Genomic DNA, 112,359 nt, shown 5'->3' with positions numbered 1-112,359 from the left:
GTCGGTTCATAGTATCGCCAGGACCCTTCCTTGCGGCGCGTGACCAGTCCTGCGGTGTACAAGCGGGAAAGCGCTTGGCTGACGGCGCTCTGACTGACCCCAACCGTGGCTTCGAGATCGCAGACGCAGACGCCATCATCGGCGTTCGCGATGCGGCGAAGTAGTTCGTATCGCGTGTCGTTCCCCATGGCGGTCAGTACTTGGAGGTCCGTCGCCATCGCATCTGAGTCGATGTCTCCGGGCGGTGCACAGCAGGCGTCGGCCCCTTCCGTGGTTTCATCAGCGATTGCACCTTCTCCCATATCAGCACTAGCTTATACAAGCAAATACTAATATTTTCCCCCTGTGGGACTACCACCGAACGGATTCGGCCGCTGCAGTTGGCGGCCAGTTTGCGGCCGTCGGTAGCCGTTTCGTCGCCCGTATTGACGTGGCCGTCAGCCGTTCGCTTAACGACGCGTACTGAACGTCCCGTTTACTGCAAGCAATGAATGGAGTCGTGGGTTCTGCTATAGTAACAACTGCAACTATAGTGACTGCGTGAAATGAAGCGACCAGCTATCGTGGCAATACGGAATCGACACGCCCTCCCCAGCCGATTCGTTCGCGGTTCCCTCTGGTCACCGCTCACAGTATCGAGGCCGTCACCCGTTCAGGCCTCGCAATTCGCCGCGGCCCAGCGCGCGCCACAGCACGCCAGATGGTCGGTCTGGAGTAAGACGCGGTTCCCGTGTATCGAACGGTTCGCGGTTCGCGACCGCTACGCCCGATCGGCGATCACGTCCTCGAGTCGCTCCCGATCAAGCTTCCCCATGTCCGTCACGGGCAACCCCTCGAGCACGACGACGTCGCGGGGCCGCTTGTACGCGGCCAGTCGGTCTCTGGCCCACTCGAGGAACTCGTCTCCGGCGAACGAGTCGTCGGCGGTCGTGACGGCCGCGACGACTTCAGCCCCTTTGGTCTCGTGGTCGCGGCCGGCGACGGCGGCGTTGGCGACACTAGGATGGGTCTTCAGCACTTCCTCGACTTCGGCGGGCGCAATCGAGTAGCCGCTGGACTTGATCATGTACGTGCGCCGGCCGAGGAAGTAGAGTGCACCGTCCTCGGTCACGCGGCCGATGTCGCCGGTCAGGACGTAGCCGTCGTGGAAGGCGGCCTCGGTCTCCTCGGGTTTGCCGAGATAGCCCTCGAACAGCGACGGCGACTTCACGGTGATCTCGCCGGTTTCCCCGCGAGGGACCTCCTCGTGGCTCTCCCAGTCTCGGATCACGATATCGGTCTCGTAGACCGGCTTGCCGACGAATCCCTCCTCGATCACGCCGAGACCCTGCGTGAACGTGTCCCGCGTGTGGGTTTCGGTCAGACCGTAGGCCGCCTCGTACATCGCCGAGTCGGTCGCGTCCGCCCACCGCTCGCAGAGGGCCTCGGTCAGCGCCTGTCCGAAACTCGTCACCGGCATCGACTCGAGCGAGTCGATCGGTCGCTCCTCGGCTTCCAGCAACGGCAGCAGCTCCCGGACCATCGGCGTGGTGATCCAGCCGTTGGTCGGCTCGTGGGCCGCGAGCGCGTCGACGTAGGCCTCGGGCTCGTATCGGGTCAGGAGGACGGTCGTCCCGCCCCGAATCATCGGGGAGTCGACGGCGTTGAGCTTCCCGGCCACGTGGAAGACCGGCATCACCGCGAGGTGGCGCGTGTGCTCGTCCCGGTCGGTCAGCGCCGAGGACGTGGCCGCGGCGAACAGGACGTTCGCGTAGCTGTGCATGCAGCCCTTGGGCAGACCGGTCGTTCCCGAAGTGTATTGCAAGAGGCAGATATCGTCCATCGCGACCTCGACGGCCGGCGGCTCGGCGGGCGTTTCCTCGAGGATCGACTCGAGATACCGAACGCCATCCGATTCGGGCTGCTGCGTCGTCTCGATCGCGTCCACCATGTCCTCGTGGATCGCGGGCACCGGCTCGTCGGGCAGAAACGTCTCGAAGCGCGTGTAAACGATCTCCTCGAGCGGCGATTCCTCGCGGACGGCCTCGAGCAGCGGCGCGTGAGTGTCCCCCGCGACGGCGATTCGCGCGCCCCCGTCGGACAGTTGATAGCTCACGCGGTGTTCCTTCGCCATCGGGCTGCAGGGACTGACTCGCATCCCTACTTTCTGGGCCGCGTAGTAGGCGATCACGTACTGCGGGCAGTTCTGCAGGAGCAAGAGGAGGCTGTCCCCGCGGCCGTACCCGCGCTCGGCCAGTTCGGTCGCGAAGCGATCGATCGAGTCGTCGAGTTCTCCATAGGTGAGCCGTGCGCCGTAGTAGTCGATCGCAACGCTGTCCGGCCGCTCCGCCGCGTAGTGGGCGACGTACTCGTGAAGCGGTCGCTTCCCGAGGGGAACGTCGGGTTCGCTCGGAACCCCGTCCGGAAACTCGGCGGGTTCTGTGGTAACCATGAACAGGCCGACACGACCAATGCCTAAATTCGTTCCGTTGGATTCACCCGTCCGGCCGTCTCTGCCGGGTTAGCGCTCAAGGGGCTCGACTCCGTACTAGCCGTCGTAACTGGACAAACTAATTAAGGTCCACTACAGTCTGCATTACATGAACGACCGCTACGACGTAGTCATCGCCGGTGCCGGTCCCGCCGGCGCACAGTGTGCCCGCGATCTCGCCGCCAGGGGGTACGACGTCGTCGTCCTCGAGACCGAGGCCGAAGAGGAGTTCCCGCGACAGAGCAACAAGTCCACCGCGGGAACCTTCCACTCCATGATGGCGTCCTTCGGTATCCCCGACGACGTGGTCATGCAGTACACCGACAGCGTCGTCCTCGAGTCGCCGACCGAGCACTACGTCCGCGACCAGACCGGCGCGGTGCTCGAGTTCGCGGATTTCAAACGCTATCTGGTGACAGACAGCCGCGACCGCGGCGCCGAGTATCGATTCGACGCTCGCGTCACCGCGCCGATTATGGAGAACGGCGAGATCGTCGGCGTCACCTACAACGGCGACGAGGAGGTCTACGGCGATATCACGATCGACGCGACGGGGCCGAGCGCACCCCTCGCGAAGAAACTCGGCGTCGTCGATCTCAAGCGGGAAAACCACGCCATCGGTATCGAGTACGAGTTCGAAGGGATCGACATCGATCGCCCCGGCTTCGCGGACCTGCGCGACGCCATGATGTTGCGACTCGACCACGAGATCGCACCCGGCGGCTACTCCTGGATTTTCCACACGGGTGAGGACACCGCCAAGGTCGGCCTCTGTTACATCCAGAACGGCAGCCACGAACAGTACAGTCGCGACGATTTCACCATCGACGACTACCTCTCTCACTGGCTCGAGACGGACCCCCGGTTCCGGGACGCCGAACCGATCGAGGGCAAACAACACCGCGGCTCGGCGCACATTCAGGCGCCGGGGAAACTCCACACCGATCGGTTCATGGCCATCGGCGACACCGTGCCGAGCCTCGACCCGCTCTGGGGCGAGGGGATCAACAAGTGCATGCAGTCCGGTCGTGCGGCCGCCGCCACTGCAGATAGCGTCCTCAAACACGACAGCGTCGAGCCGACCGCCGAGACCCTCGAGGTCTACGACACCCTCTGGCGCCGCGACGTCGCCCCTAACGCGAAGAGCCGGCTGCTGATGACCCAGCTCCTCTATCTCGCACCGAACGACCGCTACGACGAGCTCATGCAGGACCTCCAGCGCCTCGACGACGACACGCTTGCCGAGGCGAACAAGGGGAACGTCCGCGCCATCGCGAACCTGATCGGACTCGAGGACGCGCCGTTGCTCGCCCGATTCGCGAAACAGCAGTTGGATCTCGATCTCGGCTCCCTGTTCTGATTCGGAGCGGGAGCCGGTGAACGCGGCGTCGGCTCTCAGGCGAGGAACGCTTCTTCGAAGGACTGCACGCTCTCGTCGGTGCCGGCGAGGATGACCTCGTCGCCCGTCTCGAAAACGAACGACGTCGGATCGAACTCGGATATCGTCTCGCCGTCCCTGACTGCGGCGATAACGGTACAGCCGGTCCGAGAGCGGACGTCGGCATCGACGACCGTCCGGCCCGCCAGCCGCCCGGCGGGGAGCTTCACGACGTCGATCTGTCTGTCGACGGCCAGCCGCTCCTCGTCCGCCAGAACGGTCGAGGCGAGCATGCGGCCGCTGACCGTCGCGAGCGACTGCACGTAGTCGGCACCCGCCCGGTACAGCTTCCCGACGTTATCGGCGTCGTTCGCCCGGACGATGATGTCGACCGACGGGTTCTGATCTCGCGCGACGAGCGTCGCGAAGACAGCGGTCGTGTCGTCGTCGAGGGTAATGATCATACCGGACGTGTCGTCGAGACCCGCCTTCCGGACCGCATCCGGATCGCGCGCGTCGCCGACGACATCGACGCCCTCCCCGTCGACGCTGTCGAGAACCGTCACTCGAGTGTTCGTCTCGGCGAGGGCGTCGGCCGCCGCCATCCCCGCCTCGCCGTAGCCGGCGATCACGACGTGCTGGGCCGAAAACGGCTGGACCGTCGACGCCGCCTCGGCCCGTAACTCGTCGACACGGTCCGGCTCGCCCGCGACGAGTAATCGCGTCCCCGTATCGAGTTCGCGGTCCGACGGAAGCGGACTCTCGAAGGTGCCGTCGAACCAGGCACCGATCCCGTCCACGCCGAAGCGCTCTCGGAGCCCGACATCCCTGGTCGTTCGCTGACAGAGATCGCTTCCCTCGGCGATCGAGAGCTCGACCAGCTCCAGGTCGTCCCCGATTTCGACGCCCTCGTCGACCGCGGTCGTCACGGCCGTCGGCACCCGGTGGGCGAGGCTCTCGCCGAGTAGCTGACGGGGCGAGAGCACCTCGTCCGCTCCCGCGATCCGGTGGTACTCCCCGAGGCGGTTGTCCTCGACCAGCGTCACGATCTGCACGTCGGGGTTGGCCTCGCGCGCGGAGAGGACGATACTCGCGTTCGTATCGTCGGCCGAATCGGCCACGACCGCCGTCGCCCGTTCGATGCCGGCGTTCTCGAGCACCGCCGTCGACTCCGGATCGCCGTGGACGACCCGGTAGTCGGCCTCGTGCAGTTCCGTCGCCGCCTCCGCATCGGACTCGACGACGACGTACTCCCGGCCGCGGGACTCGAGCTCCTCGATGAACGCCTCGCCGCGCGACGTGTACTCGCAGATGACGACGTGATCCTCGAGATCCGGGGCGGTCGTCGGGGCCGTCGTCTCGAGTGCCCGTCGGAGCCACGGAACGGCGAAGACGTCGACCCCGGTGAGGATCAGGCCGATTCCCGTGAGTTGCAACACGATCATCAAGAGATTCATCTGGAGCGTGCTCCACGGCGCGTCCTCGCCGTAGCCGGTCGTCGTGTACGTCTGGAAGACGACCTCGAGCGACCGGTAGAGCGGCTGCGGGTCGTTCTCTAACGTCGCCATGCCGTAGTTGTACAGCGCGGTGGCAACGATGGTAGTCCCGGCCACCAGCGCGAGGTAGTAGCCGGTTCGACGCGAGCGCCACAGTGACATACCCGAGCCATTGGACGGCCGGCTGTTGACGGTACCGATCAGCGGCTTCGGTGGTGAACCGTCGGTCACCGACTCTCCCCGCATACGACGGGATTCCCGCCGACGAAACGGCCAGAGACGCCGCCTTCGCCGTCGATTTAAGCGTCCGTTCCGATCGTTGGACAGATGGCGCTCCTCGAGAACCTCGCGTTGGTGTTCGTCGCCGGGTTGATCACGGCGCTAGCGACCGGCCTCGGTGCGCTGCCGTTTTTCTTCTTCGAGGGAATCAGCGATCGGCGAAGCGTCGTTCTCTGGGGGCTCTCGTCGGGGATCATGGTCTCGGCGTCGCTGTTCGGTCTCGTCGAGGAGGGACTGGCCGACGGGACGCCCCTCGAGATCGCGATCGGGATGGCGGCCGGCGTCGCGCTCGTCGTCATCGCTCACGACGTGCTAATGGACACCGACATCGACCCCAAGCAGTACGAGGAAGCCGATTTCAAGAAGCTCATCCTCATCCTCGGCATCCTGACCGTCCACAGCTTTCCCGAGGGCGTGGCGATCGGCGTCTCCTTCGCCGATCTCGGCCTCGAGGGGGGAACCCAGTTCCTCGGCTTCACCGTCCCGGTGCTGGCGATCTTCATGACGATCGCCATCTCGATTCACAACGTCCCCGAGGGGACCGCGATCTCGATCCCGCTGCGCTCGATGGACGTCGCGAACTGGAAGCTGGTCTGGTGGGCCGTCTTCTCGAGTCTGCCACAGCCGATCGGGGCCGTCATCGCGTTCGGGTTCGTCCGCTACGCCCGCGAGTTCCTGCCTTACGGCTTCGGCTTCGCCGCCGGCGCGATGATCTATCTCGTGCTCACCGAGTTCGTCCCCGAGGCGCTCGAGATCGGCGAACGGCTGCCGCGAGGCGGCAAGCCGGAGCTCGCGGGCGGCATCGTCGTCGGCGTCCTCGTGATGGTGCCGCTGGCGTTCGTTTGAGCCGCGGTCGCCGACTCTTCCACCTCCGATCCACTACCTGTCGTTTCGGCAGGGATTTCACACCGGCCGTCGTAGATCGGGACGATGTTCGACACGATCCTGCTGCCGACGGACGGCAGCGACCACGCCGAGGCCGCCGCCGAGACGGGTATCGATCTCGCGAAGAGCCACGACGCGCGGGTTCATGTCGTCTGCGTCGCCGATACCGGTCCGCTGGCCGACCTCCGTCTCCCCGGTGACGCCGCGAGCGCCGAGGACGCGATTCACGGCCGGGCGCAGGAATACGTCGACGCGGTCGTCAACCGGGCCGAGGCGGCCGGACTCGAGGTCACGGGAACGGTGCTCGACGGCCCGCCGGAGGAGGCGCTCCTCGAGTACGCTCGAGAGATCGACGCCGACCTCATCGTGATGGGGACTCGCGGCCGCGGTGGCGTCCACCGGATGGCGATGGGGAGCGTCACCGATCACGCCATCCGGTTCGGCGACGTTCCGGTTTTCGTCGCGAACTCGGGATCGAATCCGGACGAGTAGCCGTCGCGAGTGACTTCCGAAGCCCTCGGTCAGCGGACGATCTCGTTGATCGCCTCGGTTCGGCGGCCGATCGACCACCCGAACAGCGCGAGGCCGGCGTAGATCCCGAGCGCGGGCAGTGCGTATATTCCGATCAGCCCGTCGAGCGGGATACCGACCGCGTCGAGTACGAGCAGGATCAGTGCCGAAATAAGAAGGAGCGCGACCCCGATATCCGCAGATCGCATGTTCGGAAACTCCTGCTCTTGCGGAGCAGCGGTTGCTCGACCGAGCGCGTAGAAGACGAGCGTGTACGTCACCACGCCAGCGCCGAGCGTCAGCACGGTCAACAGGACGGTTTCGGGAAAATATCGCGGAAGGAATACCAGGTGAAGTATCGCCGTTACGAGCAGCGAACTACCCAGTAGAACGAACAACAGCGGCCGTCGATCACCGTTCATCACCTACACTGACTGTCTCCCCATCCATTACTATTGTGACACCGACGGCCGTCCGGGCCGACAGATCGTGGGGGATAAGACTCTCGGGACGGACCGTGGCTATCGACTGCCACGCTGGGACTCGAGGACGCGTCCGTGTTCGTCGATCTCCCCCGCGACGATCCGGGTCGACGAGATCCGGTCGCCGTCGTCGGCGTAGACGTACGGTGCGACGATCCCCGACAGCGATTCGAACCCCTGCTCGCGCCGCAATCCGTTGATCGCCTCGAGTTCGGGGGCCGTCTCGGGGGAGACCACCAGCGCGTCGATCGACGGCTCGTCGGTCGCGATCCCGTACTCGGTCTCGAGGGTGCGGATTTCGATGTCGCGATCCCACTCGTCGATCTCGCCGATCGCGTCGGTCACGGTCCGGGTTCGCTCCTCGAACGACGGGATCGGACGGGGGTCGTGGCGGGTCTCGACGGCCAACTCGTCGCTGGTCAGTGCGACGACGACACCGTCCTCGCCAAACCGGAGCGCGTGCTCGAGCAGGGTTCGATGCCCGTCGTGGAGCGGCCCGAACGTCCCGGCGACTGCGACTCGCATAGGTAGCCGTGAGAGAAGGCGAAACATAACTGTACTGCGGACTGTCGCGAATCGAAACGGCTCTCGACTCGAGCCGATCGGAAGCGAGCGACTCAGACGGACTGCTGTCAGTCAGTTCCGGAGCAACCCGGAACCGTCCTTCGGTTACTCCGGTACATCGGTACAACAGACCGTATCAGCCCTCGCCGAGAAGTTCGGCGGTCGTCGCCACGTCGGCGAACTCTCCCTCGAGGTGAGTCAGGGCCGTGCGGTGGACCGTCTCCGCGTCGAAGGTTTCGCCGTCGAACGCGCGCTCGAACGTCGCGGTGGCGTCGCTGACGACGATCGGATCGAAGCCGAGGTTCTCCGCCATCCGCGCCGTCGTGGAGACGCAGTGGTCCGTCGTGAGTCCCACGAGGACGACCGTCTCGAGGCCGCGATCGCGCAGCCACGTCTCGAGATCCGTTCCGATGAACGCGCTGTTGACCGACTTCACGACCGTCGGCTCGCCCTCGAGCGGTGCCGTTTCGGGCGTGAACGCGAAGCCGGGCTCGTCGCCGCGGAGCGGGGAACCGGGCTCCGTCGAATCGTGGCGAACGTGGACGATCGGTCGGGTTCGATCGCGCCAGTGCTCGAGCAGGCGCGCCGCGTTCGCCTCGGCGTCGGGATTGTTGCGGTCGCCCCACGAGGGGTCGTCGAACCCCCGCTGGAAGTCGATCGGCACGAGGACGGCGTTCCGGAGTCGGTCGCGGTCGAGGGCCGCGTCGTCGACACCCACCTCCGCTTCGGCGTCCGTCATGGGAGCTGTGCGGCGGGTTTCGGATGGGCTCGAGTGATCGTGATCGGACAGGTCGACGGCGCTTGCTCGTCGTCCGCCGAGAGCATATACTGGGGCCACTCCCGGTCGCCCTCGACGCCCCAGTCCCCGAGATCGGCGTGCGGACAGACTCCGTCGTAGTCCTCGAGGCGCCCCTGAATGACGTCGCGAGCGTGTTGGCCGGCCTCGGTATCACCGGTCACGCCGAGGGTCTCGAACAGCGCCCGCGGCTGGAACGTGATCTCGAGGCCGACGGGACAGTAGCGGCTCTTTCGGTGCTCGTAGAAGGGCGCCCGACAGGTCGGGAACATGGGCTCGCCGCCGAGACAGAACTCCCAGTAGGGATCGTCGGGGTCGGTGGGGATGTCCGCGGGCCAGGGCTCGGGATCGTGGAGGTGCAGCGTCTGCAGGATGTGCCATAGCGTCCGATGGTACTCCCGCTCGGACAGCGGTCGTTCCGGCGGCTTGAAGAACGTCACCAGCGACGCGCGGGCCGAGTGCTCTTCGCGGACCGCGAGGTACTCGAGGATGCGATCCCGCAGCGTCAGCAGTGCGTCGGCGTCGCTCAGCGACGGCACTGCCGTGTAGAGCGGGTCGCCGTTTTGCACCGACTCGGCCCCGAAGAAGCACGGAAACGGCGTCTCGTTTCGCTCGCCGAGCAGTCCATCGCGAAACGACTGCCAGTGATCGGCGACCCACTGGGGGGCCGCTCCGGTCCGAACGCGCCGGTCGAGCGTTTCCTGATCCATCAGCGACTGGATCCCAGACTCGTTCATCAGTTCTCACTTGTACTCCGGGAAAATGTAGGTTTTGTTTTCGCGGGTGCGGGCTATCGGTACATATGTAGGGTATTATGGAGAAGAAGCGCTAGATCCGTTCGACTCGATCGCCGGTCGCCACCGTGGCTCCCTCGAGGATCCGCGCTCGGAGTCCGCCGCGGTGAACCAGCGCTTCCCGGATCCCATTTTCCGCGAGGTGGGACTCGAGGGACGAACACGGTTCGCAGAGTTCGACTCCCTCGCAGACGACCTCGCCGATCCGGAACTGCACGTCGACCAGATGATTCAGTGCGATCCCCTCGGTCGTCAGATTCCGGCGGTGAACGCCGGGCTCGAGGTCGATCTCGTAGTCGCGTTCGACCCCGGCCAGCGCCTCGCTTTCGATGAGCGTAACGTCGCTGCCCTCGCGGTCGGCGAACGTGCCGTCGGCGCGATAGTAGCGATCGCCCTCGAGGCCGCACCCGGCGACAGCTCGGACGCGATCGACACGTTCCGTCGGTGCTCCCTGTTCCGGCGCGACGTGGATCGCTCGGACTGTTCCCGTCGATGGCATGGGGACGGAGACGGCCGCGGTCGAAGTATAGTGTTCGATGCGCTCCGCGAGCGGCCGCGATCTCGGGTCGATCATTTCGAGCAGTGATCCGTCGGCGAGAGAATTATGGAAGCGGCCTCGAGAGGAACCGATAGCGATGTTCGATCGCGGCGAATCGGCGGGCGCGCAGATATGCACCGACTGGTCCGACGGGGTAAGTTGGATGGCCCATCCCGAAGAAGGCGGCCAGCGCGTGAGCCACGCGATTCGAACGGCCGACGGGGTCTGGCTTCTCGATCCGTTAGACGCTCCCGATATCGATCGCGTGCTGGCGGATTTCGGTGCGGTCGCCGGCGTCGCCGTCCTCTCGTGTTGGCACTCCCGTGACGCCGACGTGTTCGCAGACCGGTACGACGTCCCCGTCTCCGTTCCCGACTGGATGGGACGCGTCGAGCAGCGCATCGACGCGCCGCTCGAGCGCTACAGTGGCTCGTTCCCGGACTCGAGTATTCGCGCGATTCCCAGTCGACCGTTTTCCGTCTGGGACGAGGTGATCCTCTCTCACGAGGCCAGCGGAACCCTCATCGTTCCCGATTCGCTGGGGACGATCGATTCGTTCCTGATCGGGGAGGAACGACTCGGCTTACAGTTGTTGCGTCGGCTTAGGCCGCCGCGCCAACTGAACGACCTCGAGCCGGAGCGCGTCCTCGTCGGGCACGGGGCGGGGATCACGGAGAACGAGAGCGCCGTCCTCCGGGCGGCGCTCAGGTCGCCTCGGAGACGATTTCCGCGAGCGCTCGTGAGGAACGGTCCCGCGACCCTCCGGAATATTCTCAGAACGGTCGGTTGAACGCCGTTCGACTGCGACCGGTTACTTGACGGCGCTTGTCGCCAACCGGCAGTGAAGGTTCGATCTCGTTGCGTCGACAGAGACAGCGGAAAAAGATCCGTCCTGACAGGAGCCGTTAGGCGGATCCAGTCCGTTTACTCGACTGTGATTTGTCGTTGGAACGAACTACGTATCCGATGGCGGCTCCGAGGAAAATGAGTACAAGAATAAACCCATACAGAAGGAAATGTGATGGACTATCTGGCGAAATGATGAGACTTATCAGTGCCATCCCGGCAATGAAAGCCAGAATACCGCCGGTAAGTAAACTAGACGGACGAACGTTACCGACCGTCGACAGTCCGAGACCAGTTGCCGCAGATAGTCCGATCAATACTACTAGCGCTATCAGACCCCTTTCCGGCCCTTCAGCTATCACTGTCCACCACTGCCAGATGGTATCGCGAGGTGGCCAGAGGATGAAACCAGCCATGAAAATAACGGCGGTACTTAGAATTATCTCAATCGGTCTCTTTCCCATATAACTAATCCCTCATCCGGTACATGAAAAAGCTTCTGAATGATGGATTCTTTCTGAATTGCGCCTCTGATCCACCTTCCTCTGCACTCATATCGATCCTCACTGTAACGATCACACTGTTTCAGGCAACCAGCCGCCGTCGACCTCGAGGTTCTCCCCGCTGACGTAGCCGCTGTCGGGGTCGAGGTAGAAGTACAGCGGCGCGATCAGGTCCTCGAAGCTCGCGGGCCGATCGCGAGGCAGTTCCTCGGGGAATTCGTCGGAGTTCTCGACGACGTACGGAGAAATGGCGTTGACCGTGATCCCGTCGTCCTGCGTGTCGGCCGCGAGCATGCGCGTGAACATCAATATTCCCTTCTTGGCCACGAAATAGGGGAAGTTCTTCGGACTGACGAGTCCCTGCTCGCTCGAGGCGTAGCCGATGTTCACGATCCGGCCGTACTCGCTCTCACGCATTCCGAGCAGCGCTCGCTTCGAACAGAGGTAGGTCCCGTTGAGATTCGTCTCGAGGACGCGGTTCCAGGCCTCGAACTCGAGGTCGGCCCAGTGGGCGGGCGCGAAGTCACCGACGTTGTTGACCAGCACGTCGACGCTCCCGAGTTCGGCTTCGACCGCCGCGAAGAGTCCGTCGACGCTCTCGGGATCGGTGACGTCGCCCTGAACCGTCATCGCCGCGCTCGCACCGCGGTCGCGGGCCGTCTCGGCCACGTCGCGGGCCGCCTCGGCGCTGGTGTGGTAGTGGACCGCCGTCGCCGCGCCGCGCTCGGCCGTCGCCAACAGCAGTTCGCGCCCGACGCCTTTCGCGCTGCCCGTGACGAGGACCGTTCGCCCCGTGAGATCGGGTCCGTCCATGCGTCCGTAGTCGACGACAGAGCGGAAAAACCGTCCGGAACGGGTTGTACTCGCCGGCGACGGCCGGTGTTTCGTGACGCGCGATCGCATTCCGTGACTCGCGCTCGCGTTTCGCGACCTGCGTACGTGCGTGTTCTGCGATTAACGTCCATGTTCGGCGACCCGCGGATTTACGGTGGTGTGCGGTCAATCCGTCATCCATGCTAGACACAGTGTTACTCGCAGTCGGACCCGGTGACGCAGACCGCAGCGACCAACTGGCCGAAGCGGTCCTCGAGGTCGCGAAACCCGCCGGGGCGACAGTCATCCTCGCACACGTGTTCACCAGCGACGAGTACAGCCAGGTGCTCGACCGCCTCGACTTCGACCGGACCGTCGACGAGATCGACCCCGACGCGGTCGCGTCGCGCCACTCGACGATCCACGATCTGCAGGCCGTCCTGGACGAACACGATGTCGACTACGAGATCCGTGGCGCGGTCGGGGAACACGGGCCGTCGATCATCGATCTGGCCACGAGCACCGGTGCCGACCGGGTCGTCGTCGGCGGACGGCGTCGATCGCCGACGGGGAAGGCCGTCTTCGGCTCGACGGCCCAGGAAGTACTGCTCTCGGCGCCGTGCCCCGTCACCTTCGTCCGGAGCGAGGAATTCGAGGACTGATCGATCGCCGCCGGTCCGCCCTCGAGCGACAGCGCGTCGGCGGAGAGCGGGGGTTCCCGGCCACTCATACGGTCTGCTGTAACGATTTACCGTTGCGACCGCGGGTCGTATCTCGATCGCATCGGAAATGACTGACAGCAGTCCGTATCACGCGTCGTTCCTCGAATACTGCAACGACGAGAATACTTAAGCGGATGGCCCGAACAGTGTGCCGGTATGGCAATCGATACAGTACTTCTCGCAGTCGGACCGATGGACACAGTACGCGCACCGGAGCTCGCCGAAACGGTTCTCGAGATCGCCGATCCCCTCGGTGCCACGGTCGTTATCGGCCACGCCTTCACGAAAGACGAGTACGAGGACGTCCACGACGACCTCGATCTTGAGGCCCGCGTCGAGGATGTCGACCCCGATGAGGTCGCCGCCCGGCGCGCACCGGTTCCCGAACTCGCCGAGCGCTTCGAGGAGGCCGGCGTCGACTACGAAATCAAAGGTGCACTCGGCGAGGTCAGTTCCAAAGTCGTCGATATGGCGATCGACGTCGATGCGGATCGAATGGTCGTCGGCGGTCGGCGACGTTCACCCGCCGAAAAGGCCGTTCTCGGTTCCGTCTCCCAGGAGATCATCCTGCAGGCCCCCTGCCCGGTCACCTACTTCCGCGATCTCGACGTAATGGAGTAGCGACCCACATCGCGGGACTCACCGCCGATCCACCGCGCCGCTTTCTTCGGTCTCCTCACAGCTCATCAGCGCGTCGCTTCCACGCTCGCTCCTGTCGGCGCTCGCGGACGTGGCGCTCCCCGTCGGCCAACTCCCGTCGAATCCGTCGCTCGAGCGACCGCGTCTCGGCCAGCAGGCTCTCCTGGAAGTTCTCGAGGACGTCGTATGACCACCGGTCCTCGTCGACGACGCCGTGGGGAAGGAGGTCAGCCCGAATCGCCCCCGCGAGGTCGTCGCGGCCGGCCGCCCTGAGCAACTCCTCGGCCCGGGAGAGGTGATCCATGCCGTGGCCCGTCGCGTGGTGGAACTCGAGCAGACAGCCCTGGGCGCGCTGGGCCCACTCGAGCCCCAGTTCGACCTCGTGAAGGGCCTCGAGTTCCGTCTCGGACAGCGCGGGGTTCGGCTCCGATTCGGCCGCTGATTCCGGGAACGTGTCGTCGGTAGCCATACGATGGCATACGTTACGAAGTGGCATACATATGTTGCCGGATCGCCGAGGGAATTGCTATCGTCGTCGCCATCACCGCCGCCACACCGTCGTCGCCGCCGATAGACGCAACCGCGGCGCTCGCTATCGATACCACAACGTATCGAAATCGCTACTCGTTGTCGAGTATAATCTGGGTAGTTAAGTACGGCCGCGGTCGTCTCTAGGACAGCATGGTCTACTATGCGGGCGTCGACCTCGGTGCGACCAACGTCCGGGCCGTCGTCGCCGAGGCCGACGGGACGACGGTCGGTGCGAGCCGCCGGTCGACACCGCGCGGGCCGACGGGCATCGACGTGACGGAGGGTGTTCTTCGAACGCTTCGCGACGCCTGTGGCGAGGCCGATGTCGATCCCAAGCGGATCGCCGCCGCCGGGATCGGCTCGATCGGTCCGTTCGATCTCGCGGAGGGAACAGTGATCGATCCGGCCAACTTGCCGGACTCGATCGATCGAATTCCGCTGACGGGACCGATCGCGAAGCTGATCGACAGCGACGACGTCTACCTCCACAACGACACCACCGCGGGCGTCATCGGCGAGCGGTTTCACGCCGCCAGCAACCCGGACGACATGGTCTACATCACCATCTCCTCTGGGATCGGTGCCGGCGTCTGCTCCGACGGCCGGATCACGAGCGGCTGGGACGGCAACGCCGGCGAGGTCGGCCACTACGTCGTCGATCCCCGCGGTCGGCTGACCTGTGGGTGCGGCCACGACGGTCACTGGGAGGCCTACTGCTCCGGCAACGCCATCCCCGACTACGCCCGACTGCTCGCCGACGACGATCCGACGATCTCGACCGACCTCCCGCTCGAGGGGCCGGATTTCACGGCGAAGGACGTCTTCGATCTCGCCGGCGAGGACGAGCTGGCCGATTACGTCATCGAACAGCTCGCCCACTGGAACGCGATCGGCGTGACCAACGTGGTCCACGCGTTCGCGCCGATCGTCGTCTCCGTCGGCGGCGCGGTCGCGTTGCACAACGAGGAACTCGTCGTCGACCCGATTCGCGAGCGCGTCGCGGAGATGGTGATGACGAACGTCCCCGAGATCCGCCTCACCGAACTCGGCGACGACGTCGTCGTCGAAGGGGCGCTCGCCAGCGCCATGACCGAAGGGACCGGCGACCGGCGACGGCTGCGCCGCTGAGCCGCTCGCGGATGGCTGCTTTCTGGACTCACGTACGCATCTGTTTCTGCTCGCGCGCTCGAGTGGCCACTTCTATGTAGCTGTACGATGCTGCTCTATCCATGAAGCGGCGAGCGGTGCTGCAAACGAGCGGCGTTGCCGGTCTTAGCCTATCCATCCCGGGAGTTGTCGGGACCGTTCGAGGGCAAGCGACGATCGAGCCCCTCGGCCGACTCCCCATCACCGGTGCAGCGGAAGCCGTCGTCGGGGACGACGGAGAGACCGCCTACGTCTCTGCCACGTTCGGGTTCGCGACCGTGGACGTGAGCGATCCCGCCGAGCCAACGCTCCTCGCGGTGGACCGTGACATCCAACTCGAGGGCGAGACGATGACCGAGATCCTCGACGTCTCGGTCGACGGTGACCTGCTGGTCGTCGCGGGGCCGGCCAACCAGAGATCCAGCGTCGCCGGGTTCCGCTGTTACGACGTCAGTGATCCCGAAAACCCCGAGCCGGTCGGTGAACATCGGACCGGCTACCACGTCCACAACTGTTATCTCGAGGACGAATCGCTGTACGTCGTCGAGAACGGTGAAGAAAGGAACCGGCTCGTGATTTTCGATGTCGGCGGCGACGATATTTCGCAGATCGGTGCCTGGTCGCTGCTGGATCACGAACCCGGCTGGCGCGACGTCCACTGGCTCGCCCGCTACATCCACGACGTGTACGTGCAGGATGGGATCGCTTACCTCCCCTGTTGGAACGCCGGCACCTATCTGCTCGACGTCAGCGAGCCGACCGAGCCGGCGTCCATCTCCCACGTCCGGGACACCACGCTCGAGGCGGAGCGCGCGATCGACGACTGGCGGGATGCCGTCTACGGACTGCCCGGGAACGACCATTACGCTGCGGTGAACGACGGCGGCGATCTCATGGCGGTCGGCAGGGAGGCCTGGGCGACCGGTGGCGCGGAGCCGGATCGACCGGGTGGAATCGACCTCTACGACGTGAGTGATTCCGCTGCACCCGTCCATCGGGGGTCGATCGACGCCCCGCGGGCGGATGACGAATCTAAACCCGGCGGCATGTGGACGACCTCGCACAACTTCGAGCTTCGCGACGGTCGGCTCTACTCGTCGTGGTACCGAGCCGGCGTGAAGATCCACGACGTGTCCGATCCCGCCGCACCCGAACTGCTCGCCGAGTGGCGGAATACCGAGGAAACCGGGTTCTGGACGGCCCGCGTCCTCGAGCCCGGCGAGACGTTCATCGCGAGCAGTACCGAAGGGATCCCGAATACGTCGCTCGAGGGGGCGCTCTACACGTTCCCGACCGAGCCCGCCCCGGTCGGCGGGGCGGACGGGAACGATCCGATCCCCGGCTTCACCGGCGTCGCCGGCCTCGCCGGTGGCGCGGTCGCACTCGAGTGGCTGCGCCGGCGCGGAAACGTTCAGGATTAATTCGCCGGATTTCGGCCGCGCGACCGAACTTATTCACCATTCGAGATCCTAGCACGTCTCATGACTGACTCCGAGGACGAGCCGTCGCTGCGGGAACGCGTCGAGAAGTGGCTGGCCCGCGAGATGCCGATCATCCAGATGCACGGCGGGACCAGCGCGGTCCGCGCCGCCGATCCCGAGACCGGTGAGGTCGTCATCGAACTCGGCGGCGGCTGCAAGGGCTGTTCGGTCAGCGACGTGACGACGGGCAACATCGAGGCCGAACTCATCACGTGGCCCGAGATCAGCGACGTGACGATCCGGGTGCCCGACGCGCGCGACAGCCTCGGCGGCCCCGACCAGCCCGAGTCGATCATGGGCGTCGACCGGACCGAGGGCGGCCGCGGCGACTGGGGATCGTCGAATCCGGGAAAAGATCACCTTTGAGAGTTGTCGAGCGAGGATCGGCTCGACAGCTCGTGGGCGTGTGGCCGTCGTTGACAGGGACGGCTCGTTTGGGAAATCCTATATCCTTTTACGCGCCCCGTACGGACATCAGATACTATGACGACGAGTAGACGCCCACAGGCAGGAGGTGCCGTCGATGGGTGACGCATCCGAACCCGACGACGACAAACCCGACGCCGAGACGGACGGCGGCGTCCGCGCCTATACCGTCCGACTCGAGCTCGTCGACGAACCCGGCGAGTTGCTCCGCGCGCTCGCGCCGATCGCCGACAACGGCGGCAATCTGTTGAGCATCCACCACGAACGCGGCAACATCACGCCTCGAGGGCACATCCCCGTTGAGGTCGACATCGAGTGTCCGCCCGACCGGTTCGACGGGATCGTCGAGGCGCTGCGCGACGCCGGCGTCAACGTCATCCAGGCCGGCGAAGAGCACTACGGCGAGGAGATCAACGTCATCCTGATCGGCCACCTTGTAGAAACCGATCTCTCGAACACGCTCTCGCGAATCGAGGACGAGGCCAACGCTGTCGTACAGGACCTCTCGCTGGCCGCGCCCGACGGGACCGAAGCCGTCGCGAGCGCTCGAGCCCGGCTCGCAGTCAACTCCGGGCGGTCCACAGCGGTGATCGCAGCCATCCGCTCGATCGGTACCGACAAGGATTTGACCGTCGTCGAACCCCTCGTCGGAGGTGAGGCCTGATGGATCTCGCGATTCTCGGCGCCGGTGACGTCGGTCGCTCCGTGGCCGATCTCGCCGCCGAATACGGCCACGATGTCGTCGCACTCGCCGACTCCACCAGCGCCGCAGTCGATCCGGACGGCATCGCCGTCCAGGACGCCCTCGAGCACAAAGTCGGCGGCGAACCCGTCGGAACCGCCGATCCCGAGGACGTCTTCGACACGGGCTACGACGTGCTGGTCGAAGCGACGCCGACGACACTCGGCGACGCCGAACCCGGTTTCTCGCACGTCCAGCGGGCGCTCGAGGCCGACCGCCACGTCGTACTGGCAAACAAGGGGCCGGTCGCCGAGCGCTACGAAGAGCTCCGCGCGCTCGAGGCCGAGAGTGCGGGCTCGATCCGATTCGAGGCGACCGTCGGCGGCGCGATTCCCGTGCTCTCGACGATCGAGGACTGTACGCCACAGGCCGTCACCGCGGTTCGGGGCGTCCTCAACGGCACCGCGAACTTCATTCTCACCCGGATGGCCGCCGAGGGGCTCGACTACGAGCACGTTCTCGCCGAGGCCCAGGACCTGGGCGTCGCCGAGGCTGATCCCACCTTCGACGTGGACGGTACCGACGCCGCCCTCAAGTTCGTCATCCTCGCGAACGTGCTGGCCGACGGTGGCTTCGCACTCGAGGACGCGACGGTCGAAGGGATTCAGTCGATTCCGGGCAGCGCGCTCGACCTCGCGGCCGAGGACGGCCGCACGATTCGACTCATCGGGGAGGCCACGCGCGACGGTATCCGCGTCGGTCCGCGACTCGTCCCCGAAAACGGCGCGCTGGCCGTGACCGGCACGCGCAACATCGTCCAGATCGAGACCCGGAACGCGGGATCGCTCCACTCGAGCGGCCGCGGTGCCGGCGGCCCGGAGACGGCCACAGCGGTCCTCTCGGATATCGGTCGACTGCCGCCGCTGTAGCCGCGGTCCGTTCTGCTCTGTTCTCTAGTGGCCACTGAAACGATTCACACACTGATCGGACAGCTGTCGGTCGATCAGGCGTGCAATGACTTGCAGTGGCTACTATAGTAACAACTGCAAACGGATCCATCTCGGCAGGCCACCGGAATCGCGCGCCGGGAATTCGGCGCTCGCTCGAGCGGAAATCGCCGTTCTCACGGTCTGTTTTCCACCTCGCCCTCCGCTGCCGAACGTTCCGTGGCGTGTGAATGCTAGCCAAACCGCAAGACGGCGGCGGGATCGGCTGAATACGCTTTCGAAATGGTTTTAACCGCAACGAGCCAAAGAGACCGATATAAGCGCCTCAGCGCGTGAGCTACAACAATGAGCGACCAACACCAGAACCTGGCCATCATCGGTCACGTTGACCACGGGAAGAGTACGCTCGTGGGACGACTCCTCTACGAGACGGGGAGCGTACCCGAGCACGTCATCGAACAGCACCGCGAAGAAGCAGAAGAGAAGGGCAAAGGCGGCTTCGAGTTCGCCTACGTCATGGACAACCTCGCAGAAGAGCGAGAGCGTGGTGTCACCATCGACATCGCCCACCAGGAGTTCTCGACCGACGAGTACGACTTCACCATCGTCGACTGTCCTGGCCACCGCGACTTCGTGAAGAACATGATCACGGGCGCATCCCAGGCGGACAACGCCGTCCTCGTCGTCGCCGCTGACGACGGTGTCGCGCCCCAGACCCAGGAGCACGTCTTCCTGGCTCGAACCCTCGGTATCGACGAGCTCATCGTCGGCATCAACAAGATGGACATCGTCGACTACAAGGAGTCGACGTACGACGACGTCGTCGAGGAAGTCGAACAGCTGCTCAAGCAGGTCCAGTTCAACACCGACGACGCCTCGTTCATCCCGATTTCGGCGTTCGAGGGCGACAACATCGCCGAGGAGTCCGACAACACGCCGTGGTACGACGGCGAGATACTGCTCGAGGCCCTCAACAGCCTGCCGGAGCCGGAGCCACCGACGGACGCGCCGCTTCGACTCCCGATTCAGGACGTCTACACCATCTCCGGTATCGGTACCGTCCCCGTCGGACGTATCGAGACCGGTCTCCTGAACACCGGCGACAACGTCTCCTTCCAGCCCAGCGACGTGGGCGGCGAGGTCAAGACGATCGAGATGCACCACGAAGAGGTGCCCAAAGCAGAGCCCGGTGACAACGTCGGATTCAACGTCCGCGGTATCGGCAAGGACGACATCCGCCGCGGTGACGTCTGTGGCCCAGCCGACGACCCACCGAGCGTCGCCGAGACGTTCCAGGCGCAGGTCGTCGTCATGCAGCACCCGTCCGTGATCACGGCCGGCTACACCCCGGTCTTCCACGCACACACGGCCCAGGTCGCCTGTACGATCGAGTCCATCGACAAGAAGATGGACCCCGCAAGCGGCGAGGTCGCCGAGGAGAACCCCGACTTCATCCAGTCGGGTGACGCTGCCGTGGTCACCATCCGACCGCAAAAGCCCCTCAGCATCGAGCCGTCCAGCGAGATCCCCGAACTCGGGAGCTTCGCCATCCGCGACATGGGTCAGACCATCGCCGCCGGAAAGGTCCTCGAAGTTCACGAGAAAGAATAAATGCAGCAAGCACGCGTTCGACTCGCGGGCACGAGTCCAGACGACCTAGACGACATCTGCGACGATGTCCGCGAGATCGCGAACAACACCGGCGTCAACCTGAGCGGTCCGATCCCGCTGCCGACGAAGACCCTCGAGGTGCCGACCCGGAAGTCGCCCGACGGCGAGGGCACTGCGACGTGGGAGCACTGGGAGATGCGCGTCCACAAGCGCCTGATCGATCTGGACGCCGACGAACGCGCACTCCGTCAGCTCATGCGCATTCAGGTGCCAAACGACGTCTCGATCGAGATCGTCCTCGAAGACTGAGGTCGGTTTCGGCTCCGACTTATACACGAGTTATATACTGTTTTTGTCGCCCTCGAGTAGCTCCCCAGTGAGAGAGTACCGACTGTAACGATTTACACACTGATCGCACAGCTGTCGTGCGATCGGGTGTGCAATGACTTGCAGTGACTACTGTAGCTTCGCGGCCCGAAGCGGCGAGTCTCCTCGGGATCCACGCGCTATTTGCGCCCCCACCGTTTCGGAAAGCGGCGGGACTTTTGTCGGTCGCCGTGGCAGTCACTCGTATGGCGCAGCGCTCGCGGTCACAGTCAAACACCTATCTGCGGCCCGATTCCGACGGGAGCGACGGCACGCAGACTGAATCGGGGAGTCCGATCCTCGAGGTGCTCGTCGTTTTCGCCGTCGTCTTCGTCGTCCAGGGACTCACTGCGTTCGCGGGCGTGATGGGCGCGTTGTTCGTCCTCGCGCCGCCGCTGTCGACGAACCCGTGGACAGTCGTCACGAGCGTCTACGCACACAGCGGGATCGGCCATCTGCTCTCGAACACCCTTGCACTGGTCGTCTTCGGCTGGCCGGTCGCCCGAGCGACGACGCGGACCCGCTTTCACGCCTTCTTCGCGATAACGGGCGCGATCGCGGGCGTGGCCCAGATCGTTCTCACGGGGGTGCTCGCGGCGGTGCCCTTCGTTCCCATCGCGCCGACGGTGGGCGTCCTCGGCGCCAGCGGGGCCGTCTTCGCCCTGCTGGGCTATCTCGTCGCGTCGAATCGGCTCTCGAGCGGGCTGGCCTCGTTCGTCGACGTCCCGCAGTGGCTGTCGATCCTCGTCGTCGTCGGCCTCGCGATCGCGGTCACCCTCGCCACCGCCTCGCCCGGCGTGGCGTTGATCGCTCACTTCGCGGGGTTCCTGGTCGGGGCGGTCGCCGGACGCGCTCGCGTGCTCGCCGTTTGAGCGTGCGGTCGGCGGACTCCACGTGGGACTGCGTGCTCGAGCGGAGACAAATCGGCTCGAGTGCAGTGATGCTATCGGCTGGATCCGAGTGGGTTCTTCGTGGCAATGAGTCCGGGACTCACGACACCGCCAGTCGGAACTGCACCGTGGTGCCGTGTGCCGTTCCGTCTCCGAAACACAAGCCTCAAATAGAAACCGAGGGTATGAACGGTCGAGGGCTCGTAGATCAGTGGTAGATCGCTTCCTTCGCAAGGAAGAGGCCTCGGGTTCAAATCCCGACGAGTCCATACCCGCTCCGCGCGTTCGGTAATCGCACCAAGGTGGCCTTTCTTTCGATAACCACATGACCGTTAGAGCGGCATATTCGCTCTGTCGTTCGGCATGGCTTTCCGGTTACGTGTCCGTATTTATTCGGGTCGTCCTCGAGCTACACTGCGATTTTCAAGAAGTGTTCTTCTGACTTCACCCCAGATTACCGTTCTATTGTGGTTGCCTGCACAGCGCGTTCTCGCTGTCGTTTTCGGTTCGCTACTCACCTAGTTGCAGAGGTGTTCGACCAGTGCGAGGGGGGATTCCCCTCCGCTGTGGAAACGGATTGTGACCGATTTGTTTGATGATACGGGTGAATGCATCTCTTATACGCATGCAGCACCGTCTGTTTAGATGGAGATATTTTGTCCCGTACGTCACCCCGCAGAGAGGGGAAATCCCGGGGCAGAATGGTCGTGGAACGACTACAGGCGCAGTACAGAACCGACACTCGAGCGACTCACCATGTCAGACAGTACTCCCCAAAAGAATCCTGCAGACACAAACGGAACCGTCCGTGTCGAAGATAACTCCAGCGAGATGGTGCAGTCATGACCTCACGGGAGCGTGAAGCGCTCGTTCCAGCAGCACTTGATACGCTCCCGATCAATTTTGCTATCCTCGATGACGACGGCACAATACTGCATACGAACCACGCATGGCAGGAATTCGGCAAATCGAATGGTATCGATTGTCAGCCGGATCTGATCGGAACCAATTATCTCGAGATTACCAACCAAGCGGAGACGGAAACCGGGCAGACTGCCGCCGTTGGGTTATCCGAACTCCTCGCGGGCGACCGAGAACAGTTCGAATTCGAATATCCGTGTCACTCTCCGAATGAGGAACGCTGGTTCCTCATGCAGGCAGCATCGTTCACCGACGGTGATCAGAGATACGTCGCCATCGCACATTTCGATATCACCGAGCGCCACGAGTACCAGCAACGGCTTGAGACGTCAAACGAACACTTCAAGCAGTTCGCCTACGCGGTTTCCCACGACCTTCGGGAACCGTTACGGATGGTCACGAGCTATCTCCAACTACTCGAGAGTCAGTATGGGGACGAACTTGACGAGGACGCAGGCGAGTTTATCGAGTTCGCCGTCGACGGTGCCGAGCGGATGCGCGAGATGATCGAGGGACTGCTCAAATACTCACGAGCCGAGACACAAGATGACCCCACCGATTCGGTCGATCTCGAGACGGTGCTGGACGACGTACTGATGGATCTCGACATGCGGATCGAGAACGCCGACGCCGAGATTACCAGCGAATCGTTGCCGACCGTCACGGGCGACGCCAGTCAGCTTCGCCACGTATTTCAGAATCTGCTGGACAATGCGATCCAGTATAGCGGCGAGCAGGCAGCACAAGTGACGATTTCCGCAACGCTCGATGGGGACGAGTGGATCATTTCGGTCAGTGACGAGGGAATCGGCATCGACTCGGCGGACGCAGACCAAGTTTTCGAGATGTTCCAGCGTCTCCATAGCTACGAGGAGCACGCCGGGACGGGGATCGGGCTCACGCTTTGTAAACGTATCATCGAACGGCACGACGGTGAGATCTGGATCACGTCCGACTCGGAAGATGGAGCGACGTTCTCGTTTACGATACCCGCGGCAACGCGGTCGGACTAATTGAAGGCGAAGGACTTACCGTTGCCAGCATCCGCGAGCGAAGCGAGCGGTTCACCGCCGGAACGGGCGAAGCTCGTGGAGGCGGCCTTTTTAGCGTAGATTTTTGCGCCAGCGCGGGACCTCCGGTCTCGCGGGCCATGCGAACGAGCGCTACGCACCCGTGAGCAGACGAGAGGTGAGCGAGCACCGCGAGCGAACCCGAGGCGGAAAAAGGTACGTAGGCACACCAACATTTTGCTCTGCGCTCCCTCGCTGGCGTTCGGTCGCTCGGCAAAATGTTGATTAAAAGTACTCCTCCCTCCTCAACGGGTCGGTCGTCGATTCGCTCGCGGTGAGTGCACACTTCTCCGCTTAGAGTTTTCCCTCCTCTACCAGATCCTTGAGCGAGACAAGTCAGTCCGAAATTCCCTCAAAATCCCGGTCGCGAGAACTCGTTGCCGGTTCGAATTCGTCCGATCCGCACTGGCACCCTTGTGGCCGTCCGATTGGCAGAACTGAGCCGTCGGAGACGATTTGTGCGGCGAATACGGAACCGCACGACGTACAGGTGGCAACTACCTTTTCACCGTCTTTTCCTGCTCTCACCCTGTTCCGTAGGCCACTCGAGGCGATAAGTAGCGCGTCAGGATCTCGAGACTGTCCGGCGATCGGGACACGCGAGCGGTGACCGACGGGTCGAGCCGATCTCGGGCCGGCGTCGCGCTGCGAGTCCGGGCACGGCCGATTCACCTATTACATGACCATTTTTATATGATATCGAGAGAGTCAGACGATATGAACGGTTCAGCGCTGCAGCGACGGGACGTCCTCCTCGCGGTGTCGGGCGCGTGCGTTACCTTTGCCGGGTGTACCAACAGCGAGGCCGCGATATCCGGCTACGGAACGGCGTACGGACGGGGGTACGGAGGCGAATAAGCGTGGCCGATGACACACCGCGGCTCGGGCTGGGAACGTTCGACGAGGGCGAGGAGTGGGACCACACCGACACGGTCGAGGCGGTCGACGAGCACGCGATCGTCCACGGGCCGATCGCCGAGCGTCCCGTGGCGGGCGAGTACGACGACGAACTGTTTCACGCGACCGATCAGGGGATCACCTGGCGCTGGGACGCCTCGAGCGAGGACTGGCAGTATTTCGGCGGGCGAGGGAGCGCCGAGCAACCGGTTCCGGGAACGAGTCACTTCGAAGCGACACGCGCGGTCCACGCGCGGACCGCGGAGACCCCCGTGTGGAACGTCGAGGCTCACGGAATCGAGGGCGACGGCGAAACCGAGGTCGGAGCGGCCGTCCACGACCTCCTGAAGACGGTCGACAAGGCCGGCGGGGGGATCGTCTACTTCCCGCCGGGTCGATATCTGCTCGAGCGGACGCCGCTGGTGGGCGACGATACGATCGTCATGGGTGCGGGTCGCTCGACCGTCCTCGAGGGGACGCGGCCCGACGGTGAGGAGGGGCGGGCGCTCCTCTCCAACAGGGGCTACGACGCGACCGAATACGACGGCGCGTCGAACTGGGGGGTGTGCAACGTCCGAGTGGACACGCCGAAGACGACCGGGATCATGCCCGCGCACGCGGCGAACGTCCGGTTGGAGAATATCTACGGCGACCACACCTACAATCATCATATCGACGTCGTCTCGTCGAAAAACGTCGTCGTGGACGGCTACTGGGCGACTCGAGGCGGCGAGAGCGGGTCGGACGCGCCGGTGCAGTTCGACGCGCAGTACTCCGGGGCGTCCTGGAACGGCGTGTGGGACGGGAGCGAGTATACGCTCGTCGAGGACGACGACACCCCGACCCGGAACTGCACCCTCAAAAACTTCGAGATCGCTCCGGAAAACGGCCCAGAGCACGGCGTTCACCTCCACCACGGCAGCAACGAGTCGATCACGATCATGGACGGCTATATCACCGGCTGCGAGTATACGGCGATCAGGGCCGACTCCGACGAGGCGGTCGCGGATCTGACGATCGACGACGTCTCGTGTATCGACAACGCGAGGGGGATCACGCTGGGACACGTCGAGAGCGGGCGACGAGAGCTGACGATCAGTAATACCACGATCAGGACCGACGGCAGCGACCTGGCCGCCGGGTCGGGGCTGTACGCCGCCGGATTCGACGGCGCTGCGATCTCGAACGTCGTCGTCGACGGCCCGTTCACGAACGCGATCATCTTCGACGATATGGACGATCTGAAGATGAGCGGGATAACGGCGAAGGGGCCGAACGACCAAGGGTTCCGTTTCCGTGAGAACGTCGACGTGACGCTCACGACGGCTCGAGCGGCGGATTGCGGTACCGACGGCATCTACTCGGGGCCCGGTAGCAGCGTCGCCTACGGCGGCGTCACGTTCGACGATGTCGGGACGCAGGTCGACATCGATGGCGACGGTGAGACTCGAGAGTGGGTCACGTCGGAATCGTCGTAATCTATTCGGCAGAGACGGTTCTCGAGCGTCGGTCGCCCTGCTGGAAGTCGGTGCACAGTTCACACCGCATTGCACGACGGCTGTGCGATCGGTGTGAGTTAACTGAATGGACCAGCGATGGGATTGTGGTGGACGGAGCGTCCTGCTATTGTGGCAACAGGGAATAGCCACGCCCTCCCCAGCCGATTCGCTTCCTCCTTTCAGTCGGTCGCTCATCCCTCGCACGGCATCGTCCTGCGGTTCGCCGTCGGCGAACCGCAAGCCAGCGCGCGCCACCGCACGCCGGATGGTCGGTCTGGAGTGAGACGTGGTTCCCCTTTACTACGCACGAAAGCGGCATCGTCGTTCGAGTTCTCCGCGTTCCTCGAGATCGATCTCTGCAAGGCGATTCGGGCGACGACTGGCATCGAATCGGGGCGGCGGCTCGAACGTCGGCGCTCGAGGGGACGGGTATCAAGGGCCTACCGAGCGACGGCGTGGCCGTGGAATCGGTTGGGAGTCGTTACGATCGCCAACCGATGAGTAATGGGCGGACTACCAAAGAGGAAACCCGTATTGGGTTCGGGCAATGGCCCAACAGACCGGCGGCAACAGTCGCTCGAGACTCCATCAAATCGGATCGCTGTTCGCGAATCGAAACGAGCGATCCGCGGCGACCGAGGAGTCGAGTCTCGAGGTGGACGTCGTCGACTCGGTACGGGACGTGGAGAAAACGCAGTGGAACGAGATCGTCGAGCGTTCGAGTCGCGGGAGCGTCTTCCATCGCTACGAGTGGCTCGAGGCGATCGAGACGGGGTTGGGGTACACGCCGCGACATCTGGTGGTCACCAAGGACGGGAACACGATCGGCGGCATGCCGAACTTCGTCGTCGAGATCGAGAAGACGCCGTTCGATCGGTTGTCGTCGCTCTATCCGGGCTTCGGCGGGCCGTTGCTGCCGACGGATACGGAAGCGTCCCTCGAGCGCGTGATCGACGCGATCCCGCGGCTCTGTCGCGGACGGACGATCGTCCACCAGATTCGGGGGCTCGATATGAGCTATCTGCGGTACAACGACGCCCTGCAGACGCACGGCTATCGGCCCTACCGGCGGGAGTGCCGATTTCTGCTCGATCTCACCAAGGGTTACGACGAACTCCTCGAGGGGATGAGCCGGAGCCGGCGGCGGGGGATCGAACACGGACAGGACGTCGACTACGAGGTCGTCGAGGAAGAGATCACGCGGGAGAACCTGCGGCGGTTTCACCGGACCTACGAGGGCGTCATGGACCGCGTCGGCGGAGCGGTGTATCCGTTCTCGTTTTTCAACGAACTGCGGGCGATGGAGGATCGCCTCCTCCTGTTGACGATCCGGATCAACGGCGAGTACGCCGGCGGGATGCTCGAGTTGCTCGACGACGAACACGAGACGGTCCACGGGTTTTTCGCCGCCGTTCCGCGAGCGTACTTCGACGATCACGCGTCGGAACTGCTCTACGATCACGTCTTCCAGTGGGGAATCGAGCACGGCTACGAGACGTACGACTTTGGGAGTACGAACACGAATTTCGAGGACGGCGTCTATCGGTTCAAAGAGGGCTTCGGCGGCAGCCCCGTCCCGGTTCTCGTCTGGGAGCGGGGCTGTAGTCCCCTCTGGCCGCTGGTGAAGGCGGGCCGATCGCTGTACTGGCCGTACTACACGGAAGTGTCGTAGCGGCGGCCCGGGGTCGTCCGTCGTCGCGCGGCGAATTGGGATTCCGCCGCTCATCGAGACCGGACCGATCGTCGAGAGCCGCGGCGGTCAGCTTCTCGTCTGGTTCGCTTCCGGGATCGGACATCGAAAGCGGCTATATATCCCGTTTTGTTACCAGCGTTTTCATCGAATCCTATTTTACAGAACAGAGTTCTGTTATTCAATTAACCAATGAACGACCATAACTGTTTTCTATGAGAGTCTTGTAATCGGAAATCATGCGATACGTGACATACGTTCTCACACCACCGCGGGGGTACTTCGATCGGGGCGCGGAGCGTCTCCGCGAGCAGGGGGTCACGTTCGAATCGATCCGAAACATCGATCAGCTCGATAACGGGACGATCATCACGCAAAAAGTGGTCCGAGCGGACAGGGCGGCCGTCGAACGCACGCTAGCGGAGACTGGGCCGGCGGTCGTCGACTATCAGCTCACCGATGCCGGTGAAACGACGATCCTGCAGTTGCACTATCGACCCAGCGACCTCACGCTTGAGTTGCTCGCGATCCACAACCAACACGCCGTGTTGCTTGACTACCCGCTCGAGTACACGGGCCCGGAGAATCGGTGTCTTCGCGTCTCGGAGATCGGTCGCGAGGAGGCGCTGCGTCGTGTCATCGAGGAAACCCGGCCGCTCGTCGATGTCGAAATCGAGCGCCTCGGAACGTACGATCCATCCGATGAGCGGCCGTTCACCGAGCTCACGGACCGCCAGCGGGAAGTGTTGCGCGTCGCGGTTGAGGAAGGGTACTACGAGGAGCCCAGACAGGTGACCTACGAGGACATCGCCGTCCGACTCGACTGTTCTGCGGGAACCGTCGGACAGCACCTCCGCCGGATCGAAGCCCGGCTCATGTCGACGCTCATCGGTGATACCACCGGGATGGAGACGGAACCGGAACCCGATCCGACGCCGACCGGTCCGACCCGATGAACGCTCGTGCCGTCGCTTCCCACCACGTGCACGTGCGCTCGATCACTGTCTCTGCATCGGCGACGGATCCGTTGACGCATCCCTCGCAATCGGGAACGAGAGACGACTGACGCGTACCCAACAGTATATCCGAGTCACTCCGGTAGCTCCGGTATGGTAACGGTCCTCGTCGCACTTCGAAATCGACTGCTCGTCTGTCCGAGCGACGGAATCGAGTCCAACCGGTGGGTTACGACGATGCGACTCGAAGGGAGCCGCCTCGAGTGCGTCGCGGCAGCCCCCGACGCACCGGCTCGCTCCGTTGTCGGTACGTTCGACGACGGCCTGTTCCGAAGCATTGACGGCGGCAAGACGTTCGCCCGTCTCGAGACCGGGTTCGAGGCCGAGGGGCCAGCAAGAGTTCACGGAGACGAGGGCGGTGGGACTGCCGACCGAGAGAGCGATCCTGTGATGGCAGTGACGGTCAGCCCGCACGATCCGCAGGTCGTCTACGCCGGCACCGAACCCAGCCGGGTCTACCGGTCGCGTGACGGCGGTGATTCCTGGACTCGTCTCTCGGGACTACTCGACCTCCCCTCGGCCGACGAGTGGTACTTTCCGCCGCGACCGGACACCCATCACGTGCGCTGGCTCGAGGTCGACCCGTTCGATCCCGATCGCCTCTACGTGGGAATCGAGGCCGGTGCGTTCGTCTACACTCCCGACGGCGGCGACACGTGGCACGAGCGGCCCGCCGGTTCTCGGCGGGACAATCACAGTCTCGCGACCCACCCCGATCGGGAGGGGCGGCTCTACGCCGCGGCCGGCGACGGCTACGCCGAGAGCGACGACGGCGGCGAATCGTGGCGTCGGACGCAGGCGGGCCTCGAGCACCGGTATTGCTGGTCTGTCGTCCCCGATCCCGGCGATCCCGACCGCGTCATGGTCTCGAGCGCCGGCGGCGCGTCAACGGCCCACACCGCGAGCAGGGCGGATTCGCACGTCTATCGCAGAGAGGGCGTCGATTCGGCGTGGGAGCGACTCGAGGGGCGCGGTCTGCCGACCGGCGAGGGCGTTGTCCGAACGGTGTTCGCGACCACCGGGGAGCCGGGCGTCGTTTTCGCGGTGAACAATCGGGGACTCTTCCTGACCAGAGACTTCGGTGACTCGTGGGCGCGAGTGGGGATCGACTGGCCCGACGAGCTCGAGGATCGGACGCCGCGCGGACTGGTCGCGTTACCGTGAGCCGTCAGCCGCTGCGGGCGCGTTCCTCGACGGTCACTTCCCAGAGGGCGGCGACCGTGACGGCGTGCAACGAGCCGACGAGAGCAGTGCTGACGACCGTCCCCGCTCGCGGAACGCGTCCGAGGAGCCACGCCGCGAGACCGAATCCGATGACGAGCGCGAGGATCGTCCAGCCGTGACCCGGGGTCGCGGCTGCGCTCTGACGGAGTGCCGTCACCGGCCCCGAACCGGTGACGACGGCCGCGGGCGCGGCGAACAGGCGGGCGAAGACGACGAAGAGGGGGACGATCAACACGAGTCCGAAGACGAGGCCGACATCGCCGTCGATGAACGAGGCGAGTACTCGAAACGCGCCGTCGAAGAGGACGACGAGCCCGCCGTACGCCAGCAGCCGCCGACCAGTCGTCGCACCGCGGTCCCCGGGCAGCGTGCGAGCGATCGTGACGGTCCCCGCGACCGCGATGACGAGGACTGCGACGGCCTCGAGACCAATCCCCCAGACGAGGGAGGGGAGTTTCAGATCGACCAGCGACTCGAGCGCCCGGGCCGTCTCCGGGACTCCGGTCGGATAGCCGGTGTACGCGACGGTGATCGACGCGCCGTTTTGCATCGCCGGCCTCGTCGGAAGCGGGTCGAGGCGTCGAAGCCAGTCCAGCACTGCGAGGCAGAGGCCGGCGACGAGAAACGGTAGCAGGAGACTCGGATCGCGTCGGAGCCGCTCGAGGGCCAGTGGAACCGGTGAGAGTGATCGGCCGTCGTCGGGACGATCGCCGCCGCCCGGGCGTGGCGGACTCGATCCCCCGTTCGGCCGCGGATCCGTCTCGCCCGACTCGGAACCACCGGGACCGGCATCCGTCGCGGGTTCCGACCCCGGTTCGAACGGATCGTCGCTCACGCTCCCTCCTCGAGGGTGAGTACCCGGTCGCCGTCGACGACGTAGAGCACGCCGTCCCCGACTGCGGGCGGGGAGACGTATCGTTCCGCCTCGTGAGCGAAGCGCTGCTCGCCCGTTTCGGCGTCGAACGCGACGAGTTCTATTCCTCTCGAGACGTAGACGACGCCGTCGGCGACGACCGGCGTTTCCCCGCGAGAGAACGACACGGACCACTCGTCGTCGCCTGTCTCGAGGTCGAGCGCGTACAACGACTCGGTGCCGTCCGCGACGAACACGCGGCCCTCGGCGACGGCGGCGGCACCCTCGGTCGCGTTCCCGTCGAGGTCCCGCGTCCAGCGAACGTCGCCGCCATCGGCCTCGTAGACCGTCACGCCGGTTCGGGTCGGGACGACGACGCCGCCTTCGGTCGCGGTCGGCGGACGGACCATCTGTTCGTCGTGTTCGTCGTCCCAGCGTTCCTCCCCCGTCTCGGCGTCGAACGCCCGGACCTGATACGGCCATCCGGTGACGAAAACGGTCCCGTCTCGGACCGCCGGTCGGGTCAGCGTGGTGCTGTACTCCGTTTCGTATTCGATGCGTTTTCGCCACCGTTCGCTGCCGTTATCCGCCTCGATCGCGGCGATGTCGCCGGTTCCGGGGACCGCAGCGTACACCGTGTCATCGAGTGCGACCGGCGATGGCGCCTTCGACGCCCCGAAAAACGACGAGTTCGGTGCCTCGCCCGGCCCCAACCAGCGCTCTTCGCCGAACCGGAGTCCGAACAGGGCGTGGCCGCCGCCGGCGTTCAGCCCGACGATTCCGCCGGGGGCACCGATCACCAGCGTCTTGGTGCGATAGATCGACGTGGACGCGCACGCGGGGCTCGAGCGGGACGCGCCGCTGTAGCTGCCGTACGAGAACCGGACGTCGCCGGTGGCGGCGTCGAGTGCGATCAGTTCGTCGTTGCCGGCGTACACCGTCCCGTCGACGACGACGGGTTGATCGATCTCGTAGCCGCCGATCGACTCGAGTTCGCTGGACCACGCGACGGTTGGATCGTCTCTCGGCCCCGTGGCCTCGGGGTTGTAGCCGGTGCCGGCGGCGTCGTAGCGCGCCATCGGCCAGTCGAGCGTGGCCGGTGTCGATCGCTCGGCCGTGACGGTGGACCCGACGACGAGACCGGCCGCGGCGAGCCCCGCTCCTGCGAGCGTCTGTCGTCTGGAGGGCATCAGTTCGACGTATTCGTCCCCTGCGTGAAATGTGTTCGTGTGTTGACGGTCTTCGGTTCGTGTGTTGACGGTCTTCGGACGAGCCCCGTGACGATGCCGCGCTCGTCGTCGGGCGTCCGCGTTTCACTCGAGCGGCGACGATGCGAACCGATCCGGTCACGGGCGTTCGGATGGGGCGCTTCGAAATCCTTTTAGGCGCTACACGGGGATAGTAGGGTAACTGAGTGATATCATGGACGTCGACATCATCTCCGAAACGGAAAACCCCATGTTGCATCGAACTGACGTGACTTTCGAACTCTCCCACGAGGACGCGACGCCCGAGCGACTGCAGGTTCGGGACAGCCTCGCGGCGAAACTGAACAAGGACGCCGGCGAGGTCGTCATCCGCAAACTCGACACCAAGTTCGGGATGCGAAAGACCGTCGGACAGGCGAAGGTCTACGAGACGGCCGACTACGCCCGCGACGTCGAGCAAGACCACATGCTCGAGCGCAACAAGATCGGCGCGGACGACGCGGAAGCCGACGCCGACGCGGAAGCCGAACCGGAGGAAGCCTAAATGGCGCACTACGACCTCTACGGCGACGACGGGAGCACCGAGGGCGAACTGTGCCCCCGCTGCGGTGACGTCTTCCTCGCCAACCACGGCGACCGGAAGCACTGCGGGAAGTGCAGTTATACCGAGTGGGAGTAACTGCGATGTGCCGAGCGTCAGCGAGGCACATCGAAACGCGAGCGGGGAGTGGAACGCTCCGCGAGCGGGCGACCGACCCGAGAGACCGATGACTCGAACGCGGCACCCAGCCGCTTTTCAGCCGTGACTGATACCGTCCGAATCCTCGGGATCGAAGGCACCGCCTGGGCCGCCAGCGCGGCGGTCTTCGACGCCGAGACCGACGACGTGTTCATCGAGACCGACGCTTATCAGCCCGAGAGCGGCGGCATTCACCCTCGAGAGGCGGCCGAACATATGCACGACGCGATCCCGCGCGTCGTCGAACGCGCACTCGAGCACGCTCGCGAGACCCACGATGGCCCGGGGACGGAGTCGCCGGTCGATGTCGACGAGCGCGGCTCGTCGGGCCGACAGGCAGCGCCTGTCGACGCCATCGCCTTCTCCCGCGGCCCCGGCCTCGGCCCCTGTCTCCGCGTCGTCGCAACGGCCGCTCGAGCACTGAGTCAGGCGCTCGAGGTGCCACTGATCGGCGTGAACCACATGGTTGCCCACCTCGAGATCGGTCGCCACAGCTCCGGCTTCGACTCGCCGGTGTGTCTCAACGCGAGCGGCGCGAACGCACATCTGTTGGCCTACCGGAACGGGCGCTATCGCGTCCTCGGGGAGACGATGGACACCGGCGTCGGCAACGCGATCGACAAGTTCACGCGCCACGTCGGCTGGTCCCACCCGGGCGGCCCGAAGGTCGAGGAAGCGGCCGACGGGGGCGAGTACATCGATCTCCCCTACGTCGTCAAGGGGATGGACTTCTCCTTTTCGGGGATCATGAGCGCCGCGAAGCAGGCCGCCGACGCGGGCACGCCGATCGAGGACATCTGCTACTCCCTCCAGGAGAACGTCTTCGGGATGCTGACCGAAGTGTCCGAGCGCGCCCTGTCGCTAACCGGCAGCGACGAACTCGTCCTCGGCGGCGGCGTCGGCCAGAACGCCCGCCTGCGCGAAATGCTCGCGGAGATGTGCGCCCAGCGGGGTGCCGAATTCCACGCGCCCGAGCCCCGATTCCTGCGGGACAACGCGGGAATGATCGCCGTCCTCGGCGCGAAGATGTACGCCGCGGGCGACACGCTCGCGCTCGAGGACTCGCGTGTCGACCCCGACTTTCGGCCGGATCAGGTTTCTGTCACATGGAGGGCTGACGAACCCGAGCTCGCGGCCGGGCGCGGTGCGGGCACGGCAGCTGAAAACCAGGTTCGCGGGGCCGAAGCGCTCGTTTCCCTCGAGCCGGATGCCGGCCGCGTCACCAAGCACCGCGAGGCCAAGACCTACCGCCACCCCGAACTCGACGGTCGGCTCCGCCGCGAGCGAACGACGCTCGAGGCCCGACTGACCAGCCTAGCCCGCCGCGAGGGCGTCCCGACGCCGGTCCTCTCCGACGTTGATCCTCGCGAGGCGCGACTCGAACTCGAGTACGTCGGTACGCACGATCTCCGTGAGGGGTTGACGACTGCGGGGGTCCGCGACGTCGGCCGGCACCTCGCGCGACTCCACGAGTCCGGGTTCGTCCACGGCGATCCGACGACGCGGAACGTGCGTGTCGGCCCCGAGCGGACCTACCTCATCGACTTCGGCCTCGGCTATCACACCGATCACGTCGAGGACTACGCGATGGATCTCCACATCTTCGATCAGAGCCTCGTCGGCACCGCCGACGACCCCGAGCCGCTCCGCGAGGCGGTCCGGGACGGGTATCGCGAGGTCGGTGAAGAACGGGTGCTCGAGCGTCTCCGAGATGTCGAGGGACGCGGCCGGTACCAAACGGACGCGTAACGACGCGGACGCGGAACGTCGAGGGCGCGATCGACGCGGGCTCAGAACGGCGCGGACGCGGAACGACGCGGGATCACAGCCGGTCGCGGTCGGTCGCTCGCACCGATCGTCACAGCACACAATACTCTTAATAGGGGAGGACGTATCACCGGCTATGGCAGAGAAGCCCACTTCCGGTGAGATTCTCGGGGTACCGTACAACTTCGAACGACCGAGCATCGGCCGCATGCTCTCGTCGTACTGGCAGCCCGGCGAAGGGATGCTCGTGGAGAAACCCTTCGGCGTCGGCTACACCCTGAACCTCGCCAACTGGCGGTCGTGGGTCGTCGTTCTCGTCGCCGGCGGCCTCCTGTGGCAACAGGAAAGCCCCTCGTCCGACGAGAGCGAGGATCAAGCGGACGAACCCGTCGAAGTCATCGTCGACGATACCGACGACTGAGCGACGCAACTGCTGTTTTTCGCCCTCGAATCGTGACGTGACCGCCGATCAGCGGTCGACTTCCCCCATGATACAGTCGAGGCTCCCGATCGCCGCGATGAGGTCGGCCACGTACTCGCCGCGGGCGAGTTCCGGGAGCGCGGAGAGGTTCGAGAAACAGGGGCTACGTATCTTGAACCGCGCCGGCGTGTCGGTGCCGTCCGACCGGATGTAGATCCCGAGTTCGCCCTTCGCCCCCTCGACGGCGCGGTAGATTTCGGCGTCGGCTTCGGGCTTGAGCGTTCGGGGAACGTTGCTCTGGATCTCCCGGTCGTCGTCGGGCCACTCCGCGAGCAGATCCAGGCACTGCTCGATTATCTTCGCGGACTCCTCGACCTCGCGCAGCCGAACGAGCAGCCGGGCGAAGTTGTCGCCGTCGGGCTCGGTGACGACGTCCCACTCGAGATTCTCGTAGTAGCCGTAGGGATCGTCTCGCCGGAGGTCGTAGTCGATACCGGAGCCGCGCGCGACGGGACCCGTACAGCCGTAGCGCTTCGCCGCGTCGGGCGCCAAGACGCCGGTGTCGACGCAGCGGCGCTGGAAGATCTCGTTGGTGACCAGCAGGTCGTGATACTCGTCGATCTTGGCGGGAAAACTATCGAGTACGTCCCGGACGCCCGCGACGAACTCCTCGCGGGGTTCGGGCAGGTCCCAGGCGACCCCGCCCAGCCGGAAGTAGTTGAACATCATCCGCTGGCCGGTCAGTTCCTCGAGCACGTCGAGGACCAGTTCGCGGTCGCGGATGGCGTACTGGAAGGCGGCGCAGAACTCGCCGACGATGTCGAGCGCGTAGGTGCCGACGGCGATGAAGTGGGAGGCGAGCCGCGACAGTTCGGCCCCCATCGTGCGGACGGCTTGTGCGTACGCTGGAACCTCGATATCGGCCAGGTCCTCCGCGGCGCGGGCGTAGGCCCACTCGTTCAGCAGTCCCGACGACACCCAGTCCCAGCGGTCAGGATAGGGCATGATCTGGTGGCGATAGGTGCTCCCCTGACACATCTGTTCCTCGCAGCGGTGGATGTAGCCGATGTCGGGATCGACGTCGACGACCGTCTCGCCGTCGAGTACCGCCTTCACGTGGAGCACGCCGTGAGTCGACGGATGGTGCGGGCCGATGTTGAGAAACATCGTCTCCGACGCGGCGTCGTGTTCGTCGCCCGCGATCGGATTCGCGTGCTCCGAGAGGGTGACGACCTGCGGCTGCTCCTGGTCGTACGCCAGTCCCAGCGGATGGCCCTGCCACGTTTCGGGCAGCAAAATCCGCCGCAAGTCGGGGTGGTCCTCGTACTCGATCCCGACGAGGTCGTAGGCCTCGCGCTCGTGCCAGTCGGCCGTCTCGAAGACCGGCGCGGCGGACTCGCTGACCGGATCGTCGATCGGCGTCGGGACGACGATGCTCACCTCTCGAGTCGGGTCGGTGTAAGACCGCAGATGGTAGATCGTCTCGAACCGGTCGGGGTACTGCTGGGCCGTCACGCAGGAACAGTGGTCGAACTCCGCTTCGTCTCGCAGCGTCGTGAGGACGTCCCGAACCTCGTCCGGCCGGATCACGAACGCGGGCGCGTTCTCGTGATCGTCGCGACCGAGAACCGCGTCGCCGAGCAGACTCTCGAGATCGATTTCCCCCGCCGAACTCACCGTCCCGGTCGCCCGGGACTCGAGCGTCGAATCCAAGGACATATTCGGCCATTCGGAGACCGGAGGCGAGTCGCTTCTGCGTCACCCGCTAGGCTATTTATATATACAGCCCGGACCCTCCGGCCGTGAAGACCGTTCGGCTCACGCTGCGCTACGACGCCGAGACGATCCATCCGATGCACCGGTTCGTCGCCGACAGCGACGCGTTCGATTCCTATCGGATGATCCACGGCAACCTCGTCGGCGACGACGACAACACCTTCATCTTCTACGTCGTCGGCGATCCGGACGCCTACGCGGCCGCGATGGAGCGGACCGAGGAGGTCGGCGAGTACGACCTCACCCGGACCGGCGACCGCTCGTTCACCGTCTACGTGCGCGACGTTCCGGAAGCTGTCGACGAGCGACTGCTCGAGAGCCTCACGAAGGGGAGCCTCGTCGTTCTCCCACCGATCGAGTACCGATCCGACTGGACGATCCGCTTTTCCGTCGTCGGCGAGTCCGAGGACCTCCGGCGCGCCCTTGCGGGAATTCCCGAGGGGATCGAGGCGACCGTCGATCGCGTCGGCGAGTACGACGGCACCGACGCCGCGGTCGGGGCGCTGACCGACCGGCAACGCGAGGCGCTGCGGGTCGGTCGCGAACTGGGCTACTTTGACGTCCCCCGCACCGCGAGCGTCGAAGACGTCGCCGCGGCGCTGGACTGCGCCCCCGGAACCGCGGCCGAGCACCTGCGGAAGGCCGAAGCGACTGTGATGGACGTACTTGAACTGTAGACTCGAGGGGGAGTCGACCGTCCCGCGCGGCGCAACCGACGACGCTTTGCCGTCGCCACCACGTCGCTCGCACATGGCCATTCGATTCGTCACCGGCAACGAGGGGAAGGTCCGCGAGGCGCGGGACTACCTCGAGGGAGTCGAACCCGTCGAACAGATCGAGTACGACTACACTGAGGTTCAGAGCGATTCGCTCGAGGAGATCGCGGCCCACGGCGCCTGCGAGGCCTTCGAGGAGCTGGGGAGCGACGAACCGGTACTCGTAGGCGACGCGGGGCTCTTCGTCGATTCGCTGGGTGGGTTCCCGGGGCCGTACTCGGCGTACGTCGAGGACACCGTCGGCGTCGAGCGGCTCTGGCAACTCGCGAGCGAGGAAGAGAACCGCCGCGCGCAGTTCCGAACCGTGCTCGCCTACGTCGACCGAAACGGAACCGAGACGTTCGCGGGGTCGGTCGCCGGCACGCTCGTCGCCCCCCGCGGCGAAGGCGGGTTCGGCTACGATCCGATCTTCGAGTACAACGGCCAGACGATGGCCGAGATGAGCACCGAGGAGAAGAACGCGATCTCGCATCGCGGCCGCGCGCTGGCGGCGTTCGCGGAGTGGTACGCCGGACGCGACGAGTGACCGTCGAACGTCGCCTCGGTCGTCAGTATACTGAAGGGAACGGACGCCGAACGGCGAGACGATGTACGATCGTATCCTGCTCCCCGTCGACGGCAGCGACGAGGCAAAACGGGCCGCGAAACGCGGCATCGAGCTCGCCCGGACGTTCGATGCGGCCGTCGACATCGTCCACGTCGTCGAGCGGCGATCGCGTCGGCTCGCGAGGACGGACGACGAGACGGCGCAGCTACGAGAGCGCGGGGAGCGGATTCTCGCGGAGATCGAAGCCCTCGCGTCGGCCGTCGATCGGCCCGTGACGACGACGCTAACGGAGGGAACGCCCGCGGTTCGCATCGCCGAACGCGCGGCCGACCGCGACGCGAGCCTGATCGTCATCGGCAAGCAGGGTCTCACGGGCCTCGGGAAGCGCCTCCTCGGCGGCGTCACGGAAGGGGTCCTCCAGCGGAGCGACGTACCCGTCCTGGTCGTTCCGGCGGGGGATCCCTCTGCCGAGGACGCGTTCGACTACGCTCGGGTTCTCGTGCCGACCGACGGGAGCGAGAGCGCCGCCGCGGCCGCTCCTCACGGAGCCACGGTGGCCCGACGGTACGGCGCGACCGTCCACGTGCTGAGCGTCGTCGACCTGCAGGCAGCAGGCGGCGCGTTCAACGCCGGCGGCCTCGAGAAATCGTTCGTCGAACGGCTCGAGGCGCAAGGGATGACAGCCGTCGACGAACTCGCGGACGAGATCGAGGGGCGAGACGCCGACCTCGAGCTCGAAACCGACGTCGTCCGAACGACATCGTTCGACGGCGTCGCCGCCGGAATTCGCGAGTACGTCGCCGAGCACGACGTCGATATCGTCGTCATGGGGTCACACGGTCGGTCGAATCTCCGGCGGCAGCTACTGGGCAGTGTCACCGCGACCGTGCTCCGAACGGTCGACATCCCGATACTGGTCGTGACCCGGTCGGAATCCGCGGCTGCGGTCGAGGAAACGAGTGAGTGAAACCGTCGTCTGGGACGCCTTCAATCGTCGTTCACCGCGCTTGCATCCCCGACCTGCGATTCGTCGCCGTCGTTTGCCCCGTTGTCGACTGCGGTCGCCTCGCCGTCACCGTCGTTCGCCTCGCTGTCGACGACGTTCTCCCCGTTTTCGAGCGCGTTCGCCTCACTGTCGACGCTAACGCCCTCCCAGTCGTGATCCGCGTGGTACCCCTCGCGGGCTTTCGCGCTGGGGGCGACGCGGATGAACTCCGCCTTCTCGCGGGCCGCCGGGATCGTGTGGCCGCCGCAGTAGGAGAGCCCCGACTGGATGCCGGCGCGGAACTCCGCAACGACGTCGGCGACCGGCCCCTTGTACGGCGTCAGCGCCTCGACGCCCTCGTCCGCACGGACCTCGCTTTCCTTGTCGTCGCGCTTTTCGGCGGCGGTGGTGGTCGCCATTCCCCGCGAGCGCTTGTACCGCGTGCCGTCGACCTCGACCACCGCGCCGGGCGCTTCCTCGGTGCCGGCGAGGAGGCTCCCGACCATGACGGTGTCGGCCCCGGCCATGAGCGCCTTCACCGCGTCGCCTGACGTGCGAATTCCGCCGTCCGCACAGATCGTCACGTCCAGATCCGCTGCCGCCGTCGCGCAGTCGTCGACCGCGGTCAGTTGCGGGACGCCCGCGCCGGCGACCTTCCGGGTAGTGCAGTGTGAGCCCGGACCGATACCGACCTTCACGCAGTCGGCACCGGCGGCCGCGAGGTCCTCGACGCCTGCGGGCGTCGCGACGTTGCCCGCGACGAGATCGGTGTTCGGGAACGTCGCTCTGAGTTGCTCGACGGCCTCGAGCGTCCGCTCGAGGTGGCCGTGTGCGACGTCGACCACGAGCGCGTCGACGCCGGCCGCGACCAGGCCGTCGCTGCGAGCGACGTAGTCCTCGTTGATTCCGACGGCGGCGGCTACCCGTTCGTCAGCGGCCGTCACCCGCTCGACCTGTGCGGCCTGGTCGTCCGGTTCGAGAAATCGGTGGAGGACGCCCACTCCGCCGGCCCGCGAGAGTTCGATCGCCAGTTCGGCCTCCGTGACGGTGTCCATGGCAGCGGCGACCAGCGGCGTCTCGAGTTCGACGCTCGGCGTAAACGATGTCGAGAGATCCACGTCGTTGCGGCCGTCGACTGGCGAGCGCCTCGGGACGAGGAGCACGTCACCGTAGCTCAATCCGATGCGAAGGTCGTTCATAACCCCTCAATACTGCGGGCTCCTGTCGGATAAGACTCTCGGCGTTCGATCAGTCCGTGCGAACCCGCTCGCGGTACTGTGGTCGCTTCGCGAGCCGGACCGCCGCGGCTACGCTCGAGGATCCCGATCCGGGCCCGGGTACTCGCCGCTCTTGACGGCCTCGTACAGGCTCTCGGGATCGAAGAGGCGGGCGAACGCGTCCGGCGGACGGACGCTGACGGACACCCGCGGCTGGAGCGTGAGCCCGGCTTTCGCCGATCGAAGGCGCTCGTCGGACGAGAGGAGGTGCGCCGCCTCGCCCCGATAGGCCGAGGCCAACGCGGGGTGGTCTCCCTCCGGCTGGTCGACAGAGACCCGCTCGGCCTCGAGGCGCTCCCGGTGATCGGCGGCGAGGGTCGGATCGGCGAGTTTCGACACGAGCCGTTCGGTCTGTGCGAGCAGCGGATCGCTCGCGACCAGTTCGACCCAGGAGTGGCGGCGGACGTGGTCCAGCGCCTCGCGCGCATCGCCGCCGAGGAGGAGATCCGCCGCGAGCACGTCGGCGTCCGCGACGACGCGCGCGGGGTTCGGCTCGTCCCGCTCAGGCATCGCTCTCCTCCCGGATCGTCTCGAGTTCGGTTCGGATATCCTCGAGATCACATTCGTACGCCGCCCCGCGGTCGAAGAGATCCGCCCAGCTTGGAGCCATTGGCGGCAGTTGGCGCTACGGAATCAAAGGTTATCCGGCTCGTGTTCTCGACTGCGCCCACAGACCGCTCACGACTGTCGCGAGAGCAGCCAGAACGCGACGGCCCCGAGGACGAACGCGACGCCGACGTTGCCCACGAGGCCGACGGCCCCGATCCCCGCGACGAGCGCGAGCGACCGGCCGTCGGTGACGGGCTCGAACGCCGCTCGAGCCAGCTCGAGTGCCACGACGACGAGGAGCACGCCGAGGACGGCCATCGGGAAGGCCGCGAGGACGGCCCCGGCGGCGACCAGCGCGAACGCGAGATAGCCGAGCCCGAGCAGGACGTTCGCGCCGCCGGTCCGCGCGCCGAAGGCGTGTTTTCCGGCCAGGCCCCCGCTCCCGTGACACATCGGCACACCGCCCAGCGGGATCGCCGCGAGGCAGGTGACGCCCATACTGCTCGAGAGCGCGTCCGGCGAGATATCCCGGTCGTAGAGGTCGCCACAGAGCAGGGCGGTCGCGATCGCGGCGTTCCCCACTGTCATACCGAGTTGGGCGACGGTCCCCTCGAGCGCCGCCGCGCTGAACGACGGCGACCCGGCGGGAAAGACTGCGAGGGTCGGAACCGTCGGTGTCGGAACGCCCGCCGTCGCGACGGCGACGACCCCGCCGAGGCCGAGGACGACCAGCACGCTCGCCCTCCGATAGCCGCCGAGCGCGAGCAGGCCGACGACGGCGAGCCCGCCCGCCGCGACCGGCGGGTTCCCGATCGAGAGGTCGACGGCCGCCTCGAGCAGGAGGAGAGCCACGGCGAACTGGACGCCGCGGATGACCGGTTCCCCGACGACCCGCTGGAGCCGCCCGACGAGGCCGAGTTGCCCGACCGCGAGCAGGACGCCGCCGGCGAGCAGCCCGGCGGCAGCGAGTTCGGCGTACGTGAGCGCCCCGACGATCGCCAGGCCGACCAGCGCCTTCATCGGCTCGACCGAGAGCGGCATCCCGTAGTAGACGCCCCAGACGATCTGAAAGACGCCGAAGCCGACGAGGACGTGGGGAAGCGAGACGCTCGTCGTCGCCCCCAGCGCCACGAGCAGCGGCAACACCGTAACCGAATCACCTAGCGCACCCGTAAATTCGCTCGCGGAGAACTCGAGATCGACATCGACCCGTGACCGGAGCGAATACGCCATCTATCCCGGATAATCCGGGAACGGCCTTCACTCTTGTCCGTAACCTATATCGGTTTCGTGACGCTACGAGCGATAGTGGCTGTGGTTACGGTGCTGCCGTTCGAAATCGGCGGCGAAGCGCGTTCGATCGGGGGAGCCCCTCGAGTGGCGGTCGGAGTGACCGACGGTCGACGAGCCGTCGTTCCGGGGCGCGGTCGACGCGGATCACCACCGCTAAGATCGCTCGGTGGGACCTGCCGGCCGTGAGCGACCTCGGCAAAATCGATCGCGCGTTCTTCGAGCGGCACGTCGCACCGAATCTCGGTGCCGACCGCGACGACGTCGCCGTCGGCCCGACCCACGGCGTCGACTTCGGCGTCCTCGATATCGGCGGTCGGGCGCTGGTCACCGCCACCGATCCGCTCTCGATCCTCCCCGCGCTGGGCCTCGAGCGGGCGGCGCGGTTCGCACTCGACCTCGTGCTCGCGGACGTGGCCGTCAGCGGCGTCGCCCCATCGCATCTCTCGATCTGTTTTACGCTCCCGGAGGGGATGGCCGACGACGAGTTCGCGACGGTCTGGGAGACGATCCACGCGGAGTGCGTCGATCTCGGCGTCTCGGTCGTGACGGGCCACACGGCGCGATACGCGGATGTCTCGCATCCGTGGGTCGGCGCTGCGACCGCGATGGGCGTCGGCGATCACGACGAAATCGTCCGCCCCGACGGAGCCCGTCCCGGCGACCTGCTCCTCCTGACGAACGGTCCCGCCGTCGAGTCGGTCGGCCTCTTGAGTACGCTCTTCGGCGATCAGCTGGCCCTCCCGGACGACGTGATCGCGGACGCGCAGGACCGCCTCGAGGAAGTCTTCTCGGTCCGCGACGCCCTTACCGCGGCCGCTGCGGGACCGGTGCGGGCGATGCATGATGTCACCGAAGGGGGGCTCGCCGGTGCACTCAACGAGATGGCCGACGGCGCGGGTGTTCGGTTCGCGGTCGACCGCGCGGCCGTCCCGATGCGCCCCGGCGTCCGCGAGGTCTGTGATGCCCTCGCAATCGACCCCTGGGCCGCGACCAGTTGCGGCTCGCTCCTGCTCGCGGTCGATTCAACCGGTGTCGATACCGTACGCACGGCGCTCGCGGCCCGGGACACTCCCGTCGCCGAAATCGGCCGCGTCGAAGCGACGGCGGGCGACGGCGAGGTGCTCGTGGACGGGGACCGACTCGAGCATCCGACTGTCGATCCGTCGTGGGCGGCCTACGCGACGCTGACAGACGAGTCGGATCCGTAACTCGAGCCCTTACTGACTGGCTGCGTCGACCCACGCCGGTCGCTCGACCGTGATATCGCCGAGTTCGGTGACGGCCATCGACTGCTCGCGCGTAATCTCCGCCCCGTCGACGCTCCCCTCGAACGAAAGCGTCGCCTCGAAGACGACCCCGTCGTCGGTGGCGAGGACCGTACCGCTCGCGGTCGAAATCTCGGCGCCCGATTCCTGAATCGTAACCGACTCGAGCGCTAACTGTCGGAGCTCGCGACCGTTTCGCGTGGCCGTCCCCGCGGAGACGTAAGTTCCGGCCTCGAGAACGCCGCCGAGGCTCCGCTGTCTGGAGAGGTGATCGGGCGTGTGAGTCCGCTCGAACGACCCGCTCAGTTCTCGCGTCGACGACGTCGTTTCCCCGTTCTCTGTCGCCTGACCGTAGCGGGTCCCACCGTCGATGTACACTCGGTTCGTCGCCGACGCGGTCTCGAGAACGAATAGCAGTCGCTCGTCCGCGCGGCTGCTTCGCGTCCGCTGCGAGCGGTCGTTCGTCTCGATGCCGGTCGACGTGAGCTCCTCGGTGAGTTCGTACCCCTGCTTCGTGAGCGTTTTTCGAGTCGCCGAGATGAGGGCCGATGCGTCCTCGATGCCGTCGTCGCTGAGTCCGGCCGAGTTGCCGTTACTCGTCGATCCGTCCGTCCCCGAACCGTTCCCGGTCTCGTCCGCGTCGGTTTGTTCCTGACACCCAGCCAGCGCGGTCGTACCGACTGCTCCCATCGCCACCAGGCAGTGTCGTCTCGTTCCCGATCGTTCGTTCATACAGATCCGTTCGGCGGAGGGACAATAATTATAACCAGTATAAACGGGAAACAACCGGCCGGTGATGCTGGGGCTCTTGTCGATCGAGGGGACCGACGCAGTGGCCATTCTGGCCGGAATCCACCACAATGGACTACGTCCTGTCTCGCGGACCACCATCGCTTAGTACAACCACGGAATACGATCACCTATGAGAACGCCAGCACCCGAACACCGGCCGGTCGGGTTGACAATCGCGGGCAGCGACTCCGGCGGTGGCGCAGGGATTCAGGCTGATCTCGCGACGATGGCCGCCCACGGCGTCTTCGGCACCTCGGCGATCACCGCCGTCACCGCCCAGAACACCCGCGGCGTCGAGTCCTCGCACGTCCTCCCGCTCGAGGCGGTCGAGGCCCAGCTCGCGGCCGTCACCGACGACTTCGCGGTCGGCGGGGCGAAGACGGGAATGCTCGCGACCGCGGACATCGTTCGGACCGTCGCTGACCGCGCAAGCGAGTTCGATTTTCCGCTCGTGGTCGATCCCGTGATGGTCGCGACCTCCGGCGATCGCCTGCTCGAGCCCGAAGCCGAACGCGCCTACGAAGACCTACTCGGCGAGGCGACGCTGGCGACGCCCAACGTCGACGAGGCCGAGGTACTGACCGACGTCGCCGTGGTCGACGAGGAAACGGCTCGCGAGGCCGGCGACGCGATCCTCGAGACGGGCGTCGATGCGGTCCTCGTCAAGGGCGGCCACGTCCCCGGCGAGCGAGTACAGGACGTGCTCGTCACTGACGACACCGTTCGAACGTTCGAACACCCCCGCGTCGGCACCGACGCGACCCACGGTTCCGGCTGCGCGCTCGCCGCTGCGATCGCGGCCCGCCTCGCGAAGGGAGAGGCCCTCGAGCCCGCAGTGGCGGGCGCGACCGACTTCCTCGCCCGCGCGGTGCGCTACTACTCCGACGTGGGCGAGGGCCACGGCGCGGTCAACCACATGGTCCCGCTGCGAAACGAAGCCGCTCGAGAACCCACTGCCGAGGAAGTTCAGGCGATCGTCGATCGGTTCGTCGACGCCGATATCTCTGCGCTGGTTCCCGAGGTCGGGATGAACGTCGTCGGCGCGACGCCCTACGCCGAATCCGTCACCGAAACGGCCGCCGTCGAGGGCCGCATCACGCGAACGCTCTCGGGCGTCCAGCCCAACCGCGGCGTTCGGTTCGGGGCCTCGAGCCACGTCGCTCGTTTCCTCCTCTCGGCGCGGGAGTTCGTCCCCGACCTCCGGTTCGCGGTTAACTGTCGGTTCGACGCGGACGTGGAGGCGGCGCTCGAGTCCCTCGAGTGGCCGGTCGCCACGTACGACCGCGATACAGAGCCGGCAGCCGTGAAAGAGACTGAGGGAAGCACGATGGGCTGGGGTGCCCGGCAGGCGTTCGCGGACCGCGAGGAGGCTCCCGTCGCCGTCATCGACCGCGGCGAAGTCGGCAAAGAGGCGCTCGTCAAACTCATCGCCGCGGATCCGGAAACGCTCGCCGATCGAACGCTGGCGCTCGATCGAGAGGTGACCGAATGAGCCCGACCGACTCCGACGCGGCCGACCTCGAGGCCGGAGTCATCCTCCCCCAGTACGGCACCGATATCGACACGGTTCGGGACACTGCGCTCGAGGCCGAATCGCTGGGCTACGACGCGGTCTGGCTCGAGGATCACTTCCAGTCGTGGATCGGCGACCCGCGCCGGAACACCCACGAGTGCTGGACGACGCTGAGTGCGGTCGCCGAGGCGACCGACCGCGTTCGGTTGGGGACGCTCGTCACCAGCCAGTCCTACCGCCATCCGGCGCTGCTCGCGAAGATGGCGGCGACGGTCGATCGGGTGAGCGACGGCCGGCTCGAGCTGGGGCTGGGCGGCGGCTGGTACGAAGCCGAGTACGACCGTTTCGGCTACGAGTTTCGGGAGCCGCCGGCCGAACGGCTCCGTCGGCTCGCCGAGACCGTCGAGATCCTGCAGGGACTCTGGACGAACGAGACGTACAGTCACCGGGGCGAGAACCTCGATATCGACCTCGAGGACGCATTCTGCGAGCCCCACCCCGTCCAGGACCCCCACCCGCCGATCTGGATCGGCGGCGGGGGCGAGGAGTTTACGCTGCGTTACACCGCCGAGCTGGCCGACGGCTGGAACTACGGCACGCTCGAGCCCGCGGGCTTCGCGGAGAAACTCGACGTACTGCGCGAGCACTGCGAGAGCGAGGATCGGTACGAGGAGATCCGGAAATCCGCCGAGCTGTTCGTCTTCGTCGGCGAGACGACCGAGGCAGCGACGGAAAAACGCGAGGCGTTCGCCGACGAGATGCTGTCCGACGAGCCGAGCGAGCCCCGCGAGTTCTTTCTGTCGGCATACCTCGAGACGGCTGCGACGGGGACGCCGGCGGAAGTCCGCGAGCGGCTCGCGGCGTACGCCGACGTCGGGATCGAGGAGGTCATGCTTGCAGTTCCGGACGCGGCCGGAGAGGACGACGAGAGCCTGCGGTTGTTAGCCGACGAACTCGTTGGTTGATCGCGGAACCGGCTGCCGCCGGGTGTCGGCGGCTGGAGGGCCGAAACGTCGATCCGGACCCTCGGTCAGCAGCAGAAATATACGGCCAGCGGGACTCTCTCTCGCTATGGGTGATACGTCGCCGGCCGGTGGAACCAACGTCGAGGGCGAATCGCCACAGGTCGAGGCGACGATCGAGACCGACGAGGCGACGATCACGGACGACGCTGAACTCGAGCGGACGCTCGGGCTCTCCGGTGGCCTCGCCATCGGGATCGGGACGATGATCGGTGCCGGTATTTTCGTCTTTCCGGGGCTAGCGGCCGGAGAGGCCGGTCCCGCAGCGGCGGCGTCGTTCGCCATCGGCGCGCTCGTCGCGTTGCTGGTCGCACTGCCGACCTCCGAACTCGCGACGGCGATGCCCAAAAGCGGGGGCGGCTACTACTATATCTCCCGCGCGCTGGGCACGCTCGCCGGGACCGTCGTCGGACTCTCGTTGTGGTTCGGACTGGTGTTCGCGACGGCGTTTTACCTCGTCGGCTTCGGCTACTACGCCGTCGATACGCTCGCCGAACTCGGTGTTGCGGTCGGCGATGGGCTCGTTATCCCACTGGCGCTGTTGTTCGGCGCGGGCTTTACCGTATTGAACGTCACAGGGACGGAAAACGCGGCGAAGCTGCAGAACGGGATCGTCGCGTTGTTGCTGTCGATTCTGGTGTTTTTCCTCGGGTACGGCGGACTCGACGCGGTGGGACTCATCGGCGAACCGTCCGCACCCGAACAGTTCGCACCGTACGGAACGGTCTCCGTACTGACGACGGCGGCGCTCGTATTCACCTCGTATCTCGGCTTCGCGCAGGTGGCGACCGTCGCCGGGGAAATGAAGAATCCCGGTCGAAACCTGCCGCTGGCGATGGTCGGCTCCGTCCTCGTCGTCGGCGGGCTCTACGTGGCGGCGATCTTCGTCGCGACGAGTGCGTTCGGGAGCGAGCAACTCGCCGGGTTCGGCGAAACGGCGATGGTGGAAGTCGGCCGCCACTATCTGGGCGCAGCTGGCGCGTTCGCGATCGTCTTCGGCGGGCTGCTCGCGACGATGTCGAGCGCCAACGCGTCGGTTCTCAGCACCTCTCGAGCGATCTACGCCGTCTCGAAGGACGCCCTGTTGCCGCGACGGGCGAGCCACATCAACCTCCGGTACGGTACGCCGCACGTCGCGCTGGGAATGGCCGGCGGGCCGATCCTCGTGCTGGTCGCGACCGGCCGTGTGGAACTGCTCGCGGAGGTCGCCTCGTTTTTGCACCTCGTCATGTACGGGCTGATCTGCGTGGCGTTGCTCGTACTCCGCCGGAACGAACCGGAGTGGTACGACCCTGACTTCCGGGTCCCCGGCTACCCCGTCGTCCCGATACTCGGTGCGCTCACCAGTTTCGCCCTGATCGGCTTCATGCAACGCGCATCACAGCTCATCGGCCTCGGGATCATGCTCGCAACCGCAGGATGGTACGCCTACTACGCCCGCGACGTGACCCTGAAGGGGGTGCTCCAATGACGCGAGTCCTCGTCCCGCTTGCGATACTCGAGGGCGAATCGGTCTCGTCCGGACTGTCGACGCTGCTCGGGCCGATGGACGTGACCGTGCTGGGGTATCACGTCCTGCCCGAGCAGACACCGCCCGACCAGGCGCGACTCCAGTACGAGGACCGTGCGACAGCCGCTCTCGACGACCTCGTGGCCGAGTTCGAGGCGGCCGGAGGACACGCCGACCATCGCCTCGTCTTCACCCACGACCGGGAGCAAACGGTCGATCGAGTCGCCGCGGAGACGGCGGCGGACGCCTACGCCATCCCGGGCGTAACCGGGCCGGTCGATCGGCTCCTCGTGACGGTGACGGGAGACGTCGCCGTCGACCGAATCTGCTCGTTCGTCGCCGAACTGGTCGGCGACCGCGAAATCGGGGTCACGCTCTTTCTCGCGACCGACGACGAAGCCGGCGGCCGAGAATCGATCGAGGCGGCCGGCAAACGCCTCTCCGAACACGGCATCGACGTCGAGACCGAACTCGCGGTCGACGAGCCGCCGTTCGAGGCGCTCATCGATGCCGCGACCGACCATGATGCCATCGTCATGGGCGAACGGGCCCCGTCGCTCCGGTCGCTCATCTTCGGGGAGGAGGCCGAACGGGTCGCTTCGGAATCCGTCGGGCCAGTACTCGTCGTTCGGAGCCTCGAGCAACGCGACGATGCGGTCGAACGTCGTGACTGACCGTTCGGCCGTTCCTACTCGTCGCCCTCGCCGTCTACTGTTCGCTCGTCGCCGTCGTCCGACTCGAGATACTCCCCCGAATGACGAGGACCGGATCGACCGTCCGCCGGGCCAACCGTTCGGCACGATCCCGAAAGACGAAGCGACGGATCGATGGCCGGCTTTCGCCCGCGACGAGGATGTCGTGATCGGCTGCGGCCTCGAGGATGGCCGCCGTCGGCGAGTCGTCGACGACGACCGTGCCGTCGATCCGACTGTCGTCGACGCCCGCGGCCACCAGTTCCGACCGCGCCGTCTCGAGCAATACCGAGCCTGCCTCCCGACCGTCCTCGTCCGACGCGACGTGAAAGAGCGTTAGCTCGAGGTCCGTTCCCGCGAGAATCGTCTCGAGCAGTTGGGCGATGTATTCGACATTGACGTCGCTCCGAATCGCGACGAGTATCGTCTCGAGAATCGGTGCCGGATTGAGAACCAACACGGCGTCACACGACTCGTCGACGGCGACGCGTTCGAACGTTTTTAATCGATCGTGGGTGAACGCCGACCGCGTCGTGACGTCACAGCCGACCTCCTCGAACACCGTCCTGAGCTCCGCGAGTTCGGCTTGCATGCGGTCACCGTACTGGTCGCGTGCCTGATCCGGTCCGGTCTGGTCGGGAATTTCGCGATAGCCGAGCAGAACGACCGGGATCGATGCGAACGCGTCGATGACCGTCGCCGGAACGGTCTGGCCCTCGAGGACGTCGACCGGAATCAGCACGCGATGATCGCGAGGGTCTGGCATTGCTGGGGTTCAGTCAGTCCTCCCACGGGACGCGTGATATACCCCTGCCGGACGCGTCGGTTCGCGAACCAATAGCTACGTTTTGGTGCAGCAATATCACGACGCATGGTCGAGAGTCCATTCGACGTCAACATCGAAGTCGGCGAGGTGATCGAGGCCGAACCGTTTCCCGAAGCCGAGAAGCCGAAAATGACCAAGCTCTGGATCGACCTCGGCGAGAGGGAGATCCAGTCCGCCGGCCAACTGGACCACCACTACGACGCCGCTGACCTCGTCGGTCGACAAGTGCTCTGTGCCACGAACCTCGGCTCGGTACGGATCGCGGGCTTCAAATCCGAGGCGCTGACCGTCGGCGTCCCAAGCGAGGAGGGGTATCCCGTGTTGGTGTCGCCGGACGACAACGTTCCCCTCGGCGGGACGTTGTACTGACGGTCTCGTCGCCGGACGGTATCCGTCGTCGGACCGACCAAGTGTGTGAGCCGTCCCCTCACTTGGTTCTGTCCGCGGATCGATCGTCGCTGCACGCGGCCGAGCGGCCCGGGCCGACACACTCGTTGTACCCGCCGGTATCGCTTTAACTGCTCAATAAATATACACAGCAGTCCCGAAGAGCCTATGTAGCGAGGCGGAGCGGATCCAGTCGTTGCCAGCCGAACCGTCCGAACTTCCCGAGACATCACCGCCCCCTCGCTACAGATCGGATATCGTTCCACCGTGGCCGAATCCACCCGACGATTCCGATCACCCACCTACCACGTCCACCACACCGGATGGATTCGGCGTCGGCCTCCGGCCGACGTTTCCGAGACAGTGATCCGGCGTATTTCTGTGAGCCGTTTGTTCTCGAAGAGTCCGCAGGCGGGATGCTCGGATTCACCATCAGTGAGACGACCAGACTCGCTACTGAGCGGTGTGATCGGTCCGACCCGACCACTTTCACCGCGGATCCCGCAGGGTTTTTGCGATGGAAGGACAGTCTCCGGATATGACCGAGGCGACGGGGATCGTCGGAGAGTTCTTCTCGTTGAAAGAGGAGACCGACGCCGAAATACTGACGATGCAGTGTGGCGATTTCTACGAGTTCTTCGGCGAGGACGCCGAGATCGTCAGCGAGGAGCTCGACCTCAAAGTCTCCCAGAAGTCCTCCCACGGCTCGTCGTACCCCATGGCCGGCGTGCCGATCGACGATCTGACGCCCTACCTCAAGGCCCTCGTCGAACGCGGCTACCGCGTCGCCGTCGCCGATCAGTACGAAACCGACTCCGGCCACGCGCGCGAAATCGTCCGCGTCGTGACCCCCGGCACCCTGCTCGAGACCAGCGACGCCGACGCCCAGTATCTCGCGGCGGTCGTCGACGGCAGCGGGAGCGCCGGCGACTCGAGTGGCAGTTCGACGACCGATTCGGGCTACGGCCTCGCCTTCGCCGACGTGACGACCGGTCGATTCCTCGTCGCGGACGCCACTGACGTCGACGACGCGCTGACGGAACTGTACCGCTTCGATCCAGTCGAGGTGCTGCCGGGACCCGACGCGCGAGCCGACGACGAGCTGCTGAACACCGTCAGCGACCGGACCGACGCGACGCTGACGCTCCACGAAACCGAGGCGTTCGCGCCGAAGCGGGCGACCCACGCGGTTCGCGAGCAGTTCGGCACCGAAACCGTCGACCGGCTGTCGGTCGCGGAGCCGACCGTCGCGGCGGCCGGTGCGATCCTCTCCTACGTCGATGAGACCGGGGCGGGCGTGCTCGCCTCGATGACCCGGATCCAGGCCCACCACGGCGACGATCACGTCACGCTGGACGCGACCACGCAGCGCAACCTCGAGCTGACCGAAACCATGCAAGGGAAGCGCGACGGGTCGCTGTTCGCGACGATCGACCACACCGAGACCAGCGCCGGCGGCCGCCTGCTCAAGGAGTGGCTCCAGCGGCCCCGGCGCTCGCTCGAGACCCTCGAGCGACGACAGGAGAGCGTGGCCGCGCTCTCGACGGCGGCGCTGGCCCGCGACGAGGTACAGGAGACGCTGGGCGAGACCTACGATCTGGCCCGCCTCGCCTCGAAGGCAACCCACGGGAGTGCAGACGCGCGAGATTTGCTCGCGGTTCAGGAGACGCTCGCTGTCCTGCCCGCGCTGGCCGACGCCATTGCGTCGAATCCGGATTTGGCCGACTCGCCCCTCTCGGAGATCGTCGACCGCCCGGATCGCGACGCCGCGCGGGAGCTGCGGGAGACCCTCGAGGAAGCCATCGCCGACGAGCCGCCGTCGACGGTGACCCAGGGGGAACTCCTCCAGTGTGGGTACGACGACGAGCTCGACGAGGTAATCGAGCGCCACGAGGCGATTAAGGAGTGGCTCGACACGCTCGCCGACCGCGAGAAGGGACAGTACGGCCTGAGCCACGTGACCGTCGACCGGAACAAGACCGACGGCTACTACATTCAGGTGGGCAAGTCGGCCGCCGACGGCGTCCCGGATCACTACGAGGAGATCAAGACGCTGAAGAACTCGAAGCGCTTTACGACCGACGAACTCGAGGAGAAGGAACGCGAAATACTCCGACTCGAGGAGCGACGCGGCGACCTCGAGTACGAACTCTTCGAGGAACTCCGCGAGCAGGTGGCCGCGCGGGCCGAACTGCTACAGGACGTGGGACGGGCGCTGGCGACGGTCGACGCGCTCGCGAGTCTGGCGACTCACGCGGCCGAGAACCGCTGGATTCAGCCGGAGTTGCACCAAGGCGACCGCCTCACGCTCGAGCAGGGCCGACACCCGGTCGTCGAGCAGACGACGGAGTTCGTCCCGAACAACGTCCGACTCGACGAGGACAGGGGATTCCTCGTGGTGACCGGGCCCAACATGTCGGGCAAGTCGACGTACATGCGCCAGGTCGCCTGTATCGTCCTGCTGGCCCAGATCGGCAGCTTCGTTCCGGCGAAGGAGGCCGAGATCGGGCTGGTCGACGGCATCTTCACCCGGGTCGGCGCACTGGACGAACTCGCACAGGGCCGGTCGACGTTCATGGTCGAAATGAGCGAGCTCTCGAACATCCTTCACACGGCGACCGAGGAGTCGCTGGTCATTTTAGACGAGGTGGGGCGGGGCACCGCGACGTACGACGGCATCTCGATCGCGTGGGCCGCGACGGAGTACCTCCACAACGAGGTCAAAGCGAAGACCCTCTTCGCGACCCATTACCACGAACTGACCGGACTCGCGGAGAACCTCCCCCGCGTCGCCAACGTCCACGTCGCGGCGGACGAACGCGACGGCGAGGTGACCTTCCTCCGGACCGTCCGCGACGGCCCGACCGACCGCTCCTATGGAATTCACGTCGCCGACCTCGCCGGTGTCCCCGACCCCGTCGTCGACCGCTCGAGGGACGTCCTCGAGCGACTGCGCGAGGAGAAGGCTATCGAGGCGAAAGGCGGCGGCTCGAGCGAACCCGTGCAAGCGGTCTTCGATCTGGGGAGCGGAACGATGCAGACGCAAGGAGAGCCGGGCCGTGCGCAGGCACAGGCGGCATCGACAGACGGCGGTCCGATGGATCCCGATTCCGACGCCGGATCGTCGGCGGGCGACTCCGACGCCGGATCGTCGGCGGGCGACTCCGACACCGAATCGCTCGATGCCAACTCCGACACCCGACCGATCGATCCCGACACCGAAGCCGTCCTCGAGGACCTCGAGTCGATCGACGTGAACACGACGCCGCCGATCGAACTCGTCTCGAGAGTCCAGGAGCTACAGGAGCGACTCGAGAAGTGACCGTCGGCGAGGGGCGCTCCCGCTCGTGCGGTCGGACTAATGATCGCAGCGGCTGCTGAAAGCGGTCCGTCCCGGTCGGGGAGGGACTGTCAGCACAGTTCGCCGAGATCCCGCCAGTCGTGGAGATCGCGGAGATCGAGTTGGATCTCGAGGCCACAGCCATCGCAGTGGGAGTCGACGGTCCGATACCCCGGTCGAAACTCCTCCCACTCACCGTGGTCGTCGCATTCGATGCGAATTCCGCGTTCCTCCTCATCGGGTATTTCGGCGGTGTAGTTGCTCATAGTGTTGGAACACCTCGTGTCCGAATTCGACGGTGGTGTCTACTATCGAGAGGACCGTAGCGTTTCGCCACCCCTGCGACTGTGCGATCACCGGGACGACAGTCGAACTCAGGCGAGAACGGTGTCCGCCGATTCCTGGTCGTCGCTGTCGCCGGTACTGCTCTCGGGTCGGTGATTCCCGACTACCACGTTCACCGCCGCGGCCGACCAGCAGGACGAGCGCGTTGCCTTAGAGCCAGATGAGCAACAGGATGACCGCGCCGAGCGTCTCGAACGTCCCGACGGTGTTCACGAGGTCCGCGTAGATGCCGAAGATCGTCTCGAGCGACGGAACGGATCCGTCGCAGGTCCATACCGTACGGACGGGTGTGGTCACGAAAAGGACGGCGCAGGCACTCGCCGCCCGAGATGACGGCGAACGACCGGTGATTCGCGATGCAGTTCGATAGCCGTCTCACACGACGATCCGCGCCTAGAGGACGGTGATCGGATCATCGACGGCAATCTCACCGGAGGAAACGATGCGAACGTTCAGTCCGCCGCGATGGACGAGCGCGCTGAGTACGCCTTCTTCGGTGAGTGACTCGAGGTAGGCACACGGCTCACAGATTTCGACGCCCTCGCAGACGGCCTCTCCGATTCGGAACCGTTCGTCGAGCAGGTGATCGACGGCGACGTTCCTGGTCGTGATATTTCGTCGGTGGTCGGCCGGATCGATCTCGATACCGGCATCGCGCTCGACGGTGTCGAGCGTCTCTCCCTCGAAGAGCGTGAGCGCCCGGTCCTCCGGGGGGAGAGCCCGTCCCTGTTCTCCCGACCAAGACCCTGCCCGTTCGAAGTATCGATCGCCCTCGAGCCCTTTGCCGGCGACCGCTCGAACGTCGGCTACCGCCCGCATCTCCGCCTCGGCCTCCGGGGCGACGTGGATCGCTGCGACGCTTCCCTCCGTGCTAGCACACATGATGTTTGGTAACAACCCGCATCTGCAAAGACCTTCTCATCGATGCGGGCGTCGAAGGACCGGTCGAGAGGGGTGAACGTCCGTATCACGCGCCTCGAGGGGAGACGCTACCAGACGAACGTCGGTAAAAACCTCTCGAACGGGGAATTCTGGGCCGGAATCCGACCGTCGAGGGCCGTCCTGTCGTTCGGATATCCGGGCTGCGTCGGTGAGCTCGAGCGACGCGGCGAACCCCATCAAAGAGCGAGCGGCCGTCGTTCATCGGTAGAATTTTGAGACGATAGGTCGCCCGTTAGCACGATGCACGAACCAGACTTCGACGTCGCGGGCCAGACCGCGATCGTCACCGGCGCGAGTCAGGGAATCGGTGAAGCGATCGCGAAGACGCTCGCAGCCAGCGGCGCGGACGTCGCGATCTGTTCGCGGTCGATGGACCGCGTGGGACCCGTCGCAGACGAGATCAACGACGCCGAGGACGCCGGCGAGGCGCTCGCCGTCGAGTGTAACGTCCGCGAGCGCGACCAAGTCCAGAACCTCGTCGACGAGACGGTCGACGAGTTCGGCGACATCGACATCCTCGTCAACAACGCCGGCGGGGAGTTCGTCGCGGCGTTCGAGGACATCTCCGCGAACGGCTGGCAGACCATCGTCGACCTCAATCTGAATAGCACGGTCCACTGCACGCAGCTCGCGGGGGAAGTCATGCGCGAGGGCGACGGCGGTGTCATCATCAACCTCTCGAGCGTGAACGGCCAGCACGCGGCCCCCGGCGAGAGTCACTACGGCGCGTCGAAGGCGGCGATCATCCGGCTGACCGAAACGCTCGCCGTCGAGTGGGCGGAGGACGGCATCCGCGTCAACTGTATCGCCCCGGGACTCATCCAGACGCCCGGCGTCGCCGACACGCTCGGTATCGACAGTGAGGATATGCCGTCCCGCGACAAAGCCGACCGCCGCATCGGTCACGCCGAGGAGATCGCCGACGTCGCCCAGTTCCTCTCGAGTCCCGCCGCCTCGTTCATGAACGGCGAGACGGTGACGGTGAAAGGCGTGCCGCGCGCTGGGAATTCGATGTCGCAGGACCTCGGGCTCGAGGACTGACGGCGGACTCGAACCCTGCCGACGCGCTCGAGTCACGGCGGTAACACACGGGACGGAAGACCTAACCAGCCGCCGTCTCTACCAGTATCCAACACAGCGGACGCGTCGGAGCCGATCACCGCGCCGACGCCAAATCATCATGAGTGACGAGAGTACCCACCCCCAGGACGACACCGACATCCACCAGTTAGACGAGGACACCGTCGCCCGCATCGCCGCCGGCGAGGTCGTCGAACGCCCCGCCAGCGCCGTCAAGGAACTCGTCGAGAACAGTCTCGACGCCGACGCCTCGAGCGTCGACGTCACCGTCGAGGAGGGCGGCACGGAGCTGATTCGCGTCGCCGACGACGGAGCTGGTATGTCCGAGGCGGACGTTCGCGCGGCGGTCCGCGAGCACACGACGAGCAAGATCGACGGGCTCGAGGACCTCGAGTCGGGCGTCGCCACGCTCGGCTTCCGGGGCGAGGCGCTGCACACTATCGGCTCGGTCTCGAGAGTGACCATCCGGTCGCGACCCCGCGGGGCGGACGGTGCGGGGACGGAACTCTCCTACGAGGGCGGGGATGTCGTCTCGGTCGAGCCGACGGGTTGTCCGGCGGGAACGACGGTCGAAATCGAGGACCTCTTTTATAACACGCCCGCTCGCAGAAAGTTCCTCAAGACGACAGCGACGGAGTTCGCCCACGTCAACCGCGTCGTCACGCGCTATGCGCTCGCGAACCCGGACGTGGCGGTCACGCTGACCCACGACGGCCGCGAGGTGTTCTCGACGACGGGACAGGGCGACCTCCAGGCCGCCGTCCTCTCGGTCTACGGCCGCGAGGTCGCCTCGTCGATGATTCCCGTCGAGGCCGGCGGCGACGAGCTTCCGCCCGGTCCCCTGGAATCGGTCTCCGGCCTCGTCTCCCACCCCGAAACGAACCGCTCGAGTCGAGACTACCTCGCGACGTACGTCAACGGCCGGGCGGTGACCGCCGACGCCGTCCGCGAGGGGATCATGGGCGCCTACGGCACGCAACTGGGCGGCGACCGCTACCCCTTCGTCACCCTCTTTCTGGCGGTGCCCGGCGACGCGGTCGACGTGAACGTCCACCCCAGAAAGCGGGAGGTGCGCTTCGACGACGACGATGCGGTCCGCCGGCAGGTCGACGCCGCCGTGGAGTCAGCGTTGCTCGAGCACGGCCTGCTCCGATCCGGTGCGCCCCGCGGTCGGTCTGCACCGGGCGAGGCGCGGGTCGAACCCGGTAGCGACCGCGGGACCGGACCCGACCCGGAGGGCCACGAGACCGCCACGCTCGAGCGCACCGGTGAGGCTGCGAGGCAGTCCGACGGCTCGAGCAACGGCGGGAACGATCCCGCGGACTCGGCTACCGAACGGGCGGACGCTGCGACGGGCGACGCGCTGTCGACCGACGCATCCGCGACTCCGAGCGCGGATTCGGGGACCGACTCGCAGTCATCGACCGAGGACGGCTCATCGGCGGGCAGTCGGCCGACGGTGACGCCGCGGAACGAACCGGCAGCGGACGCGACGAACGCAACAGATGCAACGGACGCGACAGATGAAACGGGCGTGACAGATGCGACGGACGCGACGGAATCGAGCGCGGATCCGGTTTCCGACGCGGACGGCGATGGGGCGGCCGGCTCGACGGAGACGGAGACGAAGGGGGGCTCGAGGACGGAACGAGGCCGCCACGCGAATTCCGACGCCGAACGCAAATTCGCCGCCGCGACCGAACAGCGGACACTTGCCGGCGAGGCCGCGACGGGGGAGCGATCCGCGTTCGAGTCGCTGCCGTCGCTGCGACTGCTCGGCCAGCTCAGCGACACCTATCTGGTCTGCGAGACGGGCGACGGACTCGTCCTGATCGACCAGCACGCCGCCGACGAGCGGGTCAACTACGAGCGGCTGCAGACGGCCTTCGCCGACGATCCGACCGCGCAGGCGCTGGCGGAGCCCGTGGAACTCGAGCTGACGGCCGCCGAGGCCGAGGCGTTCGAGCACTACCGAGAGGCCCTCTCGCGGCTGGGTTTTTACGCCGACCGAGTGGACGATCGGACGGTCGCGGTGACGACCGTGCCCGCGGTGCTCGAGGCGACGCTCGAGCCGGATCGGTTGCGGGACGTCCTCGCATCGTTCGTCGCGGGCGACCGCGAGGCGGGCGCCGAGACCGTCGACGCGCTGGCCGACGAGTTCCTCGGGGACCTGGCCTGTTATCCGTCGATCACGGGGAACACCTCGCTGACGGAGGGCTCGGTCGTCGACCTGCTGTCCGCACTCGACGACTGCGAGAACCCCTACTCCTGTCCGCACGGTCGACCGGTGATCGTGCAGTTCGACGAGGCGGAAATCGAGGACCGCTTCGAGCGGGACTATCCCGGCCACGGCGGGTAGGTTCGGACCGCGAGCCCTTCGGTCGAGACGTTTCCGTCGCCCGACGACCGATCGATCGGCCGCAGTCGGACGGTGACTCGTGCTCCTGCAAACGCCCGGACGATCCGTCGTAATCCGCCGAGAAACGGAGGAACACCCTTACGCGTCGCGGTCAGTATCCTCTGTTATGATCCCGCCCATCGCGAACCGGTTCGTCGCTGGGGTCTCTCCTGCGGAAGCGCTCGAGCACGTCCGTCAACTCAACGAGCGCGACGTAAAGGCCATCGTCAATCTGCTTGGCGAACACTACGACGAACGCGATCCCGTCGCGGCCGATGCCGCCGAGTACCGCCGACTCGTCACCGATATCGCCGGCTCGAGGCTCGAGGCCTGCATTTCAGTCAAGCCATCACAACTCGGATTGGATATCAGCGAGGACGTCTTCCGCTCCGAGCTCACGGCGATCGTCGACGCGGCGGCCGAGCACGGCGTCTTCGTCTGGATCGATATGGAGGACCATACGACGACCGACGCGACCCTGGACGCGTTCGAGACGGTCGCTCGCGAGCGGGGAGGGGGCGTCGGTGTCTGCGTCCAGGCGAACCTCAGGCGGACTCGAGCGGACGTACGGCGACTCGCCGACGTTCCCGGGAAGGTCAGGTTCGTCAAGGGCGCGTACGATCCGCCGGCCGACGTCGCGTACGCGGACGGGGAGCGGATCGATCAGGAGTACAGGACCTTACTCGAGTACGCGTTCGAACACTACGACGGCGGGATCGCGGTGGGGAGTCACGATCCGGCGATGCTCGAGTACGCGACGGCGCTCCACGAGCGCTCCGGCACCGCGTTCGAGGTACAGATGCTGATGGGCGTCCGCGAGACCGCCCAGTACGAGTTGGCCGAGGAGTACGATGTCTGGCAGTACGTCCCCTACGGCGAGCGCTGGAAGTCCTACTTCTACCGTCGAGCTATGGAACGGCGGGAGAACCTCCGGTTCGCGCTCCGGGCTGTCCTCACCGGATGATCGGCGATCGAGATCAAAGGATAGTCTAAAGGCGGACGGATCCATCGTGAGGAACATATGACGACGACGCTCGGAACCGCGAGCGCGGGGCCCGGCGAGATGGATACGGGCCGTCTCGAGGTCGGCGAGACGCGAGACGGGAGCCCGTTCGGGCTCCCGGTCGCCGTGATCAACGGCGCAAACGCCGGAGACACGCTCTACATACAGGCCGTCAGTGACGGCGACGAACTCAACGGCGTCGGCGTGATCCAGCATCTCGTGCCCCGGCTCGATCTCGCCGAACTCTCGGGGACGATCCTGATCGTCGGGATCGTCAACTACCACGCGTTTCAGGTGGCCGAACACCGCAACCCGATCGACGATACGAAGATGAACCGGGCCTATCCCGGCAACGAGAACGGGACCTCGAGCGAGCGGATCGCCGCCGCGACGTTCGACGTCGCGACCCGAGCGGACATGATCCTCGACCTCCACCAGGGGTCGACCAGCCGGATGCTCGACGAGGTCCGGGTCCGCTGTGGAACGCGACACCGCCTCTACGACGAGTGTCTCGAACTCGCGAGAGTCTTCGGCTGCGGGCACATCCTCGACCAGAAGGGACCGGACGGCCAGTTGGCCCGCACCGCGCCGAACGAGGGGATCCCGACCGTCGACCCCGAACTCGGCGGTGCCGTCGGCTGGGACGAAGAGAGCATTCGGAAGGGGGTCGATGGCGTCTTCAACGTCCTCCGGTACTACGGCTACCTCGTGGAGGACGCGGACGTGGAGCGCCAGGTACGTGCCAGCGGCTTCGAGCAGTACGGCGCTCCCGGCGGCGGCCTCGTCGACCTGCAGAAGAAGTTGGGCGATCGAGTCGCGAGCGGCGAGACGCTGTTCGAGGTGACGACGCCGTTCGGCGAGCCGAAGTCGACCGTCACCGCCAACAGCAACGGCATCCTCTGGCGGATCCGTCGGCTCCCGCAGGTCGCGACCGGCGAATACGTCTGCTCGGTCGGAACCGACATCGACACCGTCTAACCATGCCAGCCGATCTCACATGTCCCGACTGTGGCACTCGCTACGACGCCAGTCCCGACGAGCCGTGGCGCTGTGCGTGTGGCCGCGGCCTCGAGTTCACCGAACGACCCCACCCGAACGGCGATCCGCTCCCGCTGCACAGTTTGGATACGAGCGAGGGGCTGTGGACCTTCTTCGAGTTCCTCCCGATCGAGCAGCACGTCACGTTCTACGAGGGGTTCACGCCGATGGTCGACGCCCCCGAGTGGGACGCGCAGTTCAAACTCGAGTACGTGTTTCCGACGGGGTCGTTCAAGGACCGCGGCGCGACGACGACCCTCTCGCGGGCGGTCGAACTCGGCGTCGAGAAGGTCATCGAGGACTCCTCCGGGAACGCGGGTGCATCGATCGCGACCTACGCGGCCCGCGCGGGTCTCGAGGCGGACATCTACGTGCCGGCTGACGTCAAACAGTCGAAGCTGATGGCGATCCAGCGGGCCGACGCGCGCCCCGTTCGCATCGAGGGAACGCGAGAAGACGTCACCGCGGCCTGCCTCAGGGCCGTCGAAGGCCGCTCGAACGGTGGTGCCGTCTCGGCCGGCGACAGCGACGCACCCCACCAGACTGGCGAGGGATGGTACGCCAGCCACGCGTGGAACCCCGCGTTCTACGCCGGAACCATGACGTTCGCGTTCGAAGTGGCCGCCCAGCAGGGGTGGACCGTTCCCGACGCCGTCGTCCTTCCCGTCGGCCACGGGACGCTCTTCCTCGGTGCGTACCGCGGCTTCAGCCTGCTGAACGAGGCCGGAATCGTCGACAGAATGCCCCGCCTACTCGGCGCGCAGGCGGCCGGCTACGCACCCATCGTCGCGGCACTCGGCGGCGACACGACCGACGAGGACGGCGACGGGACGACTATCGCCGACGGGATTCGGATCACCGAACCGGCCCGCGGCACCGAGATCCTCGAGGCGATCGAGGAGACTAACGGTGACGTAATCGCGCTCGGTGGGGACCGGATCGAGACCGCGCTGGACCGACTCCACCGCAACGGGTTCTACGTGGAGCCGACCTGTGCGGTCGCCCCAGCGGCCCTCGAGCGGTATCGCGAGGACGGGGTCGTCGCCGACGACGACGATGTCGTCGTGCCGCTGACGGGAAGCGGATTCAAAACACTTTGAACGATCGGGTCCGAAAAACCGGATAGATGGTCAGTCGACCGCCGACGTTCTGCCCCGACTGTGGCACCCGACTCGAGTCGACCACGTTCGACGATCGCGAGCGCATGCGGTGTTCGACCTGCGAGGCGATCGTCTGGCACAACCCGGTTCCCTGTGCCGGCGTCGCTGTAGTCGACCGATCCGGTCCAGAGCCCGCCGTCCTCTGTGTCGAGCGCGGCGTCCCCCCGGGCGTCGGCGAATGGACGATCCCCGGCGGTCACGTGGAGATCGGCGAAGAGCCCCCAGAGGCAGCCGCTCGCGAACTCGCAGAGGAGACGGACATCGTCGTCGATACCGACGACCTCGAGATCCTCGCCGCGTCGGCGATGCCGCCCCGGGAGGGCAAACACGTCGTGACGGTCCACTACGTGGCCGATCGGGCCGACGCCGAGGGGGTGCCGGCGGCCGGCAGCGACGCCACGGACGCCCGGTTCTGGACGCCGAGCGAATTCGACGCCTCGAGCGAGACCTTTCGTCCGGTCCACGAGGACCGCTTCCGCGAGGCCGCCCAGTTCGAGTGAGCGCTGGCACTCGAGGGGCGAACGGGGTCCGTCGAATCGGGGCGACGCGGGATCAGGGGATTCGTTAGCGGCCCGACCCAGATTCGGACGATGAGCACACCGTCGTTCGCCATGGGAATCGCCGGCGGCACGGGAGCCGGAAAAACGATGGACGCACACACGGTCGCCGAAACCGTCGGCGAGGCGGTCACGCGGATCCCGATTGACAACTATAGTAGCCACTGCAAGACACTGCACACCTGATCGCACGACGGCTGTGCGATCAGTGTGTGAATAGTTGCAGTTGTTACTATACTACGAGGGTCTCTCGTACCTCGCGCTCGAGGAACGCCGGGAGATCAACTACGATCATCCCGCCGCGTTCGAGTGAGAACTGCTCCGGGAGCAACTCGAGACCCTATTGTCGGGCCGGCCGATCGAGATGCCCCAGTACGGCTTCGAGGTGCACAACCGCACCGACGAGCGCGTCACCGTCGAGCCCTCCGAGATCATCGTCCTCGAGGGGATCCTCGCGCTCCACGACGAGGCGATTCGGGACCTGCTCGATCTCCGGGTGTACGTCATGACCGACGCGGACGTCCGCATTCTGCGCCGGATCGAACGCGACGTCATCGAGCGCGGGCGCGACCTCGAGGGCGTCATCGATCAGTCCCTCGAGACGGTCAAACCGATGCACGAGCGGTTCGTCGCGCCGACGAAGAAACGGGCCGACGTGATCATTCCCGAGGGCGCAAACCGGATGGCGATCGACCTCCTGATCGAGATGGTCCAGGCCGAACTCCCGGACGGCTCGAGACGACTCGACGTCTCCGACCGCGAGCTGTCGTTCAACGATCGAACGGTAGACTGACCGCGTTTCGAGTTGTCTACAGTATTCGGACTGTTGGGACAACAATGGCAGTAGCAGGTGTAATCATTGGGGTAGTTGGTGGCTTTACTTACAGTCCACTGGGCCTGATACCAGGTGCTGTCTTGTCTATCGCTAGTCTATTACTAAACTTAGGAGCTAGTAGGCTAAGTACAAAGAATATCGGATGTGGTACCGAAGTTCATAACATCTCATCTGTGAAATCACAGTAATGTAGGTGTGAAAATGAAATTAGGATAGATTGTATTGTATTACAACCATTTTTACTTTTATAATAGTATTCCTAACTTAGGTCCCATTTATATCAGACATGTTGGGATTCAACATTCTCTATTGAGTGTTGCAAAACTTACGAGTAATGCCATACATATAAATACCATTAATTTAATGAATTGGTAGAAATAAACGAAGTCAAGTGACAAAACCAATCATGTTTCTAATGTGTGGTGTGCTAAACTGCTTCCGAGGAATCTGCCAGCGGCTCCCATCATTGCAAAAGCGGTTATCATAACACCCAAGGCCGTAAGCCCCGCGGTGAGCGAGAGGCCTAGTCCTGCAGTCTGAGTGACCTCCATCCAAGAATCGGTGAGACCTGCTTGTCCAAGAGCCCGAATGCTAGCAAAAATATTTACTGCGACTATAGCGAGCACTGGGAAGGCAGCTAGTAGTCCACTGGCGGCTCCAACAAGTATATGGTCAGTATGATACTTTCTTAGTAAGTAGCCGGCCCCGATACCACCAGTTAGCGGACCTAGCAACCACAATCCAACAGTGGTAGTCTCAACTTCAACCCACAGAAAGAAGATTATAAGCGTCGCCAAGACTCCAAAACCTCCACTGATAGATATTGTCTGCAACCAAGAATTAGGGTTATACCGACCTGGCCAGTAACTGGAGGAATCATTCCCCCTTTGATCAGGACTTGGACCACCATCATTCTGTGAAGAAGTTGTAAGTAACATCATTACAGATATATTCTCGCTTCTAGTGTATAGGATTTTCCCGTGTATTCCTAACACTGGAGTGCATAGAACGGTCACCCTACCAAAGAGAGGGATGGAGACCGAGTGTAGATCCTATTGATAGAACCAGTTTGTATACCCATATCCCGTCAATAGAGGGAATAAACGTCCCGAACCCTCGAGCGGGGTTGCTGGCGGCGTTCGTCGACGGTTCGTCGTCAAAACGAGTTTCGGGTCGAACTCCTCGAGACAGAACCCGACATTCCTTTACTCGAGCCCTGAATACGGGCGGGTATGTTCCTCTCCCTACGCGCGGAGGTCGAAGACGCCCTCGAGGGGGCGCTCTCGACGCTGGACTTTCCCACGGACGATCTGGGGATCGAAGAGCCGCCCGAGGACGTCGAGAGCGTCCTCGCCTCGAGCGTGGCGTTTCGACTGGCCGGCGAGGCCGGCGCACCGCCGCCGCAGGTCGCCGGACGGGTCGCCGACGAGATCGACGCCGACGAGCTGACCTACGTTTCGGCCGTGCAGACGCAGGGCCCCTACCTCAACTTCCTGCCGAGCGACGCCTACTTCGCCGAGACGCTCGAGACAGCGACCGGCGACACTTACGGTACTCTGCCGGACCGCGAGGAGTCGGTCGTCGTCGAGCACACCAGCGCGAATCCGACGGGACCGGTCCACGTCGGCCGCGCCCGGAACCCGATCATCGGCGATGCCGTCTGTAATCTGCTCGAGTACGCCGGCTACGACGTCGACCGCCACTACTACGTCAACGACGCCGGCCGGCAGATGGCCGTCTTCGCCTGGGCCTACGAGACCTTCGACGAGGAGGATCTGGACGAGCCGCCCGAGCGCGACCGCATCGAGTACGACCTCGTGCGCTACTACCGCAAGGGGAACGCCTACCTCGAGAACGCGTCCGACGCGGAAGTCGAAGCGGCCGAAGCCGAGATCGAGTCGATCATGCAGGGTCTCGAGGCGGGCGACGACGAGGCCTACGAGCGAGTCAGCGAGGTCGTCGATCAGGTGCTCGGCGGGATGACGGAGTGTCTCGCGCGCCTACCCGCCGAGTTCGACGAGTTCGTCAAGGAGACGCGGTTCATGCGCAACGGCGCGACCGACGACCTCGTCGACCGCCTGAAGGAACTCGACGAATCGGTCTACGAGGAAGACGCCTGGCAGCTCGAGCTCGAGGACCACGGCATCGACAAGAACCTCGTCTTCCTGCGCGCGGACGGCACCTCGCTCTATGCGACCCGGGACCTGGCCCACCACGAGTGGAAGTTCGACGAGTACGACCGCGCGGTGACGGTGCTGGGCGAGGACCACAAGCTACAGGCGAAGCAGGTTCGGACGACCCTCGAGTTGCTGGGCAACGAGACCGACCAGCTCCGACAGGTGCTCTACTCGTACGTCAACCTCCCCGAGGGGAAGATGAGCACGCGACGGGGCACCGGCGTCGATCTGGACGACCTGCTCGACGAGGCGATCGACCGCGCCCGCGGGGAGGTCGAGGACCGCCTCGACGACCGCATCCGCGACGACGATCTGGACGATGAGGATATCGAGCGCATCGCCCATCAGGTCGGGATCGGCGCGGTCCGCTACGACATCGTCTCCAAGCAGCCGACGAAGGCGATCACCTTCGAGTGGGACCGCGCGCTGGACTTCGAGGCCCAGTCCGCGCCCTACGTCCAGTACGTTCACGCGCGCTGTTGCGGGATTTTGGAGGAGGCGGGGATCGATCCCGAGACCGGCATGGCCGACGTCGAGACGGCCGTCGACGCCGATCTGCTCGAGACCGAGGCCGAACGGGACCTCCTCGAGACGATCGCGCGCTTCCCGGCGGTCGTCGACGAGGCCGCCGACGACCTCGAGCCCCACCAGATCGCGACCTACACTCGCGAGTTCGCCGACCGGTTTAACGGCTTCTACCGGGAGTGTCCGGTGCTCGCCGACGATGTCGACCCCGACGTACGGGAGGCGCGGCTCGCGCTGGTCGCCGCCTCGAAACACGCGGTTGCCAACGCGCTATCGATTCTGGGCGTGGCCGCACCACGCTCGATGTAGGATCGCGGTTTGGCGAGACGCACAGCTACGCGGTCAGGCGGGTTTCGAAAGAACGAGAGGTCACCGGGCGATCACAACGGGACCGCTACTGCGTCTCGTCGACGGTCTCGAGGACACGATCGACGAGTTCGTCTTCGTCTATCTCGTCGTTTATGAACGCGAGCGCCCACTGCACGTCGACGTAGAACGACAGCACCTTGGCTCCGTCCTTCTCGAGCACCCAGGTGACGCTGTTGACCGCGGCCGCGAACGCCTCCGGGTCGGAGATCGCGCGAGTGATGTCGTCGGCGAGCGACTCGATCTCGGCCATCAGTACGTCCGGGTCGGAGGTCGTCGTCGTCGCGACGATATCGACTTTGTCGCCGTCTTTGTTGACGTCCTTGATCGAGACCTTCTCGCTGTCGATCTTCAGTTTGTCCGGGTCGAGACCGGGAATATCGGGTTCGTCGGTGCCGTCGGACCCGTCGGTTCCGTCGCTCCCATCGTCCCCGTCATCTCCGAGTGACTCATCGTTGTCGTCGTTCGAGTCGGACTCGTCGCCGGTTTCGTCGCTCGAACAACCCGCGAGCATGGTTGCGAGTGCTGCGCCACTGCCGAGGAGGATTTTTCGTCGCTCCATGGGCGAGGCATCGAGAACCGCCGTGATTAGTAATCAGTTCGTTACTATCTCGGACGCTGAAACGCCGCCGTTTCGACTCGAGGACGGACGGAAAGCGGCTCGTAGCGGTTCTCTACATCGATACCGACGACGATACCGACCGATCAGACGCCACATAATTCATTGCATGCTGTCGGAGTATCGCTATTCCACCCCCCGCCGACGGAATCCCGCCCGGTCGGCAAAACGGCGGGATGAATAGTGGGTTCGAGCGGGGATCGACGATTCAGGCGGTGCCTACCGCTGGAAACCGTGTGCACGACGGGAGCGATCGTTCATCTTGGATCCGATTCAGCTTCCGTGATCGCACTCGAGACGTCGTCGTGTGCCGCCTCGCGCTCCTCGGTATCGCCCGCATCGTCACCGCCGTCCGCATCGCCACCGCCGTCCGCATCGCCACCGCCGTCCGCATCGCCACCGCCGTCCGCATCGACCTCGTCACCGCCGTCCGCGTTCGGTTCGGCCGCCGGTCGTTCGGCGTCGGTGGACGCGACGTCCCCGTCACCGTCGCGGTCGGGCTCCGGGATGTCGATCTCGATCCCGGTCAGATCGGCCGCGAGGCGGCGGTACGCGACGGCGGCGGGCCCGTCGGGCTCGAAGACGACCAGCGGCGTCCCGGCGTAGACGCTGTCACGAGCCGCGGGATCCTCGGGAATCGTCCCGAGGAGGGGCACCTCGAGGCGGTCGGCGAGTTCGTCGTGGGAGACGTCGCCGTCCGGCCGGGTTCGGGTGAGGACGAGGCCGGCGACCTCGCCGCCCGCGCGGTCGGTCAGCTCGATCGTCTTTTTCGTGTCGTGAACGGCCGCAGGTTCGGGCGTCGAGACGAGGACGACGGCATCGGCCAGTCCCAGGGGGAGGACGGTCTCGTGGCTGATGCCGGCCCCGACATCGAGAAAGACGTAATCGAACTGGGATCGCAGTTCCTCGACGACGTCGCGCAGCCCCTCGGGAGAGGTTTCGGCGTACTCGTCGAGGCTGGTTCCGCTCGGGACGGCGACGATGTTGTCCGCGAGTCGGTAGGTGGCGTCGTCGATCGATACAGCTCCGGCTAACACGTCGTGAAGGGTGGTCGAGTCGGGGGTGAGGCTGACGAACCCGGCGAGGTTCGCCATGCCGAGATCGACGTCGACGATGGCGACGCGCTGGCCGGCCTCTGCGAGGGCCGTACCGAGGTTGACCGTCGTCGTCGTCTTCCCGACGCCGCCTTTCCCGCTCGCGATGGCGTAGACCGTCTCATGAGACATACTCGGATACTGTCCGGACCCTAGATCGGCACCACCTTAAATCGTGACCACACCTCCCGCGTCGTTACAGCGGGGAATCACGTTAGCGACAGTGTCCCGCGCGTTCCGCTTTGACTCAGTTACTGACCCACGTCGTCGGGCCTGTGACGACCACTCGCCGGCAGCCAGTACGATCGCCATCGATCGACACGCGGTCCCACGTCGGCAGGTGTGTCAAAGGATTCTTACCCACAGCCCCGTTTTATACGGGTAATGAGCCAGGAGGGCGAGCAGGAGCACTCGGACCGGAAAAAGTACGAGTTCCGGAAGGTCATCGAGGACCTCAAGGACTACGACGGCTCCGGAACGCAGCTCGTGACGATCTACATTCCCGACGACAGACAGATCAGTGACGTCGTCCAGCACGTCACGCAAGAACACAGCGAAGCGGCCAACATCAAGTCCAAACAGACCCGAACGGCCGTCCAGGACGCGCTGACGAGCATCAAAGATCGGCTCCGATACTTCGACACCTTTCCGCCGGACAACGGCATCGTGCTCTTCTCCGGTGCCGTCGACTCCGGCGGCGGCCGCACCGAGATGGTCACGAAAGTCCTCGAGAGCCCGCCCCAGCCCATCGAGTCCTTCCGCTATCACTGCGACTCGGACTTCCTGACCGAACCGCTCGAGGAGATGCTCGCCGACAAGGGCCTCTACGGTCTGATCGTCCTCGACCGCCGCGAGGCCAACGTCGGCTGGCTGAAGGGCAAGCGCATCGAACCGGTCAAATCCGCCTCCTCGCTGGTCCCCGGCAAGCAGCGAAAGGGTGGCCAGTCCGCCCAGCGATTCGCCCGCCTGCGCCTCGAGGCGATCGACAACTTCTACCAGGAGGTCGCGGGGATGGCGAACGACCTGTTCGTACCGCGACGCCACGAACTCGACGGCATCCTCGTCGGCGGGCCCTCGCCGACCAAAGACGAATTCCTCGACGGCGACTACCTCCACCACGAACTGCAGGACTCCGTCCTGGGCAAGTTCGACGTGGCCTACACCGACGAATCCGGCCTGTCGGACCTCGTCAACAATGCCGAAGACGCGCTCGCCGACGCCGAGGTGATGAAGGACAAGAAGGAGATGGAGAAGTTCTTCGAGGAACTCAACGCCGGCGATCTCGCGACCTACGGCTTCGAGCCGACCCGCCGGAACCTGATGATGGGGTCGGTCGACCGACTCCTGATCAGCGAGGATCTCCGGAAGGACGTGATCACCTACGACTGTCCTGACTGCGGTACCACCGAGCGCGAGGTGGTCGAGCGCCGGAAGTCGACGCCCACCCACTCCTGTACCGAGTGTGGCACCGAGGTCGAAGCGACCGAGGAGGACCGCGAGGACGCCATCGACCACCTCATCGATATCGCCGAACAGCGCGGCACCGAGACCAAGTTCATCTCGACGGACTTCGAGAAGGGAGAACAACTCCTCAACGCCTTCGGCGGCTTCGCCGGGATCCTGCGATACTCGACCGGCGTGTAAACTGTCCCATCTACTCGCTGCTGTGCTCTCGTCGCTCGATCATCCCGGTGACAGTGTAGGAGAGGACGATCTCATCGGTTTGATTTACCACCTCGATATCGTTCTCTACGTATCCGCGGCGCGGCTCACTCTCGGAGCGGCGTTTGCCCGCGACCGTTGCCCGAACGGACAGTGTATCGCCCGGCCTGACCGGCCGTCGCCACCGGAGTTCATCAGCCCCGCGGCCACCCATTCCGGCGTTCTCTCGGAGATGATTATCGACCAGCATTCGCATCGATATCGCGGCGGTGTGCCACCCCGATGCGACTAACTCACCGAACGCGGACTCCGTTGCAGCGTCCTCGTCGGTGTGAAACGGCTGAGGATCGTACTGTTCGGCAAACTCGATGATCTCCGCTTTCGTGACGTGGTACTCTCCGAATTCTCTGGTCGTTCCGACCTCGATATCCTCGAAGTAGCGCATCGCCAGTGAAAACGAAGGTCGCTGCAAAAAGAATAGCGACGGACGGGCACCGTTATCGTCGGTCCCTTCGAAACCGGCCGAGTATCCTCGCTGCACACGAAGGCGGTACCTGGAGCGAAACACAACTACTTACCTCCCAGTCGGTGAATCACCGGTCATGTCCATCTCGAGCCGAAACATACTCGTCACGGGTGGGGCCGGCTTTATCGGCTCCCACCTCACCGAGCGCCTCCTCGCGAACGGTGCGGACGTCCTCGCTGTCGACGACTGCTCGAACGGCGACCGCGACCGCGTCCCCGACGACGCCGAGTTCCTCGAGGCCGATCTCACCGACCTCGACGCGCTCGCGGGTCACCTCGAGGACGTCGACCTGGTCTTCCACCTCGCGGCGTCGAAACACGTCGATACGGACCGCCCCCACGGCCAGTTCGACGACAACACGCGGATGACCCGCAACATCCTCGAGGCGATGGCCGACGCCGGCGTGACCGAGATCGCCTACACCTCCTCCTCGACGGTCTACGGCGAGGCCCCGCGGCCGACGCCCGAGGACTACGCGCCCCTCGAGCCGATCAGCGCCTACGGAGCGAGCAAGCTGGCCGACGAGGGGTTGCTCTCGGCGCGGGCCCACAGCCACGATCTCACGGTCTGGAACTTCAGATTCGCGAACGTCGTCGGGCCGCGCCTCCGCGGGGCGGTGATCCCGGATTTCATCGAGAAGCTGCAGGACGACCCCGAGCACCTGACGATTCTCGGCGACGGCCGACAGGAGAAGTCCTACCTCCACCTCGAGGACTGTCTCGACGCGATCTGTCACACCGTCGAACACGCCGACGACGCCATGAATACGTACAATCTGGGCACGCGCACGACGACCTCGGTCGACCGGATCGCGACCATCGTCGCCGAGGAACTGGGGGCCGATCCCGAACGCGAGTACACCGGCGGCGAGCGCGGCTGGACCGGCGACGTACCGAAAATGCGCCTCTCGATCGAGAAGCTCTCGGCGCTGGGCTGGGAGCCCCGTCTCTCGAGCGACGAGGCGGTCCGACGGTCGACGCGCGAAATCATCGACGAGCTAAACTGAGGAGGAACTGTCTCTGTTGTCTGTCGTGAAAACCCCCATCCACCCCTCCGAAATCGGGGTACTTCGGGCTGGTATCGTCCGAACGGATCAGTGACCGAGATGAGTGACTACGCGGACTCGAGCGGGTCGACCAGCGACGGCTCGTCCGTCGACGGATCGTTCACCGCCGTCGACACCGGGTACGCGCGCATCTCGTCGGCCGGATACGGCTCGAGCAGTTCCCGCGGATCCTCGCCCGACAGCCACCGCCGCTCGGCGGCGGGATCGAGGATCACCGCCATCCGGTGATGGAGGTTCGCGACGAGATCGTTCGGCTCGGTCGTGATGACCGTGAACGTCTCGAGCGGACCGCCCTCGGGTTGGTCGTCGACGCCGCCGCCGAACGCGCCGAGCCCCGTCTGTGTCGTTTCCGGTTCCCAGCGCTCCCAGAGACCGGCCATCGCGAACACCCGGTCGTCCGCGAAGGTGACGCGATGGGGCTGCTTTCCGTCGTCCGTCTCGACCCACTCGTAGAAGCCGTCCGCGGGAACCAGACATCTCCGTCGCTCGTACGCCGCCTGGAAACTCGGCTTCTCGCCGACGGACTCCGCCCGCGCGTTGATCAGCCCGCCGCTGTCGTCGTCGGCCCACGAGGGAACCAGCCCCCACTCGAGGCGCTGAATCGTCTCCGGCTCCTCGTTCGTGATCACCGGCAGCTCCTGCCCGGGAGACATGTTGTACCGCGGCGTAACCCCCGATCCCGGTTCCGAATCGGACTCGGACGCACCGTCCCGAAATCGGGCGTCGAATCGGGTCTCGAGGTCGTCCCCATCGACAACGAGCGTGTAGCGACCGCACATACTCGATCGTCGGGTCGCGAGACCAAAGGGTTGTCCAGTCACCGTCGCTGTGACAGTGCAGTAGCGATCGGACGCGCCGTTCACTGCCGCGTGACGCCGCGAAATATCAGTCCGGAAGACGCCCGTTCACAGTAGTATGAAGCGCTTACCCCGATTCGGGCGGCCGGTACGGACCCCGTTACGATATCCGATCCCGGTGGAGTCGACAGCGGGGTCAGCATGACGGATCAATACGAAATGGTGGTGTGTCAGAGCGGCAATCTGGAACTCAGAGATCCGGACGACCCCGACTGCTGGATCGCGACCGATTCGCCGATCGAACTCGAGCGGTAACGCGCTCTCCCCGTACCCCTACCTTCCAAACCGCGTGTTCGCCCTCTCGAGAGGGTATCTCGCTCGTTCTCCAGTACTGAATCGTACGTCACTCGCGGCTCGAGACCCTCTCAGACGGTCTGCTGTCACTGTGTCCCGACGCACCTGCTTGACGGGTTGCGGGCACGCCGGACCTGACTGGCAGCCGTCCGTCTCAGTCGGTTTCGTTGCCAGAGATCGCGACGGTTCCGTTCGCGGTCTGGTCCTCGTTGAGCGTCACCTCGACCGCGTACTCGCCCGGTTCGGCGGGGTTGTCCACCGCGGGATACTCAGCAACGATCACGTCGCCGGCCTCGAGCGTGTACTCCGTATCGAGTTCGACGGTGAACGAGTAGTCGTTGTTGTTGACGCCGCTCACGTGCGTCTCGTTGAACGTTCGATCGGCCGTGCCGTCACCGGTCGTATCGGCACCGAGCAGGATATCACCGTGCTGAGCGCTATCGACGGTGAAGTTCTCGCGCGGATAGGTCACTGCGAGCGACTCCCACTCGCTTCCGGCGACCGACTCGTTCGCTTCGATTCGAATCGACTGATTGGCGTCCGTCGCATTGGTCATCGGATCGTCGGAATCGACAGTGCTATTGTCGTCGCTCGAGGGGTCGAGCGGTTCCTCGTCGTCCGCGGAGGGATCGGTCGTTTCACCGCCGAGTCCCGAACAACCGGCAATCGATACGAGTACCGCCAGCGTCACGACGAGCAGTATTCGTCGCATCTATCGGCCGGTCACAACAGCACACGTGAAAGTCTTCTGGTGTCGAATGTCGATCGGACTCCGCATGTGACGGAACCCTAGGACCGAGAAGTGGTAATTCGCTGTTACGGCGAAGAGCACTGCAAACACGTCGGAACGCAGATTCGAGTGGTGAGGAGACGAGGACCCTACTCGTTTGTCCGCGTGTGACTCGCGTGTTCAAATCCCGACGTTTGCGTTTCGTCGAAATCGCGACTCGCTCAGCGACGCATCGCTCGTCGGTCGATTTCGACAGAAACGCCAGGACAGGGATTTGAACCCTGAATCCCAAAGGGAACACGCTTTCCAGGCGTGCGCCTTACCATTCGGCCATCCTGGCTCAGGTCATCCTAACCGCGTCCGTTGTTTAACTGTTACGAGACGCGGTCACTCGTCGTCGCGATGCGCCGCCCGTGCGGCGAGTCGCGGCTCGAGCAGGGACGCTCCGACCCCCGCTCCGAGACCGACCAGCGCTCCGACCGCCAGCGCCTGCGCGATCGTGACGATCGGTTCGACGAGCAGGGCGTAGCCCTGAACGAGCACCAGGAACGACAGGAATCCGACGAGCCCCCACAGGAACGCGGATTTCGCCCGCGGGTCGATTCCCATCGTTCCGGACGGATAGCCACTCACGCCGGATTCACTCGGCTTCCTCGACGGATGCGATGGCTTCGATTTCGACGCCGACGCCTTTCGGAAGCGCGGCGACCTCGACGGCGCTGCGGGCCGGCGGCTGATCGTCGAAGTAGTCGGCATAGGCCTCGTTCATCGCCTCGAAGTCGTCGATGTCCTCGAGGAAGACGGTCACTTTGAGGATATCTTCGGAGGACGCACCCGCTTCGTCGAGGACGGCGTCGAGGTTGTAGAGGGCCTGATCGGTCTGGTTCTCGATGGACTCGTCGTCGAGCAGGTCACCGCCCGCCGTCATTGGAATCTGACCGGCGGTGAACACCAGCGAGCCGTTGCTGGTCGCCTGACTGTAGGCACCGACCGCGGCCGGCGCGTCGTCGGTTTCGATGATACGTTTCACGGTCAATATGTCGCGACGAGACGGTTTAAAAGAAATGGAACCGACGCCCGTCGCTACGAGAGTTCGTGACGGACCGTGTCGCCGAGCCGGGAGACGCGCTGGCCGTGTTCGTAGCCGTCCCGGATTCCGTTCGTGACGTACGCGAACGCGATGTCGTTGTCGGGGTCGGCCCACGTCATGATACTGCCGAGGCCGCCGTGTCCGTAGACGGCGTGGGAGGCAGTGACGCCGAAGTCGTCGCCGGGTTGGCCGCCGAAGCGAACGCCGAGGCCGCGACGGGTGTACTCGCCGTCCTCGGCCTGTTCGACCTCGACCGAAGTGAACGCGTGCGTCACGCGCTCGCTGAGGACGTCCTCGCCGTCGTTCAACAGACAGTTGTAGAACCGCGCGAGATCGCGGGCCGTTCCGATACCGGTGGCGGCCCCGACGACGCTGTGCTGGACGGCGGGGCGGTTGAACAGGTCGGCGACGTAGGCGTTGTACCCCGGCGACTCGGGCTCGGTGATCTGGCTGTACGGCTCGAACCCGACGAGGGTCGCAACCTCGCCGTGCTCGCCCTCGAGCCCGATGCCCGTGTCGTCCATCCCGAGCGGCTCGAATATGGCGTCCTCGGCGATCTCGTCGATCTGTCTACCGACGACGTTCCGGGTGAGGCCGTCGATGATCCACCCGTAACTCAGCAGGTGGTAGTCCGTGCGCGTCCCCGGCGGATACAAGAGTTCGGCCTCCTCGACGAGTCTCTCTTTCTCGTCGGGATCGCCCCAGACCGCCGGGTTGTCGTCGATCGCCGGAATCGCGTGCAGGCCGGACTGATGCGAGAGGACGTGGCGGATCGTCACGTTCTTCTTCCGTTTGTCCCCCCTCGCGAACGCCGGCCAGTGCTCGACCACGTAGTCGTCGTAGTCGATGAGTCCTCTATCGACCAGGTGGTGAACGACGGCCGCCGTGTACGGCTTCGTCGTCGAGAAGAGGACGTGACGGGTATCGATCCGCTCTTCGTCCCCGTCGGGGCCGGTCGTGCCGCCCGCGAGATTTACCACGAGTTCGTCCTCGTGGTAGACGGCGAGCTGTGCGCCGTGGTGGAGTTCCCGCTCGAGCTGGTCGGAGAACGTCTCCGCGATCCGCTCGGTCCCCGTCGGGAGGATGTCCGACCGCCGGTTCGGTTTCGGGTGGGAGCGGTCACCGCCGCTTCCGGACCCCGCTGCTGCCGACGCTGGCACTGTCGATCCGACCGCCGCGGCTGCGATGCTGCCGAGGAGTTTTCGACGCTCCATGATCGTGCGATTGATGGCGATAGATCATTAACAATAACCAGTTACTCGAACTCGGACAGAGACAGGCGGCGATACGGATCGACTAGAAACCGTTTCCGACCGTTTCCGACCGGGTGAGAGTAGTGGCGACGGTGAAGCGATACCGGCGGAGACACGATCCGGCCCGACACCGGGACGGTAGGGATTGCTCCGGCCCTCGGCCGTCAGGCGAGCACGTCGACCTCGTAGCCCGCGTCCCGGAGCGCCGACAGGAACTCGTCGACGTGGTCGGGGCCGCGCATCTCGAGTTCGAGTTCGACCTCGGTGTCGCTCATTTCGACGTTGCGGGAGGTGTGGTCGTGATGGATAGCGTAGATGTTTACGCGGTGTTCGGTGAAGATGTCCAGGAGGTCGTCGAGCGCGCCGGGACGGTCTTTCAGGACGGTTTCGATCTTCAGATAGCGGCCGGTCTCGACCAGCCCGCGGACGATGACGTTGGCGAGCGTGTTGAGATCGATGTTCCCGCCGCAGAGCGCGGGGACGATGACCTCGTCCTCGACATAGTCGAATTTCTCGAAGAGGACGGCGGCGAGCGGGACCGCACCCGCACCCTCGACGAGCGTCTTCGAGCGCTCGAGCAGGTAGACCAGCGCGACGGCGATCTCGGGATCGGAGACGGTGACGACCTCGTCGACGTACTCCCGAATGTAGGGGAACGTCTGCTCGCCGATACTCCGGGTCGCGATCCCGTCCGCGATCGTGTCGACCTCGTCGATCGAGACCCGTTCGCCCTTCGCGAGGGACGCGGCGGCGCTCGAGGCACCGTCGGCCTGCACCCCGATCACGCGAACGTCGGGGTGTTGCTCCTTGATCGCGACCGCGATGCCGCTGATGAGACCGCCGCCGCCGATGGGGACGACGACCGTCTCGACCTCGGGGCAGTCCTCGAGGATCTCGAGACCGATCGTCCCCTGGCCGGCCATGATGTACTCGTCGTCGAACGCGTGGACGTAGGTTCGGTCCTCCTCGCGCTCGAGTTCGTGGGCGCGCTCGGCGGCCTCGTTGTAGTCTCGCCCGGAGAGGACGACCTCCGCGCCGTAGCTCTTCGTCGCCTTCACCTTCGAAATCGGCGCGTGTTCGGGCATGACGATCTTCGAGTCGACGCCCGATCGCGTGGCCGCGAGCGCGACCCCCTGCGCGTGGTTGCCCGCGCTGGCCGTCACGACGCCCGCCTCCTTCTGAGCCGCCGAGAGCGTCGCGATTCGGTTCGTCGCGCCGCGAATCTTGAACGCGCCCGTTCGCTGGAAGTTCTCCAGTTTCAGGCGGATGTCGGCTCCGGTCATCGATGAATAGGTGTGCGAGTGCTCGAGGGGCGTGTGTCGAGATGTCTCTCGTACCCGCTCGCGCGCCTCGAGAATATCCGAGTGTTCGAGCATACGCCCGTCTACTCGGGACGAGGTGTAAGGATTACTGTCGGGGACCGGGGGAGCCGTGTCGGGCCCACCGCCGTCCCCCCACAGTGATGTGCTGCAACATGGCAGCACGACAGGGAATACAGGGAATGCACGGCGTGTGACGTGCGACTGGAAAAGGGGACCCGGAGTATATAAATCTCATGCACCCGCGGCGAAAGTGAAACCGCCGGACGAGAGCGGGATAGCTGGCTCGTCAGACGGAGGACAGACGGGCGTCATTCGTGATTACGTACCACAGCATCGCTCCGTGAAACGAGCGTTCGAACGCGCTCGCGGAGCGCCCCCTCCCCCGGCCACGTCGCGTCGACGCCGAGCCGGTCCGGATCACCGACGTACACCCAGCACTGCTCGCTGGCGGTGCCGGCCGCGCCGGTCACTGGCACCGCAACGCGGACGTACAGCCCGCGCTCGACGCCCTCGTACCGGTCGAGGCGCTCAAGGCCCGCATCGCCGACCGCGAGCAATCGCCCGTCGACGCTTCCGCCTGGTACGAGCGTGGGGTATCGCCCGTCGATTCGGTGGAGCCCCTCGAGCGTCGCGCGGCCGGCAAACTCGTAGTGGGCGTCGTCCTCGTCCCCCAAGACGGTCGCGACTCGCTCCGGTTCGGTCAACGTTCCGTAGACGAAGACGAGCACGCTGGACCGTTTCGGTTCCAGTCCCTTGCTCGTACCGCTCCAATCCGCAGTCCCTGAAATTCGTTCTGCGGAGACTACACAAAGCACTTATACAACTGGTTGATGCGCTCTGACATGAACCGCGAGTCCCTCCTGGCCGTCGCGACGCTCGTGGTCGTGATCGGGGCGGTCACGACCCTCGCGCTCGCCGGCGCGGTGTCCGATCCCGGCGCGTCCGAGACGGCCGGCGCCGTCGAGGACGCCGGCCGCGTCTCGCTGACGGAAATCACGATCAGTGCCGACGAGATCACCGGCGGGACGGCCACGCTCGCCGTCGACACCTACCTCGAGCACCGCGGCGGCCCCGTCGAGAACGTCACCGTCGTCCATCGGGCGACCGATACGAAGACCGGTCTCGTCGAAGATACGACCGAACGTGACGTCGAGACGTTAACCGACGAATCCGAAGTCGTCGTCTCAGGGACGGTCGACGTCCCGCGAGAGAGTAGCTACAAGATCGAGACGTTCGTCTACCGGGACGGAACGCGCACCGAGTCCGCCAGCCACACCGTCGAGGGTGTCGACGCGCTGACGCCCGCCTACGCCGATACCGACGTCGAGTTCCACCGTTTCGGCGGCGACTCGGGCGGGAGTCTCGCGGACGTCCCCGCGGTCGGCTACTCCATCGAATCGTCGACCGCCGACGCGGCGACGCTGGCCGTCCAGAGTTACCTCACCAACACGGGCGACGACGCCGAAGCGGACCTCGAACTCGAGGTGAGCGCTCGCCAGTCGGGGTCGAACGTCGTCGCCGACTCCGCGACTGCCGAGCTATCGACGATCGAATCCGGAACAACTGCGTCGCCGACCGTCGATCTCGAGGTTCCCCAGGAGTACGACTACTACCTCGATGCAGTCCTCTGGCGGGACGGTACTATCGTCGGCACCTACCGCGCAGTCGCCAACCTCGGGCCGGGCTCGCTGTCAGTCGACGAATCGGTCAGCGAAAACGGTCTCGAGGTGAGCGATTTCACCAGTAACTCGGACAGCGCTGCAGACGACGGACGCGCCGGGTCCGACGGCGCCGACGCGGGAGATAACTCGAGTGCAGACGGAACCCCCGGCTTCGGGGTCGCCGTCACCGCCGCTGCTCTGCTCGCGGCGATCGCGCTCGCACGGAGGTTCCAATGACTGAAACACCGACACAGACCCAGACCGAGACGTCGAACGAGCCAGACGAAACGATCGACCAGCCGGACCAGCAAACGGATGCGTCTCCAACGGCTGGATCGGCCCCCACCACCGGGTTCGACCTCGGCTCCAATACGATGGCACGCTATATCGCCTGGGGCGCGCTCGGTATCTGCTCACTGCTGGCCGTCTTCGCTCTGATCCAGTTCTACGGCAGCGTTACCGACGCTATCGATCTCTGGGTCGACCCGAAGTATCAGCCACTGATCCGCGCCGCGTTCAATCTCGCCGTCCTGTTGACGTCACTGATCGGCGTGTCGTTACTGGCTCGAGAGTTGAATTACAGTGGCGACTGAACGGTGAGACTCGCGGCGACCGCAGACTACAACCGGGTTACGCGATCCTACTGGGTCGATTGCGAGCGACGGGCTCGCGCGGCGCGAAGCGACGACGTTCGGCCCCCTTGCTATCGAACGGAGAGACGGATGCGAAACGGAAACCGACGGGCTCGAGTGTAGTTATCGCTCTTCGAGCGGGACGAACTTCTGATCTTTCGGCCCGGTGTAGCGGGCGCGCGGGCGAATGAGTCGGTTGTCATCCTGGTACTCGAGGACGTGGGCGATCCAGCCGCCGGCGCGGCTCATGGCGAAGATGGGGGTGTACATGTCGATCGGGATGCCGAGCTGGTAGTAGACGGAGCCGGAGTAGAAGTCGACGTTCGGGGCGATCCCCTTCTCGCCGAGTCCCTTCTCCTCGGTGAGGTACTGCTCGATGGTGGTGGTGTAGTTGTACCACTTGTCCTCGCCGTTTTCGGCGAGTTCCTTGCTGCGCTCCTGGAGGATCTTCGCGCGCGGGTCCTTGACGTTGTAGACGCGGTGACCGAAGCCGGGGATACGCCGGCCTTCGGCGGTCGCCTGCTCAACCCACTCGCGGTGATCGAGCTCGCTCTCGTCGATCTCGATGAGGACTTCCATGACGTCCTGATTCGCGCCGCCGTGGAGCGGCCCGGAGAGGGCGCTGATACCGCCGGTGACGGCGCTGTAGATGTCGGCCATCGTCGAGCCGATGACCATCGAGGTGAACGTCGAGGCGTTCAAGCCGTGGTCCGCGTGGAGGATGAGCGCTTGATCGAAGGTCTCGGCGGCGATGTCGTCAGGCTCCTCGCCGGTCAGCATGTAGAGGAAGTTCGCGGCGAGGCCCAGATCCGGGTTGGGATCGACGGGCTCCTCGCCGAGACGGTAGCGCTCGAACGCTGCGAGCGCGGTCGGGATCTTGGCGGTGATCCGACGCCCCTTCCGGAGCGTCGCATCGAGATCGTCGGGGTCGGCCTCGTCTTCGGGTTCGTAGGCCGAGAACATCGAAACCGCAGTCCGCAGCGCGGCCATGGGCTGCTCGTCGGCCGCGGCGAGCTTCTCCATCGTCGCGAGGACGTCGTCGTCGACCTCGCGTTCGTCCATGAGCGCGGCCGTAAACGGCTCGAGTTCGTCCTCGGACGGCAGGTGACCGTTCCAGAGCAAGTAGAGCACTTCCTCGTAGCTCGCACCGCGAGCGAGGTCCTCGATCGTGTAGCCGCGGTAGATCAGTCGACCGACGTCGCCGTCGATCGAACTGAGTCCCGATTCGGCGACCAACACACCCTCGAGCCCTTTCTTGAGGTCGTCAGACATACTCAGGGATTTCGGACCCCAATGGAAAAGTATTATCGTTTATCGGGTGACGGCAGTCGACACACCGAATGTCCGTATTTTGCCGGTTTTACGACTACAGACGAACACTCGTTTCGTGATCAAACGAACAGTCAGTCAGTCGATTCCCGGGCAGATTACTATAATCGTCTTTCGTGATAGGGCAGTCACGAGTCCGAATCGGGTACGGCGGCGGATATTCATCGGAGATTGTCCGTGTTCTCACCTCGACAAACGGTTCGTTTGGAGCCGATGGAGAAGGGTTCGAGAGCGACGTCGTCGTGATAGTGTGAGCCGATCGCCGGAACTCGAGCCGATCGAAACCGATGTCTCACGTCGCCACCCTTTTTGAAGCGCTTTTCGAAGAACGACCGATGATGGATCGGTCGTACTGGCGAACGGTGTCGCTCGTGACGCTGTGGCAGGTTTCGGCGAGCATCTGCTACTACACGATCTTCGCCGCGACACCGTTGTTCCGGGACGAGTTCGGACTGTCCCGGTTCGCGGTCGGACTCGTGGTGACGACGCTCACGCTCGGCTACGCCGTCTTCCTGTTGCCGCTGGGTGCGCTGACCGATCGGTTCGGCGAACGGCTGACGCTGACGCTCGGCCTCGTCGGCCTCGCGACGGGCAGTCTCCTGGTCGCGGGCGCACCGACGTACGCCCTGTTGCTCGCGGCGGTATTCGTCCTCGGATCGCTGTACGGGACCGCGATTCCCGGGACGAACAAGGCGGTCTTCGACCGGATCGAGCCGGGCCGCCAGAACTTCGCGATGGGGATCAAGCAGGTCGGCGTCACCGGGGGGAGCGGTATCAGCGCGCTCCTGGTCACGGGTCTCGCGGGAGCGCTCTTCCCCAGAGCTGGCTTTCTCGTCGCCGCGGGAGTTGGCGCGGTCGTCGCCGTCGTGTTTTACGTCGGCTACTCGAGTGACGGCGGTAGCGGCGTGGCCGACTATCCCGACTTCGGCGCGTTGCTCTCGAACCGGCCGTACGTCGTGTTGACGACCGCCGGCCTCTTTCTCGGGGCGGCCCTCTTCACGACCACCGGCTACACGGTCCTCTACGTCGAGGAGTCCATCGGCGCGTCCGTCGCGTTCGGCGGCGTCGTCCTCGCGCTCGTCCAGCTATTCGGGAGCGTCGGCCGCGTGCTGACCGGCTGGCTGAGCGACGTCCTCCCGGGAGCGCCCCGCGTCAGGATCGGATCGCTGCTCGTCGCCCAGTCGCTGGGCAGCGCCGTCATGTTCGTCGTCGTCGCGTCGACGACGACCGAACGCGGCGTCGCGCTCGCGTTCGCCGTTCTCGGCTTCTTCGTGCTCGGCTACACGGGCGTCTACTACTCCGTCATGGCGACGCTGGTCAGCGCGGACGAGATGGGCGGCGCGACCGCGGGCGGCCAGCTCGCGCTCACCAGCGGTGCGCTCGTCGCCCCGCCGGCCTTTGGCTATCTCGCCGATACGGTCAGCTACCGGGCATCGTGGCTCTTTCTGGCCGCTCTCGTCACCGTCGCGGCCGGACTCCTCGTCCAAGTCGTCCGCACGGAGCCATCGATCACGGAGCCCGCCGCGGCCGACGTCTCCGAGAAGTAGACGCTCGAGCGGGAGCGGCCAGTAGGGCGCGCCGGCCTACTCGAGTTCTTCGACGAGTTCGACGACGTAGCCGTCGGGGTCCTCGATAAACGCGACGCGGACCCCGATGTCGTCCATCGTCGTCGGCTCCGTCTGGACTGGCGGATCCGTCCGCTCGAGCACTCGCTCGAACGTCTCGTTGGTGCTATCGACGCCGAGCGCGACGTGGGCCATCGTCCCCGAATCGATCTCCGGCCCGCCCGCGGGATCGTACTTGAACTGGAACTCCCCGTTCTCGCCGCCGATGTAGACGTTTTCGACGCCGTCGTCGGCGGTAAAGGACCAGTTCTCTGTCAGTCCGAGCCCGTCGATGTAGAACTCGCGCGTCCGCTCGAGATCGGATACCCACACCGCCGTATGAATAACGTCCATACCCAGGCACACGCGACCGGTCATCAAAGAGGTACTGGGGCCGAGACGACGCGAGCGGAGACCGTCGACAGGGTCGGTCGGACGAAGCTCACTGCCGGTCGCGGTCCGCCTCGAGGATCGCATCCATCAACTTCGTCTGCGCGGCCGCGAGGTGCTCGGTGAAGGTCGATCGGGCGACGCCGAGTTCCTCGGCCACGTCGGTCGCGTTCGCGCCCTTTGGATAGTCGAAGTAGCCCATCTCGTGGGCCGTCTCCAGAATCTCCCGCTGGCGAGCCGTGAGTTCGTCTCGGTTGACGACGACCGGATCGGCGGAAACCTCATCGTGGTCCTGCGAGAGTTCTTCGACCAGAACGCCGTCGAAATGCGCCCGCAACTCGTCGACGATCTCGGCGACCTCGGTGAGTTCGAGCGTGCGAAACGAGAGCAGCAGTGCGCCGTCCTGGGCGCGGACCGACGAGACCGGCGTCCCCGTCGTCTCGACGATTTCGCAGGCACAGTCGGCAGCCTCGTCGCGTTCGAATCGGTAGATCGCCTCTCGATCGTTGGACTGGACCGGCGTCACCTCGACGTCGAAATCCCCATCGACCGAGGCCTCCGGCGAGACACCGAACTCTTCGACGATCGTCCCCTCGGCTGTCGGCTGCGACGACCGGGAGACGGAATCGACCTGCTCGTCGGTAGCCCCGGAGACATCGGCGACCGGACAGCCCGCCGGATCGTGGACGACGACCGTCGCGCGAAAGCCCGTCATACACCGTACGACGTCCGCACGCGTGATAACCGGGACCGGAATTCCCATCGAGTGGAAATATAGGAGCCACTGAAGCGATTTACACATCGATCGCATAGCTGTCGTGCGATCGGGTGTGCAGCGACGTTCAGTGGCTCCTATACCTCGAGAGCCGTCCATGGCTCTCGAGACCCGCACAGACGATCGGAATCAAACGGAAACGGTCCGTTCGGCCGTTTCAATGGTCGTGGTACCACGACTCTCGGAAGTGTTATCCCCGGGCCGGTCATACGTTTATTCGTAATGGCAGAAGGTAAGGTTGATTTCTTCAACGACACAGGCGGCTACGGTTTCATTGAGACGGACGACGAGGACGACGACGTTTTCTTCCACATGGAGGATGTTGGCGGTCCGGATCTCGAAGAAGGCACGGAGATCGAATTCGATATCGAACAGGCCCCCAAGGGCCCCCGCGCGACGAACGTCACGCGCAAGTAACCGACGTCGCGTCGGGCGACGCTGAACGAACATTTTTTATAGACGACCCGAACCGGTAGTGCGATCGGTGTCCGCACGGACGCAACGAGTATAGAGGACAGAAACGTCATTGAGCCGCGGCGACCCCGAAGAAAGCGACGGAACGGCCCCGACTCGAGATTGGTCGCCGCTGTCGGAACCGGTTTCGATACCCGCCGTCCGGTTCTAGAGCTTCTGGCCCAGTTTTTCGCGGCTGATGTGGATGCCCGTCGGCGTGATGATCATCTGATCCTCTCCCTTCCGGACGATGTCGCCGTCGACCTCCTGGGCGACCTGCCGCAGTTCGTCCACGATGTGTTCGACGGTGCTGTCCTCGGTCCGCAGGCGCGTGATATCCGCGATGACGATATCGCCGTCATAGACGGCGTCTTTGATATCGATCGCGTCGGCCTTCGTACCGACCTCCGCGATGTGTACCTGCATCGTCGCCTCGGCCGACCCCATGGAGGCGTCCTCGAGGTCCAATTCGGCGTAGTCCTCGACGGTTCGGGACTGGTTCCCGCCGAGAATTTTGCTCATCAATCCCATACCGGAGAGAGTCCGTCGCCGTCTGTATAGTTCTTACGTCAGACGTGACCGTTCGCTCGCCGGAAACGCGCCGCGGTGTCGTCTCGCTCACAGTTGCTTTTTTATTTCTTGACGAAGGGCGTGTAATCGATGACGTTCAGCATCTGCGTCTCCGAAGCCTACGAAACCGACGGGGAACGCCACCGCCGGTTCGGCGTCGCGGTCACGACGCGACTCCCTGGCGTGGGAACGCTCTGTCCGTTCGTGAGCGAACGCGCTGCCGTCGCGACCCAGAGCCTGGTCAACGTCGAGCTCGGCGAACGCGGGATCGACTACGCCGACGACGGCCTCGCCCTCGACGATGCGCTCGAGGCCCTGCTCAACGCCGACGACGGCGCGTCCCAGCGGCAGGTACACGGTGTCGACAGCGAGACGACGTTCGCCTTCTCGGGCGAGGAGTGTGTCGAGTGGTACGGCCACCGCGAGGGCGACCACTACACCGTCGCTGGGAACATGCTGACCGGAGAAGACGTCCTCGAGGCGGCCGCCGACGCCTACGAGGCGACCGCAGTCCACGACACCGTGGATCCGTCGACCGGCCCGACGGCCGTCACCGAGGACATCGACACCGATCCCCTCGCGAAGCGGTTGATCGACGCGCTGGCAGCCGGTGACCGCGAAGGCGGGGACAAGCGAGAGGAACTGCCGGTCCAGAGTGCGGCGGTCGTCGTCGAGACGACCGAAGACCACGACCTCGAGCCGCCGTACAACGACCTGCGGATCGACGCGACCGAGACGCCGATCGCGGATCTCCGCGAGACGTACGAGCTCGCACAACGGGGCTACCGGGACACCCTCGCGCAGTACGAGGGGGCGTTCGAAGCGGATTCGCTGGAGGAGGCTGCGGACTGACCTCTCCCACGATGTCAGTCGTGAGGCAGCGTGCGCTTCGAGCGGTGACAGCGGTCAGTCGCTCGCAGTGAGTTCCTGCCCGTCGGCCGCCTCGAGGCGCATCGGCTCGTCTTCCCACTCGATCTCGAGGCGGTGTCGCGGAAGGTAGGGAGCCAGGGTCCGCGCCGAAAGCACCCCGCGGTAGATGCCGTCGCTGACGACGGGGAGCTGTTTGACACCGTTCGTTCGCATCGTTTCGGCGGCCTCGGTCAGCGTCGCGGCCGGCGGTATCGTCGTCACCGGTGATGACATAATCTCCCGCACGGCCGGCCGATCATCCGTTTCCGCGACCAGTGCCACGATGTCCGACTCGGTGACGATGCCGACGACGGACTCGTCCTCGAGGACGGTGAGTGCGGGCACGTCGGTCCGTCGGAGGTGCTGAGCCGCGTCGGAGACCGGCGTTTCGGTGGTGAGCGGTGGCGGCGACCGGACGTCGACTGATTCGACGGTCGTTTCGATCATTGCTGACTCGTGGTACCACGAACCACTATTTAGGAATAGTGAACATACGTCCTATATATCCTAGTATTGCTAGTACAATGATATCGAGGGCGCGAAGTTCGAGAAATGTATGGCTACTTTTCTGCGTCGGTCGACACTGTACCGGAGACAACCACTGCTGTGGGTCGGACGATGGCTGAGACGGTCGGCCGTCACTGTATCCTGACACACCTGCATGGCAGGCCGCAGATACGCCGGAACCGACTGCCAGTTGTCCGTCTGCGGCGATGGGTGTCCGAATACGACTAGCCGGAGAACTCGTAGAGTTCGTCGCCGACGTGGTGAAGCGAGTCCACCACTTTTCCGTCGTCGCCGACCATGTCCGCGCCGTCGACGCGGGCGCGGCCGACCGCGAGCACCTTCCCGTGGGACTCCTCGGCGATGACGACCAGATCGTCCGGCGAGATGTCGTCGGTCGCTTCCGTGATCCCGGGTCGCATCACGTCCGCGCCGTCGCTGACGAACGAGACGGCACCCGCGTCGACGGTCACCAGTCGCTTCTCGGGCTCGTAGGCGTTGGCCCCCCTGACCGTCAGAAACGGTTCCTCGTCGAAGTACGCGACCCGTGGCTCGCCGTCGATGAGGACGACCTCCCAGTCGGTTTCCTCGAACTCGACGCGCTCGTATGCATCGCCCTCGGGCGAGACGCCGAGTTGGTCCTCGAGCGTCTCCTCGAGATCGGACACCGCGTCGCTGCGGAGGTGGTGTCGGGACTTGACCTGCATACCCGTGCTACCGCCCGTACGCATTTAATAGATAAGATTCGAAGTCGCGGGTCGGGCGACTGGGCGAGACGGGACCGTGGACACCGAACGGGCGCTCGAGCGGGCCGACCGCCAGACGGGCGCTCGAGCGAGCCGGCCGTCGGGAACGGGCAAACCACTTTCCCGGTCCGTCTGGTAGTACGCCGGACTCGTCCGATGGCCAGCGAGTACGTCTTCATCAGCGACCTCCACATGGGCGGCGACGAACAGCTGACGGCGCTCGACTTCGAGGCGGAGCTCCTCTCGTTTCTCGCGGGCCTCGAGGAGCGCGGCGGCGACGTCGAACTCGTCATCAACGGCGACGCGTTCGGGCTGTGGGAGTACGCCGAGGTGACGGGACCGGCGACACTCGAGCGGGTCATCGACGATCACCCGCGCGTGTTCGAGCAACTTCGCGCGACCGGTGCGGAGATCGATATCACGCTCATCCCGGGGAACCACGATTACGACCTCGCCTGCCACGACTCCCACGTCGATCGCCTTGCGGAGTTCAACGTCACCCTCGAGCAGGAGGTTTCGATCACTCGCGAGGTCGGCGACGGGCGGATCTGGATCGAACACGGCCAGCAACGCGATCCGAACAACCGGATGCCGGACTGGGGGAATCCCGACGCGCTCCCGGTCGGCTACTTCGTCGTCCAGCGGATCGTCGCCGCTGCCGGCCGCTACTCCGGCCGGGCGAGAGGCGACTGGCTGCGCGACATTCAGTCGGTCGCCCCGATGGAAGAGATCCCGCGCTGGCTCCTCTCGAACTACTTCTACAGGGAGATGAGCCCGTTCCTGCGAGCGATCGTCGTCCCGCTACTGGTATTTTTCAACCTCACGCTGCTCTACCTGTTCGGCACCGTCCTCGAGACAGTCGGCCTCCTTCCGGCGCGGTTTTTCACCGACAATCCCATCGTCCACGCGCTCGGCGTCGCCGCGATCGTCCTCGAACTCATCGTCGCCGTCAACCTCGTGATCATCGCCGTCCTGGTGCTGGTCGCGGTCCCCCTGTGGCTGTTCAGACGCGATCTCAGGCACACCCTCGAGCGCTTCGGCGTCGTCCTCTCGGGCATTCGCGTCGGGCAGGGCGACGAGCCCTTTCTAAGCGCGGCCAGAGAGGTATTCGAGGCGAATCCCGACGTCACAGTCTTCGTCTACGGACACACCCACCGCGCGTCGATCACCGAGTGGGGCGATCGGGTCGTCGTCAACACGGGCACCTGGCTCAAGAAGCTCCAGCACGTCGAGGCCCGGTTCTCGCGGCTGCCGGGGGTGTACTACCCGTCGTTCCGATTGAATTACGTCCGCATCTTCGCCGAGGGGGATCGGGTCGTCGTCGAGTACGAGGAGATCGAGACGGAGCAGTCGGTCGATCTCACCCGCTTTCAGCGGCTGGTCGCGCGCCGTCCGCCGCGGCCGGAGCCGATCCCGGCGCGAACGGTGATGGATCCCGACGGACCGCTCGAGCGTCCCGAGGCGGAGTCGGCCTCTGCACCCGTCTCCGACCGCGACCGCGAACTCGATTTCGACTCCGAGCGCGGAACGCCGCCCGTCGACGGAGACGACCGTGCGGAGGAGGGCGGCCGCGCCGACGAGGGGCGTGATCGGTTCCGGTAGCTCGGCTGCCCTGACCGTCCGGTCGGGTACAACGTGTGCCAATCGCTAAGTGGACCCGCGCCGTCAGGCCGACCATGTGGCCCTCTCGGACCCGCACGGAGACGGTGACCTGTCTCGCCTGTGGCACCGAGCGCCCGCGCGACGAGGCCCGCGAGTACGACAAATACGGCGACCGCTGGGACCGCGACGACAAGACGTTCGAACACCTCTGTAAGTCCTGTCACCGCGACCTCTGTCACCACCCGCGCGACGAACTCGAGGCGCTGTTAGTGGATCTCGAGGCCGGAGCAACCGACCGGGAGCGATTCCTCTCGCGGTATCTGCAGACCGTCGAGGAACGATACGGTGCGCTCGAGGAAGAGTCGTAGAGCGACGATCGATGTGCCGCCGATCTCAATTCGGTCCGCGCTACGCTCGCGAACGATCACCCGCCTTACTGTTGGCGTTCTCACTGGCCACCGAGTTCCTCGTCGACCAGTTCTCGATCCGTCGTGTCCGACCAGGGCGCGCCGTCGGTGTCGAACTCGAACCGAGCACCGCCGTCGGCGCTCTCGGTGATTTGAATCGCCCAGCCGTGGCCGTCGGCGATCTTCGAAACGATCGCGAGACCGAAGCCGGATCCCGACGAGGACGTGGTGTGGCCGTACTCGAGGACGGACTCTCGCTCGTCGAGGGGGATCCCCGGCCCGTCGTCTTCGACGAAAAATCCGTCGGGAGTCGTGCCGACCCGGACGGTGACGGTGTTTCCCCCGTGTTCCACGGCATCCTGCTGAGTGTGCGACGCAGGGTTCGTGGAACCATGTTCCACAGCATTTCGGAACAGGTTTTCGAACAGGTGGAGCACCCGGTCGCCGTCGGCGACGATCTCCCGATCGCCAGCGACCGAAAGTGTCGCCTCAGCCGTATCGACGTTCACCCATGCGCGGTCGGCGAGGTGCTCGAGGTGGAGCCGCTCGGTGTCACCGATCGATTGTCCAGCACGGGCCAGCACCAACACCTCTTCGATGATAGTCTCCATGCGCTCGTGGGCGGTCGCGATCTCGTCGTGTGACGCGCAATCGACGGACTCTCTGGCGACCTCGAGATACCCCTGCGCGACATTCAGTGGATTGCGAAGGTCGTGGCTGACGACGCTCGCGAACTGCTCCAGTTGCTCGTTGGCTCGGCGGATCTCGCGTTCGCGTTTCTTGCGTTCGGTGATGTCGCGAGTGTTCAAGACGATACCGTCGACGAACGGGTCGTCGAGCAGGTTACTGCCGACCGTCTCGACGTCTCGCCACTCGCCGTCGGCGGTCCGAAGCCGATACTCCGCTCGATCGACAGCTATCGATGCATCGGTCCCGGTCTGAAACTGCTCGACGATCCGCTCTCGGTCGTCGGGATGGACGAACTCGAACGCCGACTGTCCCATCAGTGTTGACGGCTCGAATCCCAGAACGCTCCGACTCGAGGGACTCTGGTAGCGGATTATCCCGCGGTCGTCGACCATCGTGATGAGATCGGACGCGTTTTCGATGAAGGACTGATATCGCTGTTCGACGGCGTGTTGCTGGGTAACGTCTCGCAGAAGAAGCAAGCGAATCCCGTCGGCGTTCGAGAGACGTTGCACCTGCACGTCGAAGAACTGGCGGCCGTCGTCGGCGTCGACAACGATCTCGGTCTGACCTGTCGACGCCTCGTTACCGACGATATGAGCGATCTCGGGAAAGACGTCGATCACATCCCGGCCGACGAGGGGGATGGCCCCGTCGCTCGAGAGGGAGCGCCGAGCCGCCGCGTTGCCGTCTCGAATGCGATTGGTTTCGTCGATCACGAGGAAGCCGTCGCGCATATCCTCGACGACGGCGGTGCGGGCGACGGGGGCGATATCCAGCAGGTGATGGCGATAGATCGCGACGGCGAACGCGAGCCCGGAGACGGTGAACGCGATGGGCGTCAGATCGAGGTCACCGATCGGTCCCAGACCGAGGAACCACACGATATTGGCGACCAGCGGAACGAGAATGGCAAACAGCACCGCAACGGCCTGCTCCCGGTAGACGTGTTGCGATTCGTACACCGTCTTGAGCAGGAATCCGGCGCCGACGACGAGGAGGCCGTACAGGAACAGGACGTGAATGATCGCCATCGGTCCGAACGTTCGATCCAGGACGACGAGGTCGCCGGCGACGGCGGTCTCGAGCGGTTGCTCGTACAGGTGCCGGTACTGGGTTACGTACAGGACGAACGCGACGGCGGGTTCGATCGCGAGAACGAGAAGCGTCCGCCGGGAGAGCCACTCCTCGTTGCCCGAGTACGCGACGGCAAAGAAGAAACAGGAGAGCGAGACCAGCACGGCACCGACGAAGGCGACGCCCAACCAGACGCGTTTCGTCGGGATGTCGAGGCTCAACAACTGCAACGCGTACGCGCCCGACCAGAGCGAACACCCGACGTTCAGGCTGACGAACGCACGGACGCTCGGCTCGTCCAGCGCATCCGTCCGTTCGACGACGGTATAGAGAGCTAGTGCGGCCGAAATGATCATCGCCGAAAAGAGAATCCCGATAAACGGGAGGAGTTGCGAAGTGTACTGCCAGGCCATAGCGTCGAACTATCTGTCTATTTCACTCGACCATTATACCGGTTCTGGCTGGATTACACGGCAGACCCGCTGCGGTTATAGTAGCCACCGAACGTCACTGCATACCTGATCACATGAGTGCGTTGCGATCAGTGTGTACATCGTTTCAGTGGCTGCTATAGGTCGCGACCAACGATTTTCGAGATCGTACTCCGGATCGTCGTCAAGAGTTCCCTGTGATCGAACGAACGTCCACTGTCACCGTTCCGATCCCGACACGACTTTCACCCTCACGTCCGTAGCCCACGTCATGAGTGACGACGCACAGGCCGAGGCCGGAACGGTAGAAGGCCAGGGCCCTGTCGAAGTTTCGGAGGAGCTCGCGCGCCATCTCGAGAACAAGCGCGAGGAGCTGTTCGAGAAGTTCGAGCTCCGCGACGAGTTCCCGCCCGAGGTCCTCGAGGAGGCCGAAGCCCGAACGGAGGGCGTGACGGCGGAGATCCAAGATGAGATCGACGACCGGCAGGATCTGCGCGACCTGACGACCTGGACGACGGACCCGATCGACGCCCAGGACTTCGACGACGCGATCTCGATCGCCGAGCGCGACGACGAGTACGTCCTCTGGGTGCACATCGCCGACGTGACCCACTACGTCAACCCCGAGACGGCCATGTGGGACGAGGCCGTCGAACGCGGTAACACAGTCTATCTCCCCGGTTATACGGTTCACATGCTGCCGCCGGTGCTGGCCGAGACGGTCTGCTCGCTAGTGCCCAACGAGGACCGGCTGGCCCACACCGTCGAGATGCACCTCGACAAGGAGAATCTGACCTACGAGAACATCGAGATCTACAAGTCGGTCATCGAGTCCGACGAGCGACTCACCTACGCGGAGGCCGAGAGTCGCCTCGAGGAGTCCGACGCGCCGCTCCACGAGGAGAACGCGCTGGTCTACGATCTCGCCGAGCAGATGCACGAACAGCGCAAGGAAGACGGCTCGCTCGTCTTGAATCCGAGCCGCGACCGCGCCCACACCATCATCGAGGAGTGCATGCTGAAGGCCAACAAGGCCGTCACGCACGAGCTCATGTGGAATCGCGGCGTCTCTGCCATGTACCGGGTCCACCCCCAGCCCAGCCCCGACGAGTGGTCCGAGGCCCTCCGAGAGATTCAGGACTTGGACGGCGTTTCGATCCCCGGAAGCACCTGGGACGACCCGCGAAAGGCCGTTAACGCGACGCTCGAGGACGCCCCTGATCGCCAGCTGGACAAGATCCAGTGGGCGGTGATGAAGGTGATGCCTCGAGCGCGGTACATGAACGACCCCTTCGGCGGCCACCACGCGCTGAACTTCGAGATCTACGGCCACTTCACGAGCCCCATCCGGCGGCTCTCCGACCTGATCAACCACTGGATCGTCTACCAGAACGACGTTCCGGAGAACCTCGTGGAACTCTGCGATCGGGCCAGCGACAAGCAGAAAGACGCCGAGCAGTGCGAGCGCGAGTACAAGACCTTCCTCCAGGAGGTCGGCCTCGATCCGATGGCGGTCAACAACCGCGGGATCGAGGTCGTAGACGAGGACGAGGCAGAGAAGACGCTATAGCGGCCGATAGTCGGCCTATTTTCCTGCTGCTCGATCGAACCACGTGCGGTGGCGCGCGCTGGATCACGGTGACCGCGGAGGGAACCGTGATCCGAAGCCGTGCGAGGGATGAGTGAGTGACCAACGGGAACGAACGAATCGGTTGGGGAGTATGTGGCGATTCCCTGTTGCCACGAGAGCAGCGTACTCGAGTCGTCAAGAAATGCCTTCGAGACACCAGTAACCGCTGCAAAAACGAAGTTGGGAAATCCGCTCGTGAGAGAACGAGTAGTAACTCGGTCGAGCTACAATCCCTCCCGCTCGAGAAACTCGAGCACGGCCGCCGTAAACCGCTCGTCGGGGACGGTCGTCAGGTGGTCGGCGTCGTCGACGATGACGGCCTCGCCGTTGGGAAAGCCCTCCGCGAGCGGTTCGGGGTCGCCCGTAATATCGTCGTGCTCGCCAGCCACGATCAGCACCGGATGCTCGACCTGCGCGATCTCGTCCCAGTCCGCGGGCGCGGTTCGCGTCCGGGCGCAGGCCGCGAGCGCCTCGAGGTCGTTGTCGGTCGTCTCGGCGAAGACCCGAAACCGCTTGCCGAGCGGGTCCGTCACGTCGTCGGGATCGTCGGCCAGCAATCCGTCGGCGATCCGGTCGCCGGCGTCGCTCGGCTCCATCGTCGCCGCTCCAATGCCGGCCAACACGGCGGCGTTGAACCGCTCCGGATGGCGGTACAGCGCTTCCGTGCCGATCCGGCCGCCCATCGAGTATCCCAGGAAGTCGGCGCGCTCGATCTCGAGGTGCTCGAGCAGCCGGACCACGTCCGCCGCCATGCTGTCCGTCTCGTAGGCCGTGGGATCGTGGGGTTTCTCGCTTTCGCCGTGGCCCCGACAGTCCAGTGCGATGACTCGACGGCCGGCCTCGAGCAGCGTGTCGTCCCACTCGCGATCGCGCCAGTTCTCGTGCCGGCTCGAGGCGAAGCCGTGGACGAGAACGATCGGTGGGGCGGCCCCGTCGTCTCCCTCGGGGACTATGTCGTCGTATGCGAGACGAACGCCGTCGGAATCGAACGTCGCTCCAGTTGGCATGAGATTCCAATACACGCATCGGATACGTAACAGTTTGGACTGGTTCGCGGGAACGCCGATCACGTTGATCGAGCGTCGGCGGCCCGCTCGGCGACGGTGACGCGTTCACTCGTCCGGAGTCGATAGCTGCCGTTCGTAGACGTGCTCCTCGAGCCCCGCCGCCAGATCGGACGAGCGGGTCGCGACGCGGTCGAAGCCGCGGGATTCGTAGAACGAGATGCCGACCTGGTTGGCGGCGAGGACGGCCAGCCGAATCCGATCGACCGCCGTCGAGAAATCGGCCTCGAGGCGCTCGAGCAACGCGGTTCCGATCCCTTCGTTCCAGTCGTCCGGTCGGACGTAGAGGCGCGCGAGAAACACCACCGTGGTATCCTCCGGCCACGGGACGGCGTGGGCGAAGCCGCGAGCCACGGAGCCGCGCTCGGCCCCGGCAGCGGACGACTGTCCTGGCGCTCGTTCGGCGACGAGAAACGCGGCGTCCTCGCGGCCGCTGACGTCCGTAATCGCGGACTCGAGATCGCCGATCGCGTACCAGTCGTCGACGACCTCGTCGACCCGCTCGGGGCCGAGAACGTCGTCGTAGGCGGCGTGCCAGCTCTCGCGTGCGATCTCGTGAACGGCCCAGACGTCGTCGATCGTCGCCCGTCGAACGACTCGAGTCACGGAAACGGCTATCACGGCAGCCGGTAAAAAGCGGTGGCCGACCGCCATCGATCCGTTACCGTCGCCGGACGCGAGGAATTCGAGGGACGACTCGAACGAGTTGCCGCTTCCCCTCGAGGAGTGTGACGAGCTTAGGGAATCATATCCGCCGAATCGGTCTCGGCGACGCAGTCCTCGCGCTCCGCCAGTTCGGCACACGCCGCTCGGAAGAGGCCGTCGAGGATTTCGGGCGTCGTCGGGTGGTAGGCCCGCTTGGGTACCTCGCGGACGTCCAGTCTCATCTCGACGACGACCTGCATCGTCTTGGCCATCACGTCGGCGTGCCGGTGGAGCCCCTGATACCCTAACACGGTGCCGTCGTCGGCGCTGACGATCAGCGTCGCCCGGCCCTCGGGATGGCCTTTCGTCTCGAAGACGCCATCCGACGACGCCTCGCGGGTGACGACGATTTCGTCCATGTGCGTCGCCGCGGCGGTCGCCGGCGTGTGCCCGATGCGGGCGAACGGGTAGACGCCCAGCCCCGAGAAGATCACGTGATGCGGGACGTTCGCGTAGGGCTCGCAGTCCTCACCTCGCCGGTGGCGGACGATGTTTTCGCCGGCCGCGAACCCCTGTTCTTTGGCGACGTGCAGGATCGGCTCGCGACCGTTGGCGTCACCGACGACGAACGCGCGCTCGTCGTCGCGGGCCTGCATCGTCGACGTGACCCAGCCCTCCCCGGGCTCGAGTCGGGTGTTCTCGAGTCCCAGCCCGTCGAGGTTCGGCCGACGGCCGGTGAAGCAGTAGAGTTCGTCGGCTTCGACGGTTAGCTCCTCCCGTTCGCCACTGTCCGTCCGTTCGGCGATCAGCCGGACGCCGCCGTCGGCGGTCGACTCGAGTCGTTTCTCGTCGGTGTTCGTCAGGACCTCGATCCCGAACTGATCGCGGTAGATGTCGAGGAGGGCGTCGCCGTATTCGGGTTCCATCTCCTCGAGCGGACGTTCGTCGTGCTCGATCACGGTGAGGTCGACGTCCCCGATCTCGCTGAGGTAGGGGCCCAGTTCGAGGCTGATGTAGCCGTTGCCCAGCACGATCCCCGAGTCCGGGAACGCGGTCGCGTCGAGGACGTCCGTACTGGTTCGAGCGGGGACCTCGTCGATCCCCGGCAGCTCGGGAACGTTCGGCACGGAGCCGGTCGCGACGACGACGTAGTCGGGCTCGAGCCGCCGTCCCTCCACGTCGAGCACGCGGTCGTCGACGAAGCGGGCGGTGTCGCGGACGAGTTCGACGCCGTCTCGATCGGCGAGGTCGTGGACGTGGCTCCGACGGTGGTCGGCGAAGTTCGAGACGTGCTCGTCCTTGCGGGCGACGATTCGCTCGGGATCCGCCTCGGGGACGCCCTCGAGCCGGTCGTCGTGACGCGCCAGATACCGGTGCTCGACGGCCGAGAGGACGTCCTTCGACGGCATGCAGCCGCGGAGAATGCAGAGTCCGCCGCCGGGCTCGCCGTCGTCGATCAGCGTCAACTCGAGATCGTCGGTGAATTCGTTGCGGCGTTCGAGAAGTTCGTCGGCGACGGCGACGCCAGCACTGCCGTATGCACCGACGATCGCAACGTGGACCATAGCGGCCGTTCGGGGCCGACGCAAAAAGACGTTTGTTCGGACTGTCCGTCCTGACGGATCGAAAACGCGGGAGACCGGGGGCGGCTCGTTACCGTCGGATCCGGGCGGCGGTCCCGGTCAGCAGGGCGACCAGCGCGGCTCCGGCACCGAATCCGGGGACGCTGTCGTCACCGTTGCCGCCGTCGACATCGTCGGAATCGTTACTGTCGGAATCGGTACCGTCGGAACCGTCACCGTCGGAATCGTCACCGTCGGAATCGTCACCGTCGGCGCTCTGGATCGCGAGGTCTCGCTCCGAGAAGTGGTTGACCGCCACGAGCACGTCGGCCGTCGCCGAGGCGTCGCTGGACTGGGTCACCATGTAGCGGGACGTATCGCTCCCGATGCCGCCCGCGAGTTCGCTGTACGACGACGCCTCCGCGGCGGCCTCGCCGTCGACGGTCACCGCGAGGTCGTCGGCGCTCTCGGCCCCCGCGACGGCGGCCTCGGAAACGCTCGTGATGACGACCGTGCCTTCGCTCTGCGCGCGTTCAACGGTCATCTCGAGGCGATTCTGACTCTCGCTGGCGGTCTCCACGGTGATGTCCTGACCGTAGGTCGCGACGTCTGCAACGCGCTCGCCGTCGCGTTCCTCGGCGTAGACCTCAGCCGTCGCCGTGCCGTCGGCGATCAGCGATTCCTGTTCTTTCGCGGCCTTGTCGCGCTCGCCCTCGGCGTACGAGCGGAAGACGAGCGTCGAGTCGCTCTCGAGGTCGGCGACGACGTTGCCATTATCGTTGACGGTCACGTCGCCGTCGCCGACGACGACGAACGCGCCGGTGCGCTCGCCGCTATCGACGACGACGCGGTCGTCGCTCTCACTCTCGGCCGTCGCGTCGGCCGCGAGGTCCGCTTCGACGTACTGGGCCTCGTCGCCGGCATCGACGGTCAGGATCCCGCGATTGCTGTCGTGGGCCGACAGCGACGCGGAGCCGTCGGTCGCGATATCGGCGCGCGTCTCGGACTTGGCGGCGAGCTCGAGGCCGAGTCCGGAGAGGTTCACCACGGCGTCGAGCTCGGCGTTCGAGCCGAACCCGGTTCGACTCTGGTGGTCGCTCTGAGAGGCGACGCTCACGTTCTCGAACACCCGCTCGCCGTCGACGCGGTAGTCGACGACGGCGTTGCTCGAGGTGTCGAACGCGACGTGCGTGCCGGCGTAGGCGCTCGCGTCGGTCGCGCCGTTCTGTTGGGAGGACGATGCTGCGCTCGCACCCACGCCAGCGACGGCAAGCGGGAGGGCCGCCGTCGTGACGAGAAGGGCGAGTACGACAGCTGTGATTCGATTCATGCACTCGACGGATCGGAGCGGTGTATAAAGGCGCTTCTGACAGAACCGTCCAACTGTCGGTGCTCATCGGTCATTTCTCGTCGGGACTGCACGGTCACCCATCGATTGCACGGTCGCCCAGTGATCGAGGCAAACCGTTTTCGAGAGCGACGAAGACGTTCGAACTGGGACACGTCGGCATCGATCTCGTCGGTGTACTCGCGTCCGTCTTCAGTTGAGAGTCCGGGCCCGTCCGTTGCTACTCCGTCCCGTCGTGCCGAAACGTCGCGAGCCGGCGGCCGCGAGCCGATAGCCACCCGCAGTCCCCGGCCGTGGCGCTGCTGTCCCTATCGCGAGATCTCTTCGCCGCCGTCTTTGACGAGGCGCTCGACCTCATCGGCCGTGACGAGCGCGACATCGCCGGGGATCGTCCGCTTGAGCGCCGCCGTCGCCGCGGCGTACTCGAGGGCGTCCGGAACGTCGTCACCCTCGAGCCGGCGGGCGATGAACGCGCCCGTGAAGGCGTCGCCGGTGCCGATCGGGTCGACGGTATCGGTCTCGTAGGCGTCGTGGTCGTGAACGACGCTGTCGTGCCAGCCGACCGCGCCCTCCGCGCCGCGGGTGACGACGACGGTCGTGAAGTCGTACTGCGAGCCGAGCTTGTGCGCGAGCTGACGCGGATCGCCCTCGAACCCGAGGACGGTCCGCGCGTCGCGGGCGGCGATCACGAGGACGTCGATCCCCGGAAACAGCTTCGTGAGCGTCTCCCTGGCCTCGTCGGGCGACCAGAGCTTGCGCCGGTAGTTGAAGTCGAAGGCGGTGGTCGTCCCGCCCTTGCGGGCCGCTTTAAGCAGATTGAGCGTCGTATCCCGGAGCGTCGAGGAGAGCGCGGGCGTGATCCCGGTGGTGAAGAAAACCCGGGCGTTCTGAATCCGGTCGATGTCGAGTTCGCGAGCCTCTGCCGTCGAGACTGCGGTGTTCTCCCGATCGTAGACCACGTTCGTCCCGCGCGGTTTGCCCGCCTGCTCGAGGTAGTAGGTCCCCTGGCGACCGCGGTGGCTCCAGACGACGTCCGTTTGGATCCCGTGGCCTCGGAGTTCGCTAACGACGCGGCGGCCGAGTGCCGTCTCGGGCACTTTGGAAATCCAGGTCGCGTCGGCTCCCAGCCGGTTGGCCGCGATGGCCACGTTGCTCTCAGCGCCGGCGGCGCGAACCTCGAACTCGTCGGCGTTCTCGAGGCGTTCGTTGCCCGGCGGCGAGAGCCGGAGCATCGTCTCTCCGAAGGTGACGATGTCGCTCACCGGTCAGCCCCCCGGATCGTTCGGGCGCGAACTGCGGTGTGTCCCTCGGTCATATCCCAGCCAAGGGACGGCGTTGCTATAAGTTATGGCGGTCTCTCAACGCAAACTTGCGCTCGAGCGGCACGGTTCGAGTTACATCGGCCAGCCGATAGCGGTGGCGTGCGCTGGACGACGGTTCGCCGACGGCGAACCGTCTGCTCGACGACGCGCGAGGGATGAGTGAGCGAGCGCAGCGAGTGAACGAATCGGCTGGGGAGGGCGTGGCGATTCCCTGTTGCCACGGTAGCAGGACGCTCGTCGATCCACTCCAAATAGAGAACGAGAAGTACTCGAGGCCGCCGTTTCCGAGCCGACCGGCTGACCGATGGGACTCGAGCGCGAGCCCCGACTAGTCACCGCGCAAATCCGGAAACAGATCAGGCGGCACGGAACAGCCGCAGGGACCGACGGAGCCGGTATGAGGACCGAGCGCGACCGAGATCAACACCGACTTCCCACAGCGCGGGCAGTCGGGAAACGACGACTCCTCGTCGTCCCGCTCCCGATCGCCGCTTTTCGCATCATCATTCGCCTCGCGGTCGGGACTCATCCGCCGAGACCTCCGATCCGTCTCGAGCCTGAAGTCAAACTCGAGATTACTCGTGTCGGGCGATTCCGCGGTCGTGCGGGACGTTTATATCCCGGTAGAATCAACGCAAACATGGCTTGTAACCCTCCGTGGGTTGGAAGCCGCGTCTCGGGTGCTGGTATCACCCGGGGCATTTCGATGCAGCCCCCTCCGCTCGCGCGTTTGGAGAGTTGGCTTCCGATTGGATTGTTGACTCGTTGTTATTTATATCTACTGCAACATTCGCGTTATTTAGGTGCACTATTTGGGTGCACTCGAGCCGGCGACTCGCACAGACGGATGCCGAACCGACCGAACAGCTATAGCGTCGCTGTGCTAACACGTTCCCAGATGGTGTCATCGGACGGACTCAAAACGTGGTTCGACTACCAGCTCCTCTTCACGGGCCTCGCTATCGCGTTCATCGGCCTCACTGTCGCAAGCGGCCGACTCATGACGTATCTGGGGTCGCTTCCGCTCGCGGACCTGGGCATCGAGCCCGCAGATCCGACGGTCGCGCTCGCGGTCACGGCAGGCGGTATCCTCGTGCTTTTCCTGCTGGTCGTGCTGGCGGGACTGCTGAACCGAGACCGGCAGTAACCCCGGAAGCGACGACCTACTGACCCGCGTCCAGCGACGACGCGACCGACACCACCGCCGTCTCGGCCTCCCGCTCGAGTCCCACGTCGACCCCGAACGCCTCGAGCAGTTCACACCGCGTTTCGACGTGATCAGTGACTTCGGGCACGCGTACTCGGCCGCCCGCGAGCGCGAGAAATACGAGTAACTGATCGGCCATGTGTCGATCAACCGGCGCGGAGCCCTCGAGGAAGCGATTCGCCGCGTCTGCGGCGTCTTCGCCCACGCGCTCGGCGGGCTTCCCGCGCTCGCCGAGCGCCGAAAAGCCGGCAACGCCGGTGCCGTGATCGACCCGGAGCACCAGCGCGGAGCCGGGCGAGGGACTCGCCGCGGTCGTCTCACAGCGCTCGAGCACCTCGAGATCGGTCCCCATATTCAGTCGCTCGAGCGCCCCCTCGGCCTGCCGGTGGGCAACGTCGCGGTCCGCCAGCGACGCCGACTCGGTCGAATAGATGCGGAGTCCCTCGAGTGACCCTCGCTCAAGAAGGTCGATCCGCTCGAGGCTCGATGGTGCGAGCCGGAGCGTTACCGCGCCGCCGCCGTCGGGATAGAACCCCCGGCGGTCGACCTCGCAGGCGGCCTCGAGGCCGAATTGGCGACACAGCGGGAGTTTGATGTGCCGGAAGTAGTCCAGCGGCGGCGACCACGCCACGTCCGTCCCGCCGGTAATCGTCACCGACAGCGGCGACTCGAGGACCGCCGCCAGCGGCAACAGGGCGTTGCACAACAGCGTGGCGCTGCCTGCGGTGCCGATATCGACAGCGTAGCTGCCGCCATCGAGTCCCGTCCCGACCGCCGTATTCGCGTCGCCGGCCTCGAGTCCCGGTTCGAACTCGACCGTCTCCGACCCGAGTTCCGCACCCGAGACGTCGGCGTCGCACAGTTCGACCATTGTCTCGAGGACCGCCAAATGCTGGTGGGACAGGCCGGGCGTGGGTCGGTCACCGCGGACGCCCTCGAGTCGGACCGGCTCGTTCTCGAGGACCGACAGCGCGAGCGCCGTTCGGAGGAACTGGCCGCCGGCGCTCGAGCCGTCGAGTGTCAGAGGCGCGCTCATGACCGGCGGTACGGACTCGAGTTACCTACCAGTGCCGACGCGGGTTCGTCTCGCTCGTCTCGAGTTCGGCTGAGTTCTGATAGGAATTGGGCGAGACGAAGCGTCCTGCTATCGTGGCAACAGGGAATCGCCTCGCCCTCCCCAGCCGATTCACTCGATCGCTCCGCTCTCTCGCTCATCCCTCGCGCAGTGGTATCGACCGGCCTCACTCTCGTTCGGCCGGTCGACAGCGCGCGCCACAGCATGCCGGTTGGTCGGGCTGGAGCGATACGTAGCTCCCCTGTTCTGGGGAGAAGTTGGAAATACAGATCGAACTGCTGGGGCCTCAGTACGCCGGGCGGTACCAGTACCAGTAGAGTACCACCGCGAGCAGAACGACGAGTCCGCCGAGGAAAAAGAGCAGTCCGGGCGGCACGGTTTGGAACACCGCCTCCGCCGCCTCCACGCCGCCGTCGGACGCGTTCTGGGCCGTCTCGTTGGCGCTATCGAGCGCCGGATCGGACGTACCCGCATCGCCGCTATCGGAGCCCTCAGTTCCGTTAACGGTGGAAGTTCCGATATCCCCGCCGCTCGAGCCGTTTTCCGCCCCGCCAGTCGTCCCCCCGTCACCCGTCGGCTGCGATCCGGCGTCAGTCGCCGGCTGGGATCCGCCGTCGTCCGTTCCCGTCGGCGCGAGCCAGCGCGTGAGCGCGTGCTGAACCAGCAGACTCCCGCCCGCGAGCACGGCGACGCCGCCGATCAGCCGCGAGAGCGCCTCCTTGAGCTTCGTCGCCGTCGACTCGTCGCTCGTCACGATCAGCGGCCCGTCGGTCGTCGCGTAGACGCTCATCTCGTTGCCCCGCGAGGAGTACCAGGTGTCGACCACCTCGACGAGACCCGCCCCCTCGAGGTTCTCGAGGTGGTAGCGAACGTTCTGGATCGACGAGTCGACCGCGTCGGCGACGTCGCTCGGCGTCCCGGGTTCCTCGTCGAGACGAGCATAGATCCGCCGGGCCGTCGTCGAGGAGAGGGCGCTGAAGACCGCGTCGGCGTCCTCGCCCTCGAGGTCGACGACGCGGGGCTGGCCCTCTTCGGCGGCCGTCTCGGAGCGAAAGGGGAACAACCGGGCCATATCGAGTTCGATATCTACTCTCTGTCAAACTCATATACCCTTTTTCCTCGGTGAAAGATCGATTTTAGCTAGCGAAAACTGATAGACGTGACCGCGATCCGGAACTGATGAAGAAATCTCTTCGATGTCGGAGATCGAACAGTAAGAACTACCCATATCGGGACGAATCCTCGCGTATGCGCCGAACCGAACTGGGGATCTGGATCGCGGTCGCGGTCGTCCTCGCCGGACTGGCGGTGCCGTGGTTCCTGTGGGGATCGGCGACTGTCGTCGCCGGCCTGCCGGTGTGGCTCTGGTGGCACGTCGGCTGGATGGGGCTTGCCTCGGTTGTCTTCTGGGTGTTCACGCAGCGCGCGTGGGGGATCGGCATCGAAACGACGGGGGACTCGAGCGAGCCACCAGAACGGGTCGACCCCGAGCAGCGGACGACTCTCGGAGGTGACTCGCCGTGAGGGCGGTCACGCTCCAGGTGACGATCATCGTGGGCTATCTCCTGCTCGCGCTCGGGGTCGGGCTGGTCGCCTACCGACTGACCGATCGGACGGCCGAGGACTTCTACCTCGCGAGCAGAACGCTCGGGACGGTCGTCCTGCTGTTTACGACGTTCGCGACGCTACTGTCGGCCTTCACCTTCTTCGCCGGGCCGAACATCGCCTACGCGCAGGGGCCCGAGTGGATCCTGGTCATGGGGCTGATGGACGGCATCATCTTCGCCGTTCTCTGGTACGTGATCGGCTACAAGCAGTGGCTGCTCGGCCAGCGCTTTGGCTACGTCACCCTCGGCGAGATGCTCGGCGATCGCTTCGGATCGCGGTGGCTGCGCGGCCTCGTCGCCGGCGTCAGCCTCCTCTGGCTCTTTCCGTACGTCATGCTCCAGCAGGTCGGGGCCGGCACCGCGCTCGAGGCGCTCACCGAGGGCGCGGTCTCCTACGCCGCGGGCGCCGGCCTGATCACGGCGTTCATGATCCTCTACGTCGTCGTCGCCGGGATGCGCGGGATCGCCTGGACCGACACGCTGCAGGGCGCGTTCATGCTGATCACGACCTGGGTCGCGCTGCTGTGGGTGCTCGCGGCCGTCGGCGGCCCCGGCGCCGCGACCGAGGCCCTCGCGTCGAACCCGGAGACCGGCGGGTTCCTCTCGCTGGGGAGCGGCTACTACACGCCTCAGTTTATCCTCTCGACGGCGATCACGATCGGCTTCGGCGTCGCGATGTTCCCGCAGGTCAACCAGCGCTTCTTCGCCGCGAGTTCGAAAACGGTGCTCAAGCGCTCCTTGGCCCTCTGGCCGATACTCTGTGTCCTCCTCTTCGTCCCCTCGTTCATGCTCGGCGCGTGGGCCGCCGGCCTCGAGGTCGCGGTTCCCGAGGGGGCGAACGTCCTGCCGCTGGTCCTCGCGGAGTACACGCCGACGTGGTTCGCCGCGCTCGTCATCGCCGGCGCGATGGCCGCGATGATGTCCTCCTCGGACTCGATGTTGCTCTCCGGCTCGTCGTACTTCACGCGGGACCTCTACCGCCCGTTCGTCGAGCGGGACCTCTCCGACCGCCGGGAGGACCTGCTGGCCCGCGGCGGGGTCGTCGTCTTCGCGACCGCGGCCTTCGTCGGCAGTCTGCTCGAGCCGGCCACGCTGTTCGAACTCGGCGACGCGGCCTTCAGCGGCTTCGCCCAGCTCGCGCTGCCGGTCCTGCTCGCGCTCTACTGGCGCGGAGTCACGCGAGCCGGCATCACCGCAGGGGTTCTCACTGGTCAGGGGTTCTACCTCGCGACCCTGTTCGTAGGGTGGCTCGTCCGCCTCATCGAGTTCTTCAGCCCCGTACTCGGCGACGTTGTGCCGACGCTAACGGCCCTCGTGACGACGCTGTTTCAGGGATCGTACGTCGGCTGGTCGGCGGGTCTCGTGGGAATGGGGCTCGGGCTGGTCGTCACCGTCGTCGTCTCCCTGCTGACCTCGCCGGCGGCCGCCGAGCGGCGGGCGATCTACTTCGATCGACTGGGCGCGGACTGATCAGGTGCGGACTGTTTGGACGCGAACTGATCGAACACGAACGGTTCGGCCGCGGACGACTCGGGACCGGAACCGCCACGCCGAAACGTCCGGCCCGCATACGCGCCGGCAATGGCTCTCGACCTGCCGCCCCCGATCGCCGACGACTGGCGACGCCTCGGCGACCGAACCGACGAACGCAGTCTCTCGCTCGCGACGGTCACCGCCGAGACGACCGTCTTCGAACACCGGGCGACCGCCGACGCGCTCGAGCGGCTCCGTTCCGGCGGCGAGATCCCGGCGCGGTCGCTGTTCACCGTCGATCTGCAGATCAGTCCCTCCTTATCCGCTATCGGCCTCTCCTCGGCAGACGCCCTGGAGATGGCGGCCCCGAAGGCTCGCGACCAGTTCGTCGACACGATCAAAGACGACGGCATCGCGGTCGGCGCGGAACGCGCGAGCGAATACATCGACCGGCCCGACGGGGCCGTCGGCCATCTCACCGTGCTCGAGGTCGCGTATCCGACCGACTCGGACGCGTCGGTCACCGACGATGCGGAAGCGGTGGCCGACGACGGCGAGCGAACGGACGGCGGTGACGCCACTGGTGAGACCCCGATTACTGCCACTATCGACGCGGAAGCCCACGTCGCCGTCTGGCCCGCCGCCGACGCGGACGTGATGGCCGGCGGGCTACTGCCGCTCGAGGTCCCCGACGGCGCGGACCTGCTGGCCGCCGCCCTCGACGTGGATCCGGCTCGAGATCGGGAGGCGATCGTGGATCTGTTTCGGGGGCTCGAGCTCGAGGCCTCGGCAGAGGACTGATCGTCCCGCCATCGAAATTAGTAATAGATTGAACGGTGAGCTGCCGATATGGCACACTACAGCGGTCGCGACTACTCGTCACTGGCGAAGACCGGCTTCGTTCTCGGGCTCGCCCTCTTCGTCGTCGGGACGGGGAGCGAACTGATCGGGCACGCGATGTTCGGTTCCCTCCCCCAGTGGGAGAACACGCTGTTTTTCGCGCTGACGATGATCGGCTTCGCCGTCGGGTTCGCCTCGCCGTTCGTGTTCGGCATCATCATGCCGCTCACGGAGTGACGCGGACGACGACTCGGAGCTTTTGTAACGGCTCCGACTAACTGTCGACCATGCAAACACACATCGTCCCGGTCGGCTTCGATTACGACCGGCTGATCGCGCCGCTGGTGCGCGATCAGATCGATGTCGACAGCGTCATCCTCCTCGAGGGGGCCGTCGGCAGCGAGGCCAACGTCGAGTACTCTCGGCATCTCTCGAAGAAACTCGAGACGGACTTCGAGAACCTGCTGGGGGCCGAGACCGAGCGGTTCGTCCTCGAGGATGTCTACGACTACGACGACGCCTTCGAGCAGGCCTACGAGCTCATCACGGCGGAGCTCGATTCGGGCAACGAGGTCTGGGTCAACGTCGCCGCGATGCCCCGAACCGTGAGCTTCGCGTTCGCCAACGCGGCCCACTCGCTGATGGTCGAACGCCAGGAGGACCGCGAGGGGATCCACACCTACTACACCGCCCCCGAGAAGTACCTCGAGACGGAACTGGCCGAGGAGCTTCGCGAACAGATCGCCTTGCTCGAGGACCTGGACGCCCGATCGGACGCGGCGATCGGCGACAGCGACGGCCTCGACAGTGACGGCCTCGACGGCGACCGGATCGACGAGCGCCTCGAGACCGCCCGGGACCTCCTCTCGGAGTTCGACGAGCGCGGAACGACGATCGGCGCGAAGGAAATCGCCGGCAGTCACATCGTCGAGTTGCCCGTCGCCTCCTTCTCGAACGTCAAGCCCTTCGAGGAACTCATCCTCTTCAAACTCGGCGAGGACGGCGAGTTCGACTCCGTCTCGGAACTGGCCGAATCGTTGGCCCGCGAGTTGAACGAGGAATATACGGACAGCTTCCGGTCGAAGGTCATCTACAACGTCGACCGCCTCGGGCCCGGCGGCAAGGGGTACATCGAACGGGAGGAGCACGGCAAATCCTACCGGACCAGACTCTCACGGATCGGCGAGTTGTGGGTTCGGGCTCACTCCGATGACGAGTCGCAGTAGCGGTCGGATCGCTCGGCGGTCGCGTTACGATCCTCGAGCGAGGACCCGCTCCCGGAGCACGAGCAGGCATGGGAGGACTGTGAGGCAGGCGACGAACGCGAAGACGATGCTCAGCCCCGTCACCAGCCCGAACCGCTGGAGCGGCGGCGCGAGCGCCAGCGCGAGGACGCCGAAGCCCGCCGCGGTCGTCGCCGCGCTCCCCAGCAACGCACCGCCGGTACCCGTGACCGTCGCGGCGAGGGCGTCCTCGAGCGACTCCCGCTCGTCCCGCTCGGCGATGAACCGCTCGCCGACGTGAATGCTGTAGTCGACGCCCAGACCGATGGCGAGGCTCGTGATGACGGCCGTCTCGCTGTTGAACGGGAGGTCGAGCAGCGCCATCGCACCGAGGAGCCACGCGAGGGCGGCGACGACGGGCGCGAGCGTGACGGCGCCCAGTGAGAGCGCCCCGTGGCGGAACCAGTAGAGGGCCGTCAGGAAGACGAGGATCACCACCAGCGTGATCGCGAACGCCTGAACGAGCGTCTCGAGCAACGCGTCCTGAACGACGGCCGTCGTCACCGGCCCGCCGGTCGCGACGGCCGTCACGGGACCCGCATTCTCGACGGCGGCCGCGACGTCCCGGCTGTCGTCGGCGACGGTCTGTGCGGGAGCGTCGCCCTGGACAGTCACGAGGAGGCGGGCGGACTCGTACGCCCCCGTGTCGGTCCTGTAGAGGATGTCCGACGCCCGATCCGCGTCAACGTCGAACAGCACGTCGTAGAGGCCGGCGATGTCCTCGTCCGGCAGGCCGTCACCGTTCGTATCGCGCTCCTCGAGCGCGGCCGCGACGGTCTCGTTCTCGCTCGCGAGTTCGCGAATGAGCGTCGGCGGCCCCTCGATGGCGGCCTCGCCGTCGGATCCGACGACGACAGTTCCGTCTTCGTCGACCGCGCTCCCGGCCTCGTTCATCGCGACGAGCGCGTCGGGGTCGGTGACATCCTCGCGTATCAGTATCTGCGTCTGACTCCCCTCGCCGCGCTCCGCGAAGTTCTCACCGAGGTAGGCGGCGTCCTCGCTGATCGTGTACGTATCGGGCGCCAGCGGCTCCGGCAGGGATTTGGCCCACTCGGGGGCGTCTTCGGGGAGGAAATCCGCCTGATTGAACTCCGTGTCGATCCCCGTCGCGCCGTAGGCGCCGCCGGCGGCGAGGAGGAGCGCGACGAGAATTACCGCGACCGGCATCCGTTGCGGGATCGCGACCAGTCGCGAGAGCACCCGATTGGTGGCCCCCGTCCCCGCCCCGAACGGCGGTTTCGCTCGATCGCGGCCGAACCGGGTCTCGAGGAACTCGTCGATCTCGACCTTGAGCGCGGGGACAAAGACGGCGAAGGCGACGAACGTCGCGAGGATGCCGCCGGCGCTCAGGATCGCGAAGTCCCGCACCGCCCCCAGCGGACTGACGACGTTCGAGAGGAAGCCGACGCCGGTCGAGACCGTCGCCGCCGCGAGCGCGAGCACGACGCCCGTCAATCCGAGCGTCATACCGGCTCTCGTCCCGACCGCCCCGTTTCGGGCCCTCGAGGTGCCTCCGTCGAGTTCCCCCGCCCTCGCCTCCCGGTAGCGCATGACCACGTGGAGCGCGTAGTCGATGCTCAACCCGATCAGCAGGAAGGGGACGGCGATCAGCAGCTGGCTCGAGGGGATCTCGAGCCACCCCTGAATGCCGGCGAGCCAGGCCATCACGACGCCGATCCCGACCAGGCCGATCAGGACGTCGACGACGTCCCGGTACGTGATCGCCAGCACCCCCAGAACGAGCACGAGCGCGACGGGGGTGATGATCGCGAAACTGTCGCCGACGGCGTTCGAGGAGGCCTCGTCGGTGACCCCCTGGCCGAAGAGGAACGCGTCGTCGAAACGCTCGTCGACCCGGTCGGCGATCTCGACCTGCGCGTCGTAGGCGGCCTGTGGCTCCTCGTCGGGGCCGCTGTCGTCGACCTGGAAGACGAACGTGATGCGCGCGTCGGCCTCCGTTTCACCCGGCTCGTAATCGGTCGGGAGGAACTCGTAGGGATCTCCGCGCTCCCCGGATTCCGCGGCCCGCCCACCCGGTCCCGCATCGCTATCCGGGTCGAGCACGTCGGCCAGCAGGGCCTCGACCTCCTCGTCCGAGCGCGACTCGAGCGCCGCAATCTGCTCCTCGAGCGTGGGCTCGCTCGCGTCGGGCCGGCCGTTCGCCGATTCCGCCCGGTCCTCGTAGACGGCGGCCGTACCGACGATATTTTCGAGGCCGACGAACCCCTGCTCGTCCAGCGTCGCGTTCAGGTCCTTGTCTTCGCGGACGTCCTGCTGCAGGCGCAGCCCCTCGAGCAGCGAGTCGCGGGTGAGCACGTCGCCGCTCTCGTCGCGGACGACCAACTGGGCGACGACCGCGTCGTCGGTGCCGTAGGTCGCCTCGATTTCCTCGAGCGCATCGGTCTCCTCGGAGTCCGTCTCGAACTGGCCGATCTCGCCCTCCCCACTCTCGCCGACCACCGCGCCGACGGCGACGACGGCGGTGAGCACCAGGACGAGGACAACGACCAATCGACTGTGCGAGACGATCCACTCCGCGTAGCGAGCGGCGATAGGTCCGCTCATGCGAGCTCGCTCCGGTCGGGCGACGAGTTCATTATCCCCTCGTCGGACCGGGAGAGTGATAGCAGTTCGGATAGAAGTCGATTGTGTATAATCGGATATCGATTATGAATACGGACACTGACCGCGAACGTGGCGTCCTCAGCCCCGCCGATCGGGCCTACCTGCTCGGTGAGCGGGAGATGAACCACGAGCAGTCGAAACGCAACGCCGAGGCCCGAATCAGACGACGGATTCACGCTGCAACGCTCGATTTCGACCTGCTCTTGCACACGCTCCCCGAAAAAGACCGCAAACAGGTCTTCGAACGGACGACGACCGACGAAGCGTTTCTCGACGGACTTCGGGCGATGCTCGCGTTCGTCTATCTCGGCACCGTCAAGTACGGCGTCGATTTCGAAGCGATCCTCGAGCCCGCTGTCAGGAGCTCGGAGGAGTATCTCGCGGCGACCAACCGCGAGGAAACCGTCTCGGTCGACGTAACCTTCGACGTCGAGACGACGGTCGAGTCCTCGCTCGGAGATCTCACCGAACGGCTGGCTGCCCAGGAGCCGGTCACTCCGAGAGAACTGTTCTCGATCGTCATGCAGGGCGACTACGACGCGACTCGACACGATCGAATTACGGTCGTCCGGACGGCCGACGGCGATGGGGAACCGTCGCTCGAGCGACTGGCGGCGTATCTCGACGGCGAACTGCGGCACGTGACCGACTCGAGGGCCGTCATCGATCTCGAGGCCGTCGGAGATTCGGCCGATCACTGAACCGACGCGAAACACCTAACACCGTTCCCGGGAGTAGAGTCGATTATGGCTGCCACCGTCGCGGGCGACACATTCGATGGCCCGCGCGACACCGTTTTCGTAGGGGACCCATAGCCCCACATTCCCCACCCCGTTTCGACGGATGTATTGTCGGCGACCAGCATTCACCGAGCAACGACCGGTATCAGCATGGACGAGCACACCTTCACTATCGCGACGACGCACCGACGACGCCCTCCGCGGGCGGTGAGAGCATGAGCACGGACACGCCGGAGCGAGAGGTCGACGCCGAGACCGGCGAGCCGACCCTCGAGGGAGGCTACGATCCCGACACAGTCGAATCACGCTGGCAGCAGCGCTGGATCGACGCCGACGTCTACGCCTACGACGGCGACGAGAAGCAGGACCCGAACACCGTCTACTCGATCGACACGCCGCCGCCGACGGTCTCGGGCAGCCTGCACATGGGCCACCTCTACGGCTCCACGCTGCAGGACTTCGCCGCTCGATTCCAGCGGATGCACGACGGCGACGTGCTCTTTCCCTTCGGCTACGACGACAACGGAATCGCAAGCGAGCGCTTGACCGAGTCAGAACTGGATATCCGTCACCAAGACTACGAGCGCCGAGAGTTTCAGGAACTCTGCCGCGAGGTCTGTGCAGAGTACGAGGCCGAGTTCACGGAGAAGATGCAGGATCTCGGGACCTCGATCGACTGGAACAACACCTACAAGACGATCGAACCGCGCGTCCAGCGCATCTCGCAGCTGTCCTTCCTCGACCTCTACGAGAAGGGCCGCGAGTACCGCAAGAAGGCGCCCGCGATCTGGTGTCCGGAGTGCGAAACGGCCATCTCGCAGGTCGAGATGGAAGACGAGGAGCGCGCCTCGCACTTCAACGACATCGCGTTCGAGCTAGTCGGCGACGACGCGCCGCGCGAGGAGTTCGTCATCTCCACGACGCGACCGGAACTCATCCCGGCCTGCGTCTCCGTCTTCGTCCACCCCGACGACGAGGAGAATCGGGATCTCATCGGTGAGACCGCTCGCATTCCCCTGTTCGGCCACGAGGTGCCGATCATCGAGGACGAGCGCGTCGACATGGAGAAAGGCAGCGGCGTCGTCATGTGCTGTACCTTCGGCGACCAGAACGACATCGAGTGGTACCAGGCCCACGACCTGCCGCTCCGCGTGGCCATCGACGAATCCGCGACGATGACCGACCTCGCCGGTCCCTACGAGGGCATGTCCACCGAGGAGGCCCGCGAGGCCATCGTCGAGGACCTCGAGGACGAGGGGTCCCTGCGCGACCGCTGGGAGATCTCCCACGCGGTCCAGGTCCACGAGCGCTGTGACACCGCCGTCGAATACCGCGTCTCCAAGCAGTGGTACGTCGAAATCTTGGACCACAAAGAGGAGTACCTCGAGGCCGGCCGGGAGATGGACTGGTACCCCGAGAAGATGTTCACCCGCTACGAGCACTGGATCGAGGGCCTCGAGTGGGACTGGCTCATCTCGCGCCAGCGCGACTCGGGCATCCCGTTCCCGGTCTGGTACTGCGCGGACTGCGACCACGAGATCATGGCCGAGCGGACGGAACTGCCAGTCGACCCGCTGAGCGACGAGCCACCGGTCTCGGCCTGTCCCGAATGCGGCCACGAAGAGTTCGAGGCCGAGGAGGACGTCTTCGACACGTGGGCGACCTCCTCGCTGACGCCGCTGATCAACGCCGGCTGGGACTGGGACGCGGCGTCCGAGGAGTTCACGATGGACAACCCGGAGCTCTACCCGTTCGATCTGCGTCCGCAGGGCCACGACATCATTTCCTTCTGGCTGTTCCACACCGTCGTCAAGTGCTACGAGCACACCGGCGAGGTGCCCTTCGACGCGACGATGATCAACGGCCACGTCCTCGACGAGAACCGCGAGAAGATGTCCAAATCGCGGGGGAACGTCGTCGAACCCGACGAGGTGCTCTCGGAGTACCCAGTCGACGCCGTCCGGTTCTGGGCCGCCAGCGCCGCCGTCGGCGACGACTTCCCGTACCAGGAAAAGGACCTCACCGCGGGCGAGAAGCTGCTTCGAAAGCTCTGGAACGCCTCCAAACTCGTCGATACGCTCGCACCCGCCCATCCCGACGAGCCCGCCGACCTCGAGGCGATCGATCGCTGGCTCCTCGCGGAGCTCGACGACGCCGTCGCGGATCTGACCGCCCACCTCGAGGACTACGAGTTCGCGAAGGCCCGTGACCGCCTGCGGACGTTCTTCTGGAACACCTTCTGCGACGACTACCTCGAGATCGCCAAGACGCGCGAAGACAACCCGTCGACACAGTATGCGCTGCGGACCGCACATCGGACCTTCCTCGAGCTCTGGGCCCCGTTCTTGCCCCACGCGACGGAGGAGATCTGGCAGGCAGTCTACGGTGACGAGAGGAAGAATCTCGGCGAGAGCAGCATCCACACCCGCGACTGGCCCGACCCACAGGGGTACGAGGCCGACCTTGCGGCCGGCGAGACCGCCATGGAGGTCATCTCCGCGCTGCGACGCTACAAGAGCGAGCACCAGTTGCCGCTGAACGAGGACCTCGAGTCGGTGGCCGTCTACGGGGACATCGACGGCTTCGAAGACGCGATCCAGCACGTGATGCACGTCCAGGAGCTCGCGGTGCTCGAGGAACCGCCGGAGATCACGACCGAGGTCGCGGCGATCGATCTCGACTACTCGTCGGTCGGCCCGAAGTTCGGATCGAAGGTCGGCGAGATCGACGACGGGATCGAGAGCGGCGAGTACGAGATTGACGACGACGAGGGTGTGCTTCGAGTCGCCGGCGAGGAACTCGCGGACGACCTCTTCGAGGTCGAACTCGAGCGGACCTACTCGGGCGAGGGCGAGATGATTGAGACCGAGTCGGCGGTCCTCATCCTCGAGTAGGCCACACCTCTCACGTTGTGAGATCGTCTCGCGGCCGGATAACACCGGATTCATGGACAACCACGTCCCTAGATCAAATCTTATCCGACATTTGTTCTCTGTACAGAAGAGTTATGACGACTTCGGCCAATCAGTCGGCGTGCTCTGCTGAAGTCGATCGGAGCCGATGCGTCGTCCGCCGTCGCGTAAGCCGAGTACAGAGCACCGCATGAAGACAGACATCTCAGACGTCAACAGTTCCGGAAGCGACACCTCGCTCCACTCGAACACGGTATTCGAACTCCTGTGCGAGGACCACCGACGGTACGCGTTGTATTACCTGTCGCGGAAAGTCGGAGCCGTGAGCCTCGAGGAACTCGTCGATCGGATCGCCCACCGAGAGGGGAATCCGACCGGCGACCGCCTCGAGCAGATCGCCGTCGAGTTCCACCACAACCACCTTCGAAAGCTCGTCGACTCGAAGGTGCTACGGTACGATGCGGACGCGGGGACGATCGAGCGCCGAGCCGCAGCCCGCTCGCTCGATCCCTACCTCGAGCTCGCGTTCACGACCGATCTGTAGGGGCCGCGCCGCCTGCTACGGCCGACTCCGGGCGGCTTCGCACTTTTTGACCCGGATCGCGAGCGCGAGAAACAGCGCCAGGAGGACGAACGTGACTTCGCCGGCGGCGATCACGC

108 protein-coding genes, 2 tRNA genes and 2 pseudogenes (2 of these 112 only partly in view) are annotated in these 112,359 nt (G+C 65.3%); 62 read left to right on the top strand and 50 right to left on the bottom strand.

What is annotated here, in order from left to right; all coding sequences use genetic code 11:
• Together CP556_RS11045 and CP556_RS11040 are read right to left on the bottom strand one after the other, a co-directional pair.
• Window positions 1-302 carry the 5' portion of an ArsR/SmtB family transcription factor gene (locus tag CP556_RS11045; RefSeq protein WP_098725669.1) on the bottom strand. It extends 58 nt beyond the left edge of the window, so 302 of the gene's 360 nt are visible here — the first part of the coding sequence; the start codon lies at window positions 300-302; its stop codon lies beyond the left edge, outside the window.
• Window positions 303-760: 458 nt separating this feature from the next.
• On the bottom strand, window positions 761-2,431 hold the full coding sequence (locus CP556_RS11040) for an AMP-binding protein (RefSeq protein WP_098725668.1): 1,671 nt from the start codon (window positions 2,429-2,431) through the stop codon (window positions 761-763).
• Window positions 2,432-2,579: 148 nt separating this feature from the next.
• On the opposite strand from CP556_RS11040, the gene CP556_RS11035 reads away from it, so the two are divergent.
• Window positions 2,580-3,830 (top strand): digeranylgeranylglycerophospholipid reductase, encoded by a 1,251-nt coding sequence (locus CP556_RS11035; RefSeq protein ID WP_098725667.1) that lies wholly within the window; start codon window positions 2,580-2,582, stop codon window positions 3,828-3,830.
• Window positions 3,831-3,865: 35 nt separating this feature from the next.
• Here CP556_RS11035 and CP556_RS11030 read toward each other — a convergent pair whose 3' ends face one another.
• On the bottom strand, window positions 3,866-5,506 hold the full coding sequence (locus CP556_RS11030) for a potassium channel family protein (RefSeq protein WP_098725666.1): 1,641 nt from the start codon (window positions 5,504-5,506) through the stop codon (window positions 3,866-3,868).
• A 165-nt stretch (window positions 5,507-5,671) separates the two neighbouring features.
• Here CP556_RS11030 and CP556_RS11025 point away from each other — a divergent pair, with 165 nt between their 5' ends.
• Window positions 5,672-6,469, top strand: a complete 798-nt coding sequence (locus tag CP556_RS11025) for a ZIP family metal transporter (protein ID WP_098725665.1) — start codon at window positions 5,672-5,674, stop codon at window positions 6,467-6,469.
• A gap of 84 nt (window positions 6,470-6,553) precedes the next feature.
• On the top strand, window positions 6,554-7,000 hold the full coding sequence (locus CP556_RS11020; RefSeq protein ID WP_098725664.1) for a universal stress protein: 447 nt from the start codon (window positions 6,554-6,556) through the stop codon (window positions 6,998-7,000).
• Between the two features lie 29 nt (window positions 7,001-7,029).
• Here CP556_RS11020 and CP556_RS11015 read toward each other — a convergent pair whose 3' ends face one another.
• From CP556_RS11015 to CP556_RS10995, 5 genes are all read right to left on the bottom strand, one after another.
• The gene (locus CP556_RS11015) at window positions 7,030-7,440 is read right to left on the bottom strand and encodes a hypothetical protein (protein WP_098725663.1); all 411 of its coding nucleotides are present in this window, start codon (window positions 7,438-7,440) and stop codon (window positions 7,030-7,032) included.
• Between the two features lie 99 nt (window positions 7,441-7,539).
• A complete protein-coding gene (locus CP556_RS11010; RefSeq protein WP_098725662.1) occupies window positions 7,540-8,025 on the bottom strand; it encodes a phosphopantetheine adenylyltransferase in 486 nt (161 codons plus the stop codon).
• A gap of 175 nt (window positions 8,026-8,200) precedes the next feature.
• Entirely contained in the window at window positions 8,201-8,803 is a 603-nt protein-coding gene (locus CP556_RS11005) for a cysteine hydrolase family protein (protein WP_098725661.1), read from the bottom strand.
• Window positions 8,800-9,597 carry a YqcI/YcgG family protein gene (locus CP556_RS11000; RefSeq protein WP_098725660.1) on the bottom strand — a complete coding sequence of 266 codons (798 nt, stop codon included), beginning with the start codon at window positions 9,595-9,597 and terminating at the stop codon, window positions 8,800-8,802. The genes CP556_RS11005 and CP556_RS11000 overlap by 4 nt, the downstream gene beginning before the upstream one ends.
• A 91-nt stretch (window positions 9,598-9,688) precedes the next feature.
• Window positions 9,689-10,153 carry an MOSC domain-containing protein gene (locus tag CP556_RS10995; RefSeq protein WP_098727367.1) on the bottom strand — a complete coding sequence of 155 codons (465 nt, stop codon included), beginning with the start codon at window positions 10,151-10,153 and terminating at the stop codon, window positions 9,689-9,691.
• 136 nt (window positions 10,154-10,289) lie between these two features.
• Between CP556_RS10995 and CP556_RS10990 the strand changes: the two genes are divergently transcribed.
• Window positions 10,290-10,982, top strand: a complete 693-nt coding sequence (locus CP556_RS10990) for a hypothetical protein (RefSeq protein WP_098725659.1) — start codon at window positions 10,290-10,292, stop codon at window positions 10,980-10,982.
• 631 nt (window positions 10,983-11,613) lie between these two features.
• Here the strand turns inward: CP556_RS10990 and CP556_RS10985 are convergent.
• Window positions 11,614-12,354, bottom strand: coding sequence for an SDR family NAD(P)-dependent oxidoreductase (locus tag CP556_RS10985; protein WP_098725658.1), 741 nt, complete (start codon window positions 12,352-12,354; stop codon window positions 11,614-11,616).
• Between the two features lie 200 nt (window positions 12,355-12,554).
• On the opposite strand from CP556_RS10985, the gene CP556_RS10980 reads away from it, so the two are divergent.
• Together CP556_RS10980 and CP556_RS10975 are read left to right on the top strand one after the other, a co-directional pair.
• The gene (locus CP556_RS10980; protein WP_098725657.1) at window positions 12,555-13,016 is read left to right on the top strand and encodes a universal stress protein; all 462 of its coding nucleotides are present in this window, start codon (window positions 12,555-12,557) and stop codon (window positions 13,014-13,016) included.
• A 216-nt stretch (window positions 13,017-13,232) separates the two neighbouring features.
• Window positions 13,233-13,697: a universal stress protein gene (locus tag CP556_RS10975; RefSeq protein ID WP_098725656.1), complete on the top strand. Its 465-nt coding sequence runs from the start codon at window positions 13,233-13,235 to the stop codon at window positions 13,695-13,697.
• 55 nt (window positions 13,698-13,752) lie between these two features.
• Here CP556_RS10975 and CP556_RS10970 read toward each other — a convergent pair whose 3' ends face one another.
• The gene (locus CP556_RS10970; RefSeq protein WP_098725655.1) at window positions 13,753-14,184 is read right to left on the bottom strand and encodes a hypothetical protein; all 432 of its coding nucleotides are present in this window, start codon (window positions 14,182-14,184) and stop codon (window positions 13,753-13,755) included.
• Window positions 14,185-14,396: 212 nt separating this feature from the next.
• Between CP556_RS10970 and CP556_RS10965 the strand changes: the two genes are divergently transcribed.
• From CP556_RS10965 to CP556_RS10895, 15 genes are all read left to right on the top strand, one after another.
• Complete coding sequence (locus CP556_RS10965) at window positions 14,397-15,374, top strand: ROK family protein (RefSeq protein WP_098725654.1); 978 nt, start codon at window positions 14,397-14,399, stop codon at window positions 15,372-15,374.
• 101 nt (window positions 15,375-15,475) lie between these two features.
• Window positions 15,476-16,813, top strand: a complete 1,338-nt coding sequence (locus CP556_RS10960) for an LVIVD repeat-containing protein (protein WP_098725653.1) — start codon at window positions 15,476-15,478, stop codon at window positions 16,811-16,813.
• 60 nt (window positions 16,814-16,873) lie between these two features.
• Window positions 16,874-17,239 (top strand): NifU family protein, encoded by a 366-nt coding sequence (locus tag CP556_RS10955; protein WP_098725652.1) that lies wholly within the window; start codon window positions 16,874-16,876, stop codon window positions 17,237-17,239.
• Window positions 17,240-17,396: 157 nt separating this feature from the next.
• The gene (locus CP556_RS10950; RefSeq protein ID WP_098725651.1) at window positions 17,397-17,963 is read left to right on the top strand and encodes an amino acid-binding protein; all 567 of its coding nucleotides are present in this window, start codon (window positions 17,397-17,399) and stop codon (window positions 17,961-17,963) included.
• Window positions 17,963-18,910 (top strand): homoserine dehydrogenase, encoded by a 948-nt coding sequence (locus CP556_RS10945; protein WP_098725650.1) that lies wholly within the window; start codon window positions 17,963-17,965, stop codon window positions 18,908-18,910. The genes CP556_RS10950 and CP556_RS10945 overlap by 1 nt, the downstream gene beginning before the upstream one ends.
• A 363-nt stretch (window positions 18,911-19,273) precedes the next feature.
• Window positions 19,274-20,539 (top strand): translation elongation factor EF-1 subunit alpha, encoded by a 1,266-nt coding sequence (gene tuf, locus CP556_RS10940; protein ID WP_098725649.1) that lies wholly within the window; start codon window positions 19,274-19,276, stop codon window positions 20,537-20,539.
• On the top strand, window positions 20,540-20,848 hold the full coding sequence (gene rpsJ / locus CP556_RS10935; protein WP_004215311.1) for a 30S ribosomal protein S10: 309 nt from the start codon (window positions 20,540-20,542) through the stop codon (window positions 20,846-20,848).
• A 263-nt stretch (window positions 20,849-21,111) separates the two neighbouring features.
• Window positions 21,112-21,777, top strand: a complete 666-nt coding sequence (locus CP556_RS10930; RefSeq protein WP_098725648.1) for a rhomboid family intramembrane serine protease — start codon at window positions 21,112-21,114, stop codon at window positions 21,775-21,777.
• 215 nt (window positions 21,778-21,992) lie between these two features.
• Window positions 21,993-22,064 (top strand) — tRNA-Ala (locus CP556_RS10925).
• Window positions 22,065-22,637: 573 nt separating this feature from the next.
• On the top strand, window positions 22,638-23,729 hold the full coding sequence (locus CP556_RS10920; protein ID WP_098725647.1) for a PAS domain-containing sensor histidine kinase: 1,092 nt from the start codon (window positions 22,638-22,640) through the stop codon (window positions 23,727-23,729).
• 774 nt (window positions 23,730-24,503) lie between these two features.
• Window positions 24,504-24,644: a hypothetical protein gene (locus CP556_RS25945; RefSeq protein ID WP_176548170.1), complete on the top strand. Its 141-nt coding sequence runs from the start codon at window positions 24,504-24,506 to the stop codon at window positions 24,642-24,644.
• A 2-nt stretch (window positions 24,645-24,646) separates the two neighbouring features.
• Complete coding sequence (locus CP556_RS10910; protein WP_098725645.1) at window positions 24,647-26,161, top strand: glycosyl hydrolase family 28-related protein; 1,515 nt, start codon at window positions 24,647-24,649, stop codon at window positions 26,159-26,161.
• 568 nt (window positions 26,162-26,729) lie between these two features.
• Complete coding sequence (locus tag CP556_RS10905) at window positions 26,730-27,854, top strand: lipid II:glycine glycyltransferase FemX (protein WP_098725644.1); 1,125 nt, start codon at window positions 26,730-26,732, stop codon at window positions 27,852-27,854.
• Between the two features lie 257 nt (window positions 27,855-28,111).
• On the top strand, window positions 28,112-28,828 hold the full coding sequence (locus CP556_RS10900) for a helix-turn-helix domain-containing protein (RefSeq protein ID WP_098725643.1): 717 nt from the start codon (window positions 28,112-28,114) through the stop codon (window positions 28,826-28,828).
• A 153-nt stretch (window positions 28,829-28,981) separates the two neighbouring features.
• Window positions 28,982-30,052: a beta propeller repeat protein gene (locus CP556_RS10895; RefSeq protein WP_098725642.1), complete on the top strand. Its 1,071-nt coding sequence runs from the start codon at window positions 28,982-28,984 to the stop codon at window positions 30,050-30,052.
• 4 nt (window positions 30,053-30,056) lie between these two features.
• On the opposite strand, the gene CP556_RS10890 is transcribed toward CP556_RS10895, so the two are convergent.
• Window positions 30,057-30,947: a hypothetical protein gene (locus CP556_RS10890; RefSeq protein ID WP_176548169.1), complete on the bottom strand. Its 891-nt coding sequence runs from the start codon at window positions 30,945-30,947 to the stop codon at window positions 30,057-30,059.
• Complete coding sequence (locus CP556_RS10885; RefSeq protein ID WP_098725641.1) at window positions 30,944-32,155, bottom strand: outer membrane protein assembly factor BamB family protein; 1,212 nt, start codon at window positions 32,153-32,155, stop codon at window positions 30,944-30,946. Before CP556_RS10885 ends, CP556_RS10890 begins: the two co-directional genes overlap by 4 nt.
• A 232-nt stretch (window positions 32,156-32,387) precedes the next feature.
• Here CP556_RS10885 and CP556_RS10880 point away from each other — a divergent pair, with 232 nt between their 5' ends.
• The 4 genes from CP556_RS10880 to CP556_RS10865 all read left to right on the top strand — a co-directional run bounded on the left by CP556_RS10880 (window position 32,388) and on the right by CP556_RS10865 (window position 35,100).
• Window positions 32,388-32,717, top strand: coding sequence for a 30S ribosomal protein S24e (locus tag CP556_RS10880; protein WP_098725640.1), 330 nt, complete (start codon window positions 32,388-32,390; stop codon window positions 32,715-32,717).
• Window positions 32,718-32,852: a 30S ribosomal protein S27ae gene (locus tag CP556_RS10875; RefSeq protein WP_098725639.1), complete on the top strand. Its 135-nt coding sequence runs from the start codon at window positions 32,718-32,720 to the stop codon at window positions 32,850-32,852.
• Between the two features lie 123 nt (window positions 32,853-32,975).
• A complete protein-coding gene (locus tag CP556_RS10870) occupies window positions 32,976-34,661 on the top strand; it encodes a bifunctional N(6)-L-threonylcarbamoyladenine synthase/serine/threonine protein kinase (protein WP_098727366.1) in 1,686 nt (561 codons plus the stop codon).
• Window positions 34,662-34,815: 154 nt separating this feature from the next.
• Window positions 34,816-35,100 (top strand): DUF5808 domain-containing protein, encoded by a 285-nt coding sequence (locus CP556_RS10865; RefSeq protein WP_098725638.1) that lies wholly within the window; start codon window positions 34,816-34,818, stop codon window positions 35,098-35,100.
• Window positions 35,101-35,148: 48 nt separating this feature from the next.
• Here the strand turns inward: CP556_RS10865 and CP556_RS10860 are convergent, their stop codons facing one another.
• Window positions 35,149-36,819 carry an NADH-quinone oxidoreductase subunit D gene (locus tag CP556_RS10860; RefSeq protein WP_098725637.1) on the bottom strand — a complete coding sequence of 557 codons (1,671 nt, stop codon included), beginning with the start codon at window positions 36,817-36,819 and terminating at the stop codon, window positions 35,149-35,151.
• An 83-nt stretch (window positions 36,820-36,902) separates the two neighbouring features.
• On the opposite strand from CP556_RS10860, the gene CP556_RS10855 reads away from it, so the two are divergent.
• The 3 genes from CP556_RS10855 to CP556_RS10845 all read left to right on the top strand — a co-directional run bounded on the left by CP556_RS10855 (window position 36,903) and on the right by CP556_RS10845 (window position 39,166).
• Window positions 36,903-37,553: a helix-turn-helix domain-containing protein gene (locus CP556_RS10855; RefSeq protein WP_098725636.1), complete on the top strand. Its 651-nt coding sequence runs from the start codon at window positions 36,903-36,905 to the stop codon at window positions 37,551-37,553.
• Between the two features lie 73 nt (window positions 37,554-37,626).
• Complete coding sequence (locus tag CP556_RS10850; RefSeq protein WP_098725635.1) at window positions 37,627-38,178, top strand: XTP/dITP diphosphatase; 552 nt, start codon at window positions 37,627-37,629, stop codon at window positions 38,176-38,178.
• Window positions 38,179-38,239: 61 nt separating this feature from the next.
• Window positions 38,240-39,166, top strand: coding sequence for a universal stress protein (locus tag CP556_RS10845; RefSeq protein ID WP_098725634.1), 927 nt, complete (start codon window positions 38,240-38,242; stop codon window positions 39,164-39,166).
• Window positions 39,167-39,186: 20 nt separating this feature from the next.
• On the opposite strand, the gene CP556_RS10840 is transcribed toward CP556_RS10845, so the two are convergent.
• The 3 genes from CP556_RS10840 to CP556_RS10830 form a co-directional block, all read right to left on the bottom strand.
• Window positions 39,187-40,383, bottom strand: a complete 1,197-nt coding sequence (locus CP556_RS10840) for a guanosine monophosphate reductase (protein ID WP_098725633.1) — start codon at window positions 40,381-40,383, stop codon at window positions 39,187-39,189.
• A 108-nt stretch (window positions 40,384-40,491) separates the two neighbouring features.
• A complete protein-coding gene (locus CP556_RS10835) occupies window positions 40,492-40,971 on the bottom strand; it encodes a DUF7384 family protein (RefSeq protein WP_098725632.1) in 480 nt (159 codons plus the stop codon).
• 168 nt (window positions 40,972-41,139) lie between these two features.
• On the bottom strand, window positions 41,140-42,243 hold the full coding sequence (locus CP556_RS10830) for a putative sulfate/molybdate transporter (protein WP_098725631.1): 1,104 nt from the start codon (window positions 42,241-42,243) through the stop codon (window positions 41,140-41,142).
• 242 nt (window positions 42,244-42,485) lie between these two features.
• Here CP556_RS10830 and CP556_RS10825 point away from each other — a divergent pair, with 242 nt between their 5' ends.
• Window positions 42,486-43,511 (top strand): AIR synthase family protein, encoded by a 1,026-nt coding sequence (locus CP556_RS10825; protein ID WP_098725630.1) that lies wholly within the window; start codon window positions 42,486-42,488, stop codon window positions 43,509-43,511.
• Between the two features lie 9 nt (window positions 43,512-43,520).
• On the opposite strand, the gene CP556_RS10820 is transcribed toward CP556_RS10825, so the two are convergent.
• Window positions 43,521-44,300 (bottom strand): hypothetical protein, encoded by a 780-nt coding sequence (locus CP556_RS10820; protein WP_141551665.1) that lies wholly within the window; start codon window positions 44,298-44,300, stop codon window positions 43,521-43,523.
• 190 nt (window positions 44,301-44,490) lie between these two features.
• On the opposite strand from CP556_RS10820, the gene thiD reads away from it, so the two are divergent.
• From thiD to CP556_RS10800, 4 genes are all read left to right on the top strand, one after another.
• Entirely contained in the window at window positions 44,491-45,852 is a 1,362-nt protein-coding gene (thiD, locus tag CP556_RS10815; RefSeq protein ID WP_098725628.1) for a bifunctional hydroxymethylpyrimidine kinase/phosphomethylpyrimidine kinase, read from the top strand.
• Entirely contained in the window at window positions 45,849-46,838 is a 990-nt protein-coding gene (locus CP556_RS10810) for a TIGR03560 family F420-dependent LLM class oxidoreductase (RefSeq protein WP_098725627.1), read from the top strand. Before thiD ends, CP556_RS10810 begins: the two co-directional genes overlap by 4 nt.
• Window positions 46,839-46,944: 106 nt before the next feature.
• Window positions 46,945-48,366, top strand: a complete 1,422-nt coding sequence (locus CP556_RS10805; RefSeq protein ID WP_098725626.1) for an APC family permease — start codon at window positions 46,945-46,947, stop codon at window positions 48,364-48,366.
• Window positions 48,363-49,079: a universal stress protein gene (locus CP556_RS10800; RefSeq protein ID WP_098725625.1), complete on the top strand. Its 717-nt coding sequence runs from the start codon at window positions 48,363-48,365 to the stop codon at window positions 49,077-49,079. Before CP556_RS10805 ends, CP556_RS10800 begins: the two co-directional genes overlap by 4 nt.
• 14 nt (window positions 49,080-49,093) lie before the next feature.
• Here the strand turns inward: CP556_RS10800 and CP556_RS10795 are convergent.
• A pseudogene (locus tag CP556_RS10795) lies at window positions 49,094-49,863 on the bottom strand (universal stress protein).
• 105 nt (window positions 49,864-49,968) lie between these two features.
• Here CP556_RS10795 and CP556_RS10790 point away from each other — a divergent pair.
• Both CP556_RS10790 and mutS read left to right on the top strand, forming a co-directional pair.
• On the top strand, window positions 49,969-50,292 hold the full coding sequence (locus tag CP556_RS10790) for a hypothetical protein (RefSeq protein ID WP_098725623.1): 324 nt from the start codon (window positions 49,969-49,971) through the stop codon (window positions 50,290-50,292).
• Window positions 50,293-50,848: 556 nt separating this feature from the next.
• The gene (mutS, locus tag CP556_RS10785; RefSeq protein ID WP_098727365.1) at window positions 50,849-53,632 is read left to right on the top strand and encodes a DNA mismatch repair protein MutS; all 2,784 of its coding nucleotides are present in this window, start codon (window positions 50,849-50,851) and stop codon (window positions 53,630-53,632) included.
• 89 nt (window positions 53,633-53,721) lie between these two features.
• Here mutS and CP556_RS10780 read toward each other — a convergent pair whose 3' ends face one another.
• The 3 genes from CP556_RS10780 to CP556_RS10770 all read right to left on the bottom strand — a co-directional run bounded on the left by CP556_RS10780 (window position 53,722) and on the right by CP556_RS10770 (window position 54,877).
• A complete protein-coding gene (locus CP556_RS10780) occupies window positions 53,722-53,916 on the bottom strand; it encodes a hypothetical protein (RefSeq protein ID WP_098725622.1) in 195 nt (64 codons plus the stop codon).
• Window positions 53,917-54,145: 229 nt separating this feature from the next.
• On the bottom strand, window positions 54,146-54,292 hold the full coding sequence (locus tag CP556_RS26620) for a hypothetical protein (RefSeq protein WP_255291444.1): 147 nt from the start codon (window positions 54,290-54,292) through the stop codon (window positions 54,146-54,148).
• Window positions 54,293-54,388: 96 nt separating this feature from the next.
• The gene (locus tag CP556_RS10770; RefSeq protein WP_098725621.1) at window positions 54,389-54,877 is read right to left on the bottom strand and encodes an MOSC domain-containing protein; all 489 of its coding nucleotides are present in this window, start codon (window positions 54,875-54,877) and stop codon (window positions 54,389-54,391) included.
• A 300-nt stretch (window positions 54,878-55,177) separates the two neighbouring features.
• Here CP556_RS10770 and CP556_RS10760 point away from each other — a divergent pair, with 300 nt between their 5' ends.
• From CP556_RS10760 to udk, 7 genes and pseudogenes are all read left to right on the top strand, one after another.
• Entirely contained in the window at window positions 55,178-55,978 is an 801-nt protein-coding gene (locus CP556_RS10760; RefSeq protein WP_098725619.1) for an SDR family NAD(P)-dependent oxidoreductase, read from the top strand.
• Window positions 55,979-56,117: 139 nt separating this feature from the next.
• Window positions 56,118-58,376, top strand: coding sequence for a DNA mismatch repair endonuclease MutL (mutL, locus tag CP556_RS10755; RefSeq protein WP_098725618.1), 2,259 nt, complete (start codon window positions 56,118-56,120; stop codon window positions 58,374-58,376).
• Window positions 58,377-58,542: 166 nt separating this feature from the next.
• On the top strand, window positions 58,543-59,379 hold the full coding sequence (locus CP556_RS10750) for a proline dehydrogenase family protein (RefSeq protein ID WP_098725617.1): 837 nt from the start codon (window positions 58,543-58,545) through the stop codon (window positions 59,377-59,379).
• 57 nt (window positions 59,380-59,436) lie between these two features.
• Window positions 59,437-60,396 carry a succinylglutamate desuccinylase/aspartoacylase family protein gene (locus CP556_RS10745; protein WP_098725616.1) on the top strand — a complete coding sequence of 320 codons (960 nt, stop codon included), beginning with the start codon at window positions 59,437-59,439 and terminating at the stop codon, window positions 60,394-60,396.
• A gap of 2 nt (window positions 60,397-60,398) precedes the next feature.
• Window positions 60,399-61,556: a threonine synthase gene (locus CP556_RS10740; protein ID WP_098725615.1), complete on the top strand. Its 1,158-nt coding sequence runs from the start codon at window positions 60,399-60,401 to the stop codon at window positions 61,554-61,556.
• Between the two features lie 26 nt (window positions 61,557-61,582).
• Entirely contained in the window at window positions 61,583-62,116 is a 534-nt protein-coding gene (locus tag CP556_RS10735; protein WP_098725614.1) for an NUDIX domain-containing protein, read from the top strand.
• Between the two features lie 90 nt (window positions 62,117-62,206).
• Window positions 62,207-62,966 (top strand): annotated as a pseudogene (gene udk / locus CP556_RS10730) (uridine kinase).
• A gap of 446 nt (window positions 62,967-63,412) precedes the next feature.
• On the opposite strand, the gene CP556_RS25285 reads toward udk, so the two are convergent.
• Window positions 63,413-63,805, bottom strand: coding sequence for a hypothetical protein (locus CP556_RS25285; RefSeq protein ID WP_141551664.1), 393 nt, complete (start codon window positions 63,803-63,805; stop codon window positions 63,413-63,415).
• Window positions 63,806-64,240: 435 nt separating this feature from the next.
• On the opposite strand from CP556_RS25285, the gene argS reads away from it, so the two are divergent.
• Window positions 64,241-66,019, top strand: coding sequence for an arginine--tRNA ligase (gene argS, locus CP556_RS10725; protein ID WP_098725613.1), 1,779 nt, complete (start codon window positions 64,241-64,243; stop codon window positions 66,017-66,019).
• An 85-nt stretch (window positions 66,020-66,104) separates the two neighbouring features.
• On the opposite strand, the gene CP556_RS10720 is transcribed toward argS, so the two are convergent.
• Window positions 66,105-66,638, bottom strand: coding sequence for a DUF8159 domain-containing protein (locus CP556_RS10720; RefSeq protein ID WP_098725612.1), 534 nt, complete (start codon window positions 66,636-66,638; stop codon window positions 66,105-66,107).
• A gap of 314 nt (window positions 66,639-66,952) precedes the next feature.
• Window positions 66,953-67,921 carry a cell division ATPase MinD gene (gene minD / locus CP556_RS10715; RefSeq protein ID WP_098725611.1) on the bottom strand — a complete coding sequence of 323 codons (969 nt, stop codon included), beginning with the start codon at window positions 67,919-67,921 and terminating at the stop codon, window positions 66,953-66,955.
• 252 nt (window positions 67,922-68,173) lie between these two features.
• Between minD and prf1 the strand changes: the two genes are divergently transcribed.
• Window positions 68,174-69,433: a peptide chain release factor aRF-1 gene (gene prf1 / locus CP556_RS10710; protein ID WP_098725610.1), complete on the top strand. Its 1,260-nt coding sequence runs from the start codon at window positions 68,174-68,176 to the stop codon at window positions 69,431-69,433.
• 10 nt (window positions 69,434-69,443) lie between these two features.
• On the opposite strand, the gene CP556_RS10705 is transcribed toward prf1, so the two are convergent.
• Window positions 69,444-69,896, bottom strand: a complete 453-nt coding sequence (locus CP556_RS10705) for a MaoC family dehydratase (protein ID WP_098725609.1) — start codon at window positions 69,894-69,896, stop codon at window positions 69,444-69,446.
• A 157-nt stretch (window positions 69,897-70,053) separates the two neighbouring features.
• On the opposite strand from CP556_RS10705, the gene CP556_RS10700 reads away from it, so the two are divergent.
• Window positions 70,054-70,983, top strand: a complete 930-nt coding sequence (locus CP556_RS10700) for an NAD-dependent epimerase/dehydratase family protein (RefSeq protein ID WP_098725608.1) — start codon at window positions 70,054-70,056, stop codon at window positions 70,981-70,983.
• 107 nt (window positions 70,984-71,090) lie between these two features.
• On the opposite strand, the gene CP556_RS10695 is transcribed toward CP556_RS10700, so the two are convergent.
• The 8 genes from CP556_RS10695 to CP556_RS10660 all read right to left on the bottom strand — a co-directional run bounded on the left by CP556_RS10695 (window position 71,091) and on the right by CP556_RS10660 (window position 77,317).
• On the bottom strand, window positions 71,091-71,822 hold the full coding sequence (locus CP556_RS10695) for an SOS response-associated peptidase (RefSeq protein WP_098725607.1): 732 nt from the start codon (window positions 71,820-71,822) through the stop codon (window positions 71,091-71,093).
• 526 nt (window positions 71,823-72,348) lie between these two features.
• Window positions 72,349-72,906, bottom strand: a complete 558-nt coding sequence (locus CP556_RS10690) for a hypothetical protein (protein ID WP_098725606.1) — start codon at window positions 72,904-72,906, stop codon at window positions 72,349-72,351.
• A gap of 277 nt (window positions 72,907-73,183) precedes the next feature.
• Window positions 73,184-73,264 (bottom strand) — tRNA-Ser (locus CP556_RS10685).
• Window positions 73,265-73,311: 47 nt separating this feature from the next.
• A complete protein-coding gene (locus tag CP556_RS10680; protein ID WP_098725605.1) occupies window positions 73,312-73,557 on the bottom strand; it encodes a DUF7981 family protein in 246 nt (81 codons plus the stop codon).
• A gap of 7 nt (window positions 73,558-73,564) precedes the next feature.
• Window positions 73,565-73,954 (bottom strand): Rid family detoxifying hydrolase, encoded by a 390-nt coding sequence (locus tag CP556_RS10675; protein ID WP_098725604.1) that lies wholly within the window; start codon window positions 73,952-73,954, stop codon window positions 73,565-73,567.
• Window positions 73,955-74,007: 53 nt separating this feature from the next.
• Window positions 74,008-75,228 (bottom strand): serine hydrolase domain-containing protein, encoded by a 1,221-nt coding sequence (locus tag CP556_RS10670; protein WP_098725603.1) that lies wholly within the window; start codon window positions 75,226-75,228, stop codon window positions 74,008-74,010.
• A 203-nt stretch (window positions 75,229-75,431) separates the two neighbouring features.
• A complete protein-coding gene (gene ilvA, locus CP556_RS10665; RefSeq protein ID WP_098725602.1) occupies window positions 75,432-76,643 on the bottom strand; it encodes a threonine ammonia-lyase in 1,212 nt (403 codons plus the stop codon).
• 254 nt (window positions 76,644-76,897) lie between these two features.
• Window positions 76,898-77,317 (bottom strand): gamma-glutamylcyclotransferase family protein, encoded by a 420-nt coding sequence (locus CP556_RS10660; RefSeq protein ID WP_098725601.1) that lies wholly within the window; start codon window positions 77,315-77,317, stop codon window positions 76,898-76,900.
• Between the two features lie 114 nt (window positions 77,318-77,431).
• Here CP556_RS10660 and CP556_RS10655 point away from each other — a divergent pair, with 114 nt between their 5' ends.
• Both CP556_RS10655 and CP556_RS10650 read left to right on the top strand, forming a co-directional pair.
• Window positions 77,432-78,487, top strand: a complete 1,056-nt coding sequence (locus CP556_RS10655; protein ID WP_098725600.1) for a DUF7490 domain-containing protein — start codon at window positions 77,432-77,434, stop codon at window positions 78,485-78,487.
• Complete coding sequence (locus CP556_RS10650; protein WP_098725599.1) at window positions 78,484-78,843, top strand: DUF8060 family membrane protein; 360 nt, start codon at window positions 78,484-78,486, stop codon at window positions 78,841-78,843. Before CP556_RS10655 ends, CP556_RS10650 begins: the two co-directional genes overlap by 4 nt.
• A 162-nt stretch (window positions 78,844-79,005) precedes the next feature.
• Here the strand turns inward: CP556_RS10650 and citZ are convergent, their stop codons facing one another.
• On the bottom strand, window positions 79,006-80,154 hold the full coding sequence (citZ, locus tag CP556_RS10645) for a citrate synthase (protein WP_098725598.1): 1,149 nt from the start codon (window positions 80,152-80,154) through the stop codon (window positions 79,006-79,008).
• Window positions 80,155-80,549: 395 nt separating this feature from the next.
• Between citZ and CP556_RS10640 the strand changes: the two genes are divergently transcribed.
• Window positions 80,550-81,758 (top strand): MFS transporter, encoded by a 1,209-nt coding sequence (locus CP556_RS10640; protein WP_098725597.1) that lies wholly within the window; start codon window positions 80,550-80,552, stop codon window positions 81,756-81,758.
• Window positions 81,759-81,794: 36 nt separating this feature from the next.
• On the opposite strand, the gene CP556_RS10635 is transcribed toward CP556_RS10640, so the two are convergent.
• Together CP556_RS10635 and CP556_RS10630 are read right to left on the bottom strand one after the other, a co-directional pair.
• The gene (locus CP556_RS10635) at window positions 81,795-82,169 is read right to left on the bottom strand and encodes a VOC family protein (protein WP_098725596.1); all 375 of its coding nucleotides are present in this window, start codon (window positions 82,167-82,169) and stop codon (window positions 81,795-81,797) included.
• An 88-nt stretch (window positions 82,170-82,257) separates the two neighbouring features.
• Window positions 82,258-82,920: a helix-turn-helix domain-containing protein gene (locus CP556_RS10630; protein WP_098727364.1), complete on the bottom strand. Its 663-nt coding sequence runs from the start codon at window positions 82,918-82,920 to the stop codon at window positions 82,258-82,260.
• 282 nt (window positions 82,921-83,202) lie between these two features.
• On the opposite strand from CP556_RS10630, the gene CP556_RS10625 reads away from it, so the two are divergent.
• Window positions 83,203-83,397, top strand: coding sequence for a cold-shock protein (locus tag CP556_RS10625; protein ID WP_098725595.1), 195 nt, complete (start codon window positions 83,203-83,205; stop codon window positions 83,395-83,397).
• A gap of 204 nt (window positions 83,398-83,601) precedes the next feature.
• On the opposite strand, the gene CP556_RS10620 is transcribed toward CP556_RS10625, so the two are convergent.
• The gene (locus CP556_RS10620) at window positions 83,602-83,964 is read right to left on the bottom strand and encodes a cell division protein SepF (RefSeq protein WP_098725594.1); all 363 of its coding nucleotides are present in this window, start codon (window positions 83,962-83,964) and stop codon (window positions 83,602-83,604) included.
• A gap of 129 nt (window positions 83,965-84,093) precedes the next feature.
• On the opposite strand from CP556_RS10620, the gene CP556_RS10615 reads away from it, so the two are divergent.
• The gene (locus tag CP556_RS10615; protein WP_098725593.1) at window positions 84,094-84,855 is read left to right on the top strand and encodes a DUF1028 domain-containing protein; all 762 of its coding nucleotides are present in this window, start codon (window positions 84,094-84,096) and stop codon (window positions 84,853-84,855) included.
• Between the two features lie 54 nt (window positions 84,856-84,909).
• Here CP556_RS10615 and CP556_RS10610 read toward each other — a convergent pair whose 3' ends face one another.
• Together CP556_RS10610 and CP556_RS10605 are read right to left on the bottom strand one after the other, a co-directional pair.
• A complete protein-coding gene (locus CP556_RS10610) occupies window positions 84,910-85,359 on the bottom strand; it encodes a CBS domain-containing protein (protein WP_098725592.1) in 450 nt (149 codons plus the stop codon).
• A 284-nt stretch (window positions 85,360-85,643) separates the two neighbouring features.
• Window positions 85,644-86,123, bottom strand: a complete 480-nt coding sequence (locus tag CP556_RS10605) for an RNA-binding protein (RefSeq protein ID WP_098725591.1) — start codon at window positions 86,121-86,123, stop codon at window positions 85,644-85,646.
• Window positions 86,124-86,318: 195 nt separating this feature from the next.
• Between CP556_RS10605 and CP556_RS10600 the strand changes: the two genes are divergently transcribed.
• Together CP556_RS10600 and CP556_RS10595 are read left to right on the top strand one after the other, a co-directional pair.
• The gene (locus tag CP556_RS10600; RefSeq protein ID WP_098725590.1) at window positions 86,319-87,764 is read left to right on the top strand and encodes a metallophosphoesterase; all 1,446 of its coding nucleotides are present in this window, start codon (window positions 86,319-86,321) and stop codon (window positions 87,762-87,764) included.
• A gap of 74 nt (window positions 87,765-87,838) precedes the next feature.
• Window positions 87,839-88,132, top strand: a complete 294-nt coding sequence (locus CP556_RS10595) for a DUF7562 family protein (protein ID WP_098725589.1) — start codon at window positions 87,839-87,841, stop codon at window positions 88,130-88,132.
• A gap of 80 nt (window positions 88,133-88,212) precedes the next feature.
• Here the strand turns inward: CP556_RS10595 and CP556_RS10590 are convergent, their stop codons facing one another.
• Window positions 88,213-90,348: a histidine kinase N-terminal 7TM domain-containing protein gene (locus CP556_RS10590; RefSeq protein ID WP_098725588.1), complete on the bottom strand. Its 2,136-nt coding sequence runs from the start codon at window positions 90,346-90,348 to the stop codon at window positions 88,213-88,215.
• Window positions 90,349-90,637: 289 nt separating this feature from the next.
• On the opposite strand from CP556_RS10590, the gene CP556_RS10585 reads away from it, so the two are divergent.
• Window positions 90,638-91,936, top strand: a complete 1,299-nt coding sequence (locus CP556_RS10585; protein WP_098725587.1) for an RNB domain-containing ribonuclease — start codon at window positions 90,638-90,640, stop codon at window positions 91,934-91,936.
• Window positions 91,937-92,220: 284 nt separating this feature from the next.
• Here the strand turns inward: CP556_RS10585 and CP556_RS10580 are convergent, their stop codons facing one another.
• The 6 genes from CP556_RS10580 to CP556_RS10555 all read right to left on the bottom strand — a co-directional run bounded on the left by CP556_RS10580 (window position 92,221) and on the right by CP556_RS10555 (window position 98,466).
• Entirely contained in the window at window positions 92,221-93,003 is a 783-nt protein-coding gene (locus tag CP556_RS10580; protein WP_098725586.1) for an alpha/beta fold hydrolase, read from the bottom strand.
• A gap of 105 nt (window positions 93,004-93,108) precedes the next feature.
• Window positions 93,109-93,666 carry a GNAT family N-acetyltransferase gene (locus CP556_RS10575; protein ID WP_098727363.1) on the bottom strand — a complete coding sequence of 186 codons (558 nt, stop codon included), beginning with the start codon at window positions 93,664-93,666 and terminating at the stop codon, window positions 93,109-93,111.
• Window positions 93,667-93,797: 131 nt separating this feature from the next.
• Entirely contained in the window at window positions 93,798-95,270 is a 1,473-nt protein-coding gene (locus CP556_RS10570; protein WP_098725585.1) for a dihydrolipoyl dehydrogenase family protein, read from the bottom strand.
• 88 nt (window positions 95,271-95,358) lie between these two features.
• Window positions 95,359-96,597 (bottom strand): hypothetical protein, encoded by a 1,239-nt coding sequence (locus CP556_RS10565; protein WP_098725584.1) that lies wholly within the window; start codon window positions 96,595-96,597, stop codon window positions 95,359-95,361.
• Window positions 96,598-96,923: 326 nt separating this feature from the next.
• Window positions 96,924-97,877 (bottom strand): bifunctional 2-dehydro-3-deoxygluconokinase/2-dehydro-3-deoxygalactonokinase, encoded by a 954-nt coding sequence (gene kdgK1 / locus CP556_RS10560; protein ID WP_098725583.1) that lies wholly within the window; start codon window positions 97,875-97,877, stop codon window positions 96,924-96,926.
• Between the two features lie 388 nt (window positions 97,878-98,265).
• The gene (locus tag CP556_RS10555) at window positions 98,266-98,466 is read right to left on the bottom strand and encodes a hypothetical protein (RefSeq protein WP_098725582.1); all 201 of its coding nucleotides are present in this window, start codon (window positions 98,464-98,466) and stop codon (window positions 98,266-98,268) included.
• Between the two features lie 369 nt (window positions 98,467-98,835).
• Here CP556_RS10555 and CP556_RS10550 point away from each other — a divergent pair, with 369 nt between their 5' ends.
• Entirely contained in the window at window positions 98,836-99,084 is a 249-nt protein-coding gene (locus CP556_RS10550; RefSeq protein WP_098725581.1) for a hypothetical protein, read from the top strand.
• 16 nt (window positions 99,085-99,100) lie between these two features.
• Here the strand turns inward: CP556_RS10550 and rtcA are convergent, their stop codons facing one another.
• Window positions 99,101-100,180, bottom strand: coding sequence for an RNA 3'-terminal phosphate cyclase (gene rtcA / locus CP556_RS10545; protein WP_098725580.1), 1,080 nt, complete (start codon window positions 100,178-100,180; stop codon window positions 99,101-99,103).
• A gap of 325 nt (window positions 100,181-100,505) precedes the next feature.
• Window positions 100,506-101,291, bottom strand: a complete 786-nt coding sequence (locus tag CP556_RS10540) for an ArsR/SmtB family transcription factor (RefSeq protein WP_098725579.1) — start codon at window positions 101,289-101,291, stop codon at window positions 100,506-100,508.
• Window positions 101,292-101,467: 176 nt separating this feature from the next.
• Between CP556_RS10540 and CP556_RS10535 the strand changes: the two genes are divergently transcribed.
• From CP556_RS10535 to CP556_RS10515, 5 genes are all read left to right on the top strand, one after another.
• Entirely contained in the window at window positions 101,468-101,743 is a 276-nt protein-coding gene (locus CP556_RS10535) for a DUF3311 domain-containing protein (RefSeq protein ID WP_098725578.1), read from the top strand.
• The gene (locus CP556_RS10530; protein ID WP_098725577.1) at window positions 101,740-103,296 is read left to right on the top strand and encodes a sodium:solute symporter family protein; all 1,557 of its coding nucleotides are present in this window, start codon (window positions 101,740-101,742) and stop codon (window positions 103,294-103,296) included. Before CP556_RS10535 ends, CP556_RS10530 begins: the two co-directional genes overlap by 4 nt.
• Window positions 103,297-103,407: 111 nt before the next feature.
• A complete protein-coding gene (locus tag CP556_RS10525) occupies window positions 103,408-104,100 on the top strand; it encodes a DUF6517 family protein (protein ID WP_098725576.1) in 693 nt (230 codons plus the stop codon).
• 48 nt (window positions 104,101-104,148) lie between these two features.
• Window positions 104,149-104,376: a DUF7860 family protein gene (locus tag CP556_RS10520; protein ID WP_098725575.1), complete on the top strand. Its 228-nt coding sequence runs from the start codon at window positions 104,149-104,151 to the stop codon at window positions 104,374-104,376.
• A 50-nt stretch (window positions 104,377-104,426) separates the two neighbouring features.
• Window positions 104,427-105,365, top strand: a complete 939-nt coding sequence (locus CP556_RS10515; RefSeq protein ID WP_098725574.1) for an HFX_2341 family transcriptional regulator — start codon at window positions 104,427-104,429, stop codon at window positions 105,363-105,365.
• Window positions 105,366-105,389: 24 nt separating this feature from the next.
• Here CP556_RS10515 and CP556_RS10510 read toward each other — a convergent pair whose 3' ends face one another.
• On the bottom strand, window positions 105,390-107,987 hold the full coding sequence (locus CP556_RS10510) for an efflux RND transporter permease subunit (protein ID WP_098725573.1): 2,598 nt from the start codon (window positions 107,985-107,987) through the stop codon (window positions 105,390-105,392).
• A gap of 104 nt (window positions 107,988-108,091) precedes the next feature.
• On the opposite strand from CP556_RS10510, the gene CP556_RS10505 reads away from it, so the two are divergent.
• The 3 genes from CP556_RS10505 to CP556_RS10495 all read left to right on the top strand — a co-directional run bounded on the left by CP556_RS10505 (window position 108,092) and on the right by CP556_RS10495 (window position 112,243).
• Entirely contained in the window at window positions 108,092-108,748 is a 657-nt protein-coding gene (locus CP556_RS10505; RefSeq protein WP_098725572.1) for a DUF8102 family protein, read from the top strand.
• Window positions 108,749-109,002: 254 nt separating this feature from the next.
• Window positions 109,003-111,681, top strand: a complete 2,679-nt coding sequence (locus CP556_RS10500) for a valine--tRNA ligase (protein WP_098725571.1) — start codon at window positions 109,003-109,005, stop codon at window positions 111,679-111,681.
• 208 nt (window positions 111,682-111,889) lie between these two features.
• On the top strand, window positions 111,890-112,243 hold the full coding sequence (locus CP556_RS10495; protein ID WP_098725570.1) for a DUF7344 domain-containing protein: 354 nt from the start codon (window positions 111,890-111,892) through the stop codon (window positions 112,241-112,243).
• Between the two features lie 15 nt (window positions 112,244-112,258).
• Here the strand turns inward: CP556_RS10495 and CP556_RS10490 are convergent, their stop codons facing one another.
• Window positions 112,259-112,359, bottom strand: the 3' portion of a protein-coding gene (locus CP556_RS10490) for a DUF1405 domain-containing protein (RefSeq protein ID WP_098725569.1). Its footprint extends 613 nt past the window's final position; 101 of the gene's 714 nt are visible here — the last part of the coding sequence; the start codon falls outside the window, past its right edge; it ends in the stop codon at window positions 112,259-112,261.

The organism is Natrinema sp. CBA1119, assembly GCF_002572525.1.
GTDB lineage: Archaea > Halobacteriota > Halobacteria > Halobacteriales > Natrialbaceae > Natrinema.
Note: the sequence above shows the minus strand (reverse complement) of the source record. Positions and strands in the feature narration are given on the sequence as shown.

What these genes read in the sequence shown, in the direction of transcription:
- CP556_RS11040 (WP_098725668.1), bottom strand. Translation starts at nt 2,431, where the DNA reads ATGGTTACCACAGAACCCGCCGAGTTTCCGGACGGGGTTCCGAGCGAA.
- CP556_RS11035 (WP_098725667.1), top strand. Translation starts at nt 2,580, where the DNA reads ATGAACGACCGCTACGACGTAGTCATCGCCGGTGCCGGTCCCGCCGGC.
- CP556_RS11030 (WP_098725666.1), bottom strand. Translation starts at nt 5,506, where the DNA reads ATGTCACTGTGGCGCTCGCGTCGAACCGGCTACTACCTCGCGCTGGTG.
- CP556_RS11025 (WP_098725665.1), top strand. Translation starts at nt 5,672, where the DNA reads ATGGCGCTCCTCGAGAACCTCGCGTTGGTGTTCGTCGCCGGGTTGATC.
- CP556_RS11020 (WP_098725664.1), top strand. Translation starts at nt 6,554, where the DNA reads ATGTTCGACACGATCCTGCTGCCGACGGACGGCAGCGACCACGCCGAG.
- CP556_RS11015 (WP_098725663.1), bottom strand. Translation starts at nt 7,440, where the DNA reads ATGAACGGTGATCGACGGCCGCTGTTGTTCGTTCTACTGGGTAGTTCG.
- CP556_RS11010 (WP_098725662.1), bottom strand. Translation starts at nt 8,025, where the DNA reads ATGCGAGTCGCAGTCGCCGGGACGTTCGGGCCGCTCCACGACGGGCAT.
- CP556_RS11005 (WP_098725661.1), bottom strand. Translation starts at nt 8,803, where the DNA reads ATGACGGACGCCGAAGCGGAGGTGGGTGTCGACGACGCGGCCCTCGAC.
- CP556_RS11000 (WP_098725660.1), bottom strand. Translation starts at nt 9,597, where the DNA reads ATGAACGAGTCTGGGATCCAGTCGCTGATGGATCAGGAAACGCTCGAC.
- CP556_RS10995 (WP_098727367.1), bottom strand. Translation starts at nt 10,153, where the DNA reads ATGCCATCGACGGGAACAGTCCGAGCGATCCACGTCGCGCCGGAACAG.
- CP556_RS10990 (WP_098725659.1), top strand. Translation starts at nt 10,290, where the DNA reads ATGTTCGATCGCGGCGAATCGGCGGGCGCGCAGATATGCACCGACTGG.
- CP556_RS10985 (WP_098725658.1), bottom strand. Translation starts at nt 12,354, where the DNA reads ATGGACGGACCCGATCTCACGGGGCGAACGGTCCTCGTCACGGGCAGC.
- CP556_RS10980 (WP_098725657.1), top strand. Translation starts at nt 12,555, where the DNA reads ATGCTAGACACAGTGTTACTCGCAGTCGGACCCGGTGACGCAGACCGC.
- CP556_RS10975 (WP_098725656.1), top strand. Translation starts at nt 13,233, where the DNA reads ATGGCAATCGATACAGTACTTCTCGCAGTCGGACCGATGGACACAGTA.
- CP556_RS10970 (WP_098725655.1), bottom strand. Translation starts at nt 14,184, where the DNA reads ATGGCTACCGACGACACGTTCCCGGAATCAGCGGCCGAATCGGAGCCG.
- CP556_RS10965 (WP_098725654.1), top strand. Translation starts at nt 14,397, where the DNA reads ATGGTCTACTATGCGGGCGTCGACCTCGGTGCGACCAACGTCCGGGCC.
- CP556_RS10960 (WP_098725653.1), top strand. Translation starts at nt 15,476, where the DNA reads ATGAAGCGGCGAGCGGTGCTGCAAACGAGCGGCGTTGCCGGTCTTAGC.
- CP556_RS10955 (WP_098725652.1), top strand. Translation starts at nt 16,874, where the DNA reads ATGACTGACTCCGAGGACGAGCCGTCGCTGCGGGAACGCGTCGAGAAG.
- CP556_RS10950 (WP_098725651.1), top strand. Translation starts at nt 17,397, where the DNA reads ATGGGTGACGCATCCGAACCCGACGACGACAAACCCGACGCCGAGACG.
- CP556_RS10945 (WP_098725650.1), top strand. Translation starts at nt 17,963, where the DNA reads ATGGATCTCGCGATTCTCGGCGCCGGTGACGTCGGTCGCTCCGTGGCC.
- tuf (WP_098725649.1), top strand. Translation starts at nt 19,274, where the DNA reads ATGAGCGACCAACACCAGAACCTGGCCATCATCGGTCACGTTGACCAC.
- rpsJ (WP_004215311.1), top strand. Translation starts at nt 20,540, where the DNA reads ATGCAGCAAGCACGCGTTCGACTCGCGGGCACGAGTCCAGACGACCTA.
- CP556_RS10930 (WP_098725648.1), top strand. Translation starts at nt 21,112, where the DNA reads ATGGCGCAGCGCTCGCGGTCACAGTCAAACACCTATCTGCGGCCCGAT.
- CP556_RS10920 (WP_098725647.1), top strand. Translation starts at nt 22,638, where the DNA reads ATGACCTCACGGGAGCGTGAAGCGCTCGTTCCAGCAGCACTTGATACG.
- CP556_RS25945 (WP_176548170.1), top strand. Translation starts at nt 24,504, where the DNA reads ATGAACGGTTCAGCGCTGCAGCGACGGGACGTCCTCCTCGCGGTGTCG.
- CP556_RS10905 (WP_098725644.1), top strand. Translation starts at nt 26,730, where the DNA reads ATGGCCCAACAGACCGGCGGCAACAGTCGCTCGAGACTCCATCAAATC.
- CP556_RS10900 (WP_098725643.1), top strand. Translation starts at nt 28,112, where the DNA reads ATGCGATACGTGACATACGTTCTCACACCACCGCGGGGGTACTTCGAT.
- CP556_RS10895 (WP_098725642.1), top strand. Translation starts at nt 28,982, where the DNA reads ATGGTAACGGTCCTCGTCGCACTTCGAAATCGACTGCTCGTCTGTCCG.
- CP556_RS10885 (WP_098725641.1), bottom strand. Translation starts at nt 32,155, where the DNA reads ATGCCCTCCAGACGACAGACGCTCGCAGGAGCGGGGCTCGCCGCGGCC.
- CP556_RS10880 (WP_098725640.1), top strand. Translation starts at nt 32,388, where the DNA reads ATGGACGTCGACATCATCTCCGAAACGGAAAACCCCATGTTGCATCGA.
- CP556_RS10875 (WP_098725639.1), top strand. Translation starts at nt 32,718, where the DNA reads ATGGCGCACTACGACCTCTACGGCGACGACGGGAGCACCGAGGGCGAA.
- CP556_RS10865 (WP_098725638.1), top strand. Translation starts at nt 34,816, where the DNA reads ATGGCAGAGAAGCCCACTTCCGGTGAGATTCTCGGGGTACCGTACAAC.
- CP556_RS10860 (WP_098725637.1), bottom strand. Translation starts at nt 36,819, where the DNA reads ATGTCCTTGGATTCGACGCTCGAGTCCCGGGCGACCGGGACGGTGAGT.
- CP556_RS10850 (WP_098725635.1), top strand. Translation starts at nt 37,627, where the DNA reads ATGGCCATTCGATTCGTCACCGGCAACGAGGGGAAGGTCCGCGAGGCG.
- CP556_RS10845 (WP_098725634.1), top strand. Translation starts at nt 38,240, where the DNA reads ATGTACGATCGTATCCTGCTCCCCGTCGACGGCAGCGACGAGGCAAAA.
- CP556_RS10840 (WP_098725633.1), bottom strand. Translation starts at nt 40,383, where the DNA reads ATGAACGACCTTCGCATCGGATTGAGCTACGGTGACGTGCTCCTCGTC.
- CP556_RS10835 (WP_098725632.1), bottom strand. Translation starts at nt 40,971, where the DNA reads ATGCCTGAGCGGGACGAGCCGAACCCCGCGCGCGTCGTCGCGGACGCC.
- CP556_RS10830 (WP_098725631.1), bottom strand. Translation starts at nt 42,243, where the DNA reads ATGGCGTATTCGCTCCGGTCACGGGTCGATGTCGATCTCGAGTTCTCC.
- CP556_RS10820 (WP_141551665.1), bottom strand. Translation starts at nt 44,300, where the DNA reads ATGAACGAACGATCGGGAACGAGACGACACTGCCTGGTGGCGATGGGA.
- thiD (WP_098725628.1), top strand. Translation starts at nt 44,491, where the DNA reads ATGAGAACGCCAGCACCCGAACACCGGCCGGTCGGGTTGACAATCGCG.
- CP556_RS10810 (WP_098725627.1), top strand. Translation starts at nt 45,849, where the DNA reads ATGAGCCCGACCGACTCCGACGCGGCCGACCTCGAGGCCGGAGTCATC.
- CP556_RS10805 (WP_098725626.1), top strand. Translation starts at nt 46,945, where the DNA reads ATGGGTGATACGTCGCCGGCCGGTGGAACCAACGTCGAGGGCGAATCG.
- CP556_RS10800 (WP_098725625.1), top strand. Translation starts at nt 48,363, where the DNA reads ATGACGCGAGTCCTCGTCCCGCTTGCGATACTCGAGGGCGAATCGGTC.
- CP556_RS10790 (WP_098725623.1), top strand. Translation starts at nt 49,969, where the DNA reads ATGGTCGAGAGTCCATTCGACGTCAACATCGAAGTCGGCGAGGTGATC.
- mutS (WP_098727365.1), top strand. Translation starts at nt 50,849, where the DNA reads ATGACCGAGGCGACGGGGATCGTCGGAGAGTTCTTCTCGTTGAAAGAG.
- CP556_RS10780 (WP_098725622.1), bottom strand. Translation starts at nt 53,916, where the DNA reads ATGAGCAACTACACCGCCGAAATACCCGATGAGGAGGAACGCGGAATT.
- CP556_RS10770 (WP_098725621.1), bottom strand. Translation starts at nt 54,877, where the DNA reads ATGTGTGCTAGCACGGAGGGAAGCGTCGCAGCGATCCACGTCGCCCCG.
- CP556_RS10760 (WP_098725619.1), top strand. Translation starts at nt 55,178, where the DNA reads ATGCACGAACCAGACTTCGACGTCGCGGGCCAGACCGCGATCGTCACC.
- mutL (WP_098725618.1), top strand. Translation starts at nt 56,118, where the DNA reads ATGAGTGACGAGAGTACCCACCCCCAGGACGACACCGACATCCACCAG.
- CP556_RS10750 (WP_098725617.1), top strand. Translation starts at nt 58,543, where the DNA reads ATGATCCCGCCCATCGCGAACCGGTTCGTCGCTGGGGTCTCTCCTGCG.
- CP556_RS10745 (WP_098725616.1), top strand. Translation starts at nt 59,437, where the DNA reads ATGACGACGACGCTCGGAACCGCGAGCGCGGGGCCCGGCGAGATGGAT.
- CP556_RS10740 (WP_098725615.1), top strand. Translation starts at nt 60,399, where the DNA reads ATGCCAGCCGATCTCACATGTCCCGACTGTGGCACTCGCTACGACGCC.
- CP556_RS10735 (WP_098725614.1), top strand. Translation starts at nt 61,583, where the DNA reads ATGGTCAGTCGACCGCCGACGTTCTGCCCCGACTGTGGCACCCGACTC.
- argS (WP_098725613.1), top strand. Translation starts at nt 64,241, where the DNA reads ATGTTCCTCTCCCTACGCGCGGAGGTCGAAGACGCCCTCGAGGGGGCG.
- CP556_RS10720 (WP_098725612.1), bottom strand. Translation starts at nt 66,638, where the DNA reads ATGGAGCGACGAAAAATCCTCCTCGGCAGTGGCGCAGCACTCGCAACC.
- minD (WP_098725611.1), bottom strand. Translation starts at nt 67,921, where the DNA reads ATGTCTCATGAGACGGTCTACGCCATCGCGAGCGGGAAAGGCGGCGTC.
- prf1 (WP_098725610.1), top strand. Translation starts at nt 68,174, where the DNA reads ATGAGCCAGGAGGGCGAGCAGGAGCACTCGGACCGGAAAAAGTACGAG.
- CP556_RS10705 (WP_098725609.1), bottom strand. Translation starts at nt 69,896, where the DNA reads ATGCGCTACTTCGAGGATATCGAGGTCGGAACGACCAGAGAATTCGGA.
- CP556_RS10700 (WP_098725608.1), top strand. Translation starts at nt 70,054, where the DNA reads ATGTCCATCTCGAGCCGAAACATACTCGTCACGGGTGGGGCCGGCTTT.
- CP556_RS10695 (WP_098725607.1), bottom strand. Translation starts at nt 71,822, where the DNA reads ATGTGCGGTCGCTACACGCTCGTTGTCGATGGGGACGACCTCGAGACC.
- CP556_RS10690 (WP_098725606.1), bottom strand. Translation starts at nt 72,906, where the DNA reads ATGCGACGAATACTGCTCGTCGTGACGCTGGCGGTACTCGTATCGATT.
- CP556_RS10670 (WP_098725603.1), bottom strand. Translation starts at nt 75,228, where the DNA reads ATGGAGCGTCGAAAACTCCTCGGCAGCATCGCAGCCGCGGCGGTCGGA.
- ilvA (WP_098725602.1), bottom strand. Translation starts at nt 76,643, where the DNA reads ATGCTCGAACACTCGGATATTCTCGAGGCGCGCGAGCGGGTACGAGAG.
- CP556_RS10655 (WP_098725600.1), top strand. Translation starts at nt 77,432, where the DNA reads ATGAACCGCGAGTCCCTCCTGGCCGTCGCGACGCTCGTGGTCGTGATC.
- CP556_RS10650 (WP_098725599.1), top strand. Translation starts at nt 78,484, where the DNA reads ATGACTGAAACACCGACACAGACCCAGACCGAGACGTCGAACGAGCCA.
- citZ (WP_098725598.1), bottom strand. Translation starts at nt 80,154, where the DNA reads ATGTCTGACGACCTCAAGAAAGGGCTCGAGGGTGTGTTGGTCGCCGAA.
- CP556_RS10640 (WP_098725597.1), top strand. Translation starts at nt 80,550, where the DNA reads ATGGATCGGTCGTACTGGCGAACGGTGTCGCTCGTGACGCTGTGGCAG.
- CP556_RS10635 (WP_098725596.1), bottom strand. Translation starts at nt 82,169, where the DNA reads ATGGACGTTATTCATACGGCGGTGTGGGTATCCGATCTCGAGCGGACG.
- CP556_RS10630 (WP_098727364.1), bottom strand. Translation starts at nt 82,920, where the DNA reads ATGACGGGCTTTCGCGCGACGGTCGTCGTCCACGATCCGGCGGGCTGT.
- CP556_RS10625 (WP_098725595.1), top strand. Translation starts at nt 83,203, where the DNA reads ATGGCAGAAGGTAAGGTTGATTTCTTCAACGACACAGGCGGCTACGGT.
- CP556_RS10620 (WP_098725594.1), bottom strand. Translation starts at nt 83,964, where the DNA reads ATGGGATTGATGAGCAAAATTCTCGGCGGGAACCAGTCCCGAACCGTC.
- CP556_RS10615 (WP_098725593.1), top strand. Translation starts at nt 84,094, where the DNA reads ATGACGTTCAGCATCTGCGTCTCCGAAGCCTACGAAACCGACGGGGAA.
- CP556_RS10610 (WP_098725592.1), bottom strand. Translation starts at nt 85,359, where the DNA reads ATGATCGAAACGACCGTCGAATCAGTCGACGTCCGGTCGCCGCCACCG.
- CP556_RS10605 (WP_098725591.1), bottom strand. Translation starts at nt 86,123, where the DNA reads ATGCAGGTCAAGTCCCGACACCACCTCCGCAGCGACGCGGTGTCCGAT.
- CP556_RS10600 (WP_098725590.1), top strand. Translation starts at nt 86,319, where the DNA reads ATGGCCAGCGAGTACGTCTTCATCAGCGACCTCCACATGGGCGGCGAC.
- CP556_RS10595 (WP_098725589.1), top strand. Translation starts at nt 87,839, where the DNA reads ATGTGGCCCTCTCGGACCCGCACGGAGACGGTGACCTGTCTCGCCTGT.
- CP556_RS10590 (WP_098725588.1), bottom strand. Translation starts at nt 90,348, where the DNA reads ATGGCCTGGCAGTACACTTCGCAACTCCTCCCGTTTATCGGGATTCTC.
- CP556_RS10585 (WP_098725587.1), top strand. Translation starts at nt 90,638, where the DNA reads ATGAGTGACGACGCACAGGCCGAGGCCGGAACGGTAGAAGGCCAGGGC.
- CP556_RS10580 (WP_098725586.1), bottom strand. Translation starts at nt 93,003, where the DNA reads ATGCCAACTGGAGCGACGTTCGATTCCGACGGCGTTCGTCTCGCATAC.
- CP556_RS10570 (WP_098725585.1), bottom strand. Translation starts at nt 95,270, where the DNA reads ATGGTCCACGTTGCGATCGTCGGTGCATACGGCAGTGCTGGCGTCGCC.
- CP556_RS10565 (WP_098725584.1), bottom strand. Translation starts at nt 96,597, where the DNA reads ATGAATCGAATCACAGCTGTCGTACTCGCCCTTCTCGTCACGACGGCG.
- CP556_RS10555 (WP_098725582.1), bottom strand. Translation starts at nt 98,466, where the DNA reads ATGAGTCCCGACCGCGAGGCGAATGATGATGCGAAAAGCGGCGATCGG.
- CP556_RS10550 (WP_098725581.1), top strand. Translation starts at nt 98,836, where the DNA reads ATGGTGTCATCGGACGGACTCAAAACGTGGTTCGACTACCAGCTCCTC.
- rtcA (WP_098725580.1), bottom strand. Translation starts at nt 100,180, where the DNA reads ATGAGCGCGCCTCTGACACTCGACGGCTCGAGCGCCGGCGGCCAGTTC.
- CP556_RS10540 (WP_098725579.1), bottom strand. Translation starts at nt 101,291, where the DNA reads ATGGCCCGGTTGTTCCCCTTTCGCTCCGAGACGGCCGCCGAAGAGGGC.
- CP556_RS10535 (WP_098725578.1), top strand. Translation starts at nt 101,468, where the DNA reads ATGCGCCGAACCGAACTGGGGATCTGGATCGCGGTCGCGGTCGTCCTC.
- CP556_RS10525 (WP_098725576.1), top strand. Translation starts at nt 103,408, where the DNA reads ATGGCTCTCGACCTGCCGCCCCCGATCGCCGACGACTGGCGACGCCTC.
- CP556_RS10520 (WP_098725575.1), top strand. Translation starts at nt 104,149, where the DNA reads ATGGCACACTACAGCGGTCGCGACTACTCGTCACTGGCGAAGACCGGC.
- CP556_RS10515 (WP_098725574.1), top strand. Translation starts at nt 104,427, where the DNA reads ATGCAAACACACATCGTCCCGGTCGGCTTCGATTACGACCGGCTGATC.
- CP556_RS10510 (WP_098725573.1), bottom strand. Translation starts at nt 107,987, where the DNA reads ATGAGCGGACCTATCGCCGCTCGCTACGCGGAGTGGATCGTCTCGCAC.
- CP556_RS10505 (WP_098725572.1), top strand. Translation starts at nt 108,092, where the DNA reads ATGAATACGGACACTGACCGCGAACGTGGCGTCCTCAGCCCCGCCGAT.
- CP556_RS10500 (WP_098725571.1), top strand. Translation starts at nt 109,003, where the DNA reads ATGAGCACGGACACGCCGGAGCGAGAGGTCGACGCCGAGACCGGCGAG.
- CP556_RS10495 (WP_098725570.1), top strand. Translation starts at nt 111,890, where the DNA reads ATGAAGACAGACATCTCAGACGTCAACAGTTCCGGAAGCGACACCTCG.